Raw genomic sequence first — 115343 nt, 5'->3', positions numbered from 1 at the left:
CTTCTTTTTCACCGTAACGAACCCCAATATTTTTTAACTGTAAAATCGTGTCCGAATAAAATGCTGGTTCTTGTTGTAAAAAATAAGGCAATGTTTTTTGCTGGCGCAACTCATCCATGGAGAAATCTTCTGCTGAATCAACTTCGGCTAATTTTCCATTTTGAATTTCTGCAAAATGAGTAATCTGCTTCGGCAGGTCTGTATCGTTGCTAATCAATAGCAAAGTCATTCCTTCTTCAATCAACGCATCAAAGACTTGATTTAAATTTTTTCTCGTCTGTTTATCCAAACCTGTGTATGGCTCATCAATAATCAGTAGTTGTGGCTTTAGCCAAATGGCCTGCAAGAGTTGTAATTTCTTATGTTCGCCACTGGATAATTCAATGAGTTGCGTGTTTTTACAATCATCAAAACCAAACAAAGTCAGATAGTCCGCAATGTCCGAAAAGTCAAGATTTTCTTTTTCTCCAAAATGGAGCAGTTCAGCATAGACCGTTAAGGTGTCATTTTTCTGCTGTTTGTTATAACGTTGTTGATAGTAGAAATTGCGGTCACCTTCTAAATTCGTGAATTGGTACCAATTAGGTACATAATGTACTTTTGGATTTAATGTCGAACTGTGATCAAAGCTGATTGAAATCTTTCCGTCGGCATTTGTTGCTTGTGAAATGGCTCTCGCCAAAGATGATTTACCTGAACCGCTTTTTCCTCCCAACAACCAGCTTTCGCCCTTATTTATTTCCCAATCCAAACCATCAAGTACGGTTTTATATCCGTATTGAACATTCAGTTGGGCGATATGGACGACAGCTTCTGGCATTAACGAGTCTTTTCGAAATAAGTAATGTCTTCGACGTGACTTAAAATAAAATCGATATCGTCGTAGCCATTAATCAAGCACGATTTTTTATAAGGGTTGATTTCAAAAGATTCGACATCGCCAGAATCTTTAATTGTCACTGTTTGCGCTTCAAGGTCTACGGTTATTTCTGAATTTGGATTTGAAAAGGTTGTCTCAAAAACTTTTTCCAAAAATTCATCGGAAACCTGAATCGGCAATACACCGTTATTCAACGCATTTCCTTTGAAAATATCGGCGAAGAATGAGCTGATTACGACATCAAAACCATAATCTTCAATTGCCCAAGCGGCATGCTCACGGCTCGACCCGCAACCAAAATTCTTTCCAGCAACTAAAATTTTTCCAGAATAGGTCGGGTTATTCATTACAAAATCAGCTTTTGGCTCATTGTTGCTATCATAACGCCAATCGCGGAACAAATTATTTCCAAATCCTTCGCGTGTCGTCGCTTTTAAAAAGCGCGCCGGAATAATCTGATCGGTATCTATATTTTCTATGGGTAATGGAACTACCCTTGAGGTTATTGTTTCAAATTTTTTCATATCAAAATAGTCTTAGACCATGATTTTTATGATTTGTATGATTTATACTTTCTTGTGATTTTATTCGTGCATTAAACTGCAATTGTTGTGATTTATTAATCCCTTATTTTGTATTAGGTTTGTATTTTTTGTTAGTTAAACGTTTAAAAACTAAACTCATTTCGCCAAAATTTATTAACAATCCGATTTCTAAGTTATATGCTTCTAAGTAATTAATTCCTTGTGCAAGATGTACATCCTCGAGAGCTTTTACTGCCTTTAACTCTACGGAAATTAGTTTATCAACTAAAAAATCTACCCTTCGTGTACCAATCAATATTCCTTTATAATAAATTGGCATTTCAAATTCTCTGTCGAAATTGATTTTTGATAGCCTAAATTCTATTGCAAGAGCTCTTTGATAAATAACTTCTTGAAATCCGCTTCCTAAATACGAATGGACTTCCATCGCGGATTTAATAATTTTAGATGTCAATTCAGAATATTTATAATCTGTATTTATCATAAACGAGCAATCTAAAATCAATACTCCCCTAAATCAAATTAATCATAAAAATCAAAATAATCATGTTCAAGATAATAACTCACGTACGTCAGTAATCTTACCCGTAACAGCAGCGGCCGCGGCAGTCAAAGGACTGACCAGCATCGTGCGTGCATTGGGACCTTGACGTCCTTCAAAATTACGGTTGGATGTAGAAACACAATATTTCCCTGCAGGAATTTTATCTTCATTCATTCCTAAACATGCGGAACATCCCGGTTCACGCAATTGGAATCCGGCCGATTGAAAGATTTGATCTAGTCCTTCTTCGATAGCTTGTGCTTCTACTTGTTTTGATCCAGGAACAATCCATACTTCGACGTTAGGATCTTTTTGTTTTCCCTTAACAAAGTCAGCGACCTCACGTAAATCTTCAATGCGTGAATTGGTACATGAACCGATAAACACATAATCAACAGGTTTTCCTAAAATCGGCTGATTGTCCAAAAAACCCATATAGTCGAGCGCTTTTTGGAAAGAAGGCTGTTCAGTTTCTGGTTGTGCTAATTTGGAAGGAATATTATCATTGATCCCCATTCCCATTCCTGGGTTTGTACCATACGTAATCATCGGGGCAATATCCTTTGCATGGAATTCTAAAACGGCATCAAACTTCGCATGCTCGTCCGAATACAATGTTTTCCAATAGTCTAAAGCAATGTCCCAATCTTCACCTTTTGGTGCAAATTGACGGCCTTTAACGTAGTCAAAAGTTGTTTGATCCGGAGCAATCAGCCCACCTCGAGCACCCATTTCGATACTCATGTTACATATTGTCATACGCTCTTCCATACTCAAACTGCGAATTGTCGAACCTGCATATTCAATAAAATAGCCAGTTCCGCCCGCTGCCGAGATTTGAGCGATGATGTATAAAATAATGTCTTTCGCACCCACACCTTTTCCCAACTCGCCATTAACTTCGATTTTCATCGTTTTTGGCTTTTGCAATAAAAGGCATTGCGTAGCAAAAACTTGCTCCACTTGTGAAGTTCCAATACCAAATGCAATTGCGCCGAATGCGCCATGCGTAGAGGTGTGCGAATCGCCACAAACCATAGTTTTTCCAGGTTGTGTGATGCCCAATTCTGGACCTATCACGTGAACGATTCCTTGGTAAGGATGTCCTAATCCATATAATTCAACTCCAAATTCAGCACAGTTTTTCGTCAGCATATCCACTTGATAACGGGATAATTCTTCCGCAATCGGTAAATGCTGATTTAGGGTCGGCACGTTATGATCAGCTGTCGCAACAGTTTGCTGTGGTCTGAATACCGGCAAACCACGTTTGCGTAAGCCATCAAATGCCTGTGGCGAAGTCACTTCGTGGATTAAATGGGTGTCAATATATAAAATATCAGGAAACCCTTCTTCACTCTTCACGACGTGATCATCCCAAATTTTTTCTACTAATGTTTTGCCTTGATTTTGGTGTATCATTTTTATTATGCTATTTAAATCCTAGATAAAATAATAAATTCATATTTTATCTAGGAAAAATCCTGTCTAATTTACGAAAATTTAAACAGTTTTAATAGTTTTCATCGCAGTCATTGCTCTTCTCAATACCGCACCTACTTCTTCTACTTGATGAGTTCTGATTACTTCGTTGACCTGAATCAATTCACGGTTGTCCACACCTAAATTTTTTCCATCGTTATAATTCTTTCCAACTACATCAGTATCAATGGTTTTCATAAAATCAGCTAATAAAGGTTTACAAGCTTGATCAAACAAATAACATCCATATTCAGCTGTATCTGAAATAACTCTGTTCATTTCAAATAATTTTTTACGAGCGATTGTATTGGCAATCAACGGTGTTTCGTGCAAAGATTCATAATAAGCCGATTCCGGTTTAATGCCTGCTTCAACCATTGTTTCAAAAGCCAATTCAACACCTGCACGGATAAAAGCAACCATCAATACGTAGTTATCAAAATATTCTTGCTCCGCAATTTTCACATCGCCAGCAGGAGTTTTTTCAAATGCTGTCTCTCCAGTTTCTGCTCTCCATTTTAATAAATTGGCATCGCCATTCGCCCAATCTTCCATCATTGTTTTGCTGAATTCTCCAGACATGATATCATCTTGGTGTTTTTGGAACAAAGGACGCATAATGTCTTTTAATTCTTCAGAAAGGTCAAAAGCTTTGATTTTCGCCACGTTCGACAAGCGATCCATCATTGCTGTGATTCCACCTTGTTTCAACGCTTCAGTTACCACTTCAACGCCATATTGAACCAATTTGGAAGCGTAACCAGCATCTATTCCTTTTTCAACCATTTTGTCAAATGACAAAATAGAACCTGTCTGCAACAAACCACAAAGAATGGTTTGCTCACCCATTAAATCAGATTTTACTTCCGCAACGAATGAAGAACGCAACACACCTGCACGGTGACCGCCAGTTCCTACACAGTAAGCTTTTGCATATGCCAGACCTTTTCCTTCTGGATCATTTTCAGGATGTACTGCGATTAATGTCGGCACTCCAAATCCGCGTAAATATTCTGCGCGAACTTCTGAACCTGGACATTTTGGAGCAACCATAATGACCGTGATGTCTTTACGGATTTGCATGCCTTCTTCAACGATGTTAAAACCGTGAGAATAAGAAAGCGTTGAATTCTGTTGCATCAATGGCATAACGGCATTGATTACTGAGGTATGTTGTTTATCTGGGGTCAAGTTAATGACAACATCTGCTGTTGGAATCAATTCTTCGTAGGTACCAACGGTAAAATTGTTGTCCGTGGCATTTTTCCAAGAATCTCTTTTTTGCTCAATAGCCTCTTTACGTAATGCATAAGAAATGTCCAAACCAGAATCTCTTAAGTTTAAACCTTGATTTAAACCTTGCGCACCGCAACCTACAATTACTAATTTTTTACCTTTTAGTGCATTCACGCCATCCGCAAATTCTGCGCTGTCCATGAATTCTGCTACGCCCAATTGATTTAATTGTTCTCTAAGTGGTAATGTGTTAAAATAATTTGCCATTGTTTTTCTTTCTTTAATATTTTGATTTAGTCTATTGATTTCTGTAATACTCTTTTTTGTGCCAATGCGTATCCGTAATGCAAGGCGTCGTGGGACAAGCTCATCAGAAGCACTTCTTCGATTTCGTTCATTTCTACACCAAAAGTTTCGGTTGAAAAAGGTGTGATCGAAGATAATTTTCCATCGATGTAATCTGCTTCTAGTTGTGCGATCGTACCTAGCGCTAGGTTTTTCAGCTCTTCAATTTCGGGTGCTGAAATGTTGCGGGTAGGTTTTGAACCTTTTTTAAAATCTTCTGCATATTTTATTGAAGACATATCCGGTAAAATACCACTTCGAACATAACATAAGATTTGAGTTGACACAACGATGTGCCCAAAATTCCAAATGATGTTGTTGTTAAATCCTGCCGGAATGTAATTCAGCTCTTCTTCGCTTAAGCCATCAATCAATTTGATAAATGGATTTCTGCCGATACGAATGGCTTCTGTTATTGATTTTTTACTTCTCATGGTTACATTGTAAATACATTTCCGCCTTGTTCTAGGAACTCATTTTCCACTACTTCTTGTGAAGGCTCTTCCTTTTCAAATTGTTTTAATTTAGAATGGAATCCAGCAGAATCTTTAATGATTGCAATACGCGCGCCACGGACGAATTCAATCAATCCATATTTCGTTAATTCTTCTGTCAGGCGATCGATTTCTTCGCGATGTCCCGCAGTTTCAAAAACAATGTAATCGTTACGAATCACAACCGCGGAAGCTCCGAATTGACGCAACAAACGTTCAACGTATGCCTTTTCGGTAATTACATCTGCCGGAACTTTATATAAAGCTTGCTCTTGCCAGATTAATTCGTCATTTGTGTTGTAATAAGCTTTTAATACTTCAACTTGTTTTTCAATCTGACGACATAGTTTGCGCACAACTTCTTCAGCCTCAGTGATTAAAATTGTAAATCGGTGAATGCCTTCAACTTCAGAAGGAGAAGTGTTCAAACTTTCGATATTGATTTTTCTTCTTGAAAAAATCCCCGAAATACGGCCTATCATTCCGATAGAGTTTTCGGTATATAAGGTAATGGTGTATTCTTGTTTTTCCATTTTAAATTAAAAAATAAAAAGTAAAAAATAAAAAAGGGTGGCTACTTAACCTGACTTTATGTTACTGATTACTGTTTTTTTGCTAGCACGATTTTAATACTTTTCATGCTAATTTATTTCATGTTTTCTTTTGTCTTTATTATAATCGAAGCAATAATTTTTGACAACTCATCTGCTTCTGATAATAACTTTTTTAACTCGTGGTTTTCTTTCCAAATTGTATCTCTCAACAAGCAAATCCAATATTTAGATTCGTTTGCCGACTTTAATGCTATTAGATAATATTTTATAAAATCTCTTTTTGATGAGCCAGCATACCCTTCGACTAAATTTGCTCCGATTGACGTGGAGCTTCTGACTACTTGATCAATAAGGGATAAATAAACTCGATCGTATGTCTGATCCTTAACAAATAAAATAACATCTTTCGAAAATCGATAAGCTCGATGTTTGATATCCACCGGTTTCATGTTATTTTCCATTTGTTGAAGGTTTATTACATCAAATCAATTCCTCTCTCTAATAGCGACTACGCAAGTTTTTTAATTTTTAAATTTTAATTTTTACTTAAGTCTTATCTCCGAAACGCTAGTGCCTTGACAAACCATCGGGAATACATTGTTTTCTTTGCCGACCATTACTTCCAATAGATAACCTCCATCGTGGTCAAGCATAGTTTTCAATGCATTTCTCAAATTTGCACGCTCTGAAATCCGCTGTCCTTCTAAATAATATCCTTTTGCGACAGCAACAAAATCAGGACTTGTGATGTTCACAAATGAATAGCGTTTGTCGTGGAATAGCTGTTGCCATTGGCGAACCATTCCTAAGAATTCGTTATTCAAAATCAAGATTTTGACTTTCGCTCCGAACTGCATAATCGTTCCTAACTCTTGGATTGTCATCTGGATTCCGCCGTCACCGATAATGGCTACAACGTCTCGCTCTGGAGCGCCATACCAAGCACCGATTGCTGCTGGAAGACCAAATCCCATTGTTCCTAAACCACCTGAAGTTACGTTTGATTTCGATGAATTGAACTTTGCATAGCGGCAAGTCACCATTTGATGCTGACCAACGTCTGTTACGATAACGGCATTTCCGCCAGTCAATTCATTCAAGACGTTAATCACTTCGCCCATCGTCATGATATCTGTTGATGGATTTAATTCTTCGTTGATGACTTCTTTAATTTCTTCTTGCTCTAAATCTCTAAATTTTTGAACCCAAGCCAAATGGTCATTTTTCTGAATTAACGCTGATAATAGCGGAAGTGTTTCCTTACAGTCGCCCCAAACGGGAACAGTTGTTTTTACGTTCTTATCGATTTCAGCAGGGTCAATGTCCAAATGAATCACTTTTGCTTGTTTCGCATACTTATCCAATCGGCCCGTAACACGGTCATCGAAACGCATTCCGACAGCAATCAGCACGTCACATTCGTTGGTCAATACATTCGGCGCATAGTTTCCATGCATGCCTAGCATTCCCACGTTTTGAGGATGGTCCGTTTCCAAAGCACTTAGTCCCATTACGGTCCAAGCTGCAGGAAATCCGCCTTTTTCAATAAAATCTTTAAATTCTTGTTCTGCTTTTCCCAAAATCACGCCTTGCCCGAAAATGACAAAAGGTTTTTTGGCTGCATTGATAACCGCTGCAGCGCGTTCTATATACTCGTTGCGAATAATCGGTGATGGGCGATACGAACGGATATGGTCGCACTTTTTATATCCAGGATAGTCGAATAACTGGATTTGCGCATTTTTAGTAATGTCAATCAGCACAGGTCCCGGTCTTCCGGTTTTAGCAATGTAAAATGCTTTAGCCAACACGGAAGGGATTTCTGTAGCATCTGTGACTTGGTAATTCCATTTCGTAACAGGAGTTGTGATATTAATCACATCTGTTTCTTGAAATGCATCTGTACCTAATAAAGAAGCAAAGACCTGTCCGGTAATGCAAACAATGGGATTGCTGTCAATCATTGCGTCAGCTAAACCAGTCACTAGATTCGTCGCTCCAGGACCGGATGTAGCAAAAGCCACTCCGACGCGTCCGGAAGTACGTGCATATCCTTGCGCTGCATGAATCCCGCCTTGTTCGTGACGGACCAAAATGTGCTCTAATTTTTCGCTATAATCGTATAGCGCATCATAAATTGGCATAATGGCACCGCCCGGGTAACCAAATATGGTATTCACACCTTCATGAACAAGTGCTTCCAAAACTGCTTGCGAACCACTCAATTGGATGGCTGTTTCAGTTGCTTTGGGTTCTTCTACTTGCGTTTTTTCCAATGTACTCATATCTTCTTTCCTAACTTTTTCTTGAATAATTTTTATTGGTCGGTTACACAACCTTCCGATGCATCAGATACTGTTTTGGCATATTTATACAACACACCTTTGGTCACTTTAAGTGCCGGTTGAGACCATTTTGCACGACGTTCGGCAATGGTCTGTTCGTCAACTTTTAGATTAATCGTGTTATTGACTGCGTCGATTTCGATAATGTCATCATTTTCGACTAAACCAATCGTTCCGCCATCGTAAGCTTCAGGCGTAATGTGGCCCACGACAAAGCCGTGTGTACCGCCCGAAAAGCGTCCATCCGTAATTAAAGCAACGGACTTTCCTAATCCTGCACCAATAATTGCAGAAGTTGGTTTCAGCATCTCCGGCATTCCCGGTGCACCTTTTGGTCCTTCATTGATAATCACAACAACATCGCCTCGGCGAACCGTGCCATCTGAAATTCCTTTGATTAAATTTTGTTCTCCATCGAATACACGTGCTGGACCGACAAATTTTTCACCTTCTTTTCCTGATATTTTTGCGACCGAACCTTTTTCGGCAAGATTTCCATACAGAATCTGTAAGTGTCCCGTCGCTTTGATTGGCTCGCTTAATTTTTGAATGATGGGTTGATTGTAATCAATAATGGATTTGACGTCCGCTAAGTTTTCAGCTACCGTTTTTCCAGTTACTGTGATGCAATCACCATGCAATAATCCTTCATCCAATAAGTAACGCAAGACAGCCGGAGTTCCTCCATATTGTTGCAAGTCTTGCATTAAGAACTTGCCAGAAGGTTTGAAATCGGCCAAAACTGGTGTTTCGTCAGACATACGCTGAAAATCATCTTGAGTAATGTTTACGCCAACCGATTTACCGATTGCAATAAAATGCAATACAGCGTTTGTACTTCCGCCTAAAATAATGATTGACCGGATTGCATTCTCAAATGCTTTGCGCGTCATAATATCCGAAGGCTTAAGGTCTTTTTCTAAAAGGATTTTGATGTATTTTCCAGCCTCTAAACATTCCTCTTGTTTTTCTTTCGAGATGGCTGGATTCGAAGAGGAGTAAGGCAAGCTCATTCCCAACGCTTCGATAGCCGAAGCCATGGTGTTCGCTGTATACATCCCGCCACAAGCGCCAGCGCCTGGACAAGTATGTTTTATAATGCCATTGAAATCTTCATCTGATAGATTTCCAGCTATTTTCTGTCCTAATGCTTCGAAAGCAGAGACAATATTTAGTTCTTCTCCTTTATAATGGCCCGGAGCGATTGTTCCACCATAGACCATAATCGCTGGACGGTCTAATCGACCCATTGCAATGATAGCTCCCGGCATGTTTTTGTCACAGCCCGGAATAGCAATCAAACCATCATAATATTGTCCGCCACAAATCGTTTCAATGCTATCCGCAATGACGTCGCGCGAAACTAAAGAATAGCGCATGCCATCTGTTCCGTTGCTCATTCCGTCAGAAACACCAATGGTTCCGAAGGTCAACCCAACTAAATCATTGTTCCACACACCTTTTTTGACAACTTGTGCCAAATCATTTAAATGCATGTTACAGGTGTTGCCATCATAGCCCATACTCGCAATTCCCACTTGCGCCTTGTCCATATCTGCATCGGTCAATCCGATTCCATACAACATGGCTTTCGCGGCCGGTTGTGTCTCGTCTTGCGTGAAGATACGGCTGTATTTATTTAATGTGTTCTCATTAGATGATGACTTCATAATTCTCTTGCTCTAATACTAAATTTTTATATTTTCGTTGAATGGAAGCGCCAATGGTATGTTCCCATTCTTCCTGATAAATGATTTGGTCTACTTCTTTAATGCCAATAATTTCTGCTGCTGTTCCGCATAAAAATGCACTGTCAGCTTCATGCACGTCTTGAATAGTTAAGTTCTTTTCGACTAAGTCGAAATTTAATTCCTGACAGATATCGATAACCGTCTGACGTGTGATTCCTGGAAAAATATTGGATAGGGGCGGCGTATAAATCGTGTAATCCTTTTCGATAAATAAATTTTCACTTGATGCTTGCGCAACGAATCCATTTTGGTCCAATAACAAAGCTTCGTCGTAGCCATTTTTCAAGGCTTCTGAAGTTGCTAAAATGGAATTGATGTATTGTCCTGAAACTTTCGCATCGATGCGGAATGACTTCGGCGTTGGACGTTCAATGCTGGATGTGAAGACGCGCAACAGATTATGGCCCAAATAAGGTCCCCATTCCCAAGCGGCAATCATCAAGCTGCTTTCCGAGTCCGCATTTAAATGCATATTGGAACCTGAAAATACCAAAGGACGAATGTAAGCCGAACGCAAATTATTTAATCCTAATAATTTGTAGGTCTTTTCAATTAAATCTTGGTTGTTCCAATGATAGTCAATCCCTATGGCTTCACATGAATTCTTTAACCTTTCGAAATGTTCTTCGGCTTTGAAGATGCGTGTGCCATTATGCGTAGCATATGCGCGCAAACCTTCAAAAGCTCCGTAACCATAATGCAGGGATTGTCCAAAAAGATCTACGCCTGCGCTATGCGCTTTTGCGAACTCGCCATTAAAATAGATGAGCGTATTTTGATTATAGTATTGCATACCTTAAAAAAATAAAATTTGTCTTATCCCCAAGACATCATGCTTCATTTGATTCTGTAAGTTACTTCGATTAAAAATTCTTTACAATAGCTAAAGGTAGAATTTTAAAAAAGTTTTAAATTTTGAATAATTAAATTTATCAAAATAATATTTTGCTTAAATTGACATTACACATTCTTTATAATGTTGTTAGTAGACTAAAATTAAAATCGGTATGTTTTTGTCTTCGAGCTCGAATTTTAAAAAACCCTAAAATTCTGCTTAAAATTGGTAATTCAGTGAAATTACTTGCAAAAAAAGAGCCCCTCATTTTTGAAAATGAAGGGCTCTTATATGACGTTATTAAATAAATTAACTTGCTATAATTCCCTCCGCTAAAACCGTAATGACGTTATCATTCGCTTCGACGACACCACCTTTAATAATAAAGATTTCTTCCGCATTACCAACACGAATAATTACTTTACCATCTTCTAGTGTAGAAACAATAGCAGCGTGGTCTTTCAAAATCTGAAAGGACCCATCTGTTCCAGGAACAGTTACGGCAGTTACTTCGCCGTCGTAAACTAATTTATCTGGTGTAATTATTGTTAATTTCATTTTCTCTAGTATTTAGTATGTAGTATATAGTATTTAGAAAACGCCTTAGTGATTCCACTGAGAAATTGTAGTATTTAAACAAGAAGTCTAACTACTAAATACTTTATACTATCTACTCTCTAAACTGCTTCTGCTAATAGTTTTTTACCTTTTTCGATTGCTTCGTCAATGTTACCCACTAAGTTGAATGCAGCTTCTGGATATTCATCTACTTCACCATCGATAATCATATTGAAACCTTTGATTGTATCTTTGATGTCAACCAAAACACCTTTTAAACCTGTAAACTGTTCAGCTACGTGGAAAGGCTGTGATAAGAAACGTTGAACACGGCGTGCTCTGTGTACAGTTAATTTATCTTCTTCAGATAACTCATCCATACCTAAGATAGCGATGATATCCTGTAACTCTTTGTAACGTTGCAAAATTTCTTTCACACGTTGAGCCGTATTGTAATGTTCGTCACCTAAAACCGCAGGAGATAAGATACGAGAAGTAGAATCCAATGGGTCTACCGCAGGGTAAATACCTAACTCAGCAATTTTACGGGACAATACTGTAGTAGCATCTAAGTGGGCAAATGTTGTTGCCGGTGCAGGGTCAGTTAAATCATCAGCAGGAACGTAAACCGCCTGAACAGATGTAATTGAACCGTTTTTAGTTGAAGTAATACGCTCTTGCATTAAACCCATTTCTGTAGCTAATGTCGGTTGGTAACCTACTGCAGAAGGCATACGGCCTAATAAGGCTGATACTTCAGAACCTGCTTGAGTGAAACGGAAAATGTTGTCGATAAAGAACAATACGTCTTTACCTTGTCCATCACCTTCGCCATCACGGAAATATTCCGCAATTGTCAAACCTGATAAAGCAACACGCGCACGTGCACCTGGAGGCTCGTTCATTTGTCCGAAAACAAATGTACATTTAGATTCTTTCAACAATTCATTGTCAACAGTTTCCAAAGGCCATTCGCCTTTTTCCATGCCTTCCATGAAGTGCTCACCATATTTAATAATACCAGACTCCAACATCTCACGCAACAAGTCATTTCCTTCACGAGTACGTTCTCCAACGCCCGCAAATACAGAAAGACCACCGTGACCTTTGGCGATATTATTAATTAATTCTTGAATTAAAACTGTTTTACCAACACCAGCACCACCGAATAATCCGATTTTACCACCTTTAGCATAAGGCTCTAACAAATCGATTACTTTAATTCCTGTAAAAAGAATTTCTGATTCTGTCGATAAATCTTCAAAACGAGGAGGTACATTGTGGATTGAACGACCGTTAGTTTTATCCAAATTAGGAATACCATCAATCGCATCACCAACAACGTTGAATACACGGCCTTTGATTTCTTCACCAATCGGCATTTTAATCGGAGCTTCTGTGTCAACCACTTTCATTCCACGAACCAAACCTTCGGTTGCATCCATGGCAATCGTGCGTACACGTTCTTCGCCTAAGTGTTGTTGAACTTCTAAAACAACGCGTTGTCCATTTTCTTTCTCAATGTATAATGCATCGTAAATCTTTGGAAGTTTATCATTGTCCGCAAAGTTAACGTCAACCACAGGGCCGATAATTTGCGCTATTTTACCAATATTGGGCATAGTATAAGGACTAAATTATTATTAATCAATTCTTAAAGTTAAACTTTACAGTCTTTTTCGGACTGCAAAAATAAGTTTTATCTTTCTAAAAGACAACCTATAAATGAAGAAAAAATAAAATTATTTTCAAAGCTGTTTTTTAACTGCAAATCAGCCATTTTTGAACAAATAATTCCTGCCCATTTTTAACTATTGCTCCAGCGAATGATAAGTCAATTTCAAATGATATCGCTCTATCTCACATAAATTGTGCATATCTTACCTTTTTCTCATCAATTTTTTGGTAGTACATCATCATAAATCCTATATTTAAGGTGTTCAACTACTCTTATTAATTAAATCATGAAGAAATATCATTTTCTGTTTATTTCATTTTTACTGCCTGCGCTTTTGCAAGCGCAATGGAAGTATCCTAGTTATGAACAGATTCAAAACGACATCACTCAAATAGGCAAAAATAAGTTTGTAACGCAAGAAGCGATTGGAAAAAGCCATGGCGGACAACCCATCTCCTTATTGAAATTTCAGAACGCCAACAAAAATGCACCGACCTTATTGCTTGTTGCCGGAGTGGATGGACAGCATCCAGCGGGAACCATAAGCGCTTTGCATGTGGCAAAAAACCTGTTGAAACTGAGTCCCGATTCTTTAAGCAAATTATTGGACAATAAATCCATTTGGATTTTGCCTTTGGCAAACCCAGATGCGTACGTGCGAAATGCTTCTGCTGTTTTGCAACTGACGTCTGGCAATGCAAGGCAAATAGACAATGACCGAGATGGGCGCGTAGACGAAGACCCGGCAAAAGATTTAAATGGCGATGGGGTTATTTCACAAATGCGCGTGAAATCTTTGGCTGGAACGTATAAGTTGCATTCGGCCTTTTCAGATTATTTATTAGCGGTTGACCCGAGCAAAGGCGAGAAAGGAATTTATGAACTCTATACAGAAAGCATCGATGCCGACAAAGATGGGTTGTATGGAGAAGATGGCGCTTCCGGTGTAAATATCGACCGGAACTTCACCTTTGATTATGGAATCTTTGAACCCGAAACCGGAGAATATGCTGCTTCAGAAGCCGAAACAAAAGCGATTTTGGATTTGCTTTACGAAAATCCACAGATTTCAACCGTCCTGCATTTCGGATTGCAAAATAATTTATCGATAGCCGAAAACTTCGATAAAGGAAAAGCAAGTGAGCGCATCATTAAATCATGGAGTTCCAACGACGCACAAGTCTCAAATTACGTCACTTCTATTTACAATGAGACCGTGAAGCCATTGGGCGAAGCTCCAAAAGCGAATGCTGGCAAAGGCAATTTTTCATCCACAGCTTATTATCATGCCGGAAGATTTAGTTTTGTTACGCCTTCTTGGTGGGTTCCTTCCGTGCAAGACACGAGCAAACAAGCTGATTTGCCGAAAAAGGCTGCGCCAAACGGAAAAGTCCCTGATGATAAGTTTGTGAGCTGGGTGTATAAAAATAATATTGAAGGCGCGATTTTGCCTTGGACGAAAGTCAATCATCCAGATTTCCCAAATCAAGAAGTTGAAGTGGGAGGTGTTGTCGAATTATACAAAAATAATCCGCCGGTAGATTTGCTTGAGGCTAGCAGTGAGCTGCATTCCAATTTTGTGATTAAGCTGGTGCAGTCAATGGCGGCATTGGAGTTTTCGCAACCAAAGATTACGGCTCTTGGAAACGATATCTTCCGTGTTGAAATGCGTGTGTTTAACACAGGAGGCATGCCGACCTATCCTGAAATCGGCGACAAGATTAGACATGTCTCAAAATTAAAGACCATTATTGAACTTCAAAAGTCGCAACAGTTTTTAAGCGGAAAACGTTTGGAACTGTATCCTTCCTTAGCTGCTGGAAAATCGCAGGATTTTTCTTGGTTAATCAAAGGAAAAGGCAAAGTCGAAATTGTAGTAGGCTGTCCTGCTGCTGGTGAAAAAACAATTTCTGTCACTCTTTAATCTTACAAAATGAAATTGAAATCTCTTATTATACTTTTCGTATTATTATATACTACGCAATTTTCTTTTGCACAGAAAGAAGATAAAGCTGTCGAGGAAATTGCCGGACTGCGCGCAATCGGTTCTCCATCGAATCCGAAAGTTCCAATGAATTGGAATCGCTACCACGACTACAAACAGATGGAACAATTCTACAAAGATTTGCAGAAGGCCTATCCCGGTCTTGTCAAATATGAATCCATCGGCAAGTCTTATGAAGGCCGAGATATTTTTGTGTTGACTGTCACGGATTTTAATTCGGGGGATGCGAACCGCAAACCTGGAATGTGGATTGACGGAAATATCCATGCCAACGAATTGCAGGGTTCTGAAATATCCATGTATACAGCTTGGTATTTGGCGGAAAACTTTCAAGCAGTACCTTTTATTAAAGAATTATTAAAAGACAAAGTTTTCTATATCGCACCGACTATCAACCCAGATTCTCGCGAGTACTTTATTTATGAACCGAATAGCATGCATTCGTCAAGAACAGGACGACGTCCTTTCGATAATGACGGCGATGGTCTGATTGCTGAAGATTTGTATGATGATTTGGATGGCGACGGAAATATTGTAATGATGCGACGCAAATCGAAAACAGGACGGTATAAAGTTGACCCTGAAAATGCTAAGCGCATGATTATTGCTAAAGCTGGAGAACAAGGCGAGTATGAGATGCTTGGGTTCGAAGGAATAGATAATGATGGAGATGGTTTGGTAAACGAAGATATTACGGGAACTTATGACCCGAATCGCGATTGGGGATGGAATTGGCAACCGAACTATGTGCAAAATGGAGCGTTGTTTTATCCCGGAACTCTTCCTGAAACACAAGCCGTAAAGAATTTTGTGTACAGCCATCCCAACATTGCGGGAGCGCAGTCGTATCACAATTATGGCGGTATGATTTTGCGCGGTCCTGGCGCAGCGGAAGACGAGCGTTATTACTCAAGAAAGGATGTGCAAGTGTATGATGCCTTAGGCAATGTCGGAGCAAAAATTCTTCCTGGGTACGATTATATTGTTATCCATAAAGATTTGTATACCGTTTATGGTGGCGAAATAGATTATCTGGCCTTGACTCGAGGCATCTTTACATTCTCCAATGAACTGATGACGACTTACAAATTATTCAATCAAAAATCAGGTTCCGGCTTTGGCCAAAGTGATGAATATTATGAATTTGATAAATTGCTGATGTTTGGGGATGCTTATGTCGATTGGAAAGAATATGACCATCCGCAATTCGGAAAGATTGAAATTGGAGGTGCGAAGAAAAACTATACGCGCAACCATCCAGGATTTTTGTTGCTGGAAGATGCGCACCGCAATGCCGCATTTACGATTTACCATGCTCATCATTTGCCAAAATTGGAAGTGCTGGACGCAGCGGTGAAACCACTTGGCGGAAATCTCTTTGAGGTCAACGCAACGATTTGGAACACGCGCATTATTCCGACGCATTCCGACCATGATGTAAAAAATAAAATTGAGCGCCCCGACCACATTCGTTTGGAAGGTGCTGATGTAATTACAGGAATGCGGGTCTTGAACAGTGATTTTAATGAAACAAAAGAACAGAAGTATCTGCCTCAGCAAATCGAGATTCCAACGATAGACGGTATGGGTGCGGTCAAAGTGAGATGGATTGTCAAAGGCGACCCAAAAAATGCGAAGATTGTTGTCGATAGCCATAAAGGCGGTCTGCTTTCAAAGAATTTGAAAGATATTTAAGCTGCGCTTAAAAAAACAAAAGCCTGAATTTTTTCAGGCTTTTTGTGTTTTTAAGAATTTCTTTTCATTTGTTCGTCGAGCAGCTGTCTTTTCAATTGCTGTTCGCGCTCCATGGATTTCTTGCGAAGCGTCTGCAATTCTTCCTGCGCTTCATTTGCAACTTCTTTATGTGTATTCGTGTCAACTTTTGCTTTTCTAAATGAGGCAAGAGTTATCAAGAAGGCAAGGGTAAGTACAATAATAATAGACCAGACTAAAGTATGATAGCTCGCTTTTGAGAAATCAATTCCCATAAAGGAAATGCTATCTGTTTTGCTCTTTTCCTGTGCTAATTCCGCTTCTAAGGTAGAAATTTTCGTTTCTAATTCCGTAGTCGTGGATGCATGGGAAGAGCTGGATTCCTTTAACGTTTTAATCTCGGTTTTCAGAGTTTTTACCGTGTCTAATGCGTTTTTTCTAAGAACCTCTAAGTTGGTTTTTCGGATTAATTTGAAATCTGCGTCTTGCGACCTAGACAATGCAGCGATGTAAAAAAATTGACTATCTAAGCTGCTTTTCTGCAAAGCTTCTTGCATATTCATGCGCTGGGCAAAAATGCTCGAAGAACTAAAACTGGCTAAAAGAATAAAAATTAATAACGATACGCGGTGCTTCATTAGTTTGTGTGTTGTTTGGTGTTTTATCTAATTAACATAACTTTTCTTGAAATATTGCTATTAAAATGAAATTAATCTCAAAAACTTCAAATCCATCTTCCTTTATTTATTGTAAAAATTAAAAGATTTTTACTGGTTAACAAATTATTTATCAAAACATTTCCTTTTTTTCTTCAAAATTTTTAATTCTTAAACGGAATTAAAATACTGTGCTAATTATTCACTAATTTGATTACCAAATTATAAACAAGTAACAAATTAGGTTCTTCAAAATATGATAAATAAAACTGTAGCGAATGCTGAAGAGGCCATAGCGAATATTGAAGATGGAATGACCATTTCAGTTGGTGGCTTCGGTCTGTGCGGCATTCCCGAAAATCTGATTCAGGCATTGATTCATAAAGGAGTCAAAGAGTTGACCTGCATCAGCAACAATGCCGGTGTCGATGATTTCGGGCTTGGATTATTGTTGCAAAACAAGCAGATTAAAAAAATGATATCTTCTTATGTAGGGGAGCATGCTGAATTCGAAAGGCAAATGTTGAGTGGCGAATTGGAAGTGGAATTAATCCCGCAAGGAACATTGGCGACTCGATTAATGGCTGGCGGATATGGAATGCCGGTTATTTTTACGCCTGCTGGCGTCGGAACTGAAATTGCCGAAGGCAAAGAAATCCGGAAATTCACGTTCCACGGTGTCGAAAAAGACTATCTAATGGAGCAGGCATTCGAACCTGATTTCGCACTGGTGAAGGCTTGGAAAGGTGACACGATGGGCAATTTGGTTTTTCGTGGCACAGCCAATAACTTTAATCATTCAATGGCGATGTGTGGCAAAATTACGATTGCTGAAGTCGAGGAATTGGTCGAGCCAGGCGAATTAGACCCAAACTATATTCATACACCGGGTGTATTTGTCCATGCTATTTTTCAGGGCGAGCATTATGAGAAAAGGATTGAACAGCGTACGGTTAGAACTGCAGAATAATTGAATTTTAAAAAGAATAACATGAATAAAAAAGTATATATCGTTGCGGCAAAACGCACAGCTATTGGAAGTTTCGGAGGCGGTTTGTCTACTTTATCTGCTCCTCAACTAGGTGCAGCAGCGGTGAAAGCAGCTTTAGAACAAGTTGATTTATCATCCGACGAAGTCGACGAAATTTTTATCGGAAACGTGCTTCAGGCGAACATTGGTCAAGCTCCGGCAAGACAGGTTTCTAAGTTAGCAGGATTGCCAGACAAAGTTTCTGCAACAACAATCAATAAAGTATGTGCCAGTGGCATGAAATCTATTTCATTAGCCGCACAAAGTATTTTGTTAGGAGATAATGATGTTGTGGTTGCTGGCGGAATGGAAAGCATGAGCCAAGTTCCTTATTATTCGCCTTCCACTCGCTGGGGCGCAAAATATGGTGACCAATCGTTAGTCGATGGATTAAATAAAGATGGCTTGACAGATGTCTACGGAAATTATGCCATGGGCGTCTGCGGTGAAAAATGCGCCGAGAAATATGGTTTCACGCGTGAGGACCAAGATGATTATGCGATTTCATCGTACACTAGAAGCAAAGAAGCTTGGCAGAAAGGGAAATTCACAAAAGAGGTCACAGCGGTTACCGTTCCGGGAAGAAAAGGCGATGTTGTCGTTGAGGAAGATGAAGAATATAACAATGTCAACTTTGAAAAATTAAAGCAATTGAAATCTTCATTTAAAAAAGACGGAACAATTACAGCGGCTAATGCTTCGACATTAAGCGACGGAGCTGCGGCGCTTATTCTGGTGAGCGAAGAAAAATTAAAAGAATTAAACCTGACACCCATAGCCGAAATCATTGCTTATGCCGACGCAGAGCAAGAACCAGATTGGTTTACCACAACGCCAGCTTTAGCGACCGAAAAAGTATTGAAAAAATCGGGGTTGACGATTTCGGATATTGATTATTTCGAATTCAATGAAGCATTTTCGGTGGTCGCACTGGCGAATGCCAAGCTATTGGATTTGCCTTTGGACAAAACAAATGTCTACGGAGGCGCGGTATCGTTAGGCCATCCTTTGGGTTGTAGCGGCGCCCGGATTGTGGTTACCTTAAGCAGTGTTTTGAAGCAAGAGGGCGGAACTTACGGATTGGCGGCGATTTGCAACGGGGGCGGAGGTGCTTCTGCAATCATTATTAAAAACCTATAGCCATGTTGGATAAATTTGGAATCGCAAAACGGATTGCGAAAGAGGTAAAAGATGGCTATTATGTCAACCTAGGAATTGGAATTCCAACGCTTGTTGCGAATTACATTCCCGAGGGAATAAATGTTGTCTTGCAGAGCGAGAACGGTTTGCTAGGCATGGGGCCATTTCCGGCCGAAGACGAAGTGGATGCTGATTACATCAATGCAGGCAAGCAGACCATTACAACTTTACCGGGTTCAGCATTTTTCGATTCGGCGATGAGTTTCGGAATGATTCGCTCGCGGAAAATTCATTTGACAATTCTCGGAGCGATGGAAGTTTCAGAAAATGGCGATATCGCTAACTGGAAAATCCCTGGAAAAATGGTCAAAGGCATGGGCGGAGCAATGGATTTGGTCGCTAGTGCCGAAAATATTATTGTTGCGATGCAACATGTCAATAAAGCTGGCGAATCCAAGTTGTTGCCATCTTGTACATTGCCGTTGACGGGCGTTCGCTGTGTCAAAAAAATTGTGACCGAATTGGGCGTCTTTGATGTTTTGCCGGAAGGTGGATTTAAATTGCTTGAATTGCATGAAGGTGTGACCGAAGAACAAGTTAAACAAAGCACTAAAGGAAAGCTGATTATTTAAAGATTAGCAGATTTAAGAAAGAAGGAGCAAACCAAAAGTTTGCTCCTTCTGCTTTTAAGCATGACAGTGCATAACAGTTTAAATCCAAGAATCCATTAAATTCGTATTGGATTAATAACCTAAATTAAATAATTAAATATGAATGCAATTGCTGGTGTACTGTTTCATTTTATTGGAGGATTTGCTTCAGGGAGTTTTTACGTTCCTTATAAAAAGGTAAAAGATTGGTCATGGGAATCCATGTGGATTCTAGGCGGCTTGTTCTCATGGATTATTGTTCCTCCGATTGCGGCTTATTTAACCATTCCGAATTTTTGGGAAATTATCAAAGGCACCGATTCAAGCATTTTAGGCTACACCTATTTGTTTGGTGTTTTGTGGGGAATAGGAGGATTGACATATGGCCTAGGCGTCCGTTATTTGGGCGTTTCATTGGGAAGCAGCATTATTTTGGGGCTGAGTATGGTTTTCGGCGCATTGATGCCCGCCATCTATTATTTCTTTAACCAAACACCAGGGAAGCACAGCATAGATTTCTTTTTTACAGACCCATCGGGTATCACGGTGATGATAGGTTTGCTGGTTTGTATTATCGGTATTTATTTGTGCGGCAAAGCAGGAATGTTGAAAGAAAAGGATTTAAGCGGAAGCACGAATGTTGTGAAGGGTGAATACAATTTCGGACTGGGAATCACAGTTGCTATTGTCTCAGGATTATTAAGTGCTTGTTTCAATTTCGGGATTGAAGCAGGAAAGCCAATGGCTGATGTAGCCAATAATCTCTGGAAAGCCGTCAACCCGAATCAAGGCGAGTTTTTATACCAAAATAACGTAACGTACATCATTATTCTCTGGGGAGGTTTTACGACAAACTTTATCTGGTGTTTGTACTTATTGATTAAAAACAACAGCTTTTCAGATTACAGCAATAAGAAAGCGCCATTGGGCAAAAACTTTTTGTTGTGCGCTTTAGCTGGAACAACTTGGTATCTGCAATTTTTCTTCTATGGCATGGGCGAAAGCCGCTTAGGAAACGGAGCAAGTTCATGGATTTTACACATGGCATTTATCATTTTAATATCCAATGCCTGGGGAGTCGTTCTGAAGGAATGGAAGGGCGTTAGCAAGCCAACTTACCGAGCTATTATATCAGGAATCGTCATTATTATTTTATCCATCTGTATCGTTGGATTTGCAAAAACTTTAGAATAAAACAGAATATATGGAAATGAAAACATTTCAGCATGTGAATTATTTATGGGATGAGCAGAAAGCACGTTCCCTTGAGGGAGATGAAGTTGCTTTATTGTTATACCGTTCAAATCTATTGGGCTCAGATTTGAGAATCACAAATTATGGAGGAGGAAATACTTCTTGCAAGCTTATTGAAAAAGACCCTTTAACTGGTCAGGAAACTGAAGTCATGTGGATTAAAGGTTCTGGTGGCGATATCGGAACATTAAAGAAATCAGGATTGGCAGCGCTGTATGTTGACCGTTTGCGCAATTTGGAAAATGTGTACCGCGGAATTGAGCACGAAGATGAAATGGTGGCTTTGTTCAATCATTGCATCTATGATTTAGATTCTAAAGCTCCTTCGATTGATACGCCACTGCACGGTTTCCTGCCGTTTAAGCATATTGACCATTTGCATCCAGATGCGGCGATTGCCATTGCGGCAGCAAAAGATGGAAAGGAGATTACAGAAAAACTATTTAAAGGAAGTATCGGCTGGGTCGATTGGCAAAAGCCAGGATTTGATTTGGGACTGCAACTCCGCGAATGTTTAGAAAATAATCCAGGAATTCGAGGAATCATGTTGGGTTCGCACGGGTTATTTACTTGGGGAGATACTGCATACGAGTCTTATGTGAATTCGCTAGAAGTTATTGAGAAATGTGCGGCATATTTGGAAGAAAATTACGGAAAGGCGAGACCAGTTTTTGGCGGTGAAAAAACGGAATCGCTTTCGGCAGACCAACGAAAAAAGCAAGCGGCTAAATTAGCGCCGATATTGAGAGGTTTTTGTTCAAGTGAACGTTCAATGATTGGACATTTCACTGATGGCGACCGTGTTTTGGAATTTATTAATTCAAATGATTTGGAACGCTTAGCGCCATTGGGCACCAGCTGTCCTGACCATTTTTTACGTACAAAAATTCAACCTCTAATCATAAATTTGGATAAAGAGGAATCTTTAGATGATATCGAAGAGATAAAAGCTAAATTACTTCCTCTTTTCCAAGATTATCGTGCAATGTACGCTGCTTATTATGAAACGCATAAGCATCCAAATAGTCCAGCCATTCGTGACGCAAATCCTGTAATTATTTTGTATCCAGGAGTTGGGATGTTTGCTTTCGCAAAAGATAAGCAAACGGCTCGTGTCGCGTCTGAATTCTATACCAATGCCATCAATGTGATGAAAGGTTCGGAAGCTGTATCGACCTACACCTCATTGCCTCGGCAAGAAGCATTCGATATTGAATACTGGTTATTGGAAGAAGCGAAATTGCAGCGCATGCCAAAACCAAAAGCGTTATCAGGAAAGATTGCGTTGGTGACCGGAAGCGGTGGTGGAATTGGCAAAGCCATTGCGAAAAAATTCGTTGAAGAAGGCGCGGTGGTTTTGCTGAATGATTTGAATCAAGAACGCTTACAGACGACCAAAGATGAATTTGTCAAATTATTTGGTCAAGACGTTGTCGATGCAGCCGTTTTAGACGTGTCTAGTGAAGAACAGATTTCAGAGGCTTTTGCAACAGCTTCGCTGGCCTTCGGCGGCATCGATATTGTTGTCAACAATGCCGGTTTATCAATTTCAAAATCGATTGAAGACCATACACAAGCGGATTTGGATTTGCTGTACAATGTGTTGGTGAAAGGCCAGTTTCTGGTAACAAAGGAATGCACAAAGATTCTGAAAGCGCAGGCAATTGGTGGCGATATCATAAATATTGTCAGTAAAAATGCGTTAGTTAGCGGCCCGAACAATGCGGGTTATGGAAGTGCAAAAGCGGCTCAATTACATTTAAGCCGATTAAATGCGTCAGAATTGGGGCAGTATAAAATCCGTGTCAATGTGGTGAATCCAGACGCAGTGATTTCAGACAGCAACATTTGGTCTGGAGGATGGGCAGAAGGAAGAGCAAAGGCGTATGGAATTTCAGTGGAAGAATTGCCAAATTTCTACGCGAAGAGAACCTTGTTAAATGAAATTATCTTACCAGTAGATATCGCAAATGCATGTTTTGCTTTTGTTGGCGGTTTGTTGTCCAAATCGACCGGCAATGTGCTGAATGTTGACGGCGGTGTCGCGGTGGCTTTTGTTAGGTAATCTTTATTTTAATTCTTACATTTAAATAACCATGAAATTAGATATAAACCAGATAGAACAACATAATGCTTCATTGAGCGAAGCTCATCAACGAAAATTTGATTTTATTGCCAATGAAATTAAGGACGTTGAAGCTGTTATCGAAAAATTGCAAGCTTTTCAAATTGCAATTCCGAGTTGGGCATTGGGAACTGGAGGAACACGTTTCGGTCGTTTCAACGGACCGGGCGAACCCTCCACATTAGAGCAGAAAATTGAAGATGTGGGCTTGTTGCACGCATTAAATAAATCGAGCGGTGCCATTTCATTGCATATTCCTTGGGATATTCCTACGGATGCCCAAAAAATAAAGGATTTGGCTGCTTCATACGATTTGACATTCGATGCGGTGAATTCTAATACTTTTCAAGACCAAGCAGGACAGGAATTTAGTTACAAATATGGTTCGTTACATCATGTGGACGCTCGAGTGCGAAAGCAAGCTGTAGACCATAATATTGAAGTAATCAAACATGGCGAGGCTTTAGGTTCCAAATCGTTAACGGTTTGGCTAGCAGATGGCTCATCTTTTCCAGGTCAGTTAAATTTTAGGGAAGCTTTTCAAAATACGCTTTCGAGTTTGCAGGAAATCTACGCCGCGCTCCCTTCTGATTGGAAGCTGTTTGTCGAATACAAAGCTTTTGAGCCGCATTTCTATTCAACGACCATTGCGGATTGGGGACAATCTTTGCTACTGGCTTCCAAACTTGGAGACCAAGCGTATACATTAGTTGATTTGGGGCACCATTTGCCAAATGCAAACATTGAACAAATTGTTTCCTTGCTGCTGATGGAAGGAAAGCTTGGTGGATTCCACTTCAATGACAGCAAATATGCAGATGATGATTTGACTGCAGGAAGCATTAAGCCTTATCAGCTGTTTTTGATTTTCAATGAATTGATTGACGGCTTAGACGCGCGTGGATTGGATCATGCCACAGGTTTGGGCTGGATGATTGACGCCTCGCACAATTTAAAAGATCCTTTAGTGGACTTGTTGCAATCGGTGGATGCGATTAAGCTAGCGTATGCGCAAGCATTATTGGTGGATCGCGTAAGTCTGAAGCAAGCGCAACAGGAAAATAACATTATCAAGGCACAGGAAATTCTTCAAGATGCTTTTAGAACTGACGTCCGTCCGATTGTTGCGGAAGCACGGAAAAGAAGCGGTGCAGCGATTGATCCGGTTGCATTATTTACAGCATTAAATGTCCGCGGTCAGCTAGTTCAGGAAAGAGGAGAAAAATCTGTAGCAACAGGATTATAAGATTTCATGATGGGTAAAGTGCGTAAGAATGTGGTTGCTATTTTCGATGTGGGGAAAACGAATAAAAAGCTTTTCCTTTTCGATGAAAATTACCATATCGTGTTCGAAAGGTCGGCTCGTTTTTTAGAAACGGTCGACGAAGATGGAGATCCCTGTGAAAATCTGGAAAGTTTACGGCTATCGGTTTTTGACTCCTTGCATGAGGTTTTCCGAAAAGATGAGTTTGAAATAAAAGCCATCAATTTTACATCCTACGGTGCAAGCTTCGTTTATCTAGACGAACATGGCAGGCCGCTGACTCCGCTCTACAATTACCTGAAAACGTATCCAGAAGAAATTCAGCGCGAACTGTACGCTGCATATGGCGGTGTGGATCAATTTTCTTTGGAAACGGCTTCGCCGGCATTGGGAAGTCTAAATTCAGGACTTCAGATCCTAAAATTAAAAACAGAAAAGCCAGATCTATTTTCGAAAATAAAGACAGCGCTGCATCTTCCTCAATATTTGAGTTTTCTAGTTTCTGGAAAAATGTATACCGACAAAACCAGCATAGGCTGTCACACAGCGCTATGGGATTATCCCAAAAATAACTACCACAGGTGGGTTAGCGACGCTGGAATCGAAAAAATCTTCGCGCCAATAGTCAATGGCGACGAAGTGTTTCCTTCGACGCATCCTGGTTCTACTTACGAAGTCGGAATTGGTTTACATGACAGTTCTTCGGCATTAATTCCATATTTGCTGAATTTTCATGAACCTTTTATCTTGATTTCTACGGGAACTTGGTGCATTTCTCTTAATCCATTCAACAATACCGCGTTGACGAAAGATCAGCTGGAACATGATACGCTATTCTACTTGACGTATTCAGGAACTCCAGTAAAGGCGTCTCGATTATTTGCTGGGCAGGAGCATGAAACTCAGATCAAGCGAATCGCTGAACACTACGATATTTCGACCGCAAAATTGAGAAATTTATCGATGAATTGGGATTTGATGGACGCTATCAAAGCGAAATTTAATTTTGAAAATACGGCTTTGGATACCTTCTCAAAAAGAGATGTAGCCGCTTTCGCAAGTTTTGAAGAAGCCTACCATGTCTTGATTATGGATTTGGTAGTCGCTCAATTGGCATCGACAAAACTTGTTTTAGGCGAAACAAAAATCACCCGCATTTTTGTAGATGGCGGTTTTAGTAAAAATACGATCTACATGAATCTGATCGCATATTACTTTAAAGACATCGAAGTGTTCGCCGCTTCTATGGCTCAAGCAACAGCCATCGGTGCAGCCTTAGTCATACACCAACATTGGAATCCAAAACCTATTCCGCATGATTTGATTGAGCTGAAATATTATCGAGCTTAAATCGTTCATTATTAATTTATTCAGCTCGGAGACAAGACTGATTTAGTTTTATCTTCGAGCTTTTTTTAAAATGTCCCCTGATGTTTTTTTTATACAATCCCATCATAAAAGTATTTTATTAACTAGAATAAGTTGTAATTTTTGAGAAAAAACTTTATTCTTATAGAAATTATTACTTATCGAATTTTGTCAAATACCGACTTTCTTAACGAAAATTAAATTTTCTAAATCTAAAGGATAGTGCAGGATGGTTAAAGAAATTATCCTTTCTACATTTGAATAGTAATGCACAGAGAGTTATGATTATGTGCAATTACCCTAACCTACATTATAAACGTATAATATGATAAAAATTTATTTTTTGAAATCAGTTATGTTGTTTTTCTTAACAACATTAATTTTTTCTCTAACAATTACTTATCTACATGGACAGAATAACCATAGGGTTACTGGTACCATCACTGATTATGCAAACAACAATGTAATTTCTGGCGTAACTATACGTGTTGAGGGAACTTCGATAGGAACAAATTCTGATCAAAATGGAAAGTATAGTTTGAATGCAGATCCAAATGCAACGCTGCTAGTCGAATTCATTGGTTATGAGAAACAATCCGTAAAAGTAAACAATCGTTCAGTCATCAATCTTACCTTGCTGCAAAGTACAGAGAATGTAGATGAGGTAATCGTGGTTGCTTATGGACAGCAAAAGAAAATCTCAATTACAGGCGCTGTAAGCTCGGTTACTGGAGATGAATTACGCCAATCGTCTTCAGCCAGTCTTGCAAATTCGTTAGCAGGGAGACTTTCAGGATTAACCTCCATCCAGTCGGGTGGTGGACAGCCTGGCGTGGATGATGCGACGATGTATTTGCGCGGAGCTGCAACAACAAACGGGCAAAACCCGCTCATTCTGATTGATGGTGTTCCTAGGGACAACATCCCCACATTGGATGCGAGCGAAGTCGAGTCTGTAACGACATTGAAAGATGCTTCAGCGACAGCTGTTTTCGGGGTGCGCGGTGCAAATGGAGTTATTTTAATTACGACCAAGCGCGGTCAGAGCGGCAAAACAGAGATGAATGCATCATGGGATCAAAGTTATTCCTCATTTACTCGCCAGCCCGAAAGATTAACTTCGTTAGAATACATTGATTTGCGCAATCAAGCGTCATTGAACGATAAAATTGAATTGCCATTCAGTCCGGATACGCGTGCGAAATTCGAAAATCCATTATTGGGTTTAGATCCGAATGATCCAGATTACGCTTTTAAAGCAAAGGTGCGAGAATACATTTATCCGAATCATGATTATTACCGTGAGTTTATCAAAGAATTTACGCCACAATCGCGCATCAATGTAAGTGCGAGAGGAGGAACAGACAAGGTTTTGTTTTTTGTAAACACGTCATACCTTCATCAAGGAGGAAATCTAAATACCTTGGACAAGAGTGTATTGGGTTATGATCCTTCTCCTAAATTGGATCGTTATAGTTTCCGAGCGAATTTGGATTACAACATCTCTAAAAACTTCAAAACATTCTTGAATTTAGGTAGTTATATTGAGCAAGTCAATATGCCCTCTGCTGCTGTTTATCCAGGAAGCAACCCTTCTTGGATGATGCGTGATATTTTCTTTCAAGCACAGTCCATCTTACCGATTACGCCTGGTCCGGTAACGATTGATGGCTTTGGCGTAGAACCTGGTTTAACTGTTGATCCAGGTTATTTGGATAGGTCGGCATACGAGGTGATGAATAAACAGGGATATCGAAATTCCATGCGCTCTAACATGAACGCGTCGTTTGGAATGGATTGGAATCTATCGTCTCTATTGGATGGTTTATCCGCCAAAGGAATGATTTCTTATGATGCTTATGCGTCTGCAACGACGCAAGGAAGTAAAAAGGAACCTTTGTATTTTGCTGTCGTAAATTATGATACAGACGAATTGTCCTACACCGTTTTCAGGCCCGATGAAGAAAGAATTTCGTTCAACAAAGGCGTAGATTCTAGGTATAACATTAATCTGCAAGGCTCATTGAATTTTGTAAAGCAGTATGGAAAACATGGGGTTTCAGGAATGTTTTTGGCGCAGCGAGATTATTGGGAATCTACGGGTGGAGAAATTCCATTTAATGTATTAGGCGTAGCTGCACGAGCAACATATGCATATGACGAACGGTATTTGTCGGAAGTAAATCTAGGGTACAATGGTTCGGAACAATTTGCACCAAACAACCGTTTTGGGTTTTTTCCAGCCGTTTCTCTAGGTTGGGTAGTAAGTAACGAGGCTTTTTTTAATAAGGATTCCTTTCTATCGCTTCTTAAATTTCGCGGGTCTTACGGAAGGGTTGGGAATGATAAGATTGGGGGTGGACGATTTTTATACCAAAGTGATATAACTTTAGGGGGCGGGCCATTAGGCAGTATTTCTCAAGGCCGCGGCATTAATCAAGGACTGTTAGGAAATCCAAATATCCGATGGGAAATTGCAGACAAGCGCAATATCGCGGTAGATCTTCAGTTTTTTAAATCCCTGAATGTGTCATTCGATTATTATGTCGAAAAAAGATCCGATATCTTAATTGAAAGAGGCACTGTTCCTCAGTTTCAAGGCGTGCCATTAAACAATATTCCTAAGGTTAATATGGGAATGGTGGATAATCGAGGATATGAAATTGAATTGTCTTATCGCAAACAAATCAATAACTCCTTGATTTTTAGAACCAATGGAAATATTGGGTTTAATAAAAACATCGTGAAGTTTTTGGATGAGCCGAAACGTGATGACTCTTACATGATGAGTTACGGAAGAACGGGACTTCCTCTAAATCAATCCATAGGCTATAAAATTGATTATGACAATGGAAACGGATATTTTAATTCTCAAGAAGAATTGGATGAATATTTATCGCATACAACGTATGGTTTTGGAACACCTCGAGTGGGCGATTTTAAATACAAAGATTTAAACGAAGATGGAGTTGTGGATAATAAAGATATTGTCCCGATAAAATATACATCGATTCCTGGACTTATTTATGGTTTGAATCTTGGTGCATCATATAGAAAATTTGATTTCAGCATTTTCTTCCAAGGCGTTGGCCGTTACTCATCAAACTTTGCTGAGCAAGGAGTTTATGAAAATACTAAACAAGGGACTTATTTTGGGTATCATAAGCAAGCATGGACAGAGGAACGCTATCAAAATGGCGAAGAAATTACTTATCCAGCGTTAAGCACACAAAATAATACCAACCATACCGCAAATGACTTTTTTGTTATGAACCGTTCATTTGTTCGTCTAAAGAATATCGAACTGGCTTATACTTTTTCCGAAAACTACCTACAATCCATTGGCCTGAAATCACTGCGCGTATACGTAGGAGCTCAAAATTTATATACCTGGACAAAATTTGCCATGTCTCACCATGATCCAGAGTATAATGACGCGCTAGGCTATCCGATTTCTAAAATGTACAATTTTGGGTTGAACTTATCATTTTAATGCTAAAAATTATGAAATTACTATATAAACCTTATTTCCTTTTGTTATTGATCGCATTCATTTCATGTAACAAAACATTGGATTCAGCACCTGATGGAAAAATTAGCATGGATGAAATTTTTGAAGATCCCGTCAAGGTCGGAGCATTTCTAAATAGCTGCTACAACAATATTCCCGGTAAAGGTGCGCGATATTTCTTTTGGATGCGGGGACCAGTTGTATGGAGCGATGAAGCTTGGGACGCGGATGCTGAAGCAGAGCCTACCTTGACCACAGGCCGTATTTACAATGGAAATGTTTCTGCTCTAAATCATCCAGCGGAAGTTCCAGGAAGTGTAGAAGCAGGAAATGGCCAATATTGGGCAAGGTATTGGAATGCGATACGAAATTGTACAGTATTTATCAGCCGCATCGATAATGCCGTAGTTACTTCAGAAGAGGAGCGCCGTAGATGGAAGGCCGAGGCGCATTTATTGCGCGCTTATTATTATCATGAATTATTAAAATGGTATGGCGCAGTGCTTCCGATTACGCGAGAGCCGTATAGTTTTGAGCAGGATTTTAGCGAAGTCGTAAAAGCTTCCTATTATGAAGTAGCTAAATTTATTGAAGAAGATTGTAATGTTGCATTGGCTACATCAGAACTTCCTTGGCGCATTACTACGGGAGAAAGCTATCGGGTCACAAAAGCTCTAGCCGAAGCAATTAAATCTAAGATGCTTCTTTTTGCAGCAAGTCCTTTATTTAATTCAGGTGAAAATTATTGGGAAGAAGCTTACCAAGCAAATAAGACAGCAGTTGAAAATCTGAAACGCAACGGTTATGCACTGTACAATAAAATAAACTATCCTCAAACTTATCAATCTACGACTTCGTTTTTCGGCCCGAACAACGATGCATATGCAGCTCTTTATAATGAGTACTTCACTCAAGGAATGTCATTTGGCATATCCCAAATAGACATGGAGACAATTTTTCAAAGCCGAGAGGGACAGGGAAATATCTGGAACATTGATGGAATAGGTGCGCAAGATGGGTACAAATCAGGAACAAATCCTACACAAGAAATGGTGGATGCCTACGAAACTTCTGATGGACAACCTGTTCTAAATCTGAAACAGCCTTATTTAGATGAGAAACATTTACAGCCAAATTATAATTCCAACAATACGCTGTACAACCCACTTGATCCTTATGCAAACCGAGATCCGCGATTCTATGCATCCATTTATTACAACGGTTCTAAGAGAAAAGCACTATGGAATTTTATTGAAAGTCCAGACTCACCTGAAAACTATCCAGGTGGAATTGGGAACCGTACACGTATAATCAGCACGTATGTTGGCGAACCCCAAACTGGTATCAGTGCAACAGCCAGAAAAGCAACTCGTACGGGGTATTATCATCGTAAATTTTTACATCCTAATTCTGGAAATGATAATCCGATTGCTGGAGCAAATTATAAATTATTTAGGCTAGGCGAAATTATCTTGAACTATGCTGAAGCAGCTGCCGAAGCTGGTCATTTTACAGATGCTGAAAACGCAGTGAATGAAATTAGGGCACGTGTGAATATGCCCCCTATTCCATCTGGCTTGTCTAAAGAAGACCTATTGCTTCGCATAAAGAATGAGCGGCGCGTGGAGTTGGCTTTTGAAGAAAATCGATATTTTGATGTCCGCAGATGGAGCAACCCAACTGATGATCTCTCAGAAACAGATGCTTGGGTAACAGCTGCCGAAATTACGCGTAATCCGAACGGAAGTTATACCTATAGAAGAAGAACGGTGCGGGCATTGTCTAGGTCAAATTTCTCCAATCGCAGTTTATTGATGCCGATACCTTTACTGGAAGCTGACCGTTTGCGAAGCATTACAGGATTAAATTGGCAAAATCCAGGTTGGTAATTCTTTTTCTTAATTAATAAGTACAACAGATTATACATGAAAATACAGCATATTCTACTCAATATATTCTTTATGCTAGCCATGCTAGTGTATAGCAATTTAATTTTTGCTCAGCAAAGTGGAGTTATTATTTCGGGTAAGGTGACAGATGAATTTGATAAACCATTGTTTGGCGTCACAATCTTATCGAGCAAAGGAAAAAATGGAACGTCCACCGATATGAAAGGAGATTTTTCATTACAACTAAACGACCAGAGTCAAGAATTGAATATTCAATACGATGGCTATAAAAGTCAAGTTTTCTCCATTAGTGACTTAAATAACAATAGAATAAAATTGGAACGAAATATCCATAATGTCGACCAAGTCGTTCAATTAGGCTGGGACAGCAAACGAAGAAAGAACTTCGGCGGCGCTGTTTCCTCGGTTAACGGAACTACCCTAGAGCATTCGCCGGTCGCTAATCTATCCATGTCATTGGCCGGACGATTAAGTGGGCTGACGACACAGGAAACCTCATCAGAATTATCTAGGGCAACAACAAATTTACTTGTTCGAGGGATTTCGTCAACCCGTTCATTAGGCCCGTTGATAATGATCGATGGGATAATGATTCCTTACAATAGCGCACAATCTTTAGAATATATTTCAGCAAATGAAATTGAATCCGTATCTGTTTTAAAAGATGGCGCATCCCAAGCTATGTATGGAATTTTGGGTGCCAATGGAGTCATATTGGTTCAAACAAAAATGGGAAAAAAAGGACCAATAAACATTTCAACTACGCTGGACCATTCCATTCAACAAGTTACTACCACACCCATTATGTATTCATCGGCAGATTATGCTACCATGAGGCAACAGGCTTGGTTCAATGATTTTGGATCTGAAAGTAATTATAAACCATTGTTTACTGAAGATCAAATTGAAAAATTCAGGCTTCAAACAGATTCTTTGTATCCAAATAATAATTGGTATGACTACTATTTTAAACCCATGTCATCTATGCAGCGTGTTGCATTAAACGTTTCGGGAGGCAATGACCGTGTTCGGTATTACTCGAACGTTAATTTTATGCATCAAAGCGGATTCTTTAAAACTGATCAAGAAGATTACAATCCGAATCCATACAATGTGTGGGTTAATTTCAGGTCCAATTTGGATATAAACTTAAATAAATACCTAAAATCATTTGTTAGGCTTGCAGGAAATGTCAAACGTGAACATACACCAGGAGAAGGAAACCAAACAGTTTATGGAAGTATTTTTCAGTTACCACCGACCATGTATGGTCCGATAACGCCAGAGGCCTATGATCCTATAACGGGAGAGGAACTGCCGACAAGCCAACAAGTTATTACATCCGGAGACGTATCTGCAACTACATACGGAATGTTGAATAGAAGGGGGTATAGAAATCATACAGTGACCAATATTAATTCGCAAATTGGTTTAGAACTCGACATGAGCTTCTTGTTGTCTGGACTTTCTTCATCTGCTTTGTTCGCATACCAAACAAATTCTGTTGGAAGTTTAAGTACTTTACAAGATTATGCGCGGCTAAAACGCAATACGACTAACCTAGATGAATTGGTGTTTAACCCTGTTTTTAATAATGTGAATAGTCCATTGGCATATTCTAAAACACATTCATATTATTATCATTTATCCTATCAAGGAAAAGTAAATTATCAACAGCAATTTGGTAAACACGATGTGTCGGCGGTCGCTTATTGGTTCTATCAAAATTTGACAAAAACCGATACTGGCGCTCCAAACTTATTTCCATACAATCGAATGAGCTCGGCATTGAAAGGAAGTTATTCTTACGATGATCGATATGCCGTAGAATTGATTGGTGGGTATTCTGGTTCCGAACAATTTGCTCGCGATCAGCGCTATACGTTTACTCCCGGAGTTTCGCTAGCATGGAATGTAAGTGAGGAAGCATTTCTGAAAAATAATCAGCTTCTTTCAGATCTGCGGTTCAGAGGTTCATGGGCAAGAACAGCAACAGATCAAAATGGGCAAGGCCGATTTTCATACGTAGATAATATTACGGTCAATCGTGGTGGATACATCCCTTACTTGCAATATAACATTAATGAAAATGCGTACGGAAATGCTCGCTATGCCGCGGAGGTTTCGACTAAAAGAAATGTAGGGATTGATATCGGACTATTTAATTTGATTTCATTATCTGCTGACTTTTTTGATGAAAAGATGGACAACATGATGGTCGGAGCTACGGCATATGTTCCAGAATTTCAGGGAATACCTTTAGGGAATTACCCAAACATCAACGTTGGTAAATTTGAGAATAAAGGATTGGAAATTACATTGGAAGCAACTAAAGCTTTTAATAGAAATACAACAGTTTCAGTTGGAGGAATGTATAGCTATACTCGCAACAAAGTAATCAGTAACAATGAGGTACAGCGTGCCGAAGATTACATTCACCCATACCGTTCTGAAGGATTTTCAGTCGGGCAAGCTTTTGGTTATCTTATCGATTATTCCAATGGAAACGGATACATCAACACAGCGGATGAATTAGCGAATAGTCCTCAATATGAACAAAAGAAACGTCTTGGTGATTTTCTGTACCAAGATTTAAATGATGACGGAATCATTGATGACCGCGATCGTGTTCCTTTGGGAACAGGTTCTATTCCAAACCATTACTATGGAATATATTCAAATGCTAGCTATAAAAACTTCAGTTTACATGTTCTTTTTCAGGGTTTAGCAGGTTATTCTCGGATAATGAATGGCTGGGGAGTTCACGAGCAGCATTTCGAGGGTATTTATGGCTCTTTTCATCAAAATAGCTGGACTCCAGAACGATATGAAAGTGGTGCGGAAATAGGCTATCCATCCTTATCCACAACAGCTTCAGCAAGTCATCAGAACAATGAATATTTCGTGTATAACCGAAGTTACCTTCGATTGAAAAACGTGGAGCTATCGTATAGCCTAGAGAATAGTTTTGTTCAACGCATTGGCGCTCAAAGAATCGTGGTGCGCGTTAGCGGTCAAAACTTATTGACATGGCACAACATGAAATCGGATGACTTTGGCCCGGAAGCAGATAGCGGATTCGGTGCAATACCAGTTTATAGAGTGTACAATTTTGGACTTAATCTAGTTTTCTAATTAATTTATTATGGTTAAGAAATTTAAAAATATTATTGGCGTTTGTGTAGTTTTTCTATGTATTTCTTGTAACAAACAACTTGATTTACCATTGGATGGAAGAATTACGATGGAAGAAGTTTTTAGCGATTACAATCGAACTCGGGGTTATTTAAATTCCTGTTATGGCTATGCTGTTTCCCCGATATTGAGCCGGTCATCATTTACCGATGAAGCTCAGGATTCAGAAGTCATTATTTCTGGGAATCAATTCCTGAACTGGTACAATGGCAATGTAACGTCCTCAAATTTTGGATCGGTGTCGCCAGATGGAAGTCCTTGGGGACAATTGTACCAAGGAATTCGAAAATGTAATGTATTTATTGAAAACATTCCAACTTCGACGGCCTTTGCTTCAGAAACAACAAAAGCAGGCTGGAAAGCACAAGCGCATGCCCTGCGAGCTCTTTATTATTTACAGCTGGTAAAAAGATACGGCTCAGTTCCTTTGATAGATAAAGAACTTCCTGTCGGATCAGATTACACAAGCATCAGAAAAGCTTCGGTTGCCGAGATTCTTCAGTTTATCATCCAAGATTGCCGGGAAGCTTTGGCCGCGCCCAATGAACAAGATGGATTTTCTTGGAATATTTACGATAATCAGTTTAGGATGATGACACGCGGAGTTCCATACGCGATTATTTCACAAGCGATTACATATGCATCAAGTCCATTATTTTCTGACGGTTCGATTACCGCTGAAAGTGCAACAGCAATAAATGCAGAAGCTTTGGGTGCGCTATTGGCTAATGACTATAAATTGTTTGATGTTCAACCAACAGCTGGAAATGCTGAAAATTCGTATGCCTTATACTTTTTAACAAATCCAGATGATCAGCGTTCAGTCGACAAAGAAACAATCTATGGGCTGGGAGGGCGTCAGGAAGTTTGGCGATACGCAGGTTTGCCATCTACGGCCAATCAAGAGCGTGCGGGACATTGTCCTACACAAGGTTTGGTGGATGCTTACGAGATGGCGAATGGACAGTCACCTATTCTCGGATATCAAGATGCTGATAAGTTGTTGCCAAATATCAATACAGCTTCTGGATACGATCCGAATAATCCTTATGTTGGCAGAGATCCTAGATTTTACGCATCAATATTTTTTAACGGTGCGTCCAAAACTTCGAGAGAACAAGGATATGAAGAATATCCCATCACTTTACAGCTGGGAACGGCAAATCAAATGGTCATAAAAGAAGAGAATGGCTATTACGATATCGCTACTACTGGCGGTGATCCATTTATACAAACTTCGCCACTGACTGCAGATTTGAAGCTTTTCCCAAGCATTACCCTGGAATTTGAGTACCAAAGCACAACAGGCATCAATAGGCCAGAATTATTCTTTAGTCCTATCGCTGGAGGCCGATCGACTACCTATCCTAATATTCCTGCGGCTGCGGATTGGACAAAACATACCATCGATATTTCAGCAAGTGTGGCAAGGCTAAATTGGGGCAAAAGCGGAAATAACTTGCGGTTTGATGTGGGTGTTGACGGAAATAGATCTATTCGTATTCGAAATATTAAATTGATCGAACAGTCTGTTGCCTCGTCAAATTTAGTGGAAACTTTTGTTGGAGGAAATGATCAAATATCAAATAACAGCAGAAAAAACACAAGAACGGGTTATTACTTGAAAAAATATTTCAGCCATTCTTCCAATCTCAATAGCGTGGCGGATGGATTCATGAGATTATTCAGGTTGGCCGAAATCTATTTGAACTTTGCTGAATCTGCTTACCAATCTCATGGACCTGATGTTAAAATTGCTGTTGGCAATCAAATGATGAGCGCACGCGATGCGGTTAATTTTGTAAGAGCTCGAGCAGGTATGCCTGAGATTCCAGCTGGTTTATCAAAAGAACAATTTGAACTTCGCTACAGAAATGAACGGAGAATCGAATTTGCTTTCGAAGATCATCGGTATTTCGATGTGAGAAGATGGAAAATTCTGGAACAGACGGATCGATTTGTTACTGGAATGAGAATTGAAAAAGTAGGAAATAACTTCACCTATACTCGTTTCAAATTTGAAAATAGAAATGCTTGGGAGGATAAATTTTTGCTTTACCCGATAAATAAAAGCGAAGTGGATAAAGTATTGCGCCTTACTGGCGAAAACTGGCAAAATCCTGGATGGTTAGAATAATTTTTTAAAGCTAAATCAAATCTATGAAACTATTAAAACCTGCTTTGCCTTTCTTAGCGCTATTAACTATCAATAGTGCAATTGGCCAAATAAATCCCGATAGCTGGGCAGCTACGGATGCGCTTGGAAGAAAGGTACGGCAAGATGCGACAGAAAACCCAATTAAGAAAGACAAATTCGTGGCTATGTTCTATTGGACATGGCATCAAGGGAATGATGATAAAAATTATCAAGTAAAGAACATCACCGAGATTGTGAGAGATTATCCAGAGGCAATGAAAGACTACAATCATTTTGCTTGGGGAACAAAGAAACCTGGGTTTTTCTTTTGGGAACAACCCTTGTTAGGCTATTACAAAACAACGGATAAATGGGTGTTGAGAAAACATGCTGAAATGTTGGCTGATGCAAAAGTCGATGTCGTATTTTTCGACTGCACGAATGGTTCATTGCTGTGGCGAGAATCATACGAAGCTTTGTTAGAAACATGGGCACAAGCCAAATCGGATGGTGTCAATGTTCCAAAGATTGCATTTATGTTGCCCTTTGGGCCAATGCAAAACTCATTGGTTTCTCTGAGAGAATTGTTTAAGAATTTGTACAAAGTCAAAAAGCATGAAGATTTATGGTTTTACTGGAAAGGTAAACCTGGGATCATGGCTTATCCAGATAACTTGACCAATGAGGGTCTAGATGTTGAAATCCGGGATTTTTTCACGTTTAGGCCTGGGCAACCTGATTATGTTGACGGCCCCACTCGGAAAGATCAATGGGCTTGGCTAGAAAATTATCCTCAGAAAGGATATGTCCAAAATAGTCAGGGCGGTTACGAACAAGTTGCTGTCGGAGTTGCGCAGAATGCAAGTCCAGAAACGAATGGACATTGCTCTGCATTTAATCTAAAAGATGCTCAAGGAAGAAGCTTTAGCTTTAAAAACGGATTCGATCCTCGAGTGGATGGTTATTTATACGGATGGAATTTTCAAGAACAATGGGATCGAGCTTTTGAGCTCGATCCAGAACTGGTATTTGTTACTGGATTTAATGAATTTATTGCTGGGCAATGGCTGCCAAAAGACAGTTGGACTGGAGATCCTTTTTCGTTTGTCGATCAATTTGATTGGGAGCATAGCAGAGATATTGAACCAAATAAAGGCTGGGGAGATAAAGGTGATGTATATTATATGCAACTGATCGACAATGTGAGAAAGTTCAAAGGAATGCAGCCTGTTCAGGCGGTTTCTTCACCTAAGACCATTGTGCTGGGAAAGGCAAATGCTTGGGATCAGGTCTTTCCGTTTTACCAGCATTACAAAGGAAATACGGCCCATCGAAATCATGAAGGACGATATGACGAGCACTACACAAATACTACAGGAAGAAATGATCTAGTAGGAGCAAAAGTCGCTCGGGATAATGAAACTATTTTCTTTTATGTAGAAACCGCTGAGGCACTAACTTCGTCTACAGACCGAAATTGGATGCTCTTATTTCTCGATTTGGATCGAAGCAAATCGTCAGGATGGAATGGATATGATTTTGTCATTAACCGGATCAACCCCAAAACGGGAAAAGCAATTGTTGAGCGAAATGTTGGAAATCGCTGGGAATGGGAAGTCGTTGCTGAAGTACCTTTTACCGTTCGCAATAATAAATTAGAAATAGCCATTAAACGTTCGCAACTAAATTTGCTGAATAAAAAATTAGACTTCGAGTTTAAATGGAGCGACAATATGCAAGAGAACGGAAATATCATGGATTTTTATGTGAATGGGGATGTTGCCCCTGGCGGAAGGTTCAATTTTATTTATTCAGAATAAATCCTTTAAGTAGTTTATTCTTCAGTTCTCAATTTTACCTAACCATCGACCAACTTTAATATGAAAAAAACTATTTTGTTAACTATTGCTTGTGTTGCTTCCTCTTTTGTTTTTGCTCAAAATATTGGAGGAATTGACGGGCTCGGTCGAAAGATTCCGCAACAATCGGAAGTCGGCAATCTCCAATCGGATAATAAAATAGCGATATTTTACTTTTTGTGGCAAGGAGATCCATCTTCGCCAACATCAGAAAATGTCTATGATTTAACTAAACTATGGAATTCCTCGCCAAAAACATTTGAAGATTTTAATGATAGTGGTTGGGGTGGGGGCGCTGGTAGAGCAGGAAAATACTATTATTGGGGCGAGCCTGTTTGGGGCTATTATTCTGGTACAGATTATTGGGTCCATTTAAAAAATGTTCAATTATTGACGGATGCTGGGATTGATATTTTGGTGATCGATGCTACGAATCGCCTGACCTATCCTAGGCAGACGAAAGCATTGCTGGATGCATTGAAATTTATTAGAATGCAACAAAGCAAAGCACCTAAACTTGTTTTTTATACCAATTCATCATCGGGAGAAGGTATGCAGGAGTTGTACAACAATGTTTACAAAGAAGGGGCAGAGCTTCGAGATCCGGATGCATGGTATTATTTAGATGGAAAACCGTTGATCATTGGTCGATCAAAAGAAGCCGAGGGCAAAGATTACCAATCTTTTTTTACGATTCGCGAATCGCAATGGCCAAACGAGCCTCAAGTCGAAAATGGCTGGCCTTGGATTTCGTTTACCCGCCCTCAAAAAGTACATTACACGTCTAAAGGCCTTGCCGAAATTATCAACGTTTCTGCTTCGCAACATCCTAATTTAGATGCATCGATGGGCGGTTCTGTATTTTACGGAGCTACAGGGAATTGGGGAAGAAGTTTCAGGAATAATAGTCCCGGAAATCCACAGCAAGATATTAAATATGGATATAACATTCAAGAGCAATGGGATTATGCCATCAAGCAAAATGTTCCCTATATTTTTGTGACTGGATGGAATGAATGGATCGTTGGAAAATGGAAGCGCGGGAGCGGAAATCAAAATCATGCGCTTTTCGTAGATCAAGCGAACGGAGAGTATAGCCGGGATATCGAGCCGAGTTATTCGGACGGCTTAGAAGATCATTATTACATGCAATTGATCAGCAACAGCAGGAAATTCAAAGGTACAACTGCTCTTGAGTTGTTGAGTGATTTGAAATCGATAACATCATGGAATGACTGGAATACGGTATCTCCAGAATACACAGATTATGTTGGAGATATTTTACACCGGAATCATTCTAGCGGACTGTCTTCTCCAAAGCTGGATTATACAAATAATTCAGGAAGAAATGATTTTAAAAGCATGAAGGTCGCTCGGGACAAAAAATCAATTTACTTTTACGTCGAAACTGAAAATTTGATTACCGAGCCTACTCAGGATGATTGGATGACGCTTTGGATCAATACCAGCATGCAGAAAAAAATGGGTTGGAACGGTTATCAGTATCGTATTGTTCAATCGGATTTCTTGCAGGAATACGTTAACAACCGTTGGGTTGACAAAGTCAAAGTTATCCGAAAAACGGAAGGTTCAAAAATGATGATTCAGCTATCGCTGAAAGACCTTAAACTTAAGGCATCCGACATAAATTTTGAATTCAAATGGACCGACAACTCAAATGCAACAGAAATTTTAGATTGGTATAAAAATGGAGACGTGGCTCCAAATGGACGGTTAAATTACATCGTTAAATCAGAGTAAGGCTTCCTTAAAACCATCCTATAAAGGGATTAAAACGAAATCCACATGATAGTACATGATGGTTCCTAACTTCTGTAATGTTAAATTAGAAAATTCCTAGATAAACCAGTTCAATAAAATAAGTTTTTTAACGCATGAAGTACCTTATTCATTTCATAATCTTTCTAAATCTATTTGGATTTACAGCCTGCAAATCCACCAAACAACAGACACAATGGTCTGAAATTGAAAAAGTCTTCGTTGAGGCACATGACACAATCCAAACCAGTGTGTATTGGTATTGGATTTCGGATCATCTTTCGAAAGAAGGCGTGGTGAATGATTTGAAAGCAATGAAAAGTGTGGGGATTAATCGGGCTTTTATTGGAAATATAGGCTTGAATGACCTTCCTGGAAATCCTTACGGAAAAGTAAAAATATTTTCGGATGAATGGTGGGATGTTTTGCATACCGCTTTGAAAACAGCCTCGGAATTGAATATAGAAATCGGGATTTTTAATAGTCCAGGCTGGAGCCAATCGGGAGGTCCTTGGGTCAAATCCCAGCAGGCGATGCGCTACTTAAGTTCAAGAGATACCTTGGTCAAAGGGCCGTTCCGTTATACACAGAATTTAAAATTAAATAATGATCCATTTCAAGATGTACAGATAATTGCTTTTCAGGTTGGAGATGATTATTTTAAAACATTAGCAGATCTAAAACCGAAATTAACCGCAAGTGCGGGAATTCAAAATGCCGAACGATTATTGGATAACAATAAAGCAACGGAAACTAAAATTCCAGTAGGCAAAACGGCTACATTTTCCGTTCAGACAGACGATGCATTTACCGTCCGAAGCCTTACCGTATATCCTGCCGAACGGAGCATGCGTTTTCGCGTCAATTTAGAAGTGAAGAATGGAAATGCATATGAACAGATTAAATCATTTGAAGTTAATCGAAATAATCCCGCATTGAATGTAGGCTTTGAGCCATTTGCTCCAGTTGTAGTGAACATTCCAAATGTAAAATCCAACCAATTCCGTATCGCCGTGCAACCTTTGGATGGCGACGTGGGTATTACCGAATTAGAATTATCTTCGACAGCAAAAGTGGAACGCTATAAAGAGAAGACGTTGGCCAAAATGCATCCAACACCATTGCCTTATTGGGGTGATTATTTGTGGGACAGGCAAACCGAGTCGGATCTTTCCGATGGCTCAATAAATCCGTCTTCTGTTCAGCTGCTTGATTCTTTTATTTCGAAAGATAGCCTGTTAACTTGGGATGTTCCGGAAGGAAATTGGGTGATTTCGCGGACAGGAATGTTGCCTACGGGAACAACAAATGGACCGGCTAGTATTGAAGGAACAGGTTTGGAAATCGATAAGATGAGCAGCCAGCATGTTGCCTATCATTTTGATTCCTTCTTAGGGGAAATCATGAAGCGCATTCCGAAAGAAGACCGCAAAACATTTAAAGTTGCCGTTCAAGATAGCTACGAAACAGGCGGTCAAAACTGGACGGATGAGTTTCAGAAGAAATTCCAAAAATCTTTTGGATACGACCCCGCGCCTTATATTCCGGTTTTGTTTGGTCACGTAGTTGGCAGCCAAGATTTTTCTGACCGTTTTTTATGGGATGTGAGAAGATTTGTTGCCGATAATGTAGCCTATGAATATGTAGGAGGTCTGCGAGATATTAGCCATAAGCACGGACTAACCATTTGGTTGGAAAACTATGGACATTGGGGATTTCCGGGCGAATTCTTGCAATATGGCGGGCAATCAGATGAAATAGGAGGTGAATTTTGGAGCGAAGGCGAATTAGGCGATATCGAAAACCGAGCGGCTTCTTCTGCAGCACATATTTATGGAAAAAGAAAAGTCTCTGCCGAATCGTTTACGGCAGCAGGGAATACTTTTGGACGCTACCCTGCCATGTTCAAGCAACGTGGCGACCGCTTTTTTACCGAAGGCATTAACAACACTTTGCTGCATGTGTATATTCATCAGCCATACGAAGACAAAAAACCTGGAATCAATGCGTGGTTCGGCAACGAATTTAATCGATTCAACACCTGGTTTGCGGATATGGGCATGTTTACCGATTATTTGAAGCGCAGCAATTACCTTTTGCAACAAGGGACTTATGTTGCCGATGTAGCATATTTTATCGGTGAAGATGTTCCGAAAATGACAGGTGTTCAAAATCCTAAACTTCCTCAAGGTTATTCATTTGATTACATCAATGCGGAAGTCATTCAAAACAGAATGACCATCAAGGACGGTCGTTTCACCCTTCCGGATGGGCTTTCCTACAAAGTGCTCGTGCTTCCAGAATTGGAAACCATGCGTCCTGAATTATTGAAAAAAATTGCGCAACTGGTAAAAGAAGGAGGGATTGTATTAGGGCCTAAACCTCTTCGGTCTCCAAGTCTGACAAATGGCGAAGAGGCTGACAAGGAAATCAAAAAATTGGCTGATGAGTTATGGGGAAAAATTGATGTTAAATCAATTACAAAAAATGATTTTGGAAAAGGTCAGGTGTTTTCTGGCGTGAGCTTGGAAATTCTATTTGCTGAACTTGGCACAAACCCAGATTTTATTGCCAAAGGCGCGGATCAGATTCAATTCCTTCATAGGAATTTTCCTGATGCTGATGTGTATTTCATTTCGAATCAGAAAAATGAGAAAGCAAAATTTATTGGAAGCTTCAGGGGAATGAAATTGCAACCTGAGCTTTGGAATGCAGTGAATGGAAAAGTAAGCGATCTGCCAGAGTTTACTGTAAGCGATGCTACACTAGAAATCCCGTTGGAACTAAATGCTTTTGAAAGCGCATTTATTGTCTTTAAAAAACCAATAACAACTCAAGCAAAATCAGACGTTAAAAACTTCCCAAGTCCAAAACTTTCAGTTCCTGTCGAAGATAGCTGGAAGGTTGTTTTCAAAAACATCGATTCAACTTCATTTGAAAAAGCGAATTTTCAATTAATCGATTGGTCGAAGAGCTCGGATGATAAAATCAAGTATTTCTCGGGGACAGCGATTTATTCGAAAACAATAAAGATGAATGATGTCAGCAAAGGACAGAAAGTGTATTTAGATTTAGGGCATCTTATCGCTATCGCGAAAATAAAATTGAACGGACAAGATATCGGTGGTTTATGGACACCTCCATATAAAATTGATGTGACTGAATTTTGGAAATCCGGCGACAATCAGCTAGAAATCGAAGTGACCAATACTTGGGTCAATAAATTGATTGGAGAGGCTCGTTTGCCAGAAAGCCAGCGTTCGTCGTGGACAATTGTAAATCCGTATACGAAAGACAGCGCGCTGCATTCCGCTGGTTTGCATGGACCGGTCATTATCGAAGTGTATGAATAGATTCCTTCAAAAGAATACCGATTTCAACTAAATTGTCCTAAAATAGGCAAACATTCTAAATTCCATGATTGTACATGACAGTACTTTCATGGAATTCTAGTATATTATGCCCGTAAACCTTTGATAACTAGCAAAGCTGAATTTAGCGTTGCTATTGCGTGCTTTTTTTAAACCTTATATGATGAATTCGAAAAAGCTTTTCAGCTTTATTTTATTAGTTGCCTATTTTTATGCATCGGCTCCAAAGGCTTTCGCCCAATCGTCTTCCACTAAAGTTACCGAACTATTCGTTGATCTAATCCGATATTCAGATTATCAATCTGCTAATGGTTATAAAGAAAATTCTCGATGGCTAAAAGATCATTTTCAACAAGGTCAATCGGTCATTATACAGAATAAGAAACCAACATTCAGCTGGATTGTAGAAAGCAATGAGACAAATAGTAAGCAAACGGCTTACCAGTTGCTTGTTTCGGACGATTTGGAGAAACTGGCTAGAAACGAAGGTACTATTTGGGATTCAGGTAAGGTGACAAGCGCAAAATCCAGCGCAGTTTTATTTGATGGAAATGGGTTAACGTCCAATAAAGTGTATTTCTGGAAAGTAATTCTATGGACTGATGAATATACAACAAGCAGTAGAACGGCTTCATTTTATACAGGTGAATTAACTGATCGCTACACGACCGCATATTATCCTTTACAACGAACCGATCAGCATCCTGTTAAGATAACTGCGTTTGCAGATCATGTTTCAGCAATTGATTTTGGAAAGGCGGCTTTTGGACAGCTGCGCCTAAATTTAGAAAGTAAAGGACAGGATACGGTCTACGTTCGTTTCGGTGAAAAATTAGACGAAAATGGACGAATAGACACAAAACCAGGTGGCACGATCCGTTACCGAGAACATAAAATCGCATTAACTAGCGGACAGCATACTTATCAGGTTCGGTTTGATAAAGATAAGCGAAACACTGGTGCTGCTGCGATTTTAATGCCTGACTACATCGGTGAAGTCTTGCCTTTTCGTTATGTGGAACTTATCCGTTATTCTAAGAAAATAAATCCTGAGGACATCGTGCGCTCGATGGTTCATTATCCCTTCGATGATCAGGCCTCGTATTTCACTTCTTCCGACACAACGCTGAACAAAATATGGGATTTGAGTAAGTATAGTATCAAAGCAACAAGTTTTGCAGGGATTTATGTAGATGGCGATCGGGAAAGGATTCCATACGAAGCGGATGCACTGATCAACCAGTTGTGTCATTACGGCGTAGATCTTGAGTTTTCAATGGCTCGACGCTCGCATGAGTATTTGATCAACCGGGCAACTTGGCCAACCGAATGGATTATGCAATCGGTCATGATGGCTTGGACAGATTATTTGTATACGGGTGATCTTCGTTCGGTCGAACGCTATTATGAAGATTTAAAAGCAAAATCATTAACTGCCCTGGAGCAAGAAAATCACTTGATCAGCACCAAAGTCGGTCAGCAATCGCCTGAATTTCTTGCATCCATTCATTTACATAATGACCATCTGCGCGATATTGTGGATTGGCCACAAAAAGGAATTTTAGGTTTGGGGAAAAATGAAGAAGGCGAAACGGATGGTTTTGTCTTTAAAGAATACAACGCGGTCGTTAATGCGTATTATTACCACGTATTGTTGCTGATGGAAAAAATTGCCAACGAATTGGGGAATAATGCCGATGCGCAGTTTTACCAAACGAAAGCAAAGAACGTTTACGAATCCTACCAAAAGAATTTCTTTGATGCCGACAGGAAATTATATGTCGATGGAATCGGAACAGACCATGCAGCCTTGCATTCAAATATGTTTGCTTTAGCTTTTGGTTTAGTGCCCGAAAAGTACAAATCCGATGTGCTTTCCTTTGTGCTGAGCAGAGGAATGGCTTGCAGTGTGTATGGAAGCCAATTTTTGATGGATGCGCTATATGATGCGGAACATAATGACTATGCATTTCAATTGTTGACTTCTCAGGAAGAACGCAGCTGGTACAACATGATTCGAGTGGGAAGTACGATTTCTTTAGAAGCGTGGGACAATAAATACAAGCCGAATCAAGATTGGAACCATGCTTGGGGAGCCGTTCCAGCGAATATTATTCCCCGAAAATTAATGGGAATCGAACCGCTGACAGCTGGCTGGAATACCTTTCGGATAAAACCTCAATTGGGAAGTTTGACCCATGCATCTATAAAGGTCCCGACGATCAAAGGAGCAGTTTTAATGGATTTTAAGCAGATTGGGAATGTTGATGCTTATCAAGTCAGCATCCCTGTAAATACCGAAGCTGAACTTAGTTTGCTTGCATCAGGTAAACATGTCTCCGTCACAGTGAACGGACAGCGAGTGAAATTTACGCATAAAAATAAACGGGCTTATTTGCCAAATTTACCTTCAGGAAATTACACGATTGAGTTATCAAATTAAAAAGAATAACAATCATGAAACGAAATAGATCCCTTTTTATCATTCGAATCTCTGCTTTGATTCTTGTGTGTTTGTTGCATATGGAAGCATATGCTCAATCCTCGAAACTGGTTCCAAAAAATTTAAGGCTTGAGTATTTAGAAAACCCGATGGGTTTAGATAATCCATTGCCGCGTTTTTCATGGTTCTTGGAATCTACTGATAAACATGCTTTTGCGCAAAAGCAAACAGCATACCGTATACTCGTTTCGTCGACGGCTAAGAATTTAGCGAAGAATATCGGAGATGTTTGGGATACGGATTGGGTGAGTTCGAATGCCATGAATCAGATTGTGTACGCAGGCAAGGCATTGGCGTCAGACAAAAAATATTTTTGGAAAGTTGCCATAAAAGATGAAAAGAATAAGCTCTCAAAATGGAGCGATGATGCATTTTGGTCGGTAGGATTGTTAAACAAAACAGCATGGAAGGCCGAATGGATTGGCTCCGAGGTAGTTTTTGATCCATCCAAGAACGACTGCAACATCATTGATCCTTGGCTGAGAAAATCTTTTGACTTATCGCATAAACCCCAAAAGGCAATCATCCATGTTTCGTCCGTTGGTTTTCACGAACTGTATGTCAATGGAAAAAGAGTAGGCGAGGAAGTCATGGCGACAGCAGTAACTGATCATACAAAAAGAGCGCGGTATATTTCCTACGATATTGCATCCTATTTAAAAAAAGGGAAAAACGTTGTCGGCATTTGGTTAGGAACTGGCTGGTCGATTCATGGACCTTATGTGGTTAAGGATCGCCCGAACACGCCAATCGTTTTGGCACAGTCGGCAATCTATAAAAGTGAATATCCATCTGAGAATGAAGAACCCTTATTTTTCCTGAAGACAGATGCGACTTGGCTTTTAAAAGATAGCCCGAATCAATTGTTAGGGGTTTGGGATTCCAACCGGATGGGGGGTGAGTTATGGAATGCAAATCGGGAGGACCCATCTTGGAATCAAGAAACAACAGATGAGAGTCATTGGCGGCAGCCAACTGTGTACCATCCAAAATTAATCTTGTCATCACAACAAGTTGAAGGAAATAAAATGATGGACGAGATTCGCCCGATTGCTATTGAAAAGCAAGCGGACAGCTCCTACAGAATCGATATGGGCGTTAATTTTGCTGGCTGGACAGAGTTGAAACTCAAAGGAGAACCTAATCAGCGCGTGGATATTTTATTCTCGGAACGAGCACAGGAAGAAATGACTTTTCGTTTGCACAGTGCGTTTGTTTTTGATCAAAGCGGTGAAGGAACATTTAAAAATAAATTTAATTATAGTTCAGGCAGATGGATTACGATTAAGGGACTAAAAGAGGCACCTAAATTGTCCGATGTCAGAGGCTGGCTGGTACGTACAGACTTTAAGTCGGCAACTACTTTTACGAGTTCTTCTGAATTGCACAATTGGATTTATACGACCGTGCGATGGACTTATGAGAACTTGTCTTTGGGAGGTTTTATTGTCGATTGCCCGCAACGTGAGCGATTGGGCTACGGTGGCGATGCGCATGCAACCGTCGAAACGGGCATGCTGAATTACCATACGGCTGCATTTTACACCAAATGGATGGAGGATTGGCGCGATGTGAGCGGAACGGAATCCATTGTCGGAAATATGTACGATACGACATTCGCCCGAAAAAAAGTAATGAGCGGGAGGATTTTCAACAATGGAATTTTACCGCATACAGCACCCACCTACATGGGTGGCGGAGGGCCTTCATGGGGCGGAATAGTCGTTACGCTGCCTTGGTATTTTTACCAGCAATATGGCGATAAACAGATTCTAAAAGAGAATTTTCAACTGATCAAAGACTGGATTTCTTTTCTGGATAGCCAGACGAAGGACAATTTGTTGCAGCGTTTTGGCGGAAGTTGGGATTATCTAGGGGATTGGCTGTGGCCCAATGCGACCGCTGAAGGAATGAATAATAATTCGCCGCAGACGCTTTGTTTTAATAATTCTTATCGTGTCTATAATCTGCGGATTGCAAGCAAAATTGCGGGTCAGCTGGGTGCTATTGCGGAGCAACAAAAATGGGAAGAGGAAGCAGACGCCTACAGCAAAACTATTCATGAGAAATTTTACAATCCGCAGGATACCAGTTATTCGGATGGATCGATGGGCAATTTGGTTGCTGCATTGTTGGCTGATGTGGTGCCTTCTAACCTGAAAGCAGACGTGTTCAAACGCTTGGAAAATGAAATTCTGCATCGGAAAAAGGGACATATCCACGTGGGAATTACTGGTGGTGCCTTGTTGTTTAAATTGCTTCGGGAACAGAATAGACAGGATTTGCTGCTCGCCATGACTTCGCAAACGACGTATCCGAGCTGGGGCTATATGAAGGAAAACGATGCAACTACGATTTGGGAAATGTGGGAAAAAGATTTGCCCGGACATTCCTTGCTCCATAGTTCTTATTTGTATCCCGGAGCTTGGTACATCGATGGGATTGCCGGAATTAAAGTAGGAAAGCCAGGCTATACAGAATTTGTAATCGAACCTCCCTTGCTCAAATCGGATGATTTGACGGATGCCGAAGCTACATTTGAATCAACCGTTGGATTGATTAAAAGCAAATGGGCTCGCTCTCCTCAAGGTTTTTCGCTAGAAATTTCAGTGCCTCCAAATAGTACGGCTTTGCTAAAGGTGCGCAGGGACCATAATTTAACCATTCCTGAAAATCCGGGAATTGTAGAATTTGTATCAGATGAAAATGATATCCAGACCTATCGCCTGCAATCTGGCAATTTTACATTCTAAAGCTAAGTAAGCAAGCTATTAATGGATGACACTTTGAGCAATCTTAGATTGATTTGCCAAAGGCCATCAGAAAATTTTGCGTAGATTTTTCATTACTAATAGTGGTGTTTTCATGTAAGTACAGGATGGAGAAATGCTTTAAGTTTAATACATTTAGTCGTCAAATCTAAATTATAAACACAGCAAGCATGAAAAGCAGATTCCTCTTATTGTCCAGCATAGTATTAAGCAGTTTTCTATCAGTTAATTCTATTGCGCAGCATCGGCTGAGCGACAATAAAGAACACATTAGTCCGCTGACGCGAGAATATATTTATCCGACGAGGATTGTCTGGTCGGAAGGAGATGTGCTCCAAGCGCAGAACTTATTGAATGAAGGCGATGGCCAAGCAAATTTAACGAATACCCATAGCGTCATATTAAAAAACACAGGCAAAGCAACAAGCAGTATTTTAGTTGATTTTGGGAAGGAGTTGAATGGTTCTGTCGAAATCGTCACAGGGATGTGGGCAGGAAATGCTGCGCGCAATATTCGGATTCGCATGGGTGAATCTGTAAGCGAAGCGATGTCTGATATTGGCGAAAAGGGCGCAACAAACGATCATGCGATGCGTGATTTCACAATGAAACTGCCATGGCTCGGTAAAAATCAAACTGGAGAATCTGGATTTCGCTTTGCGAGAATAGACTTTTTGGATGCCGATGCGGAATTGCATTTGAGAGAATTGCGTGCAATCGCAACCTATCGGGATATTCCCTATTTGGGAACGTTTAAGAGCAGCGATGAACGCTTAAATAAAATTTGGGATGTTGGAGCCTATACGGTTCACGTCAATATGCAAGATTTTTTATGGGATGGGATTAAACGTGATCGATTGGTTTGGGTTGGTGATTTACATCCCGAAGTTTCCACGATCAATGCTGTTTTTGGATACAACGAAGTCGTGCCCAAAAGCTTAGATTTAGCACGCGACGCCACACCGTTGCCGGGTTGGATGTCGGGTATCAGTACCTATTCGATGTGGTGGATCATTATCCATTATGATTGGTACATGCAGCATGGAAATTTGGCTTACCTCGAAGAACAAAAACCTTATCTGCAAAACTTAGTAAAGCAGATCATTAGCAAAATCGACGGAAATAAAGAGTCGATGGATGGAACGCGTTTTCTGGACTGGCCTTCTAGTGAAGATCCATTGGCAATCCATGCAGGTCTTCAATCGATGACAATTCTATCGTTGGAAAAAGCTGCTTTGATCAGCGAATTTCTGAAAGATGAAGAAACAAAAAAACTATGTGAAGAAACGGTTTTGAATCTACGCAAACATCTTCCCGAGCATAATCAATCCAAGCAGGCGGCAGCGTTGCTTTCTCTGAGCGATATGATGGATCCGATGCAAGCCTATAATGAGGTTTTGTCTGTTGGCGGAGCCAAAAACTTTTCTACGTTTTATGGCTATTACATGTTGCAGGCAATGGCGAAAGCTGGGAAATACGATGAAGCCATACAAATTATCTCCACCTATTGGGGAGCGATGCTTGATTTGGGAGCCACGACTTTTTGGGAAGATTTCAATATGGAATGGTTACCGAATGCAACTCGAATTGACGAACCTGTACCCGCTGGAAAAGTCGATATCCACGGTGATTTTGGAGCTTACTGTTATGTCGGACATCGACATAGTTTGAGTCATGGATGGGCTTCAGGTCCCACGGCTTGGTTATCCGAGCACGTATTGGGAGTCCAGTTAGCCGAACCCGGCGGTACAAAATATAGAATCAAACCCAATCTAGGGCATCTGGATTTTGTAGAAGGTACATTTCCGACGAAATTCGGAGTGATTGAAATCAAGCATAGTAAAAATGCGAATGGAAAGGTTATTTCTAAAATAAAAGCGCCTAGAGGAATTAAAATTGTCAAATAAATCATAGGATTCGTTATAGAAATAAAATATATAATCGGCATAGCGGATGAATTGAACGAAGATTTTTTTATCTTAGAATATCATAGACCTCGGACATTCATTTATACATAGTATATGACTCAAAACATTTCCAATTTTCTGATGACCATCGAGATAAGTGATTTTTCGGCTACGCCGAAATATCTACAATTGGCAAATGCGATTATTGAGGCCGTGAAAATGGGTTCGGTTGTCAAAGGCGAAATGCTGCCTTCCATCAATGAGCTAAGCTTATATTTGGATATTTCTAGAGATACCGTCGAAAAAGGGTATAAGTTTCTGAAAAATAAAGAGGTGATTGCTTCCACTCCAGGAAAGGGTTATTTCATTGCCACAGCAGACGTGAAACAGCGGCAGAAAATTGCTCTTTTCCTCAACAAGCTGAGCGCGCATAAAAAAATTGTCTATGATTCCTTTGCCAGAGAAATGGGAGAGGATGCCTCGCTGGATTTATTTGTGTACAACAGCGACATTTCTTATTTGCGGACATTGTTAAAAAACCTGACCAAGACCTATGAGCATTATGTGGTTTTTCCGCATTTTAAAGAGGGCAGGGATCAAGCTGCGGATGTTGTCAAACTGATTCCGACAGAGAAATTAGTTTTGTTAGGGAGAATGATTGAAGACCTTCCGGGTTTATTTCCTGCGGTCTATGAGAATTATGAAAAGGATATTTATGGCGCTTTAGAGGAAGCGCTAGAGGAATTGAGCAAATACAATACGCTAAAATTGATATTTCCTGATAACAGCGATTATCCGAAAGCAATCATCAAGGGCTTCTATAAATTTTGTCAACAATATGCTTTCAATCATATTTTGGTCAGCAATGTGTCCAAAGAAAAAATAGCGAAGGGCATTTGTTACATCAATTTGGCGGAAGATGATTTGGTAACTTTATTGGATAAGGTTATCGTGAAAAATTTTCAGATTGGAAAGGATGTCGGTATTATTTCATACAATGAAACTCCGCTGAAAAAGTTTATTTTAAATGGCATCACGACAATTTCGACAGATTTTGAAATGATGGGAAAGGCTGCTGCGCAATTGATTAAGAACAAATCGACCGAGCACGTCGAAATTCCTTTTTACCTAACTTTAAGAAGCTCCCTTTAAATTAAGGATGTATAAAAACAAGCAAAAAAAATCGCCCTTGAGGCGATTTTTTGTGTTTTATTTTGTTAGCGCAACCGGATATTCTTTCATAATCCCGGATACTAATTTTGGTAATTTGTTAATTGCTTTTTCAGGAGCGTTAACTTCACCCGAACCTCTTGCTTGCCAAACTACTTTATTTGTTTTGCGGTCTACAGCTTCAATGATTAAATGAGCGTAACGGAATTTTTCTTTTCCAACAGGATAACTAAATCCACCTCCATAGAATCCCCAAGGTCTGTGCCATCCCCAGCCCCAACCCCAGCCCATGCCCATTCCGTAATAAGGAGTAGCATACACCATTCTGCTTTTGTTATTAACGATGGAAATGTATCTGAACAATATATCTGGATTCTGTTTAGAATAGGTCAAACCGCGAGCTTCCAATTCTTGATTAGCTGTTGAAAGAATTTTTTCTTCGGCAATATCATTTGAGAAATATCCTTTGGATAAGGAATCTGCTCCAGGAAGCCATCCGTAAGTTTTGTATTGTGAAAAATCTACACTTTGTATACGCGTCGTGTTATAGCGATACGAAGAGCAAGATGCTAAAAACAAAATTAGCCCTGCTGACAAGAAAAATATGAACCTTTTCATAAGAATATTTTTTAGCTTAATTATCTGTAAGACTCTGTGAATTAGTAATGGTTTAATTTTAAAATGGATATTTTGCAACTAATGGCATCAATCGTCCCGCACCGAAAGCTTTTGGGCTAACGCGCAAGATTGGAGGTGCCTGAAAACGCTTAAATTCGGCATTGTTCAACAGTTTCGAAATTTTTAAAACGGTCTCTTCATCGAATCCTAAATGGATGATTTCAGCTGCTGATTTCTCTTTTTCTATAAATTGATATAAAATACTGTCCAAAAGACCATAATCTGGCAATGAATCCGAATCTTTTTGGTCAGGGCGCAATTCGGCTGAAGGTGCTTTCGTAATCGTATTCAAAGGAATAATTTCTTTTTCGCGATTGATGTAATTCGCTAACTCATAAGCTTGCGTTTTATACACATCGCCAATTACGCATAATGCACCCGCCATGTCGCCGTATAAAGTTCCATAACCCACTGCTGATTCACTTTTATTGGATGTATTCAACAGAATATGTCCAAATTTATTTGAAATAGCCATCAATAAGGTTCCTCGAGTCCGAGCTTGGATATTTTCTTCGGCTATGCCTGGCGCCATTCCGCTAAAAACTTCGCTTAGCGCATGTTCAAAGCTATCGGCCACATCCTGAATTGGAACGATATGATGCGAACAGCCCGTATTGGTTACTAGGTCAAGCGCATCTTTTAAAGAATGCCCTGAAGAAAATTTAGAGGGCATCAAAACCGCCAATACGTTTTCTGAGCCTAGAGCTTCACAAGCCAAAGCGGCAACCAATGCAGAATCTAAACCTCCGGACAATCCTAAAACCGCTTTCTTAAATCCAGATTTCGAGAAATAATCTTTTAATCCCAAAATCAATGCTTGATGAATTAAGCTGATTTCAGATTCTTCCGAACCCACAGTTTCAGCTTGATAGGTTTCTAAATTGTGAATTTGTATGGTTGAGAAATCCTCTTGAAATGCTTTTAGGCGACAGACAATTTCGCCTTTTTTATTCATCACCAAAGAGCGTCCATCGAAGATTATATCCGTATGTGCGCCGACTTGATTGACATAGATTAGCGGACAGTTGGCTTTGATCACATTTCTTCGCAAAACCTCCACACGGTTATTAAAATGCACGTAGGAGAAAGGGGAGGCCGCGATATTGATAATTAAATCTGGATTTTCCTGGCGAAGTTCGTCCATGAAATCCCCCACGTAAGAATTCGTGTCATCATCATCCCAAAGGTCTTCACATACCGTCAGTGCGATTTTTGTGTCATTGACTGTCACGCAATGAAAATTTCTTCCCGGTTCGAAATACCGATATTCGTCAAATACATCGTAATCGGGCAATAGGCCTTTCTTGTGTGCATAAATCACTTGAGCATCTTGCAAAACCAACGCAGCGTTGAATAATCCTTTGCCTTCCCCATCTTTATTTTGAATCGGCGCACCAATGATGCAGGTTATGCCTTTGCAATGCGCTTTGATCTGTTCGATATGTTGTTCACAAAGTTGGATGAAAGCTCGGTTTTTCAATAAATCCTTTGCCGGGTATCCTCCAATTGCCAATTCAGCAAAAACGATCAAATCAGCTTTTTGATCTTTAGCGGTTTGGATTGACTGAATAATTTTCTCCGTATTTAGATCGAAATTTCCAATATGATAATTTAATTGTGCTAATGCAATATTCATAGACCAATGTGTGATATTAAAATAAAAGACCAAGTTTTAATGCAACGTAGGACGTTTTTGGCGAGCCATCTTTTATCGCTCTTGTAAATCCATTGTTGTAGGTTATTCCTGTTAAGAAAGATAAGCTGTTTCCAATCCTAAATTCTCCGCCAGTTCCAATTTGCAAGCCTAAGCGAAAAATATCATCGCCGGAAATGGCTTGGTACTGATCGCTGTTTTCTAGCTTCTCTTTACCGGAAACTTTGACGCCTGCCGTAAAACCAAACAAGCCGTAAAATCGGCCAACTGAACTTCCATTCGTCTTTAACTTAATGGACAATGGAACTTCTGCATATTGCAAACGAATATCTTTTCCTGAATTTGCAATGGATTCGTCATAGACAAAACTATTTAAGGTGCTGATGGATAATCCTGTAGAGAAATAATAATTTCTAGCGAAACCCAGATCGGCTACTAGCCCATACGAATATCCGAATTTAGAATCCACACTTTTATTATGGTTGTCTCCATAAGACAGCCAGCTGATGTTTGGATCAAAGGATAAACCTAAAGAAATGTTTTTTTCGGGATAACTATAATAGGATTGAGCAAACGAAAAAGTTGTAGCTAAAAGAAAGAATAGGGATAGAATAATTTTGTTCAAGCTATTAAAATTTTTGATGTAACATGTTATGTAAAATTAATAATTATTTTTGTCCGAACCCATATAAATGTGCTATGAGATATCCATTGCTTTGTAAAGTTTTTCTGTTTGTACCCATTTTACTCGCATTATCTTGCCAGAATACAAAAAAGCTGCCCGATGTTTCTGCGCTAAAAAAGAATATTAAAATTGAGCGTTTTGATCAAGAATTTTCGTCCATAGACAGCGCAAGCATTTTGGATATGAATAGGAAATTTCAGAAGGAATACGGGAATTTTTATACCGACTACATGATTTACATGTTGGAGGCTGGCGACCCAAAGGATACTGTAAAAATTAAAAGCATTATGGAAACTATTTTGGGTACGCGGGATTCCCATGAATTGATCAAATCAGTAAATGAAAAGTTTCCAAATTTAAAAAGTCAAGAGGAAGGATTATCGGACGCCTTCGCTTACTTAACCTATTATTTTCCAGATTATGAATTACCTCGTTTTATAAGTTTTTATTCAGGTTTCGGTGTTCAAGTTCCGACTGGCGAAGGTTATGTCGGCATTGGATTGGATATGTTTTTAGGGTCAGATTCTCGTTTTTATCCAGCTTTGGTCAATTCTATCCCATTGTATATTTCCAGAAGATTTACTCCAGAAAATATCGTTCCGCGCGTTGTCGAAACGGTGCTAAGAGAAGATTTGTTCCCTCAGGAAAATTTGGATGTGAGTACCTTAGAACATATGGTTTACCAAGGAAAGATTTTGTATTCCATGGATTGTGTGCTGCCGAATGTTGCGGATACATTAAAGATTGGATATACGACTGATCAGCTGAATTGGGCAAAATCTTATCAGAAGGATGTTTGGGCTTGGTTTCTTCAGGAAAATTTGTTGTATAGCACGGATCAGCTACAGATTCAGAAATATTTTACCGAGGCGCCATTCACAGCGGAGCTAGGAGAAAATAATTCCTCAGCGCCTAAGCTGGGCATGTATATGGGCTGGCAAATGGTTAGAAAATACATGGAAAAGAATCCTGAAATGGATTTGAAAGAACTGTACAAAATTCCTGCACAGCAAATACTGGAAGACTCAAAATTCAAAGGAAAATAAAATAGGAGACCTAATGATTAGATCTCCTATAGCTGTTTAGTTTAGTTATTAAATTATCGTTTTATTGACCCACGGTAGGTTTGACCAATTTGTTCTTTAAACTCAATACTTCGACAGTAAAGTCTAATGGAGAGTTTGCAGGGATTTTAGGAATGTCTGTTCTGTTGTAGTATCCTAAAGTTGAAGGAGTCACAAAACGAATTTTCGCTCCTTTTTGCAAACCGCTTGTGAAAATCCCATCCCAGTTGAAACCACCGATATCTGTTGGAATAAATACATAGTTCCAGCTCATAATCACACCGATCTGGCCTGTTGTGAAATTTAAGTAGATAGGCATAATTGCACCTGTATCAGCTTCAAACTTATCAAAGACAACTCCAGTTTTCACTAGCTTTCCTTCATATTTAACTCTAGCTTCAGTCCAAGTTACTTTTTGATTCGAAGTATCTTTTACAGAATAGGTGTAACTTCCGGGTTCACCTGGATTTATTATTTCGTACCAAATTCCTGTCTCTTCATCAAACACAGGGTTTGTTAATGTTGTTTTAGCATACTCTTCGATGATGGGTTTTTCCAATTGATATTGCGCAGCAGGATCATAAAAATCACCGTCTTCCTTGTTCATACAAGAAGAAAATATGCTGGCAATTAAAGTGGCAAATAAAAATAGTTTTCCGAATTGTTTCATTTAATGGTTGTGTTAGATTAATTTTTTATTTTAGTTTTTGTGTTATTTTATTTCAGTGACTTCGATCGTGTAATGCAATGGCGAGTCCGCAGGAATATTTCCTTTGGCCACATTATCATAAGCCCAAACTGAAGATGTTACGAATTGGATTTTAGCGCCTAGTTTCAAGCCCTTAGGTGTAAAACCACCAACTGTTCTCGAAATGCCATCGTAAGGCAATGTTCTAGGATAGAAAGCATATTGCCATGCAAGCGGCAGTCCTTGGCTTCCGCCAACAATCTTTTCAACTGGTTCAGCTCCGCCTTCTACTTGGACGCCATTTAATAGCTCTCCAGAAAAAATTACTTTTACAGTGGGAGGAACGACGTATAGAAAGCCTGCATATGCTAGATTGTACGTGTACGCATCATTTTCATTTTCCTCTAGCAATTCCCACCAAATTCCAGTAGCTGTGTCTAAAATTGGAGTAGTGAAATTCTCTTCCGCGTACGTTTTTAAAACATTTTTTTGAGCGTTCAACGTAGAGTCTAAGCGTTGTTGCTCTTTATAGTATTCATTATCAAAATCGTCACTTTTATTACAAGATGAAAATATAACAGCGATTAAACTTGTTATGGAAAGAAATTTAATAAAATAGTTCATGTTGAAGTAAATTGTTTAACCCCTATAACGGCGACCTACATACTATTGCTACACATGAAGTAAAAATACTTATAAATTTCTTAATAAATCCTTAATGCTTAAATATTTAGTCTGACGTTGGGTGATTGTAAAATTTTCCGACAGGATTAGGGTTAGCGGAAATGCAGCTTCTTGGCCTTTTGGGATAAAGGCTTCTGCTAAAGCATGGTATTGATTGCTGCGTTTTACAATTGATTTATTGGTATAAGGAATTTGTTCAAAATAAATGGTGTCGGTCGTTTCAGCATCCAATTTGACGGCATAATAATCTTTATTGAGCTTTTGAATGACTTCTTCATTTTGAAAACTTTCTCGATCCATCTTTTTGCAATAGACACACCAATCGGTATGAAAATATAAAAATACTTTCTTTGGATTTACAGATAGCGAATCTGACAATTGTTCAAAAGAAATCCATTGGATTTCTTTTGAACTTTGTGCCAAACTTGCTTTTGTAACAAGCACTAATAATATGATCAGTAGTAGATTTTTCATTAATGAAAATGTCCAACTCGAACACCAAACGTTATAGTCCGTGGTCTTGAAGGTCCGTAAATATATTGTGAATCACGTGTTGCTCCTTGATCAAAATCTTTTTGATACGCATTGAATATGTTTTGCAAGCCACCAAATACTTCCAGATTAAGATCTTTCTTGATTGAGAAGTTGTAGCCTAAGCGAAGGTTGAGTTCAAAGAAATCACGCGCATTTTTGACTTCCATGGATTCGTCCTGCAATACATGCGGAACAAGCATTTTTCCGGTATACACTCCAGTCGCATCGATCGAGAATTTTTCTGTTGCTTTCCAGTTTGTATTTAAGTAGCCATACACATTTGGCGTGCGCATAAAGCGTTTTGAATAGATGTTGTCGCCTTCATCTTCAGCTTCGAAAATCAATTGGTCTTCTTTGAATAAGGAACGCTGAATAGTTCCTCCAGCCTGAAACGAAAAACTGCTCGAAGGCGCAATATTCAATTCGACATTGCTTCCGTAAACACGAGCGTCCGTACCGTTCCGCATTTCTTCGATTCGGATTCCATCTCCTTCGGAAGTTAAAATATTGGTAAATGGATTTAATAATTGCGTATAAAATCCTTCAATCAACAAGCTAGTTTGTGTCGTTCCGAAATTTTTGTTGAAGTTAAACGATCCTGTATACGCATTCGAATATTCTGTTTTTAGGTTTTCGCCAATCAACACAAATACCTGTTGTCCTCCAATGGAAGTGACGTGCATATCCTCGTTAAACGCTTGTGGAGCACGAAATCCGCGGGCATAACCACCTCTGAACTGAACTTGGTCAGTGATGTCGTACAAAATGGTCAATCGCGGACTGAAGGTTCCGAAATTTTCTTTTGAACTGCGCTGAAAGGTAGCCAAAGTATAGTTTCCGTTCACATTTGTGTAATCGTAGCGTGCTCCGATCAATGTTTTCAGGTTCTCCGTTGTTTTCCATTCGTATTGCGCGTACGTACCGACACTGCTTGATGTCTGGTCGATCAGCCGGCTGTAGCCTGGAATTTTATCTTCCGTACTATTCATGCTGTATTCGATTCCTCCAGTGAATACATCATTTTCAAAATTGTACGTGTATTGTCCTCCGGTAACCATCGCAATATCTGCCGTTTCTCCGTAAGAATTGCTCGCCAGTAACGAATCTTGGTACGTTCTTTCGCCACCTAAGCCTCCGTAAAAACTTTCTCTATTTGTTTTTTGAGCAGAAGCATATAGGGAAAGTTTATGTTTCCAATCTTTTGAATACTGGTCATAAGTCAAACCGCCAATTAACGAATTTGTGCGCAATTGCTCGGTTACATCCGTGAAGTGCGGTGCAAGTTCCAAACGGTCCCCGCCACGGCGAAACTCTTCCAATACGCTTAAATCGATCGTGATCTTGTTGTATTCAGAAGGTTTGAAGAATGCTTTAGAACCGAATGTCGTGTTGCGTAGCTTCGTAATTTCCGAAAACCCATCGTCGTTTGCATCATAAGCTTGTCTATTGCGGTGCATTCCGTAAAATGTCACACCCGCCAATAAATCATTGTCCACATAAGAAGTGTTGAAGTCGATTGTGTTTTCCCATGCTTTGCCATCAATTAACGAGTTGGTTGATTTAATCTGCCAATCGTTTTCAACAGGATCTTTGGTGATAATATTAATCGTTCCGGCAATGGCATTCGCTCCAAAAAGCGCAGAACCGCCGCTGCGCACAACTTCTATGCGATCGATCATGCTTGTCGGAATCTGATCCAAACCATAAACACTGCTCAATGCGCTATACACCGAACGGCTATTGATTAAAATCTGTGAATATGCGCCTTCCAATCCATTTAAGCGAACCTGTGAAAATCCGCAATTTTGGCAATTGTTCTCTACGCGAACACCAGGTTGATAATTCAATGTTTCAGCCATAGCGACCGATTGCGTAGCATTAAACAATTTGGGGCCTAATACATTCACAATTACGGGAGCTTCTTTGCGGCTCACGCCATAACGTGTCGCGCTGACAACAACTTCATTGACATTTAGGTTGTCTTCCGAAAGCGTAATTTGAAGATTTTGAAGAAGGTCTTTGTTTGCTAATGAGAATTTTAATGTTTGATATCCTACAGCTTTAAGTGTTAAGGTCGCGTTGGGGTCAAGTTGCTGATCAATCTGGAAGTTTCCAGCATCATCAGAACTAGTCATAAATGTTTTTCCTTCTAATCCGATGGATACGTGAGGAACAGGTTCGTTTTTCTGATTGATTACCGTTCCTTTTAATTGTGAAAATGCGGGAGAAAAAGATAATAGGAATAAGGCCAGCAAAACGCTAGCGTATAGTTTGTCCATAAGGATTAGGATGCTTAATTATAATGTACTAAAAAATGATTCAGATTAAAATGATAGAGGAAAGGATTGGAAAATAACCCTTAACTATTATTAAAACCTATAAAAAAATGATGTGGAATAAATTAAGCAAGACTTGGGGGGCCTCGAAGAAAATAAGAGTGGAATGAGTAGTATTGTGTCTTTTCTTCTAACTCATTCCCAAAGGGAATGTAATATTCTGTAAGAACAGGTGCTTCAAAGACGATGATGTCGCCTAAAATAAACGCGCCGTGAAAAACAATATTCAGAAATTGGATTTCATCATCGGATTGATGATGATCCTGATTTTTTTTGGTAAAGTCGTAAGGGTGAACGTGGGTAACAATTTCACCTGTCGACGTAACCTCTTTGTGCATAAACACCACGCCACTGATAACAATGGTTAATGTCCAAATGCAAAGCAGTTTGGCTATTAATGTGCGATATTTATTGGTAAAAAAATACATCAAAAAAGCACTAGGCATTCGCTTAGTGCTCGTAAAATTAGGAAAACTAATTTAACTTATCTAAAATTATTTAATAAGCTTATTGTTTTCATCCGGAAAAACCAAAGATGGTTTATGTGCTTTTGCTTCCTCAAAATCCATGTATCCATATGAAATTATGATTACAATATCTCCGACTTGAACTAAACGTGCGGCAGCTCCATTTAAACAGATAATACCTGTACCTCTCTCCCCAGGGATTACGTATGTTTCTAAACGAGCACCGTTGTTATTGTTTACAATTTGCACCCTTTCATTGGCAAGAATGTTTGCCTCATCCATCAAATCCTCGTCAATCGTAATACTTCCGACATAGTTTAATTCTGCCTGAGTAACCCGTACACGATGAATTTTAGATTTCATTACTTGAATCATCATGCTGCAAAGTTATTTATTTTTATGAAACTTGATGCCATCTTAATCTCAGTTCTCTGTTAATTCAAAAGCATATTATCGATTAAGCGCACTTGGTCTATTTTAGCAACAACCAATGCGACATATTTTTTACCAGGAAGAATTTCCTTTGCTTCTTCCAACGTAGTCGTTTCGCAAATAGCAAAATACTCTAACGCCACCTCTTTATCTGCGTTTAATTGATCGATAGCTAAAGCTTTTAATTCCGTAATATTCACTTCCCCAAAATTAGCTTTAATAAAGTTCAACGTTTTAGATAAGATAAGAGCAGTTTCTAGTCCTTGAGCAGATAATCGTTCATTTCGTGAACTCAAAGCTAATCCTTCATCACTTCTGACTGTAGGGCAAATAATTAATTGTACAGGTAAGTTTTTGATGTCAATCATTTTCTGAATGACCATGACCTGCTGAAAATCTTTTTGTCCAAAACAAGCCATATCAGGTTTTACCAATTTGAATAGTTTGTACACAATTTGAGTGACACCTTGAAAATGTCCGGGGCGATGTTCACCTTCCCAAATCTGGTCAAGATTTCCTAAATCAATTTCCCATTTTTCATCATTTTGAGGATACATTTCTTCTGCCGAAGGCATGAACAAAACATCACAAGCAGCATTTTCCAGCAGTTCGATATCGCGTTCGATAGGTCTTGGGTATTTCTCTAAATCTTTAGGGTCATTAAACTGTGTTGGATTCACAAAAATGGAGCATACGATGCAATCGGCTAAAGGTTTTGCAAATTCGATTAGGGAAATATGTCCTTCGTGGAGCGCGCCCATGGTCGGGACTAATGCTACTTTCTTGCCTTGATTTCGCTGTTTTTCCAAAAATAAATCAAGCGCCTGTTGGGTGTAAAAGATTTCCAATTTTCAGTAAAATAAATAAGGTGCAAAATTGCATAAATGAATTGGAATTCTAAACGGATGAGCGTTAGGTAATTGTAAAAATCATTTATTATGTGTATCTTTGTGTCTGATTTTACTATTCTATTAATAAAAAAAATGTAATTGGAGATGGCAAAAACGAAGATATTGTTTATAACCCACGAAATGTCGCCTTTCCTTGAAATAAGTAAAATTTCTGATATAACACGTCAATTACCTCAAGCCATGCAAGAAAAAGGATTCGAAATTCGGATTCTTATGCCTCGGTTTGGTAATATTAATGAGCGCAGAAATCGTCTTCACGAGGTAATTAGGTTGTCGGGAATGAATATCGTGGTGGACAACAATGATAATCCGCTGATTATTAAAGTTGCTTCTTTACCTGCAGCACGCATGCAGGTTTATTTCTTGGATAATGAAGAATACTTTCAAAGAAAGAAAATCTTCAAGGATGAGCATGGTGGATTTTTTAAAGATAATAATGAGCGATCGTTGTTTTTCTGCAAAGGAGCACTGGAAACAGTTAAGAAATTGGGGTGGTCTCCGGATGTAGTGCATTGCCATGGGTGGTTCTCTGCAATGGTGCCAGCATATTTAAAAACTGTTTATCATGATGATCCCACGTTTAAGGATGCAAAAGTAATCTACTCCCTATATAAGGAAGATTTCGATGCGACTGGTTTAGGACAAAAATATGCGGACATGGCTGCTCAAGCAGACATTGATGCTTCTAAATTAGTTCATTATGGAGATGCTAGTTACGACAATTTGTACAAAGGTGCATTATCGTTTACAGATGTAGTGGTGAAGGCAGATGGCGACATCAGTCCAGAACTGCAAAAGTATATTGATGACAATGACATCCGTACATTCGAACCGAAGTCAGATGACGATTATGAAGCTTACGCTGAATTATTTGATGAGTTCGTTTCTGAAGAAGTAGAATCTGCTTAAGAGATAATTTTCTAAGAAGATATAAAACAACAAAGGCTTGCAAATCTGCAAGCCTTTGTTGTTTTATATGAGATTGTACTTTCTATCTTCTTCCAGTAGTGAATGCATTTCCAACCATGGTCATTGCGCAACGGAAACCTGTCATTGCATTCGATTCATCTTGTTGCATGTATCTACGAGTCGCAGGATTCATCCAGTAAGCTCTATCGTTCCATGATCCGCCTTTGAAAACGCGAGATTTGTCATTGACTAATGAAGTTTTTCCGTATAGATTATTTTCTTCTTCATCTTTAAAACCACGAACATCGTAATCGTAGGTTGTAGCAGCAACAGGGTCCCCTGCTTTAGAAGCCTGCAATTCTTCCCAAGTCTGTTTTCTAGCTGCTTTAGAAGGAACTTTGATCGGACGGCCGTATTTATCTTTCGCTAATGTTCTAGTTTCAGGATCTTCGTATTGATTATCCATGAAAACATGTCCACGATATGGATTGAAATCTTCAAAATCTTCATATGATAATTGACGATACACATCGCTTACCCATTCATTCACATTTCCGGCCATATTGTACAAACCAAAATCATTTGGTGTGTAACTTGTCACAGCAACGGTAATATCTCCGCCATCATTTAAATCACCAGCAACACCCATGTTGTTTCCGCTTGTGATTTTAAAGTTAGCCATCATGCGGCCTTGGTTGCTTTTTCTTCCAGAACGCACGCCTAATCCGCTCCATGGATAGATGCGGCTATCTTCAATATTTCCTTGAACCGTTGTTCCAATCAGTCCTAAAGCAGCATATTCCCATTCAGCTTCCGTTGGAAGGCGATAAGGTTGTTTTAGTATGCCATCTTCCATACGAACCGGGCGACGGGCATCTCTATTATTTGGATCATTTGTGTTGCGTGGCATTTTTCGTCCATCGACCTCTGGTCCTTGGATTTGTCCATTTAGATACAAATCCGTATTAAATGCATCGCTAGTTCCAGTTTGTGGATTTTGTGATAGCTCTTTGTAATCTTTTAAAACGCCGCTTTGTCTCAAGATATGCTCGTTTACACGATCCGTTCTCCAAATACAATACGCATTCGCTTGTTCCCAAGAAACGCCTACAACTGGATAATCTTGAAAAGAAGGATGCCTGAAATACAGATTGACGTAAGGCTCATTATAAGATAATGGGTTTCTCCAAACCAATGAATCTGGCAACGCATCGTAGTACAATTTGCCATCTTCAGGGAAGTTCTGAGAAAGCCAATGCAGGTATTCTAACCAATCGGCATTTGAAACTTCGGTTTCATCGATGTAAAATGAGGCAACAGTAACTCTGCGTTTTAAATTATCATGGGAGTATCCCAAATCTTCATTTAAACTGCCCCCCATCACGAAACTTCCGCCCTCAATAGCAATTAAGCCTGGTCCGGGAGTCTCTCTCACCTTTCTGTTGATTTGTAATCCGCCATTTGTGGGATCGTTATACCTAACGCCCGTTTTAGAAGATACATTTCCTCTATTGTTGCTTTTGCACGACGTTAATAAAAACAAGCCGATCGCAAGGGCAAATAAAGGTGTTGTAACTAACTTTGAAAATTTCATGTTCAAAATACTATTGTATATTATCGACCACACAAAACTAATAAATATTTCTTAATCAGTTTTATTTAATACAGAAGCAATTTAATAGTTTGAACGCGAAAATGAATGGTAAATTTTAAAATATTTTATGTTTGCTAGAATTCGCTACTGATAGAATACTTCTTATCTTCGCTTAATTATGAAAATTAAAGTAGGTTTTGGATTTGATGTGCATCAATTGAAAGAGGGACATCCATTTGTTTTAGGCGGAGTTACATTGGATCATCATGCAGGTGCTTTTGGCCATTCGGATGCTGATGTGTTGGCTCACGCGATTTGCGATGCCATTTTAGGAGCGACTAACCTAGAAGATATCGGCTATCATTTTCCGAATACAGACGATCGGTGGAAAGGGGCAAACAGCCTGACCTTGCTGACACATTGCGTGAAATTGATTGAAGAGAAAGGTTGGACAATCGGAAATATCGATGCGATGCTTTGTTTAGAAGCGCCTAAAATCAAACCTTATATTGCACAAATGAAAAATAACCTGGCGGAAGCGGCGAGCATGTCAACGGAAGATATTTCCATCAAAGCGACCACAAACGAAACAATGGGCTTCATTGGACGCGAAGAAGGAGTCGTTGCTTATGCCGTTTGCCTTATTGAGAAGAAGGTTTAGATTTCTGCGAACTGAAATAATAGATTGCTATACAAGTTGCGATCAATGCTAAGATGCCACCTAAATAAAAAGGTGATTCTGGTAAGTAAATATCGTTGTTCTTCGATGTGAAATGGGAAAACAAGCTTGTCATCATCGGCGGTGCGATGATGGCCGTAAGGCTGATGACACAAGTTAATCCACCTTGAATCTGTCCTTGTTCATTATCAGGTGTCAGGTTCGAAATGTAGCTTTGCACCGCTGGCCCAGCGATTCCCGACAGTACATAGACGATGCTGAACGTAAAGAGCATCCAGGTTTGAGAGGCGATGCCAAATAAGGGTAACGAGATTGCTGTTAGCAACAATCCCAGAATAATGCTTTTCGGCAATCCCAGCTTCGGAATGATAATGCGAATAAGGCCTGCTTGTACAATCGTCAATAGAATTCCGATAAATCCCAAAGAATATCCCACAATGCGTTCATTCCATAAAAACTTTTCCATCGTATAGTAAGACCAAGTGCTTTGCACGGCATGCGCGGCGATATTGATCAGAAAGATGCAAAAAACTAGAGGCAGTATTTTTGGATAGTTGCGAATGTGACGAAAGGATCCAATTGGATTGGCATTCTTCCATTCAAAATTACGGCGGTTTTCTGGTTTCAACGATTCAGGAACGACAAAATATCCATAAACAAAATTAAAAAAGCTCAGCGCTGCTGCCGCGAAGAACGGAACGCGAGGGCCATAATGGCCTAAAATTCCTCCAATAACGGGGCCTATGATAAATCCAAGTCCGAAAGCCGCACCGAGAAGACCAAAATTCTGCGCCTTCTTTTGAGGCGTGCTAATGTCAGCAATATAGGCGGCTGCAACCGTGTGGCTAGCTCCCGTAATTCCCGCAACAATACGTCCGACAAAAAGCCAGAAAATAGTGTGCGCAAATCCCATAAACAGATAATTGATCGAAAAACCTAAAAGCGAGACCAACAAAACCGGCCTGCGGCCATACTTATCACTTAGGTTCCCCAGAACAGATGCGAAGAAAAATTGAGTAAATGCGTAACAGAACGTTAGCCATCCTCCATAGGTCGATGCTTCGCTCAAATCACCGTTGATAAGCTCCTTTATTAATGCCGGCATCACCGGAATAATGATTCCTAAACCCACGGTGTCTAACACGACAGTTAGAAAGATGAAGAATAAACTTGCGTTATGTTTTTTTGCCATGTGGGTTTAGTTTCTTTACTCTTTACTACAGTTCTTAATTTCTTATTAATTGGCTAGCTTTGGTTATATTTGTGGTTTCAATGACTACGATTTTCAGATACTTACCTATTTTCGGCAAGAAAGCACAAATCCTATTTTCTGTGTTTGCGATTTGCCTGTGTATAGCGTCCTGTTCCGTCTCTAAAGCCAAACGCCAGCCTGACGCGTCCAAAGATAAGGAAGAAAAAAGGTATAGTTTCATGCAAAATGTAACTTCCAAATATAATATTCTTTACAATGCAGGAATCATGCTTGATCAAGAGCAGGCCAGCATTGCCGCAGGCAAAAAAGAAAATTATCAAGTACGCCTGACTGTTTTTGATGAACCCGAAGCTTTAGGTGATGCGCATAAGTTGATGGATTCGGTCATTGGCAAAGCATACAAAGTCATCAATACAAAGACGGAAAGCAAATACATCAATGAAGCCAACTATGTCATTGCGCAAGCGAATTACTTAAAAGGTTCATATTATACCTCTGTCGAATTTCTTAATTACCTGATCAAAAACAACGAGCCCGAGCAATTGGATTATCGGCCGAAGGCCTATGCTTGGAAATCACGGGCTTTTTTGCAAATGGGAAAATTAGAGCAAGCTGCGGCTGCACTTGATTCGGCGCTGCGCTATGCAACAGATAATAAGCAAGTGCAGACCTTTGTCAATGCTTCTCAAGCAAATTATTTTGTCCGGATAGGTGAAGAATCGCAAGCCATTCCGTATCTGGAACAAGCTTTAGCGACTAACCACGAAAGTAAAAATAAAAACCGATGGACCTTCCTATTGGCGCAGCTCTACAAAGAGAACGGACAACTAGATTTAGCGGAAGCTAACTTCTCTAAAATTGCCCGAAGCAATGTAGCTTATGATATGTCATTTGAGGCGAGTATGCAAGCTGCTTATTTAAAAGCTTCGCAATATCCGTCGGTCGAAGAGCAAGTAAAGCCGCTGAAAAAATTACTGAAAGAAGGAAAGAGCGAAGGGTATAAGGATCAAATCTTGTATGAAATTGGCCGAATGTATCTCGCGGCAGAAGATGAGAAGAAAGCCTTCGAGTATTTTAACCAATCATTGCGAATCGAAAACGGCAGTATGTACCAGCGTGCGGAAACCTACTTGACTTTGGCTGATTATTCATTCGATACACAGCATTACACCAAAGCGCAAAATTATTATGATTCGTTGGCATCTGTTCTGCCGGCTGACTATACCGATCTAAATAAATTGCGCCGAAAACTGGCTTACATGTCGGAATTGACCGCATTGTATGAAGAGAACTTGTGGCAGGATACATTAATCCATCTGGCTTCATTGCCCGAAGGGCAATTGGAATCAACGATAGAAGAGTACGCGCAGCAAGCTTTGGCATTAAAAAAAATCGAGATTGAACGCGAAAAAGCCTTGGCGAAGCAAAATGCAAAAGGTACTGGAATTTCCTCGACGGCATTCGTATCTCAGAACACGTTTGCCAATACGAATACCGCTTCAACTTATGCGGACGACCTGTTTTATTTTAATAATGCCGATGCGGTGTCAGTTGGAAGTTCTGATTTTAAACGCCGCTGGGGCAACCGACAGCTTAAGGACGATTGGCGGTTTTCGGCGGATCAAACGGCCGCTTTGGTAAACACTGCCGCAACTGTCTCGCCGGCCTCGACAAACGTAGTTGCTACGCAATTGGATGAAGCAGCTTTTCTGAGTCAATCAAAGAACCGCTATCTGCAGGCGATTCCCAAAACAAAAGAGGCCTACGATTCTGCATACGCAATCATTCATGATAACATGATTGTTATCGGAAACATTTATAGGGATTACACAAAAGATCCGACTAATGCGATCCTCGCGTACGAAAAGTTTCTCGAGCGATTCCCAGCAACAGATGCTGCGGCGGAAATCTACTATTCGCTATATAGAATGTACGATGGGATCGATCAAAGTAAATCGCAATCCAATAAACAAAAATTGATCACCTCGTACCCGAACTCGATACATGCGAAAGTTGCTTCGGATCCGAATTACATGGAAAAATTGAACCGTGAAAAGAAAACGCTTGATTTGGCATTTGAGCAATTATTTACCCTTTACTCAGAAGGAAAGCACGATGAAGTCGTCATAGAAGCCGATAAAGCATTGAATGGTCAATTTGCTAATTCGGGACTGGTTGCTCAGATTGAATACCTAAAAGCATTGGCCATCGGCCGAGTCGGGCGTGTAGAAGATTTTACGGCTGCGCTCGAAAACTTAGTCGTTAAATTTCCGGACGAGCAGTTAGTCAAGCCGCTGGCGAAGGAACACCTCGCTTTTATGAATGCCCATCCAGATTATTTTGCCAATCGGGTAAATGCATTGCAGGATAGGGATAAAAGCCGGATTGCTTTTGTGGACGAGCCGGACATGACCGCTTGGCCTCAGCTATCGATTAAGGGAGATTATAGAACTGGCATTGCAATTGCACAACCTGTTCCGGCGAAAGAAATTGAACGTCCGATTGCTAAAGTGGAAGAAATAAAGAAACCCGAACTTATTCCTGTCATAAAAGAACAGCCGAAGGTCAAAGAACTTGAAAAGTCGGTGGCGACGTTGGATGGACAAGTGGCAAATCAGCAGGTTACCATTAATCGTTCGCAAGTGAATACCCCAATGACTATGCTGGATAAACAGATGGAAATAGCTAAGCCAACGATTGATTTTGGTCCGAATGAATACCGAGACAACGCGCTTTTTCCAGACGAAGCCATTTATTATTTCGTCATTAATGTAAATAATCCGTCGATAAACTTGTCGCCGAGCCGATATGGTGTTGGGCAATTTATTCGTACTCGATTTTCAAGAGCAGGCATTAATCATCAATTAAAGCCTGTTAACGACGAAAATCAATTAGTTCTTGTTGGAACGTTTCGTTCTTACCAAGATGTGAAAGACTTTGAGTCGAAAATTTTACCAATGATGGGTGATATTATGAAGATACCTAGTGAAATTTATAATACTTTTGTAGTGACGAGGGAAACCTTGGATACGCTGACGGATAGTTTTCAATTAAGAGCATACCATCAAGTATATACAGAACAATAGTAAAAGCTATTCATAAACATGAAGAGAGAATCAAAAAAGAATAAACTTACTGAAGAAGATATAAAAAGATATACCCGCAATTTTTGGCGCGTTCTTATTGGGCTTGTCGCTTTTGCGTTTATTTTTATCTTTGCAGTTAGGCTTGGTATTTTTGGTAAGTTGCCTTCTTTTAAAGACTTAGAAAATCCTAAAAGCAACTTGGCATCTGAAATCATCACGGATGATAATAAAATATTAGGTACTTATTATGTGCATAACCGCTCGAATGTCAAATACAGCGAACTCTCGCCACATTTGGTTCATGCCTTGGTATCGACAGAAGACAAGCGATTTTATAAACATTCAGGTATTGACTATTCTAGAACAATTACGGTTATTTTTCATACGCTGACAGGAAATAAACAGGGAGGTAGTACCATTACCCAGCAACTGGCGCTGAACTTGTTTTCCGAAGGAAGAGCGAAAAATATCTTTAAACGCATTATCCAAAAATTTCAGGAATGGGTAACTGCAATCCGTTTGGAACGCAATTATACCAAAGAAGAAATTATCACGATGTATTTCAATACGGTTGATTTTGGATATAAAAACACCTACGGGATAAAATCTGCAGCACGTACATTTTATAACACAACTCCGGATAAATTAGATGCACAGCAATCAGCCATGCTAGTGGGTATGCTAAAAGGACCTGGGATTTATTCGCCTGTGCGCTATCCAGAAAATGCAGTCAAACGCCGTAACCAAGTGTTGGCTAATATGGAAGACCAGCATTTCTTGACGCCTGATGAATTTACAAAATTCAAGGAATTGCCTTTAAATCTTGACTTACGCATTTCTAGCTACTTCGAAGGATTAGGTGCCTATTTCAGAGATGTATTAAAAGATGAAATTAAAAAGGAATTCAAACGCTTGTCGATTACGAAAGCAGATGGTACGCCTTACGATTTAGACCGTGATGGATTGAAAATCTATACGCCAATCAATTTCCAGATGCAGCAATATGCTGAAGAAGCACAAAAAGAGTGGATGATGAAAGTGCAGAGGGATTTTGACCGCCAATGGAAAACTCGAGATGCATTTAAAGGAGAGAATGCGAAGTTATTGATTTCAGGGATGAAACGTTCGGACCGTTACCGCGTCTTAAAAAATGATGGTCTTTCGGATTCCGAAATTGAAAAAGCATTCCAAGTCAAAGTACCGATGTCAATATTCACTTGGAAAGGAAATGTCGATACGGTGATGACTCCGATGGATTCTATCCGCTACACAAAATTATTTTTGCGCAATGCCATGATGTCGATGGAACCTAAAACAGGATACATCAAAGCCTGGGTGGGCGGTATTAACTTCGAACATTTCAAATACGATCAAGTAAAACAAGGGACACGTCAGGTAGGTTCTACAGCGAAACCGTTTACCTACGCTTATGCGATTGACAATGGTATTTCGCCGTGTACGCCAATCCCGAATCATCAACGAACCTACGGTAATTGGAGCCCAAGAGGAACCGTGCAAGGTGGTGATCCTATTACGTTAAAGAACGCGCTGAAATATTCACAGAACTATGCTTCTGCCTATTTGATTAATGAAGTTGGCGCTTCGAATGTTGCGGATTTGACGAAACGGATGGGAGTAACTTCCAATGTTCCAAATTATCCATCGATCGCTTTGGGTGCGTATGATGCGTCGGTTTATGATATGGTAGGGGCTTATGCGGCATTTGTCAATAATGGGACTTGGATCGAACCAACGATGATCCTTCGTGTCGAAGATAAAAATGGTACGCCGATTTATGAAAAAGCGGCGAAAGTATTAAAAGTATTGAATAGCGAAACAGCTTATGCGATGGTCGAGATGCTCAAAGGCGTTGTTGACGGAGGTACAGGTTCACGCCTGCGCTGGGATCCGAATTTCGGAGGATTGAAAAACCCAATCGGTGGTAAAACCGGTACAACAAACGATAACTCGGATGCTTGGTTTATCGGCATCACGCCGGAATTGGTAACCGGTGTTTGGACAGGTGCTGAAGATCGTGGCATTAGCTTTAGCAACATGGCGTATGGCCAAGGTGCTGCTGCCGCAATGCCGGTGTTCGGACTGTTTATGAATAAAGTATACAAAGACAATACGTTGACCTACTCGAAGGAAGATTTTCCACTTCCGCCAGGAGGGTTGACCCGATTTAATCTGGATTGTTCACAATATTCGAGTTTCCATGGTACTTCCGAAGATCCTCCGCTGGATGATGATCGGCTAGGGTTTTAAAGAATTACAAGGCGGACAGAGAATGTCCGCCTTTTTTATTCCCTTGGATTTTGCGGTAATATGCTTTTAAATCCTAAAAAAGGCATGTATTAAAAGAAGTTAGTTGGTGATTGCGATTTCCCTGTATGAACTCATAATGTTGACTGTCACTCTGAGTGAAACGAAGAGTATCAGGCTTAAGCGTTAGATTCTTCGCTTCGCTACCAATGACAGATTTAATACTGGCTAAGCCATATAGATCTTGCTCCGTAGGAGCTATCGCTTTGTAAAAAGATTAATTGATAAATATATGCGTGCCGTAGGTACGCTCCTTTTGGAAAAGGATTGTACCTACGGCACAAAATATTTCGCTTGGATGTTTGCTACAAAGCGGTTGTGCCTACGGCACATTGAGCGGAAAATGTATTGCATTTGAACTTGCTCCGTAGGAGCAAAATGTTTGTAGGAAAAAAATACGTAATAATAATAGCGTGCCGTAGGTACGCAACAATTTATTTTAAAGCCATATAAATCTTTTCGATTGCGTTGCGTACCTACGGCACGCATTAATTCTCCTAATTATTTCTACAAACATTCAGCCTCTAATGAGGCTTTAAAAGAGAGTATAATCCGACCTCTATTCATTATTCAATATACTTTACTGTTTTAGGAGTATATTGACAAAAAATTAATTAGCACTTTACTGTCAATATCTTCCAAAATTTTTGCGAGTAAAATTTTACCCCTCAGAATGACAATAGGTAAATTTATCGCTCCGTGTTGCGTCTCTCATCTCGTTCCAAAAATTTTGCGAACAAAACTTGATTCCCCCAAATAGCAGCTCTACTAACAACAATCTTATTCCATTATTCCTTAAATTCTGACTAAATTTGCTGTTAAGCTAAAAGCCATTAATGAGTTCATTTGATTATAAAGTAGAGTTACAAAAAATCCCGCACAAACCAGGTGTTTATCAATATTTTGATAAAGATGATGTACTGATCTATATTGGCAAAGCCAAAGATTTGCGCAATCGTGTAGGTTCTTACTTTATGAACAACCATTTGCTAAATGGAAAAACGCGTGTGCTGGTCCGCAAAATTAATCGCATAGCATTTACGATTGTCGATACCGAAATCGATGCATGGCTTTTAGAAAACAACCTGATCAAAAAGCATCAGCCGCGCTACAACGTGATGCTCAAAGACGACAAGACCTATCCTTGGATTGTCATTAAGAACGAACGTTTTCCGCGAATTTTCTGGACGCGCCAATACATTAAGGACGGATCAAAATATTATGGTCCTTACGCTTCCGTCGGAATGATGCATATTGTCTTGGATATGATCCGGGAGCTGTTCCCATTGCGGACTTGCAACCTGCATTTGTCAAAAGAGAATATCGAGAAAGGAAAGTTTAAAGTCTGCCTGGAATACCAAATCGGGAATTGCAAGGGACCTTGCGAAGCATACCAGTCCGAAGAAGATTATGACCAGAATGTCGAAGACATTAAGGACATCCTGAACGGGAAGATTGGCGTCGTCAATAACCGCTTAAAAAATCAGCTGAATGAAGCCGTTGAGCAGATGAATTACGAAGCGGCGCATCGCTTCAAGATTAAATTGGAGAAGCTATCCAAATATCAGAGTAAATCTACGGTCGTCAACTCATCCATTTCGAATGTGGATGTATTCAGTATTGCATCTGAAGATAATTATGCGTTCGTTAACTTCTTAAAAGTTGTCAACGGCGTGATTATTCAGACGCAGACTTTAGAAATGAAACGCCGTTTGGATGAGACCGATGCGGAATTGCTGGAACTGGCTATTCCGGAAATTCGGGGACGCTTTAATAGCACCTCCAAAGAAATTATCGTCCCCTTTACTATGGAAATTGAGGGCAACGATGCCATCAAATTTACCGTTCCTAAATTGGGCGAGAAGCGTAAATTATTGGACCTTTCATTGAAAAATGTGGCTTATTTCAAGAAAGAACGGCTTAATCAATACGAAAAATTGAATCCCGAAATCAAAACGGAACGTGTGCTGACGCAAATGCAGAAGGATTTACGCTTGAATGTATTGCCACGCCACATCGAATGTTTTGACAACTCGAATATACAGGGGAATTATCCGGTATCGGCGATTGTGGTTTTTAAGGATGCAAAACCTTCTAAAAAAGATTATCGCCATTTCAATGTGAAAACCGTTGAAGGGCCGAATGACTTTGCGACAATGGAGGAAGCTGTTTTTCGTCGCTACCGCAGGCTGCTTGACGAAAACGAACCTTTGCCTCAGCTCGTGATTATCGATGGTGGAAAAGGGCAATTGTCGGCGGCGATGAAAAGTCTTCGGTTGCTAGGAATCGAAAAGAAATTAACCGTTATCGGCATTGCGAAGCGGCTCGAAGAATTATATTATCCAGGGGACCAATATCCGTTGTATCTAGACAAGAAGTCGGAAACTTTGCGGATTATCCAGCATTTGCGTGATGAAGCCCATCGCTTTGGAATTACTTTTCACCGTAACCAGCGAAGCCGAAAGACCTTTGTTTCTGACTTAGAGAATATTCCCGGCATTGGTAAGACTACGGTGGAGAAATTATTGAAGGAATTCAAATCCGTTAAGAAAGTCAAGGAAGCAAGCGAAGACGACCTCAAGAAAGTCTTGAATACCAAACAGATTTTAGCGTTGAAGGATTATTATGGGGCTGAGTCCCCCTAACCCCAAAGGGGGAACTATTGCGGAAAGGCGTTATAAATTTTGTAATTTTTCTCTGTGTCTTTTGTGTCTTCTCCGAGTCCTCTGTGGTCTTTTAATTCCACAGAGTTTCACAGAGAAGTCGCAGAGTTTCGCGCAGCTAAATCCCCCTAACCCCCAAAGGGTGAACCATTGCGAAAAGTGTTTATAAAATTTACAATTTTTCTCTGCGTCTTTTGTGCTTCTCCGAGTCCTCTGCGGTCTTTTAATTCCACAGAGTTTCGCAGAGAAGTCGCAGAGTTTCGCGGAGCTAAATCCCCCTAACCCCAAAGGGGGAACCATTGCAAAAAAGTCTTTATAAATTTTGTAATTTTTCTCTGTGTCTTTTGCGCCTTCTCCGAGTCCTCTGCGGTCTTTTAATTCCACAGAGTTTCACAGAGAAGTCGCAGAGTTTCGCGGAGCTAAATCCCCCTAACCCCAAGGGGTGGAACTATTGCGGAAAGGCGTTATAAATTTTGCAATTTTTCTCTGTGTCTTTTGTGCCTTCTCCGAGTCCTCTGCGGTCTTTTAATTCCACAGAGTTTCGCGGAGCAGGGATATTCAAATAAAAAGTGCCTTTTTAGTAAAAAACCCTGAAAGTCTTTCGGGGTTTTTTAATTTTTACTTTTGAATTTTTACTTATCCTACAAAAATCCCAATTCTAATTTCGCTTCTTCGCTCATCATGTCTTTGGTCCAAGGTGGGTCAAACGTCAATTCGACAACAGCGTCATTCACGCCCTCGATAGCGGCGACTTTGCGCTGTACTTCATCCATGATTTCCCCGGCAACTGGACAGCCTGGCGCAGTAAGCGTCATGACAATTTTAGCAAAACCATCCTCTTTGGTAATGATTTCGTAAACAAGACCCAAATCCACAATGTTAGCAGGTTTTAATTCCGGGTCGTAAATGGATTCCAAGACCTCCTGAATTTGAGGAGCTAAATTTAATTTATCTAATATAATGATGCTCATGATTTCTTTTTTTTATCTAATTACTTGTTGATAAATAACTTCCAATAGTGCTTTATTCAAATCAGAAGTGTATTTGTAGAGGTATTCTGCACGGCAGTTCTGCTTGATTTGTTGCTTGTCAGATTCCTCAGAGTTTAGCCAAAGATTGACTTTCTCTAGCACATCCGCTTTTTCAAATGGGTCGTACAGGTAACCTGTATATAAAGGTACGACCATTTCTGCTAAAATACCAATATTCGAAGCAATGACCGGAACACCCAGCGCATAAGCGTCCAATATCGTCATTGGCATTCCTTCATAACAGATGGATGGAACGATTAATGCCTCTGCCTCATGCAAGTGGTTCAGCAATTCGGCATGCTCGCGGTAACCGTAATACACAATATTTGCGTTGCTGTTTGCAAGCGCTTCGACTTCGGCTTGCTGTGGGCCGGTCCCGAAAACTTTTAACGGAAAATCCGTTCCTTCGAAACTTTTTAACAGCGGAATAATTCCCTTTTCTTCAGACAATCGTCCGATGTAAATAAAGGATTTTGGAGTTTCTAATGCGTGCGTGCTAGGTTCGGGAACAAAGTTAGGCTTTACTGCAAATTTTTCTTCGGGTAGGCCTAATTTGGAAGAAAGCAAGGTTTGCTTCGCAAATTGTGATAATACTAAATAGCGGTCGACCAAATTGAAAGTGCCAATCTTTCGATGAAAATAATAGGTAAATGCCGTATAAAAAGTCTTAAAAAAAGAATTGTCCAAAACTTTTAAGCGAACGGCTGTCCAAGGAAAAGACTGTTGCAAACTTTCCGTAAATAATCTCCCATTGTGAAACAGCGTAGCTGACGGACAGACCAATCTGTAATTGTGCAGTGTCATGGCCAAAGGAATACCCAATTTTTTGATTCTTCGAATCAAAAAAGGACCAATCGAGTAATGCAAGTTGTGCAAGTGGATGACATCAGGGCGGAAAGCTTGTATTTCTTTCGTAATGCGATTGGCTTCTGAACGGTTCCAAAGATAGCTCGCGAACTGTCTGAGGCCTTTGCTGCCTTTGGCATTTTTGACCGTATATTTTTGAACCTCATGCGAAGTGGCTAAGAGTTCGAATTCATTGTCAACGACAACATCTTCACCTCCTTTGTGCTGATATAAATTATGAATAATAAAGATTCGCATGCTTTTGCAAGTTACACAGAGGAACGTTAAAAACAAATTCATTTCCTTCGCAAGAACTTAAAATCCACAGAAAGACAATCATTTTCCTCCCGAAAATTTAAACGATTAGATTGCTAGACTTTTCAGTCACAGTGACTTTCAGCGAACGAGCTTCCGAATTAGGCTTTCTCGCTGAAAAAGAGGAATGATTAATTCGCTTATTAGGAATCTAAACAAACACTTTCAGCAAAAATATTATCCTTATCTTCGCAAAAGAAAACGAATACATGGTAAAAAACGCAATATTTCCTACTTTAATTCATCAAGCACTGGAAGATGTGAATTTTCCTGCGCAACCATCGAACTTATACGACCCGATTCGCTATATTTTATCCTTATCTGGAAAAAGAATTCGTCCGATGCTGGTTTTATTAGGTGCGGATTTATTCGGATATAAAGATTATGAGAAATTGTTGCCCGCATCTTTAGCGATTGAATATTTTCATAATTTTTCGCTGATTCATGATGACATTATGGACAATGCACCATTGAGGCGAGGACAGAATACTGTTCATCAAGAATGGAATTCGAGCGTCGCGATTTTATCTGGCGATGCCTTATTGGTCAAAGCCTATGAAGAATTAGCAAATTGTCCGGTGGACAAAATTCCTTCTTTGCTGAAAACATTTAATCAGGTTGCTTTGGAAGTGTGTGAAGGACAGCAGTTGGACATGGATTTCGAAACCCGTGAACGCGTTTCGCGAGAAGAATACATTGAGATGATTCGCCAGAAAACGTCGGTGCTTTTGGGTGGCGCATTGAAATTGGGAGCAATTATTGCGGCAGCAAAGGAAGACGACATTGAACGGATTTATAATTTCGGTGTCAATCTTGGAATTGCATTCCAATTACAGGATGATATTCTGGACGTATATGGAGACCCGAATACGTTTGGCAAACAAGTTGGGGGAGATATCCTTGCCGATAAGAAGACAATCCTGAACGTATTGTTGCAACAGCATCTGAAGGACGTAGATAAGCAAACGTATCAGTCATTAGTTAGCTCGACGGAAAGCGTGCCCGAAGAAAAAATTGCTCAGGTAAAAGAGCTGTATGCAAAGTACCAGATTAAGGAGCTTGCTGACGAATTGAAAGAGCATTTTACAGATTTAGCTTACAAGGATTTGGATAGCATTCAAATAGAAGAATCCGGTAAAAAGGACCTATCTGAACTGGCTAATTCGCTTTTGGTAAGAAGTTTCTGATTAGGATACGAGTAAAAAAATAGCTAAATTGTACTGTCTTTTTTGACAAATTTTAATAGACCGCAAACAAACATATGGAGCCGATAAAAATCACGATATTTCAAGCATACCTATTTTGGGAAAATGTAGAGAAGAATCTTCAAAACCTTTCTTTGAGGCTTTCTGCTTTGCGTGAGAAAACGGATTTAATCATTTTACCCGAAATGTTCAACACAGGATTTACGATGAATGTGGAGAAATGTGCGGAAACGATGAGCGGACAAACCATGCATTGGTTATTCGAAACGTCCAAAAAGTTTGATTGTGTTGTTGCGGGTACCTTGATTATTCGCGAAGACGATAAATATTATAACCGCTTTGTCTGGATGTCTCCGGATGGGACTTACACATTTTACGACAAACGCCACCTATTCGGAATGGCGGGAGAAGAAGATGTCTTTACAGCAGGTAAATCACGTGTAATCTTTAAAGTTAAAGGATGGAATATCTGCCCGATGATTTGCTACGATTTGCGTTTCCCAGTTTGGTCAAGCAACCAGGATGCGGCCTATGATTTATTGATTTATACGGCAAGCTGGCCAGATAAGCGTTCAGCGCATTGGCGTACGCTAATTCCTGCACGTGCGATTGAAAACCAAGCTTTCGTCATTGGTGTGAATCGGGTGGGGCATGATGGAAATGAAGTGTATTATTCGGGAGGTTCTATGTGCATCTCACCAATGGGTGATGTTGTTTACTACAAGCCTGAAGACGAAGATTTATATACGTTCACGCTACAACCGAAAGATTTGGAAAGTGCGCGTGAGAATTTACCCTTCTTAAAAGATTCAGATAAATTTACGATTTCAATCGATTAACGGTAAGGCCGTTCCAAAATGGCCGCTTGAATAACCGCATTGCGCAAATCAAATTCAAATGCTTTCTCATCATCTGCATCAATAACGACTAATTGCTGAGGCTGTTTATTGCGTTCCAGTTCTTTCGCTCTGCGCAGACGTAAAACTTCTTGAGGAATTTCTTGGGTCACCGGACGCGTTTCAACTTTTGGCCGCTGAACAGGTTTTTGGCTTTTGACCGTTACATTTTCGCGTTTTTGAACAGGAGGGACGACGACCGGTTTAGGTGCTTGCCTTTGCTGAACAGGAGGAGCTGGCGCTGTAGGAGCTACAGGCCGTTTTAAATTTCTTTTCGCAGCTTTATCTTGTTCTTTTTTATACTCCGTATAAATCTTGTAGATTGCTCCAGCAGCGATAATCAAGAAAGGCAAAAAATTCTCCATGCTTTAAAAATAACGATTCAAAACCCAATATTCAAAAAACTACTCAAAGAATTTTTTGCCTGCGATTGATTACTCAAATATTTCGGGTGCAAAATCACTTCGGCTGTTGACCAGCTTACCGGTGCTCTTGAAATAAATATCTTGAAAACTCAATGTCGTTTGGTTGTCTACTTTACGGAAAAATTTGTCTGCAGACACATCATCCAATGTCTTAAATCCACAGGCTTCCATGATTTCTACAGTTGCGCGCAAGGTGTTTCGATGGAACTGTGCAACGCGTACATATTTATCTTCCACATCAAGACCTTTGTAAAGATGCGGTCTTTGCGTAGCCACACCAACTGGACAAACGTCTTCATTACATTTTAATGCCTGAATACAGCCCAACGCGAACATCATGCCACGAGCGCTATAACAAGCATCAGCGCCTAGGGCAATCGCTTTAAGCAAATCGAATCCTGTCACAATGCGGCTGGATACGATTACTTTGATGTGTTTCTTTAACCCGAAATTAATTAGCGTAGTCGTAACAAATGTCAATGCATCATATAAAGGCATTCCGATGTTATCGGTAAATTCTAATGGCGCAGCACCCGTTCCTCCTTCAGAACCATCGACGGAAATAAAATCAGGAACAATCTGCGTTTTGTGCATGGCTTGACAGATGTCAATAAATTCTTGTTTATCGCCCACACACAATTTAAATCCTACGGGTTTGAAACCAGAATTTTCGCGCAGTTTCTGAATGAAATACATCATTTCCTCTGCATTCGTAAATGAACTATGCGCTGGTGGCGACATCACATCCGTTCCAGGAACGACGTGACGAATTGCGGCAACCTCGGGTGTGTTTTTTGCCGCTGGCAAAATACCTCCGTGACCGGGTTTTGCTCCTTGCGACAGCTTCAGTTCAATCATTTTGACATAAGGTCTATTCGCTTTCTCAGCAAACAAATCCACATCGAAATAACCCAATTCGTTTCTACATCCAAAATAACCTGTACCAATCTGCCAGATTAAATCACCGCCGTTGATGTGGTAATTTGAAATACCACCCTCGCCTGTATTATGGGCGAAATTCTGTAAAGCGGCTCCCTTATTTAAGGCAGTAATTGCCGTACGGCTTAAGGCGCCATAACTCATCGCTGAGATATTGAACACGCTCAAATTATAAGGTTGCTTACATTGTGAATTACCGACTTTCGTCCGTAAATCATGATTTTCAATATGGCAAGGAAATACCGAATGTGCTACCCACTCGTTCCCGATAGCATTTGGGTCGGATTGCATACCGAACGCAACGGTTTCGCGTTCGTTTTTTGCACGCTGGTAGACAATCGAACGCTGACGTCTGTTAAAAGGACGACCGTCTGTATCAGACTCCCAGAAATATTGGCGCAATTCAGGGCGTATGCCCTCTAAGAAATATCTGAAATACCCAACGACTGGATAATTGCGCAAGATGGCGTGCGTCGTCTGAAAACTGTTGTACAAAGCCAACAGCAACAATGGAAAAGGAACAATCAGCAACCAAAACCATTGCGGTGTGAAAATTATTCCAAACGAAATAATAATCAAATTGATGATTAATATTATGGATAAAATGAGTTTTCTAAAAGGCATAATTATTGAATTTTATAAACCTATGTTCTTGTTTAATTGACTAAAAAATATGATTCTGTCTTCTGATAGTCTACTAGAAGCATGCCACTCTTGCAAAGAACTTAATCTTTCTCAATCATGTTACTTGGAATAAAAAATCTATGCAAAATTAAGAAGTAAACCAGTTATAACGAAAGAAATAAATCGCAAATAGGCGATTTACCTATTTTCTATAAAAAAGTTTCTTACGTATCCTTATTTCTAATAAGTCGGGTCAATTCTTGGTAAATCGTTTCCCAATTTGGTTTTCCGCTAAGAAAGTCTAAATGCCTGTCAATCGTTTTTTGGTCATTTCGCTTTGCAGGACCCGTTTGAACCTCTTTTGGAATGTGATGCTGTACTTTTTCTGCCGTTTCCGCAATGATTGGTTTTAGCAAATCAAAGGATAGGTTGTTGGCTTTTAGAATGTCAAATGCAACCTGATACAGCGCATTCGTGAAGTTATTTGAAAACACGGCAGCTACATGCAATGCTAGACGTTGTTTGCTGTCGCAATAGAATGATTTTTTGGATAATGATTTCCCGATTTCCAATAGAAGCGCTGTTGCAATTTCATTGTTTCCTTCAATGCCGATTGGCGTTTCTTTTGACCGTAAATCAGAATCTTTGGAAATGCTTTGGATTGGATAAATAACGCCACAAAGCGGAAATTTCGTCAATACATCCATTGAAGTCGCGCCGGAAGTATGAACAACGATGCCTTTCAAGGATTGAGGTAATTCTTCAATGACTTGTTCGATTGCATTGTCCGTGACGGCGACGACATATAAATTTGCAGTTTTGTTAATGTCCGTTAATGAAGAAGTAGCTGAAGTTCCTAGTTTCGCAGCCAAACGTTCGGCTTGGTCTAGCGAACGGCTGTAAACCTGCAGGATATCATGGCCTAACGATTCGAACAAATGTGCGAATGCTGTTGAGACGTTGCCACTTCCGATTAGAACAATTTTCATTATGCAATTTTCTTAGAGATTTTGGCATCTTTCAACCGGCGATAGATAGCCATACAGAACCCTAAAGTCATAATAATCGTGCCACTCCAAAAGAAGTTGATGTATGGGAATTTAATCGCTTTGAAGACAATCCATTTTTTCTCAGGCAATGGTTTTTGATACACCATAACCTCTAATTTATCGCGGTCAGGATAGATGTTTGAAAATCTAAAACGAAGACCTTGCTCATTGACATCTTTGTTGAAGTCATAGACATTGCCATCTTTGATGGCATAGATAGGTTCTGCGACAAATTCTTTTTGGTCTGCTGCAACCACTTTTATTTTTAACCCAAAGAAGACATCTTCTGGTCCTTTAGGCAAATTGTTGACGGTCGCATCACGGTTAATTCCTTCGATAACATAATAGCCATTGCGGTAACGCAATGTATCGCCCACGCTGACTTCATATGTCGCAGGTTCGTCATATGCATCAAAACCCGTTTTATCGTCTGCTTTCTGACCGGAAATGCTGGCGAAAGAATCCGAATTAGCTGCGGTAATCAATGTATAGATGTCATGGCTCACATAATGTTTCGTAGCCGGCGTACCGATTAAACCGCCCATATCTGGGTTGTTCTGCGCAAAAGGTTGCAGGATAAAGGATTCTTTTACCTTTCCGCTTTCTTCGTCGATGCGTTCGTATTTAATGTTGTAATAGACATTTGGCGCTGCAACGCTATCACCGATGTAGGTGATTCTATAGTCGCCCATCTGTACAGGTTCGCCTTCATTCAAGAATAAATTATCGCCTGGTTTTTCAAATTTGTCAAAATTTGCTACTGCAATGTATCCATTGCTGTTCACTGAAATTACTTTGTTTGTTGCTGCCGCAATGAGCGCACCAATCATCAATAATGCAAAGCCAATGTGAGAAACGGCAGAACCAGATAATCGCCATTTGCCCTTCAGGGCATCGCCTAAAACACGGATGTTTGATATAACACAGAAAATACCAGCAAATGCGATTAGAATGTACATTACGTTGCTATAAATTTCTGTAAAATAAGCAACCAATGCCGTGACAAGAATCGAAACAACTAAAGTCGCAATCGTGCTCGCCCAGAATTTTTTAGTATCCGTACGTTTGTATTTTAAGAATTGTGTAACGGCAGTAAGTAACAGAATAACAATCACAAAAGCACCTTGCCATTTGTTGTAATGGGCGATTGGATTGATTGGAGGAGCTACTTTGGTACCGAAAATGCCATTGAAAACAGGAATCGAAGTCGTCGCAATTATTTGAACGCAAGCCACTGTTAATACCAATGCACCAATGAACATCCAGAATTCTCTAGAATAAATATCTTCTTCTTTTTCAGAGGATGGAATTTCTTTTCGTCGGCTAATCAAAATACCAACCATCAGGGCCAAATACACCATATTGAAAAATATCAATTGGCCTGACATTCCTAAACTCGTAAAGGAGTGAACTGAAGTTTCGCCTAAAATCCCGCTTCTTGTCAGGTAAGATGCATAGATAACGAGTACAAAACTGATTAAAGTCAAAAATGTAGCCGTGAAATAGCCATGTCCTGAATTTTTGAAAACCACCATCACATGGACCGCAGCAATCAATGTAAACCAAGGAATAATGGAAACATTTTCCACTGGGTCCCAAGCCCAGAATCCGCCGAAGTTTAGCGCTTCGTAAGCCCAGAACGAGCCCATTATAATTCCCGCACCTAAAATCATGACAGCAAACAAAGCCCATGGCAAGCCTGGTGTCATCCATTCTTTATACCGTTTTTGCCACAATCCTGCGAAGGCATAGGCAAAAGGAACAATCATTGATGCAAAACCCAAGAACAAGGTTGGCGGATGGATAACCATCCAATAATTCTGCAACAATGGATTCAACCCTCTTCCATCTGCAATTAAGCTTAGGTAATTTGGGTCAGAAAATATGGGGATATTCATGGCGTCGCGAAGCAAAATAAACGGCGAGCTCCCGATACGCGTTCCGAAAAATTCGATTCCTAAAATCATGGATGCCAAAATCGCTTGGCACAGCATGACAATGGTCATTACTGGGCTTTCCCACGTTTTAGCTCGGAATACGATAACGCATGATAAAACCATTTGCCAGAACATCCATAGCCAAAAACTTCCTTCTTGACCTTCCCAAAAAGAAGAAATAATGTAATGCGTTGGCAATGCTTTTGACGAATGCGCATAAGCATAATGGTATTCAAAAAGGTGGTTGTAAATGATGTAGAATAACGTTGAGCCAATCACGACAATAGAAAGCGCATTGAGCCAATACCCAATTCTACCTAATGTTTTCCACGAAGTAATTTCGGGATTTTTAGTTGCAAAATAATAACTGATAAAGGATAATATTGCAGACCCAAAAGATAAAATAATAAAGAATTGGCCTATTTTACCAGACAAAAGTTGTTCTCCAACGTAATTGATATCCATTATATAGAATAGATTGTTTTGTTTTAATTAGCCAAGGCTGTCTTTGGTGCAGCTTGTGATTCGATGATTTCTACTTCATCTTTATTGTATTTAGAAGGGCATTTCATCAAGATTTTGCTCGCATGAAATACATCACCTTCCATTTTTCCTGTCAGCACAATTTGCTCAGAACGTTCGATGTCTTGAGGTTTAGAGCCATTGAAAATGACCTGACATTCTGTACTATCATTATCGTACATGTAAAATGTAAACCGGTTTGCATGTTGAACAGGGTCGTAATGCAATTCTTTTTGCTTGTTTAGAACGCCGACAACATACAATTCTGTATCTTTCTCTTTAGCTTCGCTGAATGTCGAGTAGGTGCTTGAATCCGTATAAATTACCATAATCATCGCGATAGCTACCGCAATGATGACAATTAATAAAATAGAACTCTTCTTCATTTTTCCTTATCTATAAAATCAACCACAAAATTACAAAATGAGAATGGAAGCAATGAATTTAAACAAATTAAGAAACTATTTATAATTATTCCAAATAATAAACTATGGCTTTTAGAGGCATTAAAGCGCTATTCTTAAATTATTTGTCGGAAAGCTTTTGTCTATAGCAGGAATTTTACATTACGGAGACTGAATATTAGCCGTTATGCTCCTCAATTTCAAATTTCGCTCCCGAAAATCGAGTGACTAGCATAGACGCTACTGTATCGCCGGTAGCATTCAGTACTGTAGCTAACGGGTCTACTAAGGCGCCAATAATCATCACGGCAGGAATGGCTTCATTCGGCAGTCCATAAACAGAAATCATCAGCATTTCGCCGATAAAGCCTCCATTAGGTATTCCTCCCGCAACCATGCTGACCAAAATCGTAATGCCCACAGCTGTAATCAATGTCGTCGGTTCGAAAAAATTCCAATCTAATATGGCAAACGCCACATAAATCTTGACGATGGATGAAATGGATGAGCCATTTTTATACAAGGTATTTCCTAGCGGAATGACCACGCTTGCAATGTTATTGGGAATGCCCATTTTTTTTGCGGACGCTAAGTTCGCGGGCAATGTTGCCAAACTGCTACAGGTACTCAATGCAGTTAAGGATGGCGTAATGTTATTTTTCCAATAGGAACTAATGCCCAGCCGTCCATTAGCGATGTACGCGTATAGGCTATAAAAGACAAAAAAGAAGACGATTCCAAACACATAATAGAAGCCTAAAGGCTTCGCATAAAAGCCGAATAGTTCTGGGCCTAGGGTATGAACTTGATAGGCGAAATAGGCGCCCAATCCGATAGGGCCAAACTTCATCACGATAATCAACAGATTTTTCATGACTTCATTCCCGGCATTCAGAAAAGAAACAAAAGTTTTTCCGGCTTCGCCGGAACGCCTTGTGGCTACGCCGACCAGCACCGAAAAAAGCACGAAAGCTAAAATATGTTCTCTGGATAAGAGCTCCGAAAACTCACCGACCGTAAAAAAGCTCACCATCCGGTCGCCCCAATTTTGATTGGTATCAGCCAACAAACTATTGTCGACAGGCGCATCGTTTGCAATCGCGGTCACCGGATAAATCCACAAGCCAAAAATCGTTGCAACAGCTGCAATGGCTATGGTGATGACAAAAACGGTAGTCATCCAATAAATGATTTTGCTTAATTGTTTGTCGCTTTCCAAGTTGGCAATGGAGGAGCTGATGGCGAAAAAAATCAATGGGATAATCGAAACAAACAATAGGTTCAGAAAAATATCGCCCAAAGGTTTGATAAATGGAATGCTGTCAGGGAAAAATAGCCCGACAATACTTCCAATAGTTATCCCCAATAGCAATAATAATATACTGTTGTAATTTTCGAGTAGCTTTTGCATATAGTAATTGTTACTAAAATACTCGTTTTTCTGTTAGTTTTGTGAAAATATTTTATCATGCAATCTTTTATTACGAATGATGGTTCGAAAACTTTGTTCCATGAGGCAATCGGTGAACATTATCATTCCAAGCACGGCGCCCTTCAGGAAAGCAAACATGTATTTCTAAAAAGCGGACTTCAATATGCGCTTGAAAAAAATGAACTAACTGCAGTTTCGATTCTTGAAGTCGGCTTTGGAACCGGCCTGAATTTTATTCTAACAGCAGATTTTTGCACGCAAAACAACCTGCAGCTTGATTATTGCGGAATTGAAGCTTATCCCTTGAGTAAAGATATCATCGAATCGATGGACTATGCATCCTATGTTCAAGAAGAAACTTGGGATGGCTTCGCTTCTTCTTATGAAGATGCATTGAAATCTGAAACGAAAGTCAACGAGCTTGTTCGTCTAGAAGTTGATGTCGTGAAATTAGCTGATTTTACAACTGAGAAGCGGTTTGACGTGATTTATTTTGATGCCTTCGCGGCAATACACCAGCCCGAAATGTGGACGACCGAAAGTTTGGCTATTATCTGTCAGCATTTAAAACCTGCTGGCGTGTTCGTTACGTATGCAATTACGGGAAATTTAAAAAGGATCATGAAATCTTTGGGTTTTCAGATAGAAAAAGCTCCAGGAGCACCCGGAAAGCGAGAAATGTTACGCGCAGTGAAAAATTTGTAAAGTAGGTTTTGCTATGGCTTGCAACATATTAGCAAGGCTTCATTCGAAATTGGCAAGACATTTAAACGCATAAAAACGCCTCCATAATTTGCCGAAGGCAATCTATGGAGGCGTTTTTGCTTATTTTCTTAAAACTTAGTGTCCTTCGTGACCATCAGCGCCATGAGAATGGCCATGAGCCAATTCTTCTTCTGTAGCCGGGCGAACATTTAAGATTTCGATATCGAAATTCAATGTTTTGCCAGCCATTGGGTGATTTAAGTCAGCTACAACTGCCTCAGGAGTAACCTCAACAACTACTGCGCGGAATTGGTTTCCTTCATTATCTTGCAAAGGCAATACTTCTCCAACTGGAGGAAGACCGCTTTCTTTGAACATATCTGCTGGTAATTGAGCAATCGCACGCTCATCTTTTTCGCCATAACCTTCTTCAGCTGAAAGCTCAAAAGATGTTTTGTCACCTTCATTCAATCCGTTGATGTATTCCTCAAATTTAGGAAGCATCATGCCTACGCCATATAAGAAAGTTAAAGGATTTTCGGTTGTCGTTTGTTCTACTAATACTTTTTCACCGTTTTCAATTGTGTGAAGGGTGTAGTTTAATGTCACTACATTGTTTGGAGCTATAGCCATCTCATTTAAATTTTTGGGGTTTGTTCCCCTGATTTATGAATTAATTGCATGAGTTCTTCTACTGAATTTTGTGGAAGGCTACATGTTTTATTTTGACAAAGGTAGGCTTTTGATTCCAAACCTACTTTATCTGATAACAACGGGATGGTACTTTTTGTTCCGCCCATGACGATTTTATTTGGAATATACTGTCGGTCAAGTTCTTTGCGCATTTCCAAAGCATTATTTCCTGTCAGCGCGATTTCATACGTGCCAAACACTTTTTCCAGCAATTGGATTGCCCAGTTGGAATAACCTGAACCGTAAGATTTAATCTGCGGAACTACATTAGCGAATAGTTGGTCTGCTGTCGCAATAAAATTTTCCTCGTCAAAGTACAATCCCAGTTTATACAGTTGCCTAACGAAAGTCGAGGATGAAGCAGGAATAACATTGTCCATAATTTCGCTCTTGCGCGCAATCAATTGTTCGCCTTCGTTGGAAGTGTAAAAAAATGTCTTTTGCTCTGCATCATAAAAATAGGAAATCGCGAGTTCGGACAAGCGTTTTGCTTCCAAAAGATATTGCTCCTCGAATGTCGCCTCATAAAGCTCAACGAAAGCAGCAATCGTAAATGCATAATCATCTAAAAAACCAGCTATTTTCCTATTCGAATCTTCGGGCTGATGTAAAACAACATCGCCTTTGTTGCAGTTTTCCTGAAGGAAAGATGCTGTGGAAACCGCAAGGTTTAAATAGTCGTCATTGCCCAATGAACGATAAGAAGCAAGCAATCCAGAAATAAGCAAAGCATTCCATGTCGTCAATTGCTTATTGTCCAATCCCGGACGGACGCGCTGTTCGCGATAGGCATACAGCTTTGCTTTTATTTCTTTTAGGTATTCTTCCCATTCTTGTTCAGAAAAACCTGCTTCCGAAATTAATTGATTAGAATCTGCTGCGCAATGCAAGATATTCGTGTGCTCTTCTTCCCAATTGCCTTTTTCGCTCGTGGTGAAATAAGCTGAAAACAAAGGCGCATCGTCTCCGAGAACCGCATTGATTTCTTCTTGCGTAAATGTGTAGTATTTTCCTTCCACGCCTTCGCTATCTGCGTCCAAAGCCGAATAAAACCCTCCATTGTCTGCCAACATCTCACGTGTTGCCCAAGAAATTGTTTCTTCAATCACCCGTTTGTACAAAGGATTTGCCTTTTGCTGATACGCGTCAGCATATAAAGAAAGCAACTGTCCGTTGTCATAAAGCATTTTCTCAAAATGAGGCACATGCCAATGATGGTCGACGGAATAGCGCGCGAATCCACCGCCAACTTGGTCGTATATCCCACCCAAAGCCATTTTTTCTAACGTGAAATGCACCTGGTCCAAAATTTCTTGGTCTTTTGCCAAAAAACCATAGCGCAGAAAGAAAAGCCAATTGTTGGGCAATGGAAACTTTGGCGCTCTTGCGTATCCGCCCTCTTTAAAATCAAATTGCTGTTTCCAAGGCAGGATAACTTCCTTTAAATCCAAGGGGCTATATTCTTCTGGAATTTCTAGTATAGGCAGTTTTTCTACCCGATGAATGCTATCGGTTAATTTTCCGGCATAATCATAGGCTACGTCGGGCGTTTCTTCCCACATTTTGGCAATCTGCAATAAAATCTGTTGCCAATCATGTGGTTTGAAATAGGTTCCGCCATATATCGGGCGACCGTCAGGCAAGCAGATGCAGTTTAATGGCCAGCCACCGGCATTGGTCATTAATTGCACTGCGATCATATACAGCTGGTCGACATCCGGACGTTCTTCGCGGTCGATTTTAATCGGCACGAAAAATTTATTCATGGTTTCGGCAATCGCTTCATTTTCGAAACTCTCGCGTTCCATCACATGGCACCAATGGCAAGCCGAATAGCCAATGCTGACAATCAGTAGTTTGTTTTCCTGTTTTGCTTTCGCTAAAGCCTCTTCGCCCCAAGGCATCCAATGGACGGGGTTGTGCGCGTGCTGCTTCAGGTAAGGAGAATGTTCGTTCTGTAGTTTATTTGCCATTAAGAACGAAGATAGGAAAAAGGCAAATGGTTATGGGATAGTTTTTATTTCTTGGGAAATTTCAACGAATAGATGACATTAATTCCTCTTTGGATAAATTGTAGAGTAAAGTGGTTCTAAACGTTCATAAGTATTTTTCGCTTCAAGTTTTCCATCTACGGCTTCTTGAAGGCCAGAGAAAAATTTTAGATTAGGGTTCTTGTAAACCTAAACTCTGTTCAATTAATTGTTTTTATATCTTCCCAATCCTTAGCAGTGGATTTCCCAGCTAAGAATTCTTGTTTAGTTAACTCAAAATCAGCTATTTGTTCAGCCGAGAATACATAGTTTTCAGCAGACTCATCAATTTGATAGGGAATCCCAAAGCGTTCCAATATTTCTTGAACAACTTTTACGTCTTTTTCGTTTTCTATTGTCGCTGTAATCGTCGTCATCACTTAAAATGTTTTCGTTTTTAAATTTTAGAATTAATTTAATGAATTTATCAAAAGAACACAAACAATAAAAGGTTTCAAAACTGATAGCGAATAGATTATTCCTCACTAATCAATTGATTTAAGGTCGCCATATGGTGAGATAGCGTTGTGAAATCAATTCCTTCCAACAACCTTATTTCTGCACATTCGGAAGTCCTCAAACTGATGTAAGTGTCACAGCAGTAGTTCACGAAAGCTGAAATTCCGGGGTTATGTCCGAACAACAGAATCGTATTGCAATCATCAGAAATGGAATTGATGAGCGTTAAAATTTCTTTTGCCGAAGCTTCGTAAATTTCTTCTTCAAACCTGATGTTATCTTGCGGATAATTCAACTCATCAGCAAAAAGTTCAGCCGTCTGCTTCGCTCGATTCGCGGAGGATGAGATAAATAGCGTCTTTTGGTCGATGCTTAATTGCTCATTGAGCTTTTTGGCGATAATCTTAGCTCGGTCTATTCCCTCGCCAATCAAGTTCCGTTTAAAATCTTGTTTATTAAAGGAATGCAGTTCGGCTTTTGCGTGCCGGATGATGAAGATGGTTTTATTCATGACTTTCCTGTTTATAATGAAGATTAATTTACGAAAAATTATATAGAAAATCCATTTTGACCAAATCATTTTGAGTGAAATATTTTTATCTTTGAGAAAAATATTCTAATCAATTATTAATATAAGTTAATTAAACTAGAAAGAAATACAAGGGTGTTTCTCTTAAAGCAATTAAATATAATAGGTATGCATGATCCGCTTGTCAGTGTTATTATTCCAAATTACAACAACCAAAAGTTTATCGCGGCATCTGTTCAATCCGCTCTCCAACAAACATATTCGCCCATTGAAGTTATTGTTGTCGATGATGGCTCTACTGATCAATCCGTCGATGTATTAGAGGGTCTATTGCAAAAGGACACTAAAAAATTCACATTGCTAAAGCAAGAAAATTCAGGAGTAAGTGCGGCAAGAAATTTCGGAGCAAAGCACGCAACTGGAAATTTCTATGTTTTTTTAGATGGTGATGATATGTTGTCCCCTGAGTTTGTGGAAACGTGTGTAAGTGCCTATTCTAAAGAACCCGATTTGGAAATTGTTTATCCAGCAAGTAATTACATCGGTGCAAAAAGTGGTTTATGGAAACTGCCGGATTACGATTTTTCGAAATTTCTATTAACAAATATGATCCCTGTTTATGGGATGGTTAAGGCAAATACATTTAAAGCGGTGGCTGGATTCGACGAGTCGCTCACATATTATGAAGATTGGGATTTATGGATTAGAATTATCCGAGATTATCCAACAAAGGTTAAATCTATTCCGCAGCCCCTCTATCAATACCGGATCCATGACGTAGCTAAATCTTCGATAGGGAAGTTAGTAGAAAGCAATCAACTGTTGCAAAATGCGTACAGAAAGATCTATAACAAGCACTACGACTTATATATAGATCACAATCTTGGTGTTGAAAATTTGTTTTATATGACCAAATACAAGCAAAAATACCAAAATGAATGGTTTAGGAAGTTTTACTATCGCCTAACGAAAAAAACGGTCAATTAGCGAATAATCGGCAAATCTATTGGCAGGTATTGTTCATTATCCAGCACATAATTTGCCCAATTTGTAAAACTATATTTCTTTTTTATCCTATCTGCTATCTGTACATAAGGAGTATTTAAAAAAGATATTAAATCCTCCGCATTATAGTTGTTTAATACGAAAATATTATTCGGGTGAAAAAGATCATAATGAACTACATTCTGATTTGTGGTAATGACTTTTTTATCATAGCCCAATGATTCGAAAATGCGAAAAGATAATCCTTTGTGAATTGGATTTTGAATGTCTATTAATACGCTTGCACTCATCATACTATTGAGGTTCTCATAATAATTGATGTGTTTATCAATATGAGTAAACCCAAATTTTTTTATTTCATAAGTTTGTCTAGTATGTGGGGAATAGATTATGATAGTACATTCGTAATTTAGCTGAGTTAGCTGATTCCTGATAGCAACAATATTATCCATGCGCTCAGCTTCAAAAGATCCAATAAAATAAGCTTTTTTATAATCTATGACTTCTATTGATTTAAAACTATCAAAATAAAAATTTGTGGTGGGATAAGTATTTGGATAGGATAAATCTTCTGGGTCGAAGACGTAAAATCGGTCAAAATGAGGGATATAATTTTCTATCCCTGGATATCTATTTAAGCCATCCCATTGATAAGCAATACTGCGATCTGCCTTGTTTCTTACTTGTGCAATAAACTCTAAAGGAAAAAAATCTGGACGAATAAAAAAGGCATAATCAGCTCGCGGTATTTTTTGCAGTTGATCAAGCATCCTGTTTTTATGGGCTTCTTTCTTCAGCTTTTTTTTATAATCATAATCGTTAAATATGACTTTTCGATATAGATTATAGAGCCGTTGAAATATGCTTTTATACTCGAAGACTTCCTCTTTAATTGAAAAATCTTCAATAATATAGCCCAAATTTATTAGTTCCTTTCGAATGACGTCAGAAAAACCGGAATTTTGGGGAGCGCCAAAAATTATGCGTTTATTACCTATTCTCATCTGATAGAATGAATACAATTCCCATAGGTCTGTTTAATTCAATATAAAACTAATATGCAGTTTTTTTACTAAAAACAGAATATTCTCAAATTTATTATAAATTATTTATAATCAATTGAGAATTACAGGTGGAACTGCAAAATCTATCTTAAGAGAAAAGAAGATTTCTATAATTTTTTTCAAATACCTCTTCACTAAAATACATTCTCACTATCTCTTGGATATTTTGAGAAATAATGTCTAACTGCTGTCTATTCTCTATAATTCGCTCCAGTAACGCAATAAATTGCGTCAGTAAAAATTCTTGATTATCACTGTTTTCGATAATATATCCTGTGCTTTGCGATTCATTTACAATGTTGGAGACTTCGCCAACATTCGTGCTGATCGGTATTGCGCCTCGAGACATTCCTTCCAATAAAACCATTGGGAAACCTTCGGCTACAGATGTTATCATAACGAAATGCGCGCTTTCGTACAGCTCATTTAATTGGTCTTTGTCTGAAATTCTCCCAAGGATGTGAATATTTGAATCTGCTTGACTTTTGAATTCATGGAAATCTCCTACCATATAAAATTCGAACGGCAAGTTTTTTTCTTTGGCTTTTTTGGCAATTTTTATAAATAGCTCTGGACGTTTATCGCTCGAGTTACGACCTACAAAATAAATTTTTAAATTTTCGTTAAAGCTTTTTGTGATGTTAGATTTTGGAACATCCACTTTATTCGGAATAATTTTTAATTTTTGTACTTCTTTACTATCGATGTTATTCTCTTGATAGAAATTTTCAAATTTATTTAAATTCACATTTCCCAGCACAACTCTTGCATAAAGTCGATCTAATGTGGGTTTTGAATATTCCTCATACGAATGCTCTCCTCCAGTAAATGCATGAAATAGATCAATGATTCGTACGTTCTTATTCAAATGAGGAATTAGGTCGTAGAAAAAATAGGAGTTACAACCAAATACTACGGGATTTTTCTTTTTGTTGATTTCTGTTGCGACAATTTTGGCCATGTGATTTCTGAAGGATTTCTTCCAACCAAATCTCATTAAATCGATGACAGTCGAATTCTCATGGAACTCCTGTTTCAAATTTGTGTCAACCGAATAGTTTGATAATAGGCAGACGACATTGTCTTTCTTGAAAACTTTCAAGATATCCGCGTGAACACGTTCAGCACCACCAGTATGGTAAAAAGGAAACACAAAAAAGGTATTTGTCTGTGCCTTTCTAATTTTACGAACAATAGACGGATAGTTTACTATTGAATCAATTGTAGATAGCCATTTTTGTGTTTTTTTCATTTAGTAACTTTAAATAATAGAAATAGTAAACAAATAGATTATTTAAAAAGATTTTTGAATTGCTTTCTGAAAGTTTTAAAACTTGTATCCTTGGCACTGAACAAAGGACTTTTAAACAACAAAAAAAATCCGTTTTTCGGTTGAAAATGTTTGATTAAATCCTGCCACTTCTGTGAAATCACGCTTTTAAATTGCGTCTTCTCATACGTTCCTAATTCGTCATTATGCTTCAACAGTGTCAGCAAGATATTCATGTATTCTTCCAAAGTTGCAGAATCGATCAGCTTTTGGCCAACCATCAAACTCCTGTATAATTCAAATTCTTTTCTATTCGGATATATCTTTAAAAAATGCAACTGCTTCTCCAGGATTAAAGCCGCTTGTTCATACATTTGACTGAGTTTCTTTTTTGAAATACCATCTTTATGAACCCTATACTGAATTAAAGGAACTGCTATGTTTGCAATTTTGTGATTTCTTGATATGCGAACTAGCAAGTCATAATCTTCGCACAGTTGATCATTGTAGCTTCCCGCTTTTCGAACAGCGTCCAATACATAGATGGACGCAGGATTGACAAAAACGTATTCAAATAATAATAAACTTGGCAGATTGCGTCCGACTGGAACTTTAATTGTCGTATTAGTTCTTACAGAATTCTCATCAATTACATCTGCAAATCCGCTTGAAGCTGCGATTGAAGGATTAAGTTCCATAAAATCTACTTGCTTCTGAATTCGGTCTGGATAAGCAATATCATCGGCGTCCAATAATGCCAAATATTTTCCTTTAGCCTCCTCGACAGCCAAAGCTCTGGCACGGCCAATTCCGATATTTACTTCGTTTGAGATAATTCGGATTCTGGGATCGTCGAAACTTTCAATGATTTTTAGACTGTTATCGGTCGATCCATCATTGATGATCAAAAGTTCGAAATCTGTAAAACTTTGTTCTAAGATACTTTTTATCGCAGCATGAACATATTTTTCAGCATTGTATACGGGTATAAATATAGTTACGAGCGCATTATCCATGTTAGATTTCCAAAGCATTTTTAAAAACTAAACCTGAAGTATCTAACGCATTATCGTTGATCCATTTTTTTGGCTGAACAATTATCTTTTTTGGATTTGGATTTAACCAAGCTGCCCACCAGCTAAAACTGCTGTTAGCGATTATTTGATGACTGCATGCAGACATCAATTGCATGTCCCTGAAACTTTCATTTCCTGTATTCCAGTCCACAAAAATGCCATCATCTACCGCTAAGTTTTCTCTACACCATCGTTGATCGTTCGAAAAAATAACAAATGTTGCGTTCGGGATTTTTTCTTTCATAATCGAAATGGCTTTTTGATAATATGCTAAATCGCAAATATTACCTAAGCTGGGATGATTTACATAATCCCCTCTTCGAACATGTACTGCAACTGTATTTTTTCTGTTGATTTCTGATAAAAGGTCCGCATTTTTATTATCCGTAATTTTTGGAAAAATAAAAGCTTTTCGAAGCTCGGGCTCTATCGGATTAAGATAATTTTGATTTTGCCAATAGCCCCAATAATAACGACTCATTGAATCTGTCTTTATCGATTGGTCATACGAAAAATGGATTTTTTCGTTTTGATAACTTTTTCTGCTTCCATTTATCCGACGGAATAAACGCCAAAAGTAGTTGCCTTTATTATTATCATGTAAATTGATGTCTAAGCTAGTTGCTTTTTTTAGCTTAATATCGAAAATTTGGGTCAGCTCAAAGCCGTTATGTAAAGGATAACCCTCAAATTCTCGTAAATCAGCTTTTACTCTCCTGTGATGTTGGATAAGGTACAGATAAAAGGCGTACTGAAACATCTGATTGCCAAGACCACCAATAAAATTTACAATCTTCAAATTGCGCAATCAGTTAATTAACAGAGGGCAAATTTAATGGAACATGACCTTCTGTATTTAATACGTATTTAATCCAATTCGTAAAACAATATTTTTGTTTTATAGAAGGAGCTATGGGCTGATAAGGTGTTTCGATGAAATTCTTAATATCCCCATAATTTTCTTCCTCCAAAACAAAAATATTATTTTCTTGGTAAAAATCATATTTTGTGACCTCCTTATTCGTCGTTATTATTTTTTTGTTGTAACCAATGGACTCAAAAATCCGAAAAGATAATCCATGATGAACTGGATTGTGGATATCGATTAATAAACTTGAATTTAAGGTGTTTTTGATATTTTCCTCATAATTCACGTCAGAATCAATATGATGGAGTCCATGTTTTTTTATTTTTTTTATTGCTGATTGACTGTTCGATTGAATAAAAAAGTCATTTTCATATTCCATATCTTCCAAACAATCTTTCAAAGAAATAATCTGTTTAAGACGTTCAGGTTCATAGGAACCTAAAAAATATGCACCTTTATTTGATTCACCATTTTGCATATTCTCAAAATAGAAATTGGTGATTGGTTTTACATTTTCATGTACCAAGTCTTCGGCATCGAAAACAAAGAAACTATCAAAATACTGAATATATTCCTTTACGTTGGGAAAACGATTTAAGCCATCCCATTGATAAGCAATTAAAGAATTCGCTTTTTTGCTTACTGCTTTAATGAAATCTTTGGGAAAATAATCAGGTCTTATAAATAACGCATATTCAGCTTGACCTATTTGCTTCAAATAATTCATCAAATGCTCGTGACGTGCTTCCGCTTTTAAGTGGTGTTTGTATTGATAGTCATTGTGAACCACTTTTCGATAGCAATTATATGCTCGGTCAAAAATATTTTTGTATTTGAATTCATGATGAATCATCGAGAAATCTACGATGTTAAATCCTAAATTTAAAAGTTCCTCTTTTATCACCGCAGAAAATCCGAAGCTGCTGGGAGCTCCAAATAGAATTGTTTTACCCTTAAACATACCTACTAACTTATTTCTAATACTGATAGAACGATTCTGCACTAAAATAGTTACACTTGGTAAGTTAAAAAATGTTAATTCATTATAAACTAACTATTAAATCTTTTAATCCTATAAGATTATCTATTGAAATATATTTGTATAATTGTCAATCAAAGTTAACAGGATTACGAATCACCTATTTACTTTTATTTTTATTGATGAGTCAAATTTATTTCGAAGCTGAGAGGTTAAAATATCCAAATGTAGGACTATATCACTTTTGTTTGCATTTAGGAGCCGAATTAAATAAAATAGCTCAAAATGATTCTTCGATTGATTTAAAATTTTATGTTCCTACTGGAACATCATATTTTGGACAAGATGCAAATCACGTTTATGTGCATGATTTTCATAAATTTATGCATTTGTTCAAGAATCCTCCGCAAATCTGGCATTGCACCAACCAATTATCACCCTATTTGCCAAAATCAAAAGAAATAACGAAAGTTTTAACAATCCATGATTTAAATTTTCTTAGAGAAGGAAAAAGTCAGTCCAAAATAAATAAATACTTAAAGAAAATTCAAGACAATATTGATGCGTCAACACATCTTGTCGCTATTTCAAATTTTGTTAAAGATGAAGTCAAACACTATTGTCAACTGAACGGAAAACCAATTGATGTGATTTATAATGGAAATAATATTGATTCAGAAACTAGGCCTCAAAAGCCCTATTTTGAGAATCTAGATCTTGAACAGCCTTTTTTATTTTCTATTGGAACGTTTGTCAGGAAAAAGAATTTTCATGTGTTGCCCTATCTATTAGTCGATAATCAGTTAAATTTGGTAATTAGCGGTTTAATTACAGATCAGAGCTACTTAGCTGAATTTAATGATATTGCAGAAAAACTAGGTGTTGCAGACCGAATTTTTATAACGGGGCCAATCGGTGAAGCTGAAAAATATTATTTGTATAGTCATTGCAAGATTTTTTGCTTTCCATCTTTAGCTGAAGGTTTTGGACTTCCTGTGGTCGAGGCTATGCATTTTGGGTCAGCTATTTTATTGTCGAAAGAAACTAGTCTTCCTGAAATTGGGGGAGATGTGGCAAGTTATTTTGAAAGTTTTGAACCCAATTATCTAATTGAATTGGGTAAAGGTTTAGCGGAAATGCAACTTTCAGCTTCCCAAGTTGATCAAATTAAACAGCGAAGTAAATTGTTTAGCTGGGAACATGCAGCTCAATCTTATTGGGAAATTTATAAAAATTACAGATGAGTAATAAGATAGGCGAGGGCAAAACTATCATTTTAGGTATGCCTGATTGGTTTCTTTATATTGAAATTAAAGAAAGACTTGAATCATTAGGGTTTGAAGTCATTGGAATTCCTTTCACCAGTCAGTTTACCTACAAAAATTTAGGCTCTCGTATTAAAAATTTTCTTAGAAAGAACCTTTTTAATGATAAAACCTATAAAAATAGGTTGAAGTACGAAGTTACTGGACGTGAGATTACAAATACGATAAATTCCATCTCAAGCCCGTTGGACTATGCTCTCTTAATTCGAGCCGATTATTATCCGAAGGAAATTATTCAGCTTATAAAGCAAAAAGCAAAAGTTTTACTTGGATATCAATGGGATGGAATCGAACGATTTCCTGCTATTCTAGAGAGCACCAGTTTGTTTGATAGATTTTATGTTTTCAACCCTCATGATTTAAATCATTACGAACATCTGCTTCCGTTAACTAATTTTTTTATTGAATCAAATTCCAGTTCTAATCATACAAGTATCGATGTTTACTACGTTGGTAGTTTCATAAGAAAAAGAATGGATCAGTTAATTTCTTTAGGTAATTTTTTTCGTAATCAAGAGATAAGTTCTCATATTCATGTTGTTACGGGCAATCAAAAAAAACTTGAGCTATATAAAGACTCTTCGATTACAGTAACAAGTCAATATGTAAATTATCAAGAGAATTTAGAAAATTTACACAAGGCTAAAGTACTCGTAGATTTGTTAGATGATGTACACAATGGCCTTTCTTTCCGTGTTTTCGAAGCATTAGGAAACAATAAAAAACTGATTACGAATAACAAAGAAATACGATTTTATGATTTTTATCGTCCTGAAAACATCTACATTATTGAGAATGAAAATTTTGACGGGCTTTTAGAATTTATTCAATCTCCTTATGTTGAATTGGATCAAGATTTAGTTCATAAATACAGCTTCGACAATTGGATTAAATATGTTTTGCAGATTAGTCCTTATCAACAAATTTCGTTGCCTAAAATTAGCTAATGTCATATTAATTTATTTTATTTACTTAAATACGATACTTTGGCAATTCCCAAAACAATATATCAAACTTTTAAAACTTCCAAAATTCCTTGGATTACAAAATTGTATATCTGGATTTTTATGAAGAAGAATAAATCCTATTCGTATGAATTTTATGATGATCAACGGATAGAGAAATTTATGGAAGAAAATTTTGATCAAGAAGTTTATCAGGCTTATTCTAAACTTCAAATTGGAGCGGCGAAAGCAGATTTCTTTCGGTATGCCGTATTGTATATTCATGGTGGCATCTACTTGGATTTAGATAGCGATATCTTAACTTCCTTGGATAAGTTTATCAGAGAAGATGATGTTGCGGTAATTACGAGAGAGAAAAGGCACCAAGAATTTTTTGCGCAATGGGCTTTGATCTATGAAAAAGGCCATCCATTTCTAGCCCGAACAATCGAATACATCGTCGATAATATTAATCAGAAAAGACATCTGCATGATGTTCATGCATTGACTGGCCCAACGATTTATACAAAAGCTATTAACGACTGTTTGGCGGAGGATCCGTCGATTCCGCATCGCATTGTTGAAGATGACTATAAAGGAATGATGCAGTTCAAATACAAGTTTGGAAAGATCTTTATTTATGGTGATCGGAAATTGCACTGGAAAAAACTTCAGAAGCAGATCACGGTCATAAAAGAAGATTAAATAGAACGGTAAATATCCATGACTTGCTTCGCAAGCACATCATCATTGAATCGCTGCGCAAATTCCAGCCCTGCTATTTTCATGGATTCTTGCAAATCTTCATCAGCCCAAATGCGCTGAATTGCAGCGGAAATTTCGTTGATATTTTCAGGGTCGACAAAAACCGAATTCGGACCAGCCGCTTCGGGGAAAACGCCAGAATTCGTCGTGATAACCGGAGTGCTAGAATATAACGCTTCAATAATTGGGATTCCAAATCCTTCAAATTTGGAAGGGTACACAAATATGTTGGCTAAAGAATAAATCGTCGCTAAATCTTCCATGGAAATTCCTTTCAGAAAAATCACCTGATTTGTCAATTGATTTTTTTCGACATACTGTTTGATTTCTTCAGCATAGGCCGTGTCTTTCCCAATAATGACCAATGGAATAGCTGTTTGCTCAATCGCTTTTACAATCTGAAATGCATTTTTTCGAGGTTCGATCGAACCTACATTTAAGATGAATTGTTCAGGCAATTGGTATTTGCCGCTCACCAACTCTTTTTCTTGTTCAGATTTCGGTGTTTTAAAAGCGGGATGGCATCCTTGATAGACTACCTGTATCTTTTCTTCTGGGATTTTTAAGAAGTCGATAATGTCCCTTTTTGTTTGCTCGCTGATCGCGATTATTTTGTCCGCATTGTCTGCCGCAGATTGCATTTTCTTCTGATAGATTTTGCGGTCAATGGGTTTGTATAATTCAGGGAAGCGGATAAAAATTAAATCGTGGATAGTCACGACAGTTTTGATCGGGGAATCAGATAATCCTATCGGAATTTCTCCAGATAATCCATGATAGATCTCAATTTCATCTTGCTTTAAGTCATTCGACATGCTTTTGTACCGCCAAAATGAAGGTGATAGTTTGCCAAAAAAACTGCTTGGTGTTTTTAAACGTAATTGATCCGACGGAATGAAGTTTTCCGGGACTTTTGGAGAATACAAAACATAGTCATTTTCCGGATAATAGGTTTGCAAAATGCGAACCAAATCACGGCTGTAATTGCCTAATCCCGTTCGGTTAAAAAAATATCGTTTTGCATCGAAACCTATTCGCATATTGATTTTATCTTATCGATGACCATTTCCGCAGTAACCAAATCTATTGCTTCAACTCCGTCACATATGCAAGGCTTATTGCCGTAAACCGAACTCGGACGGTTTGGATGATTGACTTGAACACAATCATCTTCTCGCTGGCCGTAACCTAAAAAGCCCGCATAGGGATGCGTTGCGCCCCAAATTGAAACACATCGAACACCTACTAACGAAGCCATATGCATGCCTGAAGAATCCATTGAAACCATTAAATCTAAATTAGCGATAATATTCAACTCTTCCGAAATCGAAAATTGATTGATGCTGTTCGTAATGCCTGAATAATTTTTGCTCCAGTTTTCTGCTGTATCAAATTCTTGCTGACCGCCTCCAAAAATAAAAACTTGGTAGGAATGTTCCGAAAGGTATCGAATTACTTCTTCCATTTTCTTTAGCGGAAAAACTTTATACGGATGTTGCGCAAACGGGGCAATTCCAATTTTTGGTTTCGCTGTCCTGAATAAATCCTGATATTGTTCAGGAAGTTCCCGATGTGCGGGTTTCAGTTGATTCGTTAAAGTCAAATTAAAACCTAAAGAACGAAATACATCGGCATAGCGTTCGACCGTTCTTTCCAAAGGTTTTAATACTTTGTTGTGCGGACTTGTTAACGCTTTTTTTTCTTCTCGACCTTTGTCGAGAATCGCTAAGTTAATTGAATTAAACTTGAATAAGCCCGTAAGAAATTTCGTTCTTAGATTATTATGTAAGTCAGCAAAATAATCCGCTTTGTAGGTTTTCAGTTCATCATATAGCCGTAACAATCCAAAAAATCCTTTGTGTTTGGATTTGGGTTCGATAGCATGAAAACGGATGCGAGGAATTCCATCAAAAAAAGCGAAGAAAGGCTTGCGCGTAACAACAATCACTTCCGTATCGGGATTTTGTTCCTGAAATTCAGCTAAAACTGATGCAACCATGGCCACATCACCCATTGCTGAAAATCGGGTTACAAGTACGCGCTTCATGAAAGGCTTATTTTTTATTTGCGTATAAAACAGGATTCATCGAAGGATCGTTATACATTTTCATCTGTTTGTAGACTTTCATGTATTTTATGCCTACGGCAATATCCGTCAGCAACTCGTCGATGCTTTGCGAAAGGTCGTTTCGTTGCTCCAATAAGATGTTCAACTTTTGCTGACAAGAAGCTATGTGATCTGGGGCAGCATCCGAACGCAAAGTTTCTTGTTCCATGTGATAGATTTTCAATGCCAGAATAGATAAGCGATCCAGCGCCCAAGCCGGGCTTTCGGTATTCACTTTTGCATCCGCCAAAGCTTCCACATCCGCAAACTTGGCTAAATAATAACTGTCAATGTATTCAACGGTATCGGTCCGGTATTGATTCGACGAATCGATTCTTCTCTTCCAGTTCAATGCTTCTGCAGGATCAATTTCTGGATTGCGAACCACATCTTCCATATGCCATTGCATCGTATCTATCCAACATTTTAAATAGAATAAATGTTCTATGCCATCTTGAGCATAAGGATTTTCCATGGGATGATCGATCGCATCGTACACATGATAATCATCGATGGCACGTTGGAAAACAGAATTTGCAATTGAACTAATCATGTACAAATATATAGAATATTGTCGTATGTAAAATGGGATTAACCTATTTTAAGAGAGATAACAGCAGGCTAGGGAAGATACCCAAAATGACCACTGCGATACAGAACAAAAAGGCTAAGCAATTCTGAAAAGTAAATGTTTCCTTAATGACGCTGTCGCTTTTATTTTCTTTCAGAAATGCATAAAGCGGGATTTTTAAATAATAAAACAGCGATACGACAGTTGTGATGGCCCCAACAATCAACAGCAACAGATACGCGAATTCAGAGCTTTCGCTATACAATTCAAAAACGTTGGAGAAAATCAGAAATTTTCCAATAAATCCTGCTGTTGGCGGTAGTCCAATCAATGAAATTCCTATCAATGAAAACCCAACAAACGTGAATGGAAGTTTTTTTCCTAATCCCATGAAGGATTGAATGTTTGCATCACCTATTTTGCTTTCTAAATAATCAATGTATAGAAATGCCGATAAGTTCATTAAGACATATACGGCCATATAAAACAGCAGTACATCCGTATTGCCTTGTACGAAAGCCAAAACGGCCATCAATAGAAATCCGGTATGACCGATGGATGAATAGGCCATTAATCGTTTCATGTTTTCTTGACGCAGGGCAATGAAATTCCCGACAACCATCGTGACAATAGCGATGACGACTAAAAGCAGAAATGTTAACTCACTAAAGTAAAAGAATGTTTCAAACCAAGAAGCACATAATCTCGAGAACAAAATCATAACCGCAATTTTTGGAACTGTGGATAAGAATGCTGTGATCGGTGTCGGTGCTCCCTCATAGACATCCGGACTCCAAACATGAAAAGGTGCGAAACTTAACTTAAATCCGATACCTGCAAACAGAAACAAAATGGCCACACTGCAAAGAATTTTTGGAGCAGAAATTAATCCCTGAATATGCATGGCAGAAGTAAAATCTAAATTTCCCGTAAAACCATACAGAAGAGATAATCCATACAGCATCATTGCGGCACAGGCAGAACCAAATAAAACATATTTAACAGCAGCTTCCGATTGCTTTTTGTTTTCGGACAAATAACCCACCAACACATAGGATGCGATTGACACGGTTTCAATGCTAATAAATACCAATAACCAATTCGTAGTAATCGTTAATAAGCTTAATCCAAAACTTGCAGCCAAAAGAATAGAATACACATCTGCAATTTTTCGTTTTATAGCTTTGTGCTTAAAATGCTGTTGTATAAAAAAGCCTGTAACCAAAGAAGCGAACAGAATAAGCATTCTTCCATAAATGGAAAAGTCATCCCGTCTAATCATTCCGAAAAAACCTTCTTGGGGGTCATTGAATTGAGGAATCAATAAGATGAATGCACTGATGAACCCTAGAACCGCAATTAAAAAGGTGCTGTTTTTAAATTTTTTCTCAAAGAATAGAGAAGAAATAATGCTCAGTAAAAATGCAATAGCTAACGCAATCTCAGGTTTTAACAGGCCTGAGGAAGCAATTATGTGATCAATGGTTTCTGAAATAACAGGTTCAAACTTTTCCATTGATGATTATAAATGAGTTGAAACAAGCGCTACCAAATTGACGACAGCGGCATTCATCTGGTCGAAAACTAAAGATGGCATAATTCCTAAAAGCAAAGACAAAGCAATTGTTGGAAACAAAATAAGCTGTTCACGCTTGCTTAAATCGGTCAATGCAACAGCCCATTCTTCACCACCTTTTAAGCGAGTTTGTCCAAAAAACATGCGCTGTAAAGTCCAAAGAAAATAGACAGCGCTTAATAAAATACCAATTGAACCAGCTAATGCCATCCAGCGAGAAATTCCTGTGCCCACTAATTCAGCATTAAAAGTTCCGATAATCACAAATGCTTCTCCGATAAAAGCGGAGAAGCCGGGCAAGCCTAAGGATGCAAAAAATGCAATCGCTAGATATGCCGTAAATTTTGGCATCAAAGTCGCCAAGCCTCGGAAATTATAAATATAGCGATCATGTACACGGTCGTAAATAACGCCTACCATGAAGAATAGTGCGGCAGATAAAAATCCATGACTGACCATTTGAAACATCGCACCTGAAATTCCTTCTACAGTCATCGAAGCGATACCCAAGGTCACAAATCCCATGTGGGAAACGGACGAATAGGCAATCATTCGTTTTAAATCTTTTTGTGCCAAAGCATTCAACGCACCATAAATAATCGAAACCACGCCAATCAAGCCAATCCACCAATTCGCTTGGACAGCAGCATCTGGAAAGACTGAATAACAAATTCGAATAATTCCGTAACCTCCGATTTTCAATAAAATACCAGCTAAAATAATCGATACAGGAGTTGGAGCTTCCACATGCGCATCAGGCAGCCAGGTATGCAATGGAACAATTGGAATTTTGATTGCGAAAGCAATAAATAGAATGATGAAACCAACCATTCTGGCAGGAATGCCAAAAACGTCAAATGAATTTGCTGCCGTTGCGAAAAACGAACCATCTACATAATTCGCCGGATTCATCATGTGCAACATGTTGAAGGTATGTGCTCCTGTGTCTGGATTGATGACTGAAAAATACAGTCCAACCATAACCAGCAACATAAATACCGAACCGAATAATGTATAGATAAAGAACTTAATCGCTGCATATTCTCTTCTTGCGCCACCCCAAATTCCAATCAGAAAATACAAAGGCAATAGCATGACTTCGTAAAAAATATAGAACAAGAAGAAATCCAACGCAACAAAAATTCCGATAATCGCGGTACTTAAGAGCATCATCAAGGCAAAATAGCCTTTCAAGCTCTTGCTGATATTCCATGATGCACCGATTGCCATCAACATAACAATTGTGCTCAGCAATATCAAGGGCATCGAAATTCCATCGATACCAATAAAATAATCGATTTCCAATTGTCCAAGAGAACCTAAATCCAAACGAAGCCATGGAAGCTGTTCAACGAATTGATAGCCACTGACGGAATTGATTCCAGTTTGAGAGCCGTCAAATTGCCAATAGAGATAACCTGAGACTAGGAATTGAAGAAAAGCAAATCCTAATGCAATGTATTTATAGCTGTTTCTATAGCTACTTGGGATTGCTAAAATCAGCAAACAAGCAAACAATGGTAATAGAAGCAGTATTGAAAGAATCCCCATTTTAAATAACTATCAAATAAATTAATCCCAATAAAACCATAGTAAATGCAAAACCAAGGTAGCTTTGCAAACGTCCATTCTGAACCCAGCGAAGCAGATTGCCTGTTCCGTAAGCGATGGAACCGAATGCATTGACGATTCCGTCAACAATATATTTGTCTACCCACGCAAATAAATTTGAAAGGGCTACTGTGATTTTACTCAATAAATCAACCAATCCATCAATGATTGTTCGGTCAAACCAATAACTAAAGTTCGCCAATAGCAACGTCGGTTTTATAATAGTTTTCGCATAGAATTCATTTAGATATCCTTGGTTGAAAGAAAATCTAAATAAAGCGTTCTGTTTGACTTGCTGTTTTTTCTGAATATATAGCTGATAGCCTATCCACCACATCAGCAAACTTCCAACCGTAAGAATAACTGGAATAAGTATGTGCAAACTATGAATTTCTTCAAAAGTATAGGTCAAATTAAACTCTTTTAAAACCCAAGACAAATGATAAGAAATCGGATTCCAAGAAAAGACAATAAAGAGACAGAATAAAGCGAGAAATGCCATTGGATAAATCATGGTCTTCGAAGCTTCATGGATTTTAGCAGCTTTTAGGTTCTTTGCGAAGGCGAAATCTCCGAAAAAGGTTTTTAAAATTAGGCGACCGATGTAGAACGAAGTCATTAAACTGACCGCAATCAAGATAATAGGAAATGCATAATACAAACCTCCTTTCGCGACAGCCCATTCAAATGTTGAAATAACTAAAGCATCTTTGCTCAAAAATCCGGAAGTCAATGGAAAGCCAGCTAAAGCCAATGAAGCAATTCCCATCAACAAGGCAGTTTTTGGCATGTAATTCTTCAAGCCGCCCATGAAATTAATATCTTGAGGATCGAAATCCAAATTCGTTTCATGTTTGAAATGTGCCATTTCATGAATGACAGCACCGGCCGCTAAAAACAATAAACATTTAAAAAAGGCATGTGTTGTCAAATGAAACAAAGCGGCATCCCAAGCACCAATTCCAATTCCTACAACCATAAATCCCAATTGTGAAATCGTAGAAAATGCCAAAATTTTCTTGATGTCGTTTTGTGTCAGCGCAAAAAATGCAGCGAGCAAAGCTGTTGTCGTTCCGATAATAGCAATAATCAATAAAACCGTTTCATTTAATAATGGAAAAACTGTGGCTAATAAAAATACACCAGCTGCGACCATTGTGGCAGCATGGATTAGAGACGATACCGAAGTCGGTCCTTCCATCGCATCAGGCAACCAAACATGTAGTGGAAATTGAGCTGATTTTGCCATTGCACCTAAGAAAAAAGCACAGCCAGCAACGGTGAGCCAAGTTCCAGATAGGCTGTTTACTTGCGAAAACCAGTTTTCTGCTAAGCCATTCACAGCAAACAATTCAACAATATTGAACGTTCCGAATTGGGCATAAACAATGGCCAAGCCAATTAAAAATCCCAAATCGCCAATTCGATTGATAATAAATGCTTTCTTATTTGCCTGCGCAGCAGACTCTTTTGTGAACCAAAAACCAATCAATAAGTAGGATGCAAAACCGACCAATTCCCAAAAAATATACAACTGCAATAAATTGCTAGAAACGACCAAGCCTAGCATGGCAAAGCAAAATAAGCTTAAGTACATCCAATAGCGATGTATTCCAGAATCGCCTTTCATGTAAGCTTTGGAATAGATATGCACGGGCAATGCAACGATGCTCACTAAAGCTTGCATCAATAGAGTCGTGTTATTTAATAAGATGCCCAAGAAAAATCGTTTGTCACCAATTCGAAACCATTCGATGTTGCTTTCAATCGGAGATTGATTCCAGAATAGATAAATGCTTAAGATTGCACTTAGACTAATGGCGACCAAACTTACATTTCCCGAACGGGCTTTCCGTCCTACAATAGCTTGATATAAAAATGCCAAAAAGGGGAGAAGCACAACCAAAAGGCTGCAGGAAATAGGAGATATGTTTGTCAAAAAATCCATTAATCGCGCAAATCGGTTATATCGTCCAAATTAATGGTTTTGTTTTTTCGGTAAACATTTAAAATAATTGCTAGACCAACGGCAACAGCGGCGGCGGCTAACACAATTGCAAAAAGTGCAAAAATCTGACCCCCATAATTGCTTTCATCGTATTTGCCGAAGGCAACAAAATTTAAAATGGCCGCATTGATCATCAACTCGATGCCGACCAAAACCATAATCGCATTTCGCTTTGCTAAAACTGCATACAAGCCAATACAAAAGATGCAAGCACTGACGACAAGACAGTGAGTCAAGGTAATCATGCTTGTTCCTCCCTTCGTGAAATATGCGCGGCGCCAATCAGCACCATCAATAGAAAAATGGAAATTACTTCAAAAGCAAGCACATATTGCGTGATAAATTTATAGCCGATTTCATTGATTGTATTGTCCGTAGGTTTTATGACCTGACCATTTCTTAGGTTTGTCGTAATCCAGTCCGGCGTAAAGTCTTGCCATTCATAAATTCCGTAACTTATGGCCGCTAAAAAGCCTATGGCTAATACAGCAGCTTGCCAGTTAGGCAAGGATAAAAATTGCTTTGATGTATTTTGAAGATCCGCCAACAATTCTTTATTGGACAGCATAAATGCAAAAATCATTAAAATCAGCACGCCGCCAACGTAAATTAATATTTGCGTGATGGCCACAAAATCAGCTAAGGCAAATAAATACAATCCCGCCATTGCGAACAGCACAATAAAAAACAAAAATAATGCTCTGGCTAGGTTTTTTAAACTAACAACCAATAGGGCCGAACCGATAGCAAGCAAAGCAAATGCATAAAACAGAATTACTTCTAAAGTCATTATTTTGCTTTTGCCGCCTCCTTATCAGCTTGGAATTTTGTCCATTCTTGTTTACGTTGCAGCACTTCTTCGTCAGTCATTTCCCCAAAATCATAGATTAAGTCCGTCAATTTTGTGGTCGTGCGATCGTATTGATTGGTCATTGTGATGCATTCTGTAGGACAAACTACTGTACATAATCCGCAATACATGCATTTGGCCATATCGATATCAAACTTTTCGGCATACAAACGCTTGACGCTTCCATCCGACGTTTTTCCGATTGCTTCGGGGGATTTGATTGCCAAAATATCGATGCAATCCACAGGGCAAGCTTTTGCACATAAATCACAGACAATGCAATCGTCAATTTCAACTTCTAGTTGATAACGCGCAACTTCTGGAATCGGCATTTCTTGCTTCGGATATTGAACCGTGGTCACGCCATTTTGTTCATCGAAATAATTTTCTTTCCGAATGTCAAATTCTTTGCGTGATCCGCGCGCGCCGAAAAGATGCTTTATGGTTAAAAGCATTCCTTTTATTGCGGTCGCGAAACCATTTAATGTTGCTTTTAAAATCATACTACACCATAACGATTATGCGCCAAACACCTGAAATAGCCATGCAGACAAAAGCTATAGGAATTAACACTTTCCAACATAAATTCATTAACTGGTCGGCGCGGAAACGAGGCAATGTCCAGCGAATCCACATTTGTACACCTACAATAAACAAAGCCTTGCTTATTGTCCAGAAAATCCCCCAATACAATCCGGTCGTCCAGTCTGCAAGCGCAAAACTTCCAATGTTTGGAAGCGGTGTATTCCATCCACCTAAAAACAAAATAACGCCGAGCATGGAAACCAAAAACATCATGGCATATTCCGCCAGGAAAATAAAGGCAAATCGAATGCCTCCGTATTCGGTATGAAAACCTCCGATTAATTCACTTTCCGCTTCCGGAATATCAAAAGGAGCGCGGTTACATTCTGCCAACGTAGCGACGAAAAAGATGATATATACAATGATCAGATGCGGTGCTTGGAAAATATACCAAGAAAACAGGCCTCCAATCTGCGTGACATCCCAAAAGCCAAAAAAGAAAATTGGGTCACTAGCTAAGACACCTTGTTGGAAGACGATCTCATTCAAATTCATTGTTTGCGTCAGCATCACCACAGAAATCAGCGATAAGCCAATCGGAATTTCATACGAAACCATTTGTGCGATAGCACGAATGGAGCCTAGCAATGAAAACTTATTATTCGAACCCCAACCGGCCATTAAGATACCGATCGCATCGATCGAGATAACAGCCATGATAAAAAACAAACCTGTATTTAAATTTGCTGGAAGAAAATCAGGAGCCCATGGCATCACCGCAAATCCAATAAACACCGCTGAAAATATCACTACAGGAGCCGCTGCAAATAAGATTTTGTCGGCTACAGTTGGTGTAATAAATTCTTTCTGTAGAAGTTTAAGAATATCGGCTATGGTTTGCAGCGAACCGTATTTTCCGGTTTCCATAGGACCTAAACGATCTTGTACAAATCCCGCAATTTTACGCTCCGCATAAACTGCAAACAACGTAAAAAGAGCAATAAATGAAAATATTGCAATTGGGATTAAGATATGAATAAATAGTTCGTACAAATTTCGTTTAGAATAATTCTTAATTGCCTACAAACATACGTAAAAGTGGGGAATTGCTCTAGTAATTTAGTAGGCTATAATGAAATATTTAGAATAAAATGATTAGCAAAGAATTTATTTTCGGAAATTTAATTAAGGAAAATCAACATGAGAAAAATCAATAAAAATAGGGTGTTGTTTACGTTCGATGAAATAAAGGACGAATTCATCGGCGAATTAGGAACGGAAAAAAGAACAGCTTACGAGCAAGAACTTCAGTTGGTTGTGTTGGGCAAAATGATTCGCAAAGTGAGAATTGAGCGAAAGTTGACACAAGAACAACTAGGGGAGTTGATAGGTGTTCAACGTGCACAAATTTCAAAACTTGAAAATAATCTAAATAATGTGACTTTAGAAACTGTTTTAAAAGTGTTTAATGCTTTGAAAGCAAAAGTCAATTTTAATGTGGAATTAATTTAGGCTTCAAAAAGTAAACGCCCATTTTTCAATGAGCGTTTACTTTAATTTTTTAAATTTATCTTTTGTCCAAAGGAACATATTCGCGGATTGTCTCGCCAACATATACTTGTCTCGGACGGCCAATTGGCTCTTTATTATCGCGCATTTCTTTCCATTGTGCAATCCATCCTGGTAGACGACCTAAAGCAAATAAAACAGTAAACATATCTGATTTAAATCCTAAAGCTCTGTAGATAATACCCGAATAGAAATCCACGTTTGGATATAATTTTCGGTCGATAAAGTATTGATCTTTAAGCGCAGCTTCTTCTAAACGTTTTGCGATATCCAAAACTGGATCATCAACGCCTAATTTTTCCAACACATCATCACATGCTTTTTTAATGATTTTTGCACGAGGATCGAAGTTTTTGTACACTCTATGGCCAAATCCCATTAAACGGAAAGGATCATTTTTATCTTTTGCTTTCGCTAAATATTTATCAGCGTCACCGCCGTCATTTTTGATGTCTTCCAACATTTCAATAACCGCTTGGTTTGCTCCACCATGCAAAGGACCCCATAAAGCATTGATACCTGCTGAGATAGAAGCATATAAATTCGCATTCGAAGAACCAACCATACGCACAGTTGATGTAGAACAATTTTGTTCGTGATCAGCATGCAAAATCAATAGAGTATGCATTGCTTGAATAACAACCGGATCGAATGTTTTTTCATCGTTCACTTCTCCGAAAATCATGTTCATGAAGTTTTCGATATATCCCAAATTGTTTTTTGGATAAACAACTGGATGGCCTAATGATTTCTTTTGGATCCAAGAAACAATCGTTGGCATTTTTGCCAATAAATTGATCATGGTTTTGTTTTCTTCTTCTTCGCTTGCATTGGGATTCAATGATTCTGGATAGAATGCAGACAATGCGCCAACTAAACAGGATAACTGGCCCATCGGATGGGATTTAGATGGAAATCCAGTGAAGAAATTTTTCATATCCTCGTGGATCATCATTTGTTTTTTGATATCCGCACGGAATGTTTCCAATGCTTTTGCCGAAGGCAAATCACCATAAATCAGTAAATAAGCAACTTCTAGAAAAGTTGATTTCTCTGCTAACTGTTCAATGGAATATCCTCTATAATGTAAAATACCTTGTTCACCATCTAAGAATGTAATTGCACTTTTAGTAGCGCCAGTATTTTTAAATCCTGCATCTAATGTGATATAACCTGTTTGGTCGCGAAGTTTAGAAATATCTATCGCTTTTTCATTTTCTGTTCCAACTACAATAGGAAATTCATGGGATGTACCATCAAAATTTAGTGTTGCTTTTTCCGACATGTTTATTTTTCTTATTTATACAAATGTAAAAAAATCAAGCTTTTTACAAAAGCTTTGGAAAATTAAAAAAACATTTGATGGTCATAATATGCATGTACTGCGGAAAAAGAGCTGTTATGCTGACGTTTATGCAGAAATGGTAATTTTAACTTAATACCATCGAACAGATCGAAAGCTAAAAATCGATAAAAAAATATTTTATTTTTGTTTGTTTACGAATTTTTCGTAATATTGTGAATAATTAGTAATTAATATGGAAAAGTTAACAATTCAAGAGCAGGAAGCCATGTTGTCCATTTGGCAATTGAATGGCGGATTTGTAAAAGAAATATTGGATAATCTAAAAACAGAAAAGCCACCTTATACGACTTTGGCTTCAACGATAAAGAATTTGGAGAAGAAAGGGTATGTGAAGCCGGTGAGGTATGCGAATGCAAAAAGATACGAGCCGATCATTTCTGAGGAAGATTATAAAGCCAAATTCATGAACTCATTTGTGGATGATTATTTCAAGAATTCCTACAAGGAAATGGTTTCTTTTTTCGTGAAAGAAGAGAAATTGTCGGCTAAGGAATTGGAAGAAATAATTGCTATGATTAAGAAAGGATAAGAAACTTATGGAAGCGTTATTAATTTATATTATTCAGGTAAATATTTTATTAGCAATCAGTTATTTAGGCTATCGATTTCTGCTAAGAAAACTTACCTTTTATCAATCGAATAGGAATTATTTTTTGCTATCGGTCGTGTTTGCTTTTACTTATCCATTTTTAGATTTAAAAGCATTATTTCAAAAGCATATCGAACCGATTAGTGAATACGTTTCATTTATTCCTGAAGGATTTTTTAATGCGGAAGCGAGATCCATGTTTACGCTGGATAACATTCTATTAAGTTTGCTGTTATTTGGAATTCTTGTGTTTACGCTGAAGTTCCTGATGCAGATGGTCAGCCTGCTTCGCATTCATTTAAATTCGAAACCCGCAAAATGGCAGGAATATTTATACCGAAATGTGTTTATTCCTATTGTCCCGTTTTCGTTTCTGAAAAAAATCTACGTCAATAAACAACAGCACGAAGAGCTGGAGTTGCAAGATATTTTTAAACATGAAGATATTCATGTGAAAGGCCTTCACACGATCGATATTTTATTGTTTGAAATGGTATTAATATGTTGTTGGTACAATCCATTCGTATGGCTGATGCGCAATGCTGTTCGAGAAAATTTGGAATTCCTGACCGATCAGCACGTGCTGAATAAAGGATTCGATAAACAGACCTATCAATACAGCCTGTTGAATGTGACCAAGCAAGGTATCGCGATAGGCATTAGTAATCAATTTAATTTTAAATCATTAAAAAAACGCATTACAATGATGAATAAAAAACGATCGTCCAAATTGGAGTTGAGCAAGTATGCTTTTTTGTTCCCACTTTTCATATTCACGGCAGGAGCATTTACGATTGATACCGCTGATGCAAAGATTGCAGAAGTTGTCCAAGTTGCTCAAGAAACAGATTTCAAAGCGATTTCAAAAGATCTAAGCCAAACGGTTCAAACGACATTTGAAGCGGTACCAGATACTGTTGTAAAGGAAAATGTGAAGGAAGTGAAGGATACCGTTGTTAAGTCAACTTTTAATTATACATACACTTCAAATAATAACGAAGGGTTAGATACTGTAATTTTTGAAAGTTCAACAGATATGGGAGCTCAAATACTTTTTCGTGGCACAAAAAAGACCGTTCAGCCATTATTAATTGTAGATGGTGTCGAACAAATTAGTTCTGATCTTGGCCATGTCGACCCAAATGCAATATCACATATTGAGGTTTTAAAAGATGCGAGTGCTGAAACTCTGTATGGAAGCAAGGGGGCAAATGGCGTGGTGAAAATTACAACAAAAGGAAATACGGATGCACCGCAGGTTCGGGGAAAAGTTACCGGAATAAGAATCTCTACAAAGTCCGATACCAGCAAAATTTCTAAATCACCGCTGTACATTATAGACGGAAAGGAAACTTCATCAGATTATTTCAAAACAATAGATCCAAATAATATAGAATCGGTTTCTATTTTAAAGGATGCATCCGCAACAGCCATTTATGGCGAAAAGGCAAAAGAAGGGGTTATACTAGTAGCTACAAAAGTCAATGGAGTCGTTGTTCAGGGTAAACCGACAGGTACCTCAAACAATTCAGTTGTGGTTACTGGGTATGGGAGTAGAAACGCATCTGCTAATTTCAATTCAAATGATGTCAATGAAGGCTATGTCGTAAGTAAAACTAAGCCATTGGCATTCAAAAAAGCTTCAAACGAAAAGCTGAAAATTACGTTAACCGAGCCTTCCGGTTCAGCTGTTTACACCAATACGGATTACAAGAATAACTGGAAAGGTGGCGATCTGAAAGACGGTAGGTATTATTATGTTCTTGAAAAGTCAAAAGGAACAGAAACAGAAATATTGAAAGGCTATTTTCTGATCAAGAATCAATAGCAGAAGAATTTGTTTAGTTAATAAAATTAGCCGTTTGGAAGCTCTTCCTGCGGCTTTTTTATTTATTAAAATTGGTCATCGTCAATCCGATTCCAATGCTCACAAAACTCTGACACATTTTTACAGCATCCTCGATTAAAGCTGGCAATTCTTTTTGTTCATCCTTATCAAATGGTGCAAGCACATAATCGACTTGATGTCCTTTAGTAAAATTGTCGCTGATTCCAAATCGCAAACGA

The 115343-nt window shown here is 39.0% G+C and carries 91 protein-coding genes (2 of these 91 cut by a window edge); 36 read left to right on the top strand and 55 right to left on the bottom strand.

Features of this window, described 5'->3' with window-relative positions; translation table 11 throughout:
- The 13 genes from C4F49_RS00680 to atpD all read right to left on the bottom strand — a co-directional run.
- A protein-coding gene (locus C4F49_RS00680) for an ATP-binding cassette domain-containing protein (RefSeq protein ID WP_196933907.1) crosses the window boundary here: on the bottom strand, nt 1-820 show its 5' portion. It extends 644 nt beyond the left edge of the window; 820 of the gene's 1464 nt are visible here — the first part of the coding sequence; it begins with the start codon at nt 818-820; the stop codon falls past the left edge of the window.
- Complete coding sequence (gene leuD, locus C4F49_RS00675) at nt 820-1404, bottom strand: 3-isopropylmalate dehydratase small subunit (RefSeq protein WP_196933906.1); 585 nt, start codon at nt 1402-1404, stop codon at nt 820-822. The genes C4F49_RS00680 and leuD overlap by 1 nt, the downstream gene beginning before the upstream one ends.
- A gap of 103 nt (nt 1405-1507) precedes the next feature.
- The gene (locus tag C4F49_RS00670; protein WP_196933905.1) at nt 1508-1909 is read right to left on the bottom strand and encodes a GxxExxY protein; all 402 of its coding nucleotides are present in this window, start codon (nt 1907-1909) and stop codon (nt 1508-1510) included.
- Nucleotides 1910-1975: 66 nt separating this feature from the next.
- Nucleotides 1976-3391 (bottom strand): 3-isopropylmalate dehydratase large subunit, encoded by a 1416-nt coding sequence (gene leuC / locus C4F49_RS00665; RefSeq protein WP_196933904.1) that lies wholly within the window; start codon nt 3389-3391, stop codon nt 1976-1978.
- An 81-nt stretch (nt 3392-3472) separates the two neighbouring features.
- Nucleotides 3473-4954: a ketol-acid reductoisomerase gene (ilvC, locus tag C4F49_RS00660; protein WP_196933903.1), complete on the bottom strand. Its 1482-nt coding sequence runs from the start codon at nt 4952-4954 to the stop codon at nt 3473-3475.
- Between the two features lie 26 nt (nt 4955-4980).
- Nucleotides 4981-5466 carry a DinB family protein gene (locus tag C4F49_RS00655; RefSeq protein ID WP_196933902.1) on the bottom strand — a complete coding sequence of 162 codons (486 nt, stop codon included), beginning with the start codon at nt 5464-5466 and terminating at the stop codon, nt 4981-4983.
- 2 nt (nt 5467-5468) lie between these two features.
- Nucleotides 5469-6059 (bottom strand): acetolactate synthase small subunit, encoded by a 591-nt coding sequence (ilvN, locus tag C4F49_RS00650; protein WP_196933901.1) that lies wholly within the window; start codon nt 6057-6059, stop codon nt 5469-5471.
- A gap of 113 nt (nt 6060-6172) precedes the next feature.
- Entirely contained in the window at nt 6173-6541 is a 369-nt protein-coding gene (locus tag C4F49_RS00645) for a four helix bundle protein (RefSeq protein ID WP_196933900.1), read from the bottom strand.
- 81 nt (nt 6542-6622) lie between these two features.
- Nucleotides 6623-8365 carry a biosynthetic-type acetolactate synthase large subunit gene (gene ilvB / locus C4F49_RS00640; protein WP_196933899.1) on the bottom strand — a complete coding sequence of 581 codons (1743 nt, stop codon included), beginning with the start codon at nt 8363-8365 and terminating at the stop codon, nt 6623-6625.
- 32 nt (nt 8366-8397) lie between these two features.
- Entirely contained in the window at nt 8398-10095 is a 1698-nt protein-coding gene (ilvD, locus tag C4F49_RS00635) for a dihydroxy-acid dehydratase (RefSeq protein WP_196933898.1), read from the bottom strand.
- Nucleotides 10079-10969, bottom strand: coding sequence for a branched-chain amino acid transaminase (locus C4F49_RS00630; RefSeq protein ID WP_196933897.1), 891 nt, complete (start codon nt 10967-10969; stop codon nt 10079-10081). The genes ilvD and C4F49_RS00630 overlap by 17 nt, the downstream gene beginning before the upstream one ends.
- Before the next feature lie 351 nt (nt 10970-11320).
- Nucleotides 11321-11569: an ATP synthase F1 subunit epsilon gene (atpC, locus tag C4F49_RS00625; protein ID WP_196933896.1), complete on the bottom strand. Its 249-nt coding sequence runs from the start codon at nt 11567-11569 to the stop codon at nt 11321-11323.
- A gap of 119 nt (nt 11570-11688) precedes the next feature.
- Nucleotides 11689-13191 (bottom strand): F0F1 ATP synthase subunit beta, encoded by a 1503-nt coding sequence (gene atpD, locus C4F49_RS00620; RefSeq protein ID WP_196933895.1) that lies wholly within the window; start codon nt 13189-13191, stop codon nt 11689-11691.
- Between the two features lie 342 nt (nt 13192-13533).
- Here atpD and C4F49_RS00615 point away from each other — a divergent pair, with 342 nt between their 5' ends.
- Both C4F49_RS00615 and C4F49_RS00610 read left to right on the top strand, forming a co-directional pair.
- Nucleotides 13534-15171 (top strand): M14 family metallopeptidase, encoded by a 1638-nt coding sequence (locus tag C4F49_RS00615; RefSeq protein WP_196933894.1) that lies wholly within the window; start codon nt 13534-13536, stop codon nt 15169-15171.
- 9 nt (nt 15172-15180) lie between these two features.
- Nucleotides 15181-16947 carry a M14 family metallopeptidase gene (locus C4F49_RS00610; protein WP_196933893.1) on the top strand — a complete coding sequence of 589 codons (1767 nt, stop codon included), beginning with the start codon at nt 15181-15183 and terminating at the stop codon, nt 16945-16947.
- Between the two features lie 50 nt (nt 16948-16997).
- On the opposite strand, the gene C4F49_RS00605 is transcribed toward C4F49_RS00610, so the two are convergent.
- The gene (locus C4F49_RS00605; RefSeq protein ID WP_196933892.1) at nt 16998-17603 is read right to left on the bottom strand and encodes a DUF4094 domain-containing protein; all 606 of its coding nucleotides are present in this window, start codon (nt 17601-17603) and stop codon (nt 16998-17000) included.
- A 274-nt stretch (nt 17604-17877) separates the two neighbouring features.
- On the opposite strand from C4F49_RS00605, the gene C4F49_RS00600 reads away from it, so the two are divergent.
- From C4F49_RS00600 to C4F49_RS00515, 18 genes are all read left to right on the top strand, one after another.
- Entirely contained in the window at nt 17878-18591 is a 714-nt protein-coding gene (locus C4F49_RS00600; RefSeq protein WP_196933891.1) for a CoA transferase subunit A, read from the top strand.
- Nucleotides 18592-18612: 21 nt separating this feature from the next.
- Nucleotides 18613-19791, top strand: coding sequence for a thiolase family protein (locus C4F49_RS00595; protein WP_196933890.1), 1179 nt, complete (start codon nt 18613-18615; stop codon nt 19789-19791).
- 2 nt (nt 19792-19793) lie between these two features.
- On the top strand, nt 19794-20423 hold the full coding sequence (locus tag C4F49_RS00590; protein WP_196933889.1) for a 3-oxoacid CoA-transferase subunit B: 630 nt from the start codon (nt 19794-19796) through the stop codon (nt 20421-20423).
- Nucleotides 20424-20561: 138 nt separating this feature from the next.
- Nucleotides 20562-21635 (top strand): L-rhamnose/proton symporter RhaT, encoded by a 1074-nt coding sequence (gene rhaT, locus C4F49_RS00585; protein WP_196933888.1) that lies wholly within the window; start codon nt 20562-20564, stop codon nt 21633-21635.
- A 16-nt stretch (nt 21636-21651) separates the two neighbouring features.
- Nucleotides 21652-23760: a bifunctional aldolase/short-chain dehydrogenase gene (locus C4F49_RS00580; RefSeq protein WP_196933887.1), complete on the top strand. Its 2109-nt coding sequence runs from the start codon at nt 21652-21654 to the stop codon at nt 23758-23760.
- Nucleotides 23761-23791: 31 nt separating this feature from the next.
- Nucleotides 23792-25066 (top strand): sugar isomerase, encoded by a 1275-nt coding sequence (locus C4F49_RS00575; RefSeq protein WP_196933886.1) that lies wholly within the window; start codon nt 23792-23794, stop codon nt 25064-25066.
- A gap of 9 nt (nt 25067-25075) precedes the next feature.
- Nucleotides 25076-26434 (top strand): FGGY-family carbohydrate kinase, encoded by a 1359-nt coding sequence (locus C4F49_RS00570; protein WP_196934385.1) that lies wholly within the window; start codon nt 25076-25078, stop codon nt 26432-26434.
- Nucleotides 26435-26777: 343 nt separating this feature from the next.
- On the top strand, nt 26778-29945 hold the full coding sequence (locus tag C4F49_RS00565) for a SusC/RagA family TonB-linked outer membrane protein (protein WP_196933885.1): 3168 nt from the start codon (nt 26778-26780) through the stop codon (nt 29943-29945).
- An 11-nt stretch (nt 29946-29956) separates the two neighbouring features.
- Nucleotides 29957-31852 carry a RagB/SusD family nutrient uptake outer membrane protein gene (locus tag C4F49_RS00560; RefSeq protein WP_196933884.1) on the top strand — a complete coding sequence of 632 codons (1896 nt, stop codon included), beginning with the start codon at nt 29957-29959 and terminating at the stop codon, nt 31850-31852.
- 36 nt (nt 31853-31888) lie between these two features.
- Nucleotides 31889-35008 (top strand): SusC/RagA family TonB-linked outer membrane protein, encoded by a 3120-nt coding sequence (locus C4F49_RS00555; RefSeq protein ID WP_196933883.1) that lies wholly within the window; start codon nt 31889-31891, stop codon nt 35006-35008.
- Nucleotides 35009-35018: 10 nt separating this feature from the next.
- On the top strand, nt 35019-37205 hold the full coding sequence (locus C4F49_RS00550) for a RagB/SusD family nutrient uptake outer membrane protein (RefSeq protein WP_196933882.1): 2187 nt from the start codon (nt 35019-35021) through the stop codon (nt 37203-37205).
- Nucleotides 37206-37228: 23 nt separating this feature from the next.
- Nucleotides 37229-39025, top strand: a complete 1797-nt coding sequence (locus tag C4F49_RS00545; RefSeq protein WP_196933881.1) for a hypothetical protein — start codon at nt 37229-37231, stop codon at nt 39023-39025.
- A gap of 60 nt (nt 39026-39085) precedes the next feature.
- On the top strand, nt 39086-40825 hold the full coding sequence (locus C4F49_RS00540) for a hypothetical protein (protein WP_196933880.1): 1740 nt from the start codon (nt 39086-39088) through the stop codon (nt 40823-40825).
- Nucleotides 40826-40959: 134 nt separating this feature from the next.
- Nucleotides 40960-44196 (top strand): glycosyl hydrolase, encoded by a 3237-nt coding sequence (locus tag C4F49_RS00535; protein WP_196933879.1) that lies wholly within the window; start codon nt 40960-40962, stop codon nt 44194-44196.
- Nucleotides 44197-44377: 181 nt separating this feature from the next.
- A complete protein-coding gene (locus tag C4F49_RS00530; RefSeq protein WP_196933878.1) occupies nt 44378-46657 on the top strand; it encodes a family 78 glycoside hydrolase catalytic domain in 2280 nt (759 codons plus the stop codon).
- Between the two features lie 14 nt (nt 46658-46671).
- Nucleotides 46672-49470: a family 78 glycoside hydrolase catalytic domain gene (locus C4F49_RS00525; RefSeq protein WP_231388158.1), complete on the top strand. Its 2799-nt coding sequence runs from the start codon at nt 46672-46674 to the stop codon at nt 49468-49470.
- 188 nt (nt 49471-49658) lie between these two features.
- On the top strand, nt 49659-51395 hold the full coding sequence (locus C4F49_RS00520) for an alpha-L-rhamnosidase-related protein (protein ID WP_196933877.1): 1737 nt from the start codon (nt 49659-49661) through the stop codon (nt 51393-51395).
- 114 nt (nt 51396-51509) lie between these two features.
- Nucleotides 51510-52547 carry a GntR family transcriptional regulator gene (locus C4F49_RS00515; RefSeq protein WP_196933876.1) on the top strand — a complete coding sequence of 346 codons (1038 nt, stop codon included), beginning with the start codon at nt 51510-51512 and terminating at the stop codon, nt 52545-52547.
- A 57-nt stretch (nt 52548-52604) separates the two neighbouring features.
- Here C4F49_RS00515 and C4F49_RS00510 read toward each other — a convergent pair whose 3' ends face one another.
- From C4F49_RS00510 to C4F49_RS00500, 3 genes are read right to left on the bottom strand one after another with little or no spacing between them, the layout of a single operon-like run.
- Nucleotides 52605-53183: a DUF4136 domain-containing protein gene (locus tag C4F49_RS00510; RefSeq protein WP_196933875.1), complete on the bottom strand. Its 579-nt coding sequence runs from the start codon at nt 53181-53183 to the stop codon at nt 52605-52607.
- Between the two features lie 58 nt (nt 53184-53241).
- Nucleotides 53242-54879 carry an NAD+ synthase gene (locus tag C4F49_RS00505; RefSeq protein ID WP_196933874.1) on the bottom strand — a complete coding sequence of 546 codons (1638 nt, stop codon included), beginning with the start codon at nt 54877-54879 and terminating at the stop codon, nt 53242-53244.
- 16 nt (nt 54880-54895) lie between these two features.
- The gene (locus C4F49_RS00500) at nt 54896-55522 is read right to left on the bottom strand and encodes a porin family protein (RefSeq protein WP_196933873.1); all 627 of its coding nucleotides are present in this window, start codon (nt 55520-55522) and stop codon (nt 54896-54898) included.
- A 74-nt stretch (nt 55523-55596) separates the two neighbouring features.
- On the opposite strand from C4F49_RS00500, the gene gldB reads away from it, so the two are divergent.
- Nucleotides 55597-56628: a gliding motility lipoprotein GldB gene (gene gldB / locus C4F49_RS00495; RefSeq protein WP_196933872.1), complete on the top strand. Its 1032-nt coding sequence runs from the start codon at nt 55597-55599 to the stop codon at nt 56626-56628.
- Nucleotides 56629-56689: 61 nt separating this feature from the next.
- On the opposite strand, the gene C4F49_RS00490 is transcribed toward gldB, so the two are convergent.
- The 7 genes from C4F49_RS00490 to panC all read right to left on the bottom strand — a co-directional run bounded on the left by C4F49_RS00490 (nt 56690) and on the right by panC (nt 62635).
- Nucleotides 56690-57253: an FKBP-type peptidyl-prolyl cis-trans isomerase gene (locus C4F49_RS00490; protein WP_196933871.1), complete on the bottom strand. Its 564-nt coding sequence runs from the start codon at nt 57251-57253 to the stop codon at nt 56690-56692.
- A 105-nt stretch (nt 57254-57358) separates the two neighbouring features.
- Nucleotides 57359-57958 carry an FKBP-type peptidyl-prolyl cis-trans isomerase gene (locus tag C4F49_RS00485; protein ID WP_196933870.1) on the bottom strand — a complete coding sequence of 200 codons (600 nt, stop codon included), beginning with the start codon at nt 57956-57958 and terminating at the stop codon, nt 57359-57361.
- A 69-nt stretch (nt 57959-58027) separates the two neighbouring features.
- Nucleotides 58028-58492 (bottom strand): thioredoxin family protein, encoded by a 465-nt coding sequence (locus C4F49_RS00480; protein WP_196933869.1) that lies wholly within the window; start codon nt 58490-58492, stop codon nt 58028-58030.
- A complete protein-coding gene (locus C4F49_RS00475; protein WP_196933868.1) occupies nt 58492-60831 on the bottom strand; it encodes a TonB-dependent receptor in 2340 nt (779 codons plus the stop codon). The genes C4F49_RS00480 and C4F49_RS00475 overlap by 1 nt, the downstream gene beginning before the upstream one ends.
- 122 nt (nt 60832-60953) lie before the next feature.
- Nucleotides 60954-61334 carry a hypothetical protein gene (locus C4F49_RS00470; protein ID WP_196934410.1) on the bottom strand — a complete coding sequence of 127 codons (381 nt, stop codon included), beginning with the start codon at nt 61332-61334 and terminating at the stop codon, nt 60954-60956.
- A gap of 48 nt (nt 61335-61382) precedes the next feature.
- Complete coding sequence (gene panD / locus C4F49_RS00465; protein WP_196933867.1) at nt 61383-61733, bottom strand: aspartate 1-decarboxylase; 351 nt, start codon at nt 61731-61733, stop codon at nt 61383-61385.
- A gap of 56 nt (nt 61734-61789) precedes the next feature.
- On the bottom strand, nt 61790-62635 hold the full coding sequence (gene panC, locus C4F49_RS00460; RefSeq protein ID WP_196933866.1) for a pantoate--beta-alanine ligase: 846 nt from the start codon (nt 62633-62635) through the stop codon (nt 61790-61792).
- A gap of 147 nt (nt 62636-62782) precedes the next feature.
- Here panC and C4F49_RS00455 point away from each other — a divergent pair, with 147 nt between their 5' ends.
- On the top strand, nt 62783-63607 hold the full coding sequence (locus C4F49_RS00455; protein ID WP_196933865.1) for a glycogen/starch synthase: 825 nt from the start codon (nt 62783-62785) through the stop codon (nt 63605-63607).
- Nucleotides 63608-63689: 82 nt separating this feature from the next.
- Here the strand turns inward: C4F49_RS00455 and C4F49_RS00450 are convergent, their stop codons facing one another.
- A complete protein-coding gene (locus C4F49_RS00450) occupies nt 63690-65201 on the bottom strand; it encodes an SUMF1/EgtB/PvdO family nonheme iron enzyme (RefSeq protein WP_196933864.1) in 1512 nt (503 codons plus the stop codon).
- A gap of 178 nt (nt 65202-65379) precedes the next feature.
- Between C4F49_RS00450 and ispF the strand changes: the two genes are divergently transcribed.
- Nucleotides 65380-65862, top strand: coding sequence for a 2-C-methyl-D-erythritol 2,4-cyclodiphosphate synthase (gene ispF / locus C4F49_RS00445; RefSeq protein WP_196933863.1), 483 nt, complete (start codon nt 65380-65382; stop codon nt 65860-65862).
- Here ispF and C4F49_RS00440 read toward each other — a convergent pair.
- Entirely contained in the window at nt 65843-67072 is a 1230-nt protein-coding gene (locus C4F49_RS00440; protein ID WP_196933862.1) for a TCR/Tet family MFS transporter, read from the bottom strand. The two genes, ispF and C4F49_RS00440, sit on opposite strands and share 20 nt — an antisense overlap.
- An 80-nt stretch (nt 67073-67152) precedes the next feature.
- Between C4F49_RS00440 and porW the strand changes: the two genes are divergently transcribed.
- The 3 genes from porW to uvrC all read left to right on the top strand — a co-directional run bounded on the left by porW (nt 67153) and on the right by uvrC (nt 75149).
- Entirely contained in the window at nt 67153-70179 is a 3027-nt protein-coding gene (gene porW / locus C4F49_RS00435; RefSeq protein WP_196933861.1) for a type IX secretion system periplasmic lipoprotein PorW/SprE, read from the top strand.
- A gap of 18 nt (nt 70180-70197) precedes the next feature.
- Nucleotides 70198-72447 carry a transglycosylase domain-containing protein gene (locus C4F49_RS00430; RefSeq protein ID WP_196933860.1) on the top strand — a complete coding sequence of 750 codons (2250 nt, stop codon included), beginning with the start codon at nt 70198-70200 and terminating at the stop codon, nt 72445-72447.
- An 893-nt stretch (nt 72448-73340) separates the two neighbouring features.
- Nucleotides 73341-75149 carry an excinuclease ABC subunit UvrC gene (uvrC, locus tag C4F49_RS00425; RefSeq protein WP_196933859.1) on the top strand — a complete coding sequence of 603 codons (1809 nt, stop codon included), beginning with the start codon at nt 73341-73343 and terminating at the stop codon, nt 75147-75149.
- Between the two features lie 659 nt (nt 75150-75808).
- Here uvrC and C4F49_RS00420 read toward each other — a convergent pair.
- Complete coding sequence (locus C4F49_RS00420) at nt 75809-76138, bottom strand: iron-sulfur cluster assembly protein (RefSeq protein WP_196933858.1); 330 nt, start codon at nt 76136-76138, stop codon at nt 75809-75811.
- A 12-nt stretch (nt 76139-76150) separates the two neighbouring features.
- Nucleotides 76151-77302 (bottom strand): glycosyltransferase family 4 protein, encoded by a 1152-nt coding sequence (locus C4F49_RS00415; protein ID WP_196933857.1) that lies wholly within the window; start codon nt 77300-77302, stop codon nt 76151-76153.
- A gap of 266 nt (nt 77303-77568) precedes the next feature.
- Here C4F49_RS00415 and C4F49_RS00410 point away from each other — a divergent pair, with 266 nt between their 5' ends.
- Entirely contained in the window at nt 77569-78546 is a 978-nt protein-coding gene (locus tag C4F49_RS00410; RefSeq protein WP_196933856.1) for a polyprenyl synthetase family protein, read from the top strand.
- 74 nt (nt 78547-78620) lie between these two features.
- A complete protein-coding gene (locus tag C4F49_RS00405; RefSeq protein ID WP_196933855.1) occupies nt 78621-79403 on the top strand; it encodes an amidohydrolase in 783 nt (260 codons plus the stop codon).
- On the opposite strand, the gene C4F49_RS00400 is transcribed toward C4F49_RS00405, so the two are convergent.
- The 6 genes from C4F49_RS00400 to C4F49_RS00375 form a co-directional block, all read right to left on the bottom strand.
- Nucleotides 79400-79825 carry a hypothetical protein gene (locus tag C4F49_RS00400; protein WP_196933854.1) on the bottom strand — a complete coding sequence of 142 codons (426 nt, stop codon included), beginning with the start codon at nt 79823-79825 and terminating at the stop codon, nt 79400-79402. The genes C4F49_RS00405 and C4F49_RS00400 overlap by 4 nt on opposite strands.
- Before the next feature lie 69 nt (nt 79826-79894).
- The gene (locus C4F49_RS00395; RefSeq protein WP_231388157.1) at nt 79895-81448 is read right to left on the bottom strand and encodes an FMN-binding glutamate synthase family protein; all 1554 of its coding nucleotides are present in this window, start codon (nt 81446-81448) and stop codon (nt 79895-79897) included.
- Nucleotides 81449-81672: 224 nt separating this feature from the next.
- The gene (locus C4F49_RS00390; protein WP_196933853.1) at nt 81673-82437 is read right to left on the bottom strand and encodes a Rossmann-like and DUF2520 domain-containing protein; all 765 of its coding nucleotides are present in this window, start codon (nt 82435-82437) and stop codon (nt 81673-81675) included.
- A complete protein-coding gene (gene ccsA, locus C4F49_RS00385; RefSeq protein ID WP_196933852.1) occupies nt 82437-84899 on the bottom strand; it encodes a cytochrome c biogenesis protein CcsA in 2463 nt (820 codons plus the stop codon). The genes C4F49_RS00390 and ccsA overlap by 1 nt, the downstream gene beginning before the upstream one ends.
- Nucleotides 84900-84922: 23 nt before the next feature.
- Entirely contained in the window at nt 84923-85342 is a 420-nt protein-coding gene (locus tag C4F49_RS00380; RefSeq protein WP_196933851.1) for a cytochrome c maturation protein CcmE domain-containing protein, read from the bottom strand.
- Nucleotides 85343-85538: 196 nt separating this feature from the next.
- Nucleotides 85539-86771 (bottom strand): dicarboxylate/amino acid:cation symporter, encoded by a 1233-nt coding sequence (locus tag C4F49_RS00375; RefSeq protein WP_196933850.1) that lies wholly within the window; start codon nt 86769-86771, stop codon nt 85539-85541.
- A gap of 57 nt (nt 86772-86828) precedes the next feature.
- Between C4F49_RS00375 and mnmC2 the strand changes: the two genes are divergently transcribed.
- Nucleotides 86829-87497, top strand: coding sequence for a tRNA (5-methylaminomethyl-2-thiouridine)(34)-methyltransferase MnmC2 (gene mnmC2, locus C4F49_RS00370; protein WP_196933849.1), 669 nt, complete (start codon nt 86829-86831; stop codon nt 87495-87497).
- Between the two features lie 135 nt (nt 87498-87632).
- On the opposite strand, the gene C4F49_RS00365 is transcribed toward mnmC2, so the two are convergent.
- From C4F49_RS00365 to C4F49_RS00350, 4 genes are all read right to left on the bottom strand, one after another.
- Nucleotides 87633-88130: an FKBP-type peptidyl-prolyl cis-trans isomerase gene (locus C4F49_RS00365; protein WP_196933848.1), complete on the bottom strand. Its 498-nt coding sequence runs from the start codon at nt 88128-88130 to the stop codon at nt 87633-87635.
- A 5-nt stretch (nt 88131-88135) separates the two neighbouring features.
- Nucleotides 88136-90163 (bottom strand): thioredoxin domain-containing protein, encoded by a 2028-nt coding sequence (locus C4F49_RS00360; RefSeq protein ID WP_196933847.1) that lies wholly within the window; start codon nt 90161-90163, stop codon nt 88136-88138.
- Nucleotides 90164-90381: 218 nt separating this feature from the next.
- Nucleotides 90382-90597 carry a hypothetical protein gene (locus tag C4F49_RS00355; protein ID WP_196933846.1) on the bottom strand — a complete coding sequence of 72 codons (216 nt, stop codon included), beginning with the start codon at nt 90595-90597 and terminating at the stop codon, nt 90382-90384.
- A gap of 98 nt (nt 90598-90695) precedes the next feature.
- Complete coding sequence (locus C4F49_RS00350; RefSeq protein WP_231388156.1) at nt 90696-91190, bottom strand: SixA phosphatase family protein; 495 nt, start codon at nt 91188-91190, stop codon at nt 90696-90698.
- Nucleotides 91191-91376: 186 nt separating this feature from the next.
- Between C4F49_RS00350 and C4F49_RS00345 the strand changes: the two genes are divergently transcribed.
- Nucleotides 91377-92195 carry a glycosyltransferase family 2 protein gene (locus tag C4F49_RS00345; protein WP_196933844.1) on the top strand — a complete coding sequence of 273 codons (819 nt, stop codon included), beginning with the start codon at nt 91377-91379 and terminating at the stop codon, nt 92193-92195.
- Here the strand turns inward: C4F49_RS00345 and C4F49_RS00340 are convergent.
- The 5 genes from C4F49_RS00340 to C4F49_RS00320 all read right to left on the bottom strand — a co-directional run bounded on the left by C4F49_RS00340 (nt 92192) and on the right by C4F49_RS00320 (nt 97452).
- The gene (locus tag C4F49_RS00340) at nt 92192-93217 is read right to left on the bottom strand and encodes a WaaS/CpsH family glycosyltransferase (protein ID WP_196933843.1); all 1026 of its coding nucleotides are present in this window, start codon (nt 93215-93217) and stop codon (nt 92192-92194) included. The two genes, C4F49_RS00345 and C4F49_RS00340, sit on opposite strands and share 4 nt — an antisense overlap.
- Nucleotides 93218-93365: 148 nt before the next feature.
- Nucleotides 93366-94529 (bottom strand): glycosyltransferase family 4 protein, encoded by a 1164-nt coding sequence (locus tag C4F49_RS00335; RefSeq protein WP_196933842.1) that lies wholly within the window; start codon nt 94527-94529, stop codon nt 93366-93368.
- A 38-nt stretch (nt 94530-94567) separates the two neighbouring features.
- Entirely contained in the window at nt 94568-95581 is a 1014-nt protein-coding gene (locus C4F49_RS00330; RefSeq protein WP_196933841.1) for a glycosyltransferase family 2 protein, read from the bottom strand.
- Entirely contained in the window at nt 95565-96422 is an 858-nt protein-coding gene (locus C4F49_RS00325) for an alpha-1,2-fucosyltransferase (RefSeq protein ID WP_196933840.1), read from the bottom strand. Before C4F49_RS00325 ends, C4F49_RS00330 begins: the two co-directional genes overlap by 17 nt.
- A gap of 13 nt (nt 96423-96435) precedes the next feature.
- Nucleotides 96436-97452, bottom strand: coding sequence for a WaaS/CpsH family glycosyltransferase (locus tag C4F49_RS00320; RefSeq protein WP_196933839.1), 1017 nt, complete (start codon nt 97450-97452; stop codon nt 96436-96438).
- 71 nt (nt 97453-97523) lie between these two features.
- Between C4F49_RS00320 and C4F49_RS00315 the strand changes: the two genes are divergently transcribed.
- From C4F49_RS00315 to C4F49_RS00305, 3 genes are all read left to right on the top strand, one after another.
- Complete coding sequence (locus tag C4F49_RS00315) at nt 97524-98714, top strand: glycosyltransferase family 4 protein (RefSeq protein WP_196933838.1); 1191 nt, start codon at nt 97524-97526, stop codon at nt 98712-98714.
- Nucleotides 98711-99742, top strand: coding sequence for a WaaS/CpsH family glycosyltransferase (locus tag C4F49_RS00310; RefSeq protein ID WP_196933837.1), 1032 nt, complete (start codon nt 98711-98713; stop codon nt 99740-99742). The genes C4F49_RS00315 and C4F49_RS00310 overlap by 4 nt, the downstream gene beginning before the upstream one ends.
- A 120-nt stretch (nt 99743-99862) precedes the next feature.
- Nucleotides 99863-100444 (top strand): glycosyltransferase family 32 protein, encoded by a 582-nt coding sequence (locus C4F49_RS00305; protein ID WP_231388155.1) that lies wholly within the window; start codon nt 99863-99865, stop codon nt 100442-100444.
- Here the strand turns inward: C4F49_RS00305 and C4F49_RS00300 are convergent.
- The 10 genes from C4F49_RS00300 to nuoH are packed head-to-tail and all read right to left on the bottom strand — an operon-like array spanning nt 100441 to nt 110805.
- Entirely contained in the window at nt 100441-101544 is a 1104-nt protein-coding gene (locus tag C4F49_RS00300) for a glycosyltransferase family 4 protein (protein ID WP_196933835.1), read from the bottom strand. The genes C4F49_RS00305 and C4F49_RS00300 overlap by 4 nt on opposite strands.
- A complete protein-coding gene (locus C4F49_RS00295; protein WP_196933834.1) occupies nt 101535-102551 on the bottom strand; it encodes a glycosyltransferase family 9 protein in 1017 nt (338 codons plus the stop codon). Before C4F49_RS00295 ends, C4F49_RS00300 begins: the two co-directional genes overlap by 10 nt.
- A 7-nt stretch (nt 102552-102558) precedes the next feature.
- Nucleotides 102559-103164 carry a DUF4254 domain-containing protein gene (locus C4F49_RS00290; protein ID WP_196933833.1) on the bottom strand — a complete coding sequence of 202 codons (606 nt, stop codon included), beginning with the start codon at nt 103162-103164 and terminating at the stop codon, nt 102559-102561.
- Nucleotides 103165-103207: 43 nt separating this feature from the next.
- Nucleotides 103208-104698, bottom strand: coding sequence for an NADH-quinone oxidoreductase subunit N (locus C4F49_RS00285; RefSeq protein ID WP_196933832.1), 1491 nt, complete (start codon nt 104696-104698; stop codon nt 103208-103210).
- 6 nt (nt 104699-104704) lie between these two features.
- Complete coding sequence (locus C4F49_RS00280; RefSeq protein ID WP_196933831.1) at nt 104705-106309, bottom strand: complex I subunit 4 family protein; 1605 nt, start codon at nt 106307-106309, stop codon at nt 104705-104707.
- Between the two features lies 1 nt (nt 106310).
- On the bottom strand, nt 106311-108317 hold the full coding sequence (locus C4F49_RS00275) for an NADH-quinone oxidoreductase subunit 5 family protein (RefSeq protein WP_196933830.1): 2007 nt from the start codon (nt 108315-108317) through the stop codon (nt 106311-106313).
- On the bottom strand, nt 108317-108622 hold the full coding sequence (gene nuoK, locus C4F49_RS00270; RefSeq protein ID WP_196933829.1) for an NADH-quinone oxidoreductase subunit NuoK: 306 nt from the start codon (nt 108620-108622) through the stop codon (nt 108317-108319). Before nuoK ends, C4F49_RS00275 begins: the two co-directional genes overlap by 1 nt.
- Complete coding sequence (locus tag C4F49_RS00265; RefSeq protein WP_196933828.1) at nt 108619-109167, bottom strand: NADH-quinone oxidoreductase subunit J family protein; 549 nt, start codon at nt 109165-109167, stop codon at nt 108619-108621. The genes nuoK and C4F49_RS00265 overlap by 4 nt, the downstream gene beginning before the upstream one ends.
- Nucleotides 109167-109730, bottom strand: coding sequence for a 4Fe-4S binding protein (locus C4F49_RS00260; protein WP_196933827.1), 564 nt, complete (start codon nt 109728-109730; stop codon nt 109167-109169). Before C4F49_RS00260 ends, C4F49_RS00265 begins: the two co-directional genes overlap by 1 nt.
- Nucleotide 109731: 1 nt before the next feature.
- A complete protein-coding gene (nuoH, locus tag C4F49_RS00255; RefSeq protein ID WP_196933826.1) occupies nt 109732-110805 on the bottom strand; it encodes an NADH-quinone oxidoreductase subunit NuoH in 1074 nt (357 codons plus the stop codon).
- Nucleotides 110806-110952: 147 nt separating this feature from the next.
- Between nuoH and C4F49_RS00250 the strand changes: the two genes are divergently transcribed.
- Nucleotides 110953-111264 carry a helix-turn-helix domain-containing protein gene (locus C4F49_RS00250; RefSeq protein WP_196933825.1) on the top strand — a complete coding sequence of 104 codons (312 nt, stop codon included), beginning with the start codon at nt 110953-110955 and terminating at the stop codon, nt 111262-111264.
- 55 nt (nt 111265-111319) lie between these two features.
- Here the strand turns inward: C4F49_RS00250 and C4F49_RS00245 are convergent, their stop codons facing one another.
- On the bottom strand, nt 111320-112606 hold the full coding sequence (locus tag C4F49_RS00245; RefSeq protein ID WP_196933824.1) for a citrate synthase: 1287 nt from the start codon (nt 112604-112606) through the stop codon (nt 111320-111322).
- Nucleotides 112607-112859: 253 nt separating this feature from the next.
- On the opposite strand from C4F49_RS00245, the gene C4F49_RS00240 reads away from it, so the two are divergent.
- Together C4F49_RS00240 and C4F49_RS00235 are read left to right on the top strand one after the other, a co-directional pair.
- Nucleotides 112860-113216, top strand: a complete 357-nt coding sequence (locus C4F49_RS00240; RefSeq protein WP_196933823.1) for a BlaI/MecI/CopY family transcriptional regulator — start codon at nt 112860-112862, stop codon at nt 113214-113216.
- Between the two features lie 7 nt (nt 113217-113223).
- The gene (locus tag C4F49_RS00235; RefSeq protein ID WP_196933822.1) at nt 113224-115104 is read left to right on the top strand and encodes a TonB-dependent receptor plug domain-containing protein; all 1881 of its coding nucleotides are present in this window, start codon (nt 113224-113226) and stop codon (nt 115102-115104) included.
- A gap of 58 nt (nt 115105-115162) precedes the next feature.
- Here C4F49_RS00235 and pth read toward each other — a convergent pair whose 3' ends face one another.
- Nucleotides 115163-115343, bottom strand: the 3' end of a protein-coding gene (gene pth, locus C4F49_RS00230) for an aminoacyl-tRNA hydrolase (RefSeq protein WP_196933821.1). It continues 380 nt past the right edge of the window; the window shows 181 of its 561 coding nt (coding positions 381-561); its start codon lies off the right edge, out of view; it ends in the stop codon at nt 115163-115165.

The organism is Sphingobacterium hungaricum (genome assembly GCF_015210005.1).
Taxonomy (GTDB): Bacteria; Bacteroidota; Bacteroidia; order Sphingobacteriales; family Sphingobacteriaceae; genus Sphingobacterium; species Sphingobacterium hungaricum.
Note: the sequence above shows the minus strand (reverse complement) of the source record. Positions and strands in the feature narration are given on the sequence as shown.

Coding starts and splice junctions, on each gene's coding strand:
- leuD (WP_196933906.1), bottom strand. CDS start 1,404: ATGAAAAAATTTGAAACAATAACCTCAAGGGTAGTTCCATTACCCATA.
- C4F49_RS00670 (WP_196933905.1), bottom strand. CDS start 1,909: ATGATAAATACAGATTATAAATATTCTGAATTGACATCTAAAATTATT.
- leuC (WP_196933904.1), bottom strand. CDS start 3,391: ATGATACACCAAAATCAAGGCAAAACATTAGTAGAAAAAATTTGGGAT.
- ilvC (WP_196933903.1), bottom strand. CDS start 4,954: ATGGCAAATTATTTTAACACATTACCACTTAGAGAACAATTAAATCAA.
- C4F49_RS00655 (WP_196933902.1), bottom strand. CDS start 5,466: ATGAGAAGTAAAAAATCAATAACAGAAGCCATTCGTATCGGCAGAAAT.
- ilvN (WP_196933901.1), bottom strand. CDS start 6,059: ATGGAAAAACAAGAATACACCATTACCTTATATACCGAAAACTCTATC.
- C4F49_RS00645 (WP_196933900.1), bottom strand. CDS start 6,541: ATGGAAAATAACATGAAACCGGTGGATATCAAACATCGAGCTTATCGA.
- ilvB (WP_196933899.1), bottom strand. CDS start 8,365: ATGAGTACATTGGAAAAAACGCAAGTAGAAGAACCCAAAGCAACTGAA.
- ilvD (WP_196933898.1), bottom strand. CDS start 10,095: ATGAAGTCATCATCTAATGAGAACACATTAAATAAATACAGCCGTATC.
- C4F49_RS00630 (WP_196933897.1), bottom strand. CDS start 10,969: ATGCAATACTATAATCAAAATACGCTCATCTATTTTAATGGCGAGTTC.
- atpC (WP_196933896.1), bottom strand. CDS start 11,569: ATGAAATTAACAATAATTACACCAGATAAATTAGTTTACGACGGCGAA.
- atpD (WP_196933895.1), bottom strand. CDS start 13,191: ATGCCCAATATTGGTAAAATAGCGCAAATTATCGGCCCTGTGGTTGAC.
- C4F49_RS00615 (WP_196933894.1), top strand. CDS start 13,534: ATGAAGAAATATCATTTTCTGTTTATTTCATTTTTACTGCCTGCGCTT.
- C4F49_RS00610 (WP_196933893.1), top strand. CDS start 15,181: ATGAAATTGAAATCTCTTATTATACTTTTCGTATTATTATATACTACG.
- C4F49_RS00605 (WP_196933892.1), bottom strand. CDS start 17,603: ATGAAGCACCGCGTATCGTTATTAATTTTTATTCTTTTAGCCAGTTTT.
- C4F49_RS00600 (WP_196933891.1), top strand. CDS start 17,878: ATGATAAATAAAACTGTAGCGAATGCTGAAGAGGCCATAGCGAATATT.
- C4F49_RS00595 (WP_196933890.1), top strand. CDS start 18,613: ATGAATAAAAAAGTATATATCGTTGCGGCAAAACGCACAGCTATTGGA.
- C4F49_RS00590 (WP_196933889.1), top strand. CDS start 19,794: ATGTTGGATAAATTTGGAATCGCAAAACGGATTGCGAAAGAGGTAAAA.
- rhaT (WP_196933888.1), top strand. CDS start 20,562: ATGAATGCAATTGCTGGTGTACTGTTTCATTTTATTGGAGGATTTGCT.
- C4F49_RS00580 (WP_196933887.1), top strand. CDS start 21,652: ATGAAAACATTTCAGCATGTGAATTATTTATGGGATGAGCAGAAAGCA.
- C4F49_RS00575 (WP_196933886.1), top strand. CDS start 23,792: ATGAAATTAGATATAAACCAGATAGAACAACATAATGCTTCATTGAGC.
- C4F49_RS00570 (WP_196934385.1), top strand. CDS start 25,076: ATGGGTAAAGTGCGTAAGAATGTGGTTGCTATTTTCGATGTGGGGAAA.
- C4F49_RS00565 (WP_196933885.1), top strand. CDS start 26,778: ATGATAAAAATTTATTTTTTGAAATCAGTTATGTTGTTTTTCTTAACA.
- C4F49_RS00560 (WP_196933884.1), top strand. CDS start 29,957: ATGAAATTACTATATAAACCTTATTTCCTTTTGTTATTGATCGCATTC.
- C4F49_RS00555 (WP_196933883.1), top strand. CDS start 31,889: ATGAAAATACAGCATATTCTACTCAATATATTCTTTATGCTAGCCATG.
- C4F49_RS00550 (WP_196933882.1), top strand. CDS start 35,019: ATGGTTAAGAAATTTAAAAATATTATTGGCGTTTGTGTAGTTTTTCTA.
- C4F49_RS00545 (WP_196933881.1), top strand. CDS start 37,229: ATGAAACTATTAAAACCTGCTTTGCCTTTCTTAGCGCTATTAACTATC.
- C4F49_RS00540 (WP_196933880.1), top strand. CDS start 39,086: ATGAAAAAAACTATTTTGTTAACTATTGCTTGTGTTGCTTCCTCTTTT.
- C4F49_RS00535 (WP_196933879.1), top strand. CDS start 40,960: ATGAAGTACCTTATTCATTTCATAATCTTTCTAAATCTATTTGGATTT.
- C4F49_RS00530 (WP_196933878.1), top strand. CDS start 44,378: ATGAATTCGAAAAAGCTTTTCAGCTTTATTTTATTAGTTGCCTATTTT.
- C4F49_RS00525 (WP_231388158.1), top strand. CDS start 46,672: ATGAAACGAAATAGATCCCTTTTTATCATTCGAATCTCTGCTTTGATT.
- C4F49_RS00520 (WP_196933877.1), top strand. CDS start 49,659: ATGAAAAGCAGATTCCTCTTATTGTCCAGCATAGTATTAAGCAGTTTT.
- C4F49_RS00515 (WP_196933876.1), top strand. CDS start 51,510: ATGACTCAAAACATTTCCAATTTTCTGATGACCATCGAGATAAGTGAT.
- C4F49_RS00510 (WP_196933875.1), bottom strand. CDS start 53,183: ATGAAAAGGTTCATATTTTTCTTGTCAGCAGGGCTAATTTTGTTTTTA.
- C4F49_RS00505 (WP_196933874.1), bottom strand. CDS start 54,879: ATGAATATTGCATTAGCACAATTAAATTATCATATTGGAAATTTCGAT.
- gldB (WP_196933872.1), top strand. CDS start 55,597: ATGAGATATCCATTGCTTTGTAAAGTTTTTCTGTTTGTACCCATTTTA.
- C4F49_RS00490 (WP_196933871.1), bottom strand. CDS start 57,253: ATGAACAAGGAAGACGGTGATTTTTATGATCCTGCTGCGCAATATCAA.
- C4F49_RS00485 (WP_196933870.1), bottom strand. CDS start 57,958: ATGAACTATTTTATTAAATTTCTTTCCATAACAAGTTTAATCGCTGTT.
- C4F49_RS00480 (WP_196933869.1), bottom strand. CDS start 58,492: ATGAAAAATCTACTACTGATCATATTATTAGTGCTTGTTACAAAAGCA.
- C4F49_RS00475 (WP_196933868.1), bottom strand. CDS start 60,831: ATGGACAAACTATACGCTAGCGTTTTGCTGGCCTTATTCCTATTATCT.
- C4F49_RS00470 (WP_196934410.1), bottom strand. CDS start 61,334: ATGCCTAGTGCTTTTTTGATGTATTTTTTTACCAATAAATATCGCACA.
- panD (WP_196933867.1), bottom strand. CDS start 61,733: ATGATGATTCAAGTAATGAAATCTAAAATTCATCGTGTACGGGTTACT.
- C4F49_RS00455 (WP_196933865.1), top strand. CDS start 62,783: ATGGCAAAAACGAAGATATTGTTTATAACCCACGAAATGTCGCCTTTC.
- C4F49_RS00450 (WP_196933864.1), bottom strand. CDS start 65,201: ATGAAATTTTCAAAGTTAGTTACAACACCTTTATTTGCCCTTGCGATC.
- ispF (WP_196933863.1), top strand. CDS start 65,380: ATGAAAATTAAAGTAGGTTTTGGATTTGATGTGCATCAATTGAAAGAG.
- C4F49_RS00440 (WP_196933862.1), bottom strand. CDS start 67,072: ATGGCAAAAAAACATAACGCAAGTTTATTCTTCATCTTTCTAACTGTC.
- porW (WP_196933861.1), top strand. CDS start 67,153: ATGACTACGATTTTCAGATACTTACCTATTTTCGGCAAGAAAGCACAA.
- C4F49_RS00430 (WP_196933860.1), top strand. CDS start 70,198: ATGAAGAGAGAATCAAAAAAGAATAAACTTACTGAAGAAGATATAAAA.
- uvrC (WP_196933859.1), top strand. CDS start 73,341: ATGAGTTCATTTGATTATAAAGTAGAGTTACAAAAAATCCCGCACAAA.
- C4F49_RS00420 (WP_196933858.1), bottom strand. CDS start 76,138: ATGAGCATCATTATATTAGATAAATTAAATTTAGCTCCTCAAATTCAG.
- C4F49_RS00415 (WP_196933857.1), bottom strand. CDS start 77,302: ATGCGAATCTTTATTATTCATAATTTATATCAGCACAAAGGAGGTGAA.
- C4F49_RS00410 (WP_196933856.1), top strand. CDS start 77,569: ATGGTAAAAAACGCAATATTTCCTACTTTAATTCATCAAGCACTGGAA.
- C4F49_RS00405 (WP_196933855.1), top strand. CDS start 78,621: ATGGAGCCGATAAAAATCACGATATTTCAAGCATACCTATTTTGGGAA.
- C4F49_RS00400 (WP_196933854.1), bottom strand. CDS start 79,825: ATGGAGAATTTTTTGCCTTTCTTGATTATCGCTGCTGGAGCAATCTAC.
- C4F49_RS00395 (WP_231388157.1), bottom strand. CDS start 81,448: ATGCCTTTTAGAAAACTCATTTTATCCATAATATTAATCATCAATTTG.
- C4F49_RS00390 (WP_196933853.1), bottom strand. CDS start 82,437: ATGAAAATTGTTCTAATCGGAAGTGGCAACGTCTCAACAGCATTCGCA.
- ccsA (WP_196933852.1), bottom strand. CDS start 84,899: ATGGATATCAATTACGTTGGAGAACAACTTTTGTCTGGTAAAATAGGC.
- C4F49_RS00380 (WP_196933851.1), bottom strand. CDS start 85,342: ATGAAGAAGAGTTCTATTTTATTAATTGTCATCATTGCGGTAGCTATC.
- C4F49_RS00375 (WP_196933850.1), bottom strand. CDS start 86,771: ATGCAAAAGCTACTCGAAAATTACAACAGTATATTATTATTGCTATTG.
- mnmC2 (WP_196933849.1), top strand. CDS start 86,829: ATGCAATCTTTTATTACGAATGATGGTTCGAAAACTTTGTTCCATGAG.
- C4F49_RS00365 (WP_196933848.1), bottom strand. CDS start 88,130: ATGGCTATAGCTCCAAACAATGTAGTGACATTAAACTACACCCTTCAC.
- C4F49_RS00360 (WP_196933847.1), bottom strand. CDS start 90,163: ATGGCAAATAAACTACAGAACGAACATTCTCCTTACCTGAAGCAGCAC.
- C4F49_RS00355 (WP_196933846.1), bottom strand. CDS start 90,597: ATGACGACGATTACAGCGACAATAGAAAACGAAAAAGACGTAAAAGTT.
- C4F49_RS00350 (WP_231388156.1), bottom strand. CDS start 91,190: ATGAATAAAACCATCTTCATCATCCGGCACGCAAAAGCCGAACTGCAT.
- C4F49_RS00345 (WP_196933844.1), top strand. CDS start 91,377: ATGCATGATCCGCTTGTCAGTGTTATTATTCCAAATTACAACAACCAA.
- C4F49_RS00340 (WP_196933843.1), bottom strand. CDS start 93,217: ATGAGAATAGGTAATAAACGCATAATTTTTGGCGCTCCCCAAAATTCC.
- C4F49_RS00335 (WP_196933842.1), bottom strand. CDS start 94,529: ATGAAAAAAACACAAAAATGGCTATCTACAATTGATTCAATAGTAAAC.
- C4F49_RS00330 (WP_196933841.1), bottom strand. CDS start 95,581: ATGCTTTGGAAATCTAACATGGATAATGCGCTCGTAACTATATTTATA.
- C4F49_RS00320 (WP_196933839.1), bottom strand. CDS start 97,452: ATGTTTAAGGGTAAAACAATTCTATTTGGAGCTCCCAGCAGCTTCGGA.
- C4F49_RS00315 (WP_196933838.1), top strand. CDS start 97,524: ATGTTAATTCATTATAAACTAACTATTAAATCTTTTAATCCTATAAGA.
- C4F49_RS00310 (WP_196933837.1), top strand. CDS start 98,711: ATGAGTAATAAGATAGGCGAGGGCAAAACTATCATTTTAGGTATGCCT.
- C4F49_RS00305 (WP_231388155.1), top strand. CDS start 99,863: ATGAAGAAGAATAAATCCTATTCGTATGAATTTTATGATGATCAACGG.
- C4F49_RS00300 (WP_196933835.1), bottom strand. CDS start 101,544: ATGCGAATAGGTTTCGATGCAAAACGATATTTTTTTAACCGAACGGGA.
- C4F49_RS00295 (WP_196933834.1), bottom strand. CDS start 102,551: ATGAAGCGCGTACTTGTAACCCGATTTTCAGCAATGGGTGATGTGGCC.
- C4F49_RS00290 (WP_196933833.1), bottom strand. CDS start 103,164: ATGATTAGTTCAATTGCAAATTCTGTTTTCCAACGTGCCATCGATGAT.
- C4F49_RS00285 (WP_196933832.1), bottom strand. CDS start 104,698: ATGGAAAAGTTTGAACCTGTTATTTCAGAAACCATTGATCACATAATT.
- C4F49_RS00280 (WP_196933831.1), bottom strand. CDS start 106,309: ATGGGGATTCTTTCAATACTGCTTCTATTACCATTGTTTGCTTGTTTG.
- C4F49_RS00275 (WP_196933830.1), bottom strand. CDS start 108,317: ATGGATTTTTTGACAAACATATCTCCTATTTCCTGCAGCCTTTTGGTT.
- nuoK (WP_196933829.1), bottom strand. CDS start 108,622: ATGATTACCTTGACTCACTGTCTTGTCGTCAGTGCTTGCATCTTTTGT.
- C4F49_RS00265 (WP_196933828.1), bottom strand. CDS start 109,167: ATGACTTTAGAAGTAATTCTGTTTTATGCATTTGCTTTGCTTGCTATC.
- C4F49_RS00260 (WP_196933827.1), bottom strand. CDS start 109,730: ATGATTTTAAAAGCAACATTAAATGGTTTCGCGACCGCAATAAAAGGA.
- C4F49_RS00250 (WP_196933825.1), top strand. CDS start 110,953: ATGAGAAAAATCAATAAAAATAGGGTGTTGTTTACGTTCGATGAAATA.
- C4F49_RS00245 (WP_196933824.1), bottom strand. CDS start 112,606: ATGTCGGAAAAAGCAACACTAAATTTTGATGGTACATCCCATGAATTT.
- C4F49_RS00240 (WP_196933823.1), top strand. CDS start 112,860: ATGGAAAAGTTAACAATTCAAGAGCAGGAAGCCATGTTGTCCATTTGG.
- C4F49_RS00235 (WP_196933822.1), top strand. CDS start 113,224: ATGGAAGCGTTATTAATTTATATTATTCAGGTAAATATTTTATTAGCA.